This is a genomic window from Psychrobacter sp. N25K4-3-2, assembly GCF_015351755.1.
Classification (GTDB): Bacteria; Pseudomonadota; Gammaproteobacteria; order Pseudomonadales; family Moraxellaceae; genus Psychrobacter; species Psychrobacter glaciei.
Genome location: NZ_JADKLX010000003.1, coordinates 576,717 through 672,800, shown reverse-complemented (window position 1 = coordinate 672,800; position 96,084 = coordinate 576,717). Strand labels below are relative to the sequence as shown.

At 43.8% G+C, this 96,084-nt stretch carries 74 protein-coding genes, 1 tRNA gene and 1 other RNA gene (1 of these 76 cut by a window edge); 27 read left to right on the top strand and 49 right to left on the bottom strand.

Annotated features, from left to right (window positions below; all coding sequences use genetic code 11):
* Window positions 1–111: FAD-linked oxidase C-terminal domain-containing protein (locus IOD06_RS10670; RefSeq protein WP_194618367.1), on the top strand; the 111-nt coding region annotated here is incomplete at its 5' end.
* A gap of 86 nt (window positions 112–197) precedes the next feature.
* On the opposite strand, the gene IOD06_RS10665 is transcribed toward IOD06_RS10670, so the two are convergent.
* Complete coding sequence (locus tag IOD06_RS10665; protein WP_194620846.1) at window positions 198–824, bottom strand: BLUF domain-containing protein; 627 nt, start codon at window positions 822–824, stop codon at window positions 198–200.
* A gap of 601 nt (window positions 825–1,425) precedes the next feature.
* Here IOD06_RS10665 and IOD06_RS10660 point away from each other — a divergent pair.
* From IOD06_RS10660 to lspA, 4 genes are all read left to right on the top strand, one after another.
* Entirely contained in the window at window positions 1,426–3,063 is a 1,638-nt protein-coding gene (locus tag IOD06_RS10660) for a carbon-nitrogen hydrolase family protein (protein ID WP_194620845.1), read from the top strand.
* Between the two features lie 120 nt (window positions 3,064–3,183).
* Window positions 3,184–3,735, top strand: coding sequence for a protein disulfide oxidoreductase (locus tag IOD06_RS10655; protein WP_194620844.1), 552 nt, complete (start codon window positions 3,184–3,186; stop codon window positions 3,733–3,735).
* Window positions 3,736–4,168: 433 nt separating this feature from the next.
* Window positions 4,169–7,030 carry an isoleucine--tRNA ligase gene (gene ileS / locus IOD06_RS10650; protein ID WP_194620843.1) on the top strand — a complete coding sequence of 954 codons (2,862 nt, stop codon included), beginning with the start codon at window positions 4,169–4,171 and terminating at the stop codon, window positions 7,028–7,030.
* Window positions 7,023–7,673 carry a signal peptidase II gene (gene lspA, locus IOD06_RS10645; RefSeq protein WP_194620842.1) on the top strand — a complete coding sequence of 217 codons (651 nt, stop codon included), beginning with the start codon at window positions 7,023–7,025 and terminating at the stop codon, window positions 7,671–7,673. Before ileS ends, lspA begins: the two co-directional genes overlap by 8 nt.
* Window positions 7,674–7,760: 87 nt before the next feature.
* Here the strand turns inward: lspA and IOD06_RS10640 are convergent, their stop codons facing one another.
* The gene (locus IOD06_RS10640; protein ID WP_194620841.1) at window positions 7,761–8,432 is read right to left on the bottom strand and encodes a cold shock and DUF1294 domain-containing protein; all 672 of its coding nucleotides are present in this window, start codon (window positions 8,430–8,432) and stop codon (window positions 7,761–7,763) included.
* A gap of 166 nt (window positions 8,433–8,598) precedes the next feature.
* On the opposite strand from IOD06_RS10640, the gene IOD06_RS10635 reads away from it, so the two are divergent.
* On the top strand, window positions 8,599–9,096 hold the full coding sequence (locus IOD06_RS10635) for a peptidylprolyl isomerase (protein ID WP_010201752.1): 498 nt from the start codon (window positions 8,599–8,601) through the stop codon (window positions 9,094–9,096).
* A gap of 48 nt (window positions 9,097–9,144) precedes the next feature.
* A complete protein-coding gene (locus IOD06_RS10630) occupies window positions 9,145–10,185 on the top strand; it encodes an aldo/keto reductase (protein WP_194620840.1) in 1,041 nt (346 codons plus the stop codon).
* Window positions 10,186–10,319: 134 nt separating this feature from the next.
* Here the strand turns inward: IOD06_RS10630 and IOD06_RS10625 are convergent, their stop codons facing one another.
* Window positions 10,320–11,120 carry a 1-acyl-sn-glycerol-3-phosphate acyltransferase gene (locus tag IOD06_RS10625; RefSeq protein ID WP_010201754.1) on the bottom strand — a complete coding sequence of 267 codons (801 nt, stop codon included), beginning with the start codon at window positions 11,118–11,120 and terminating at the stop codon, window positions 10,320–10,322.
* Between the two features lie 323 nt (window positions 11,121–11,443).
* Between IOD06_RS10625 and hflX the strand changes: the two genes are divergently transcribed.
* From hflX to IOD06_RS10605, 4 genes are all read left to right on the top strand, one after another.
* Complete coding sequence (gene hflX / locus IOD06_RS10620; RefSeq protein WP_194620839.1) at window positions 11,444–12,904, top strand: ribosome rescue GTPase HflX; 1,461 nt, start codon at window positions 11,444–11,446, stop codon at window positions 12,902–12,904.
* A 428-nt stretch (window positions 12,905–13,332) separates the two neighbouring features.
* Complete coding sequence (locus tag IOD06_RS10615) at window positions 13,333–13,761, top strand: CidA/LrgA family protein (protein ID WP_026037380.1); 429 nt, start codon at window positions 13,333–13,335, stop codon at window positions 13,759–13,761.
* 22 nt (window positions 13,762–13,783) lie between these two features.
* Window positions 13,784–14,473: an LrgB family protein gene (locus IOD06_RS10610; protein WP_010201757.1), complete on the top strand. Its 690-nt coding sequence runs from the start codon at window positions 13,784–13,786 to the stop codon at window positions 14,471–14,473.
* Between the two features lie 407 nt (window positions 14,474–14,880).
* Entirely contained in the window at window positions 14,881–15,702 is an 822-nt protein-coding gene (locus IOD06_RS10605; protein ID WP_010201758.1) for a lytic transglycosylase domain-containing protein, read from the top strand.
* A 147-nt stretch (window positions 15,703–15,849) separates the two neighbouring features.
* Here IOD06_RS10605 and tsf read toward each other — a convergent pair whose 3' ends face one another.
* From tsf to IOD06_RS10555, 10 genes are all read right to left on the bottom strand, one after another.
* Window positions 15,850–16,734, bottom strand: a complete 885-nt coding sequence (tsf, locus tag IOD06_RS10600) for a translation elongation factor Ts (RefSeq protein ID WP_010201759.1) — start codon at window positions 16,732–16,734, stop codon at window positions 15,850–15,852.
* Window positions 16,735–17,121: 387 nt separating this feature from the next.
* Window positions 17,122–17,925, bottom strand: coding sequence for a 30S ribosomal protein S2 (gene rpsB, locus IOD06_RS10595; RefSeq protein ID WP_010201760.1), 804 nt, complete (start codon window positions 17,923–17,925; stop codon window positions 17,122–17,124).
* Window positions 17,926–18,375: 450 nt separating this feature from the next.
* Window positions 18,376–18,825: a chemotaxis protein CheX gene (locus IOD06_RS10590; RefSeq protein ID WP_189582673.1), complete on the bottom strand. Its 450-nt coding sequence runs from the start codon at window positions 18,823–18,825 to the stop codon at window positions 18,376–18,378.
* A gap of 48 nt (window positions 18,826–18,873) precedes the next feature.
* Window positions 18,874–19,323 (bottom strand): chemotaxis protein CheX, encoded by a 450-nt coding sequence (locus IOD06_RS10585; RefSeq protein WP_189582676.1) that lies wholly within the window; start codon window positions 19,321–19,323, stop codon window positions 18,874–18,876.
* Between the two features lie 30 nt (window positions 19,324–19,353).
* Window positions 19,354–19,716, bottom strand: a complete 363-nt coding sequence (locus tag IOD06_RS10580; protein WP_194620838.1) for a response regulator — start codon at window positions 19,714–19,716, stop codon at window positions 19,354–19,356.
* A 20-nt stretch (window positions 19,717–19,736) separates the two neighbouring features.
* The gene (locus IOD06_RS10575; protein ID WP_194620837.1) at window positions 19,737–21,974 is read right to left on the bottom strand and encodes an ATP-binding protein; all 2,238 of its coding nucleotides are present in this window, start codon (window positions 21,972–21,974) and stop codon (window positions 19,737–19,739) included.
* Window positions 21,975–21,987: 13 nt separating this feature from the next.
* The gene (locus IOD06_RS10570) at window positions 21,988–22,863 is read right to left on the bottom strand and encodes an ABC transporter substrate-binding protein (protein ID WP_194620836.1); all 876 of its coding nucleotides are present in this window, start codon (window positions 22,861–22,863) and stop codon (window positions 21,988–21,990) included.
* Window positions 22,864–23,284: 421 nt separating this feature from the next.
* A complete protein-coding gene (locus IOD06_RS10565) occupies window positions 23,285–24,544 on the bottom strand; it encodes a multidrug effflux MFS transporter (protein ID WP_189582687.1) in 1,260 nt (419 codons plus the stop codon).
* Between the two features lie 244 nt (window positions 24,545–24,788).
* Entirely contained in the window at window positions 24,789–25,601 is an 813-nt protein-coding gene (locus IOD06_RS10560) for a crotonase/enoyl-CoA hydratase family protein (RefSeq protein WP_010201768.1), read from the bottom strand.
* A gap of 166 nt (window positions 25,602–25,767) precedes the next feature.
* Window positions 25,768–29,331 carry an ATP-binding protein gene (locus IOD06_RS10555; RefSeq protein ID WP_194620835.1) on the bottom strand — a complete coding sequence of 1,188 codons (3,564 nt, stop codon included), beginning with the start codon at window positions 29,329–29,331 and terminating at the stop codon, window positions 25,768–25,770.
* A 574-nt stretch (window positions 29,332–29,905) separates the two neighbouring features.
* On the opposite strand from IOD06_RS10555, the gene cysM reads away from it, so the two are divergent.
* The 6 genes from cysM to IOD06_RS10525 all read left to right on the top strand — a co-directional run bounded on the left by cysM (window position 29,906) and on the right by IOD06_RS10525 (window position 38,036).
* Window positions 29,906–30,865, top strand: coding sequence for a cysteine synthase CysM (gene cysM / locus IOD06_RS10550; RefSeq protein WP_194620834.1), 960 nt, complete (start codon window positions 29,906–29,908; stop codon window positions 30,863–30,865).
* A gap of 24 nt (window positions 30,866–30,889) precedes the next feature.
* A complete protein-coding gene (locus IOD06_RS10545) occupies window positions 30,890–31,714 on the top strand; it encodes a 3'-5' exonuclease (RefSeq protein ID WP_194620833.1) in 825 nt (274 codons plus the stop codon).
* 68 nt (window positions 31,715–31,782) lie between these two features.
* Window positions 31,783–33,324 (top strand): 23S rRNA (uracil(1939)-C(5))-methyltransferase RlmD, encoded by a 1,542-nt coding sequence (gene rlmD / locus IOD06_RS10540; protein WP_194620832.1) that lies wholly within the window; start codon window positions 31,783–31,785, stop codon window positions 33,322–33,324.
* Between the two features lie 397 nt (window positions 33,325–33,721).
* Entirely contained in the window at window positions 33,722–36,274 is a 2,553-nt protein-coding gene (locus IOD06_RS10535; RefSeq protein ID WP_010201773.1) for a bifunctional (p)ppGpp synthetase/guanosine-3',5'-bis(diphosphate) 3'-pyrophosphohydrolase, read from the top strand.
* Window positions 36,275–36,337: 63 nt separating this feature from the next.
* Window positions 36,338–37,288, top strand: coding sequence for a bifunctional DNA-formamidopyrimidine glycosylase/DNA-(apurinic or apyrimidinic site) lyase (gene mutM / locus IOD06_RS10530; RefSeq protein ID WP_194620879.1), 951 nt, complete (start codon window positions 36,338–36,340; stop codon window positions 37,286–37,288).
* Window positions 37,289–37,595: 307 nt separating this feature from the next.
* Window positions 37,596–38,036 carry a hypothetical protein gene (locus tag IOD06_RS10525; protein ID WP_189582712.1) on the top strand — a complete coding sequence of 147 codons (441 nt, stop codon included), beginning with the start codon at window positions 37,596–37,598 and terminating at the stop codon, window positions 38,034–38,036.
* A 191-nt stretch (window positions 38,037–38,227) separates the two neighbouring features.
* On the opposite strand, the gene typA is transcribed toward IOD06_RS10525, so the two are convergent.
* Both typA and IOD06_RS10515 read right to left on the bottom strand, forming a co-directional pair.
* Window positions 38,228–40,075, bottom strand: coding sequence for a translational GTPase TypA (gene typA, locus IOD06_RS10520; protein ID WP_010201777.1), 1,848 nt, complete (start codon window positions 40,073–40,075; stop codon window positions 38,228–38,230).
* 357 nt (window positions 40,076–40,432) lie between these two features.
* Window positions 40,433–41,731 (bottom strand): OmpA family protein, encoded by a 1,299-nt coding sequence (locus IOD06_RS10515; RefSeq protein WP_194620831.1) that lies wholly within the window; start codon window positions 41,729–41,731, stop codon window positions 40,433–40,435.
* A 581-nt stretch (window positions 41,732–42,312) separates the two neighbouring features.
* On the opposite strand from IOD06_RS10515, the gene IOD06_RS10510 reads away from it, so the two are divergent.
* Window positions 42,313–43,038, top strand: a complete 726-nt coding sequence (locus IOD06_RS10510; protein ID WP_227669995.1) for a GspH/FimT family pseudopilin — start codon at window positions 42,313–42,315, stop codon at window positions 43,036–43,038.
* 42 nt (window positions 43,039–43,080) lie between these two features.
* On the opposite strand, the gene IOD06_RS10505 is transcribed toward IOD06_RS10510, so the two are convergent.
* The 18 genes from IOD06_RS10505 to coaD form a co-directional block, all read right to left on the bottom strand.
* Entirely contained in the window at window positions 43,081–43,851 is a 771-nt protein-coding gene (locus IOD06_RS10505; protein ID WP_194620830.1) for a DNA repair protein RecO, read from the bottom strand.
* Between the two features lie 47 nt (window positions 43,852–43,898).
* Window positions 43,899–45,047: a GTPase Era gene (gene era, locus IOD06_RS10500; RefSeq protein WP_194620829.1), complete on the bottom strand. Its 1,149-nt coding sequence runs from the start codon at window positions 45,045–45,047 to the stop codon at window positions 43,899–43,901.
* A 464-nt stretch (window positions 45,048–45,511) separates the two neighbouring features.
* On the bottom strand, window positions 45,512–46,309 hold the full coding sequence (rnc, locus tag IOD06_RS10495; RefSeq protein ID WP_010201782.1) for a ribonuclease III: 798 nt from the start codon (window positions 46,307–46,309) through the stop codon (window positions 45,512–45,514).
* A gap of 140 nt (window positions 46,310–46,449) precedes the next feature.
* A complete protein-coding gene (locus tag IOD06_RS10490; protein WP_010201783.1) occupies window positions 46,450–46,845 on the bottom strand; it encodes a DUF4845 domain-containing protein in 396 nt (131 codons plus the stop codon).
* A 174-nt stretch (window positions 46,846–47,019) separates the two neighbouring features.
* The gene (lepB, locus tag IOD06_RS10485; protein WP_194620828.1) at window positions 47,020–47,922 is read right to left on the bottom strand and encodes a signal peptidase I; all 903 of its coding nucleotides are present in this window, start codon (window positions 47,920–47,922) and stop codon (window positions 47,020–47,022) included.
* Window positions 47,923–48,002: 80 nt separating this feature from the next.
* Window positions 48,003–49,799, bottom strand: a complete 1,797-nt coding sequence (gene lepA, locus IOD06_RS10480; protein WP_189582726.1) for a translation elongation factor 4 — start codon at window positions 49,797–49,799, stop codon at window positions 48,003–48,005.
* 274 nt (window positions 49,800–50,073) lie between these two features.
* Window positions 50,074–51,294 (bottom strand): capsule biosynthesis protein, encoded by a 1,221-nt coding sequence (locus IOD06_RS10475; RefSeq protein ID WP_227669994.1) that lies wholly within the window; start codon window positions 51,292–51,294, stop codon window positions 50,074–50,076.
* A gap of 156 nt (window positions 51,295–51,450) precedes the next feature.
* Entirely contained in the window at window positions 51,451–53,973 is a 2,523-nt protein-coding gene (locus tag IOD06_RS10470; protein ID WP_227669991.1) for a capsular polysaccharide biosynthesis protein, read from the bottom strand.
* Between the two features lie 65 nt (window positions 53,974–54,038).
* The gene (locus IOD06_RS10465; RefSeq protein ID WP_194620826.1) at window positions 54,039–55,820 is read right to left on the bottom strand and encodes a polysaccharide biosynthesis/export family protein; all 1,782 of its coding nucleotides are present in this window, start codon (window positions 55,818–55,820) and stop codon (window positions 54,039–54,041) included.
* Between the two features lie 70 nt (window positions 55,821–55,890).
* Window positions 55,891–56,997, bottom strand: coding sequence for a capsule biosynthesis protein (locus IOD06_RS10460; protein WP_227669989.1), 1,107 nt, complete (start codon window positions 56,995–56,997; stop codon window positions 55,891–55,893).
* Window positions 56,975–57,646 carry an ABC transporter ATP-binding protein gene (locus tag IOD06_RS10455; RefSeq protein ID WP_194620824.1) on the bottom strand — a complete coding sequence of 224 codons (672 nt, stop codon included), beginning with the start codon at window positions 57,644–57,646 and terminating at the stop codon, window positions 56,975–56,977. Before IOD06_RS10455 ends, IOD06_RS10460 begins: the two co-directional genes overlap by 23 nt.
* A gap of 14 nt (window positions 57,647–57,660) precedes the next feature.
* Entirely contained in the window at window positions 57,661–58,473 is an 813-nt protein-coding gene (locus IOD06_RS10450) for an ABC transporter permease (protein WP_194620823.1), read from the bottom strand.
* Between the two features lie 237 nt (window positions 58,474–58,710).
* Window positions 58,711–58,787 (bottom strand) — tRNA-Met (locus tag IOD06_RS10445).
* Window positions 58,788–58,931: 144 nt separating this feature from the next.
* An RNA gene (rnpB, locus tag IOD06_RS10440) (RNase P RNA component class A) lies at window positions 58,932–59,314 on the bottom strand.
* A gap of 85 nt (window positions 59,315–59,399) precedes the next feature.
* Window positions 59,400–60,140, bottom strand: coding sequence for a dethiobiotin synthase (gene bioD, locus IOD06_RS10435; protein ID WP_194620822.1), 741 nt, complete (start codon window positions 60,138–60,140; stop codon window positions 59,400–59,402).
* Window positions 60,137–61,462 carry an adenosylmethionine--8-amino-7-oxononanoate transaminase gene (bioA, locus tag IOD06_RS10430; RefSeq protein ID WP_194620821.1) on the bottom strand — a complete coding sequence of 442 codons (1,326 nt, stop codon included), beginning with the start codon at window positions 61,460–61,462 and terminating at the stop codon, window positions 60,137–60,139. The genes bioD and bioA overlap by 4 nt, the downstream gene beginning before the upstream one ends.
* A 55-nt stretch (window positions 61,463–61,517) precedes the next feature.
* Entirely contained in the window at window positions 61,518–61,766 is a 249-nt protein-coding gene (locus IOD06_RS10425; RefSeq protein WP_025651626.1) for a YfhL family 4Fe-4S dicluster ferredoxin, read from the bottom strand.
* A gap of 60 nt (window positions 61,767–61,826) precedes the next feature.
* Window positions 61,827–62,351: a pantetheine-phosphate adenylyltransferase gene (coaD, locus tag IOD06_RS10420; RefSeq protein ID WP_010201795.1), complete on the bottom strand. Its 525-nt coding sequence runs from the start codon at window positions 62,349–62,351 to the stop codon at window positions 61,827–61,829.
* A 252-nt stretch (window positions 62,352–62,603) separates the two neighbouring features.
* Between coaD and smpB the strand changes: the two genes are divergently transcribed.
* The gene (gene smpB, locus IOD06_RS10415) at window positions 62,604–63,080 is read left to right on the top strand and encodes an SsrA-binding protein SmpB (protein ID WP_010201796.1); all 477 of its coding nucleotides are present in this window, start codon (window positions 62,604–62,606) and stop codon (window positions 63,078–63,080) included.
* A 101-nt stretch (window positions 63,081–63,181) separates the two neighbouring features.
* Here smpB and rarD read toward each other — a convergent pair whose 3' ends face one another.
* Window positions 63,182–64,204 carry an EamA family transporter RarD gene (rarD, locus tag IOD06_RS10410; protein ID WP_194620820.1) on the bottom strand — a complete coding sequence of 341 codons (1,023 nt, stop codon included), beginning with the start codon at window positions 64,202–64,204 and terminating at the stop codon, window positions 63,182–63,184.
* Between the two features lie 290 nt (window positions 64,205–64,494).
* Between rarD and IOD06_RS10405 the strand changes: the two genes are divergently transcribed.
* Window positions 64,495–64,962, top strand: a complete 468-nt coding sequence (locus tag IOD06_RS10405; protein ID WP_189582755.1) for an Lrp/AsnC family transcriptional regulator — start codon at window positions 64,495–64,497, stop codon at window positions 64,960–64,962.
* A gap of 117 nt (window positions 64,963–65,079) precedes the next feature.
* Here IOD06_RS10405 and IOD06_RS10400 read toward each other — a convergent pair whose 3' ends face one another.
* Window positions 65,080–65,703, bottom strand: a complete 624-nt coding sequence (locus tag IOD06_RS10400; protein ID WP_194620819.1) for a hypothetical protein — start codon at window positions 65,701–65,703, stop codon at window positions 65,080–65,082.
* Between the two features lie 10 nt (window positions 65,704–65,713).
* Complete coding sequence (locus IOD06_RS10395) at window positions 65,714–67,021, bottom strand: ammonium transporter (RefSeq protein ID WP_194620876.1); 1,308 nt, start codon at window positions 67,019–67,021, stop codon at window positions 65,714–65,716.
* 651 nt (window positions 67,022–67,672) lie between these two features.
* On the opposite strand from IOD06_RS10395, the gene IOD06_RS10390 reads away from it, so the two are divergent.
* The 5 genes from IOD06_RS10390 to IOD06_RS10370 all read left to right on the top strand — a co-directional run bounded on the left by IOD06_RS10390 (window position 67,673) and on the right by IOD06_RS10370 (window position 73,539).
* Complete coding sequence (locus IOD06_RS10390) at window positions 67,673–68,431, top strand: hypothetical protein (protein WP_194620818.1); 759 nt, start codon at window positions 67,673–67,675, stop codon at window positions 68,429–68,431.
* Window positions 68,432–68,694: 263 nt separating this feature from the next.
* Window positions 68,695–71,124 carry a YgiQ family radical SAM protein gene (locus tag IOD06_RS10385; protein ID WP_194620817.1) on the top strand — a complete coding sequence of 810 codons (2,430 nt, stop codon included), beginning with the start codon at window positions 68,695–68,697 and terminating at the stop codon, window positions 71,122–71,124.
* A 483-nt stretch (window positions 71,125–71,607) separates the two neighbouring features.
* Window positions 71,608–72,018: a hypothetical protein gene (locus tag IOD06_RS10380; protein WP_194620816.1), complete on the top strand. Its 411-nt coding sequence runs from the start codon at window positions 71,608–71,610 to the stop codon at window positions 72,016–72,018.
* Window positions 72,019–72,253: 235 nt separating this feature from the next.
* Entirely contained in the window at window positions 72,254–72,808 is a 555-nt protein-coding gene (locus tag IOD06_RS10375) for a hypothetical protein (RefSeq protein WP_194620815.1), read from the top strand.
* Between the two features lie 41 nt (window positions 72,809–72,849).
* Window positions 72,850–73,539 carry a hypothetical protein gene (locus IOD06_RS10370; protein WP_194620814.1) on the top strand — a complete coding sequence of 230 codons (690 nt, stop codon included), beginning with the start codon at window positions 72,850–72,852 and terminating at the stop codon, window positions 73,537–73,539.
* A 130-nt stretch (window positions 73,540–73,669) separates the two neighbouring features.
* Here IOD06_RS10370 and IOD06_RS10365 read toward each other — a convergent pair whose 3' ends face one another.
* From IOD06_RS10365 to IOD06_RS10335, 7 genes are all read right to left on the bottom strand, one after another.
* Window positions 73,670–74,233 (bottom strand): hypothetical protein, encoded by a 564-nt coding sequence (locus IOD06_RS10365; protein WP_194620813.1) that lies wholly within the window; start codon window positions 74,231–74,233, stop codon window positions 73,670–73,672.
* A gap of 346 nt (window positions 74,234–74,579) precedes the next feature.
* Window positions 74,580–76,658, bottom strand: coding sequence for an NAD-dependent DNA ligase LigA (gene ligA, locus IOD06_RS10360; protein ID WP_194620812.1), 2,079 nt, complete (start codon window positions 76,656–76,658; stop codon window positions 74,580–74,582).
* 162 nt (window positions 76,659–76,820) lie between these two features.
* Window positions 76,821–77,837 (bottom strand): cell division protein ZipA C-terminal FtsZ-binding domain-containing protein, encoded by a 1,017-nt coding sequence (locus IOD06_RS10355; RefSeq protein ID WP_010201808.1) that lies wholly within the window; start codon window positions 77,835–77,837, stop codon window positions 76,821–76,823.
* Between the two features lie 215 nt (window positions 77,838–78,052).
* Window positions 78,053–82,036 (bottom strand): AAA family ATPase, encoded by a 3,984-nt coding sequence (locus IOD06_RS10350; RefSeq protein WP_194620811.1) that lies wholly within the window; start codon window positions 82,034–82,036, stop codon window positions 78,053–78,055.
* A 66-nt stretch (window positions 82,037–82,102) separates the two neighbouring features.
* Complete coding sequence (locus tag IOD06_RS10345) at window positions 82,103–83,044, bottom strand: hypothetical protein (protein WP_194620810.1); 942 nt, start codon at window positions 83,042–83,044, stop codon at window positions 82,103–82,105.
* Between the two features lie 343 nt (window positions 83,045–83,387).
* Window positions 83,388–84,326: an STM4504/CBY_0614 family protein gene (locus IOD06_RS10340; protein ID WP_194620809.1), complete on the bottom strand. Its 939-nt coding sequence runs from the start codon at window positions 84,324–84,326 to the stop codon at window positions 83,388–83,390.
* 47 nt (window positions 84,327–84,373) lie between these two features.
* On the bottom strand, window positions 84,374–85,177 hold the full coding sequence (locus IOD06_RS10335) for a sulfite exporter TauE/SafE family protein (RefSeq protein ID WP_194620875.1): 804 nt from the start codon (window positions 85,175–85,177) through the stop codon (window positions 84,374–84,376).
* A 195-nt stretch (window positions 85,178–85,372) separates the two neighbouring features.
* On the opposite strand from IOD06_RS10335, the gene IOD06_RS10330 reads away from it, so the two are divergent.
* Window positions 85,373–86,368, top strand: coding sequence for a biotin--[acetyl-CoA-carboxylase] ligase (locus tag IOD06_RS10330; protein WP_194620808.1), 996 nt, complete (start codon window positions 85,373–85,375; stop codon window positions 86,366–86,368).
* A gap of 53 nt (window positions 86,369–86,421) precedes the next feature.
* Window positions 86,422–87,150 (top strand): pantothenate kinase, encoded by a 729-nt coding sequence (locus tag IOD06_RS10325; protein WP_194620807.1) that lies wholly within the window; start codon window positions 86,422–86,424, stop codon window positions 87,148–87,150.
* A gap of 131 nt (window positions 87,151–87,281) precedes the next feature.
* Here the strand turns inward: IOD06_RS10325 and IOD06_RS10320 are convergent, their stop codons facing one another.
* The 6 genes from IOD06_RS10320 to IOD06_RS10295 form a co-directional block, all read right to left on the bottom strand.
* Complete coding sequence (locus IOD06_RS10320) at window positions 87,282–88,469, bottom strand: isovaleryl-CoA dehydrogenase (protein ID WP_194620806.1); 1,188 nt, start codon at window positions 88,467–88,469, stop codon at window positions 87,282–87,284.
* 192 nt (window positions 88,470–88,661) lie between these two features.
* Window positions 88,662–89,582 carry a hydroxymethylglutaryl-CoA lyase gene (locus tag IOD06_RS10315; protein ID WP_194620805.1) on the bottom strand — a complete coding sequence of 307 codons (921 nt, stop codon included), beginning with the start codon at window positions 89,580–89,582 and terminating at the stop codon, window positions 88,662–88,664.
* A gap of 192 nt (window positions 89,583–89,774) precedes the next feature.
* A complete protein-coding gene (locus IOD06_RS10310; RefSeq protein WP_194620804.1) occupies window positions 89,775–91,892 on the bottom strand; it encodes an acetyl/propionyl/methylcrotonyl-CoA carboxylase subunit alpha in 2,118 nt (705 codons plus the stop codon).
* 60 nt (window positions 91,893–91,952) lie between these two features.
* Window positions 91,953–92,762, bottom strand: coding sequence for an enoyl-CoA hydratase/isomerase family protein (locus IOD06_RS10305; RefSeq protein WP_194620803.1), 810 nt, complete (start codon window positions 92,760–92,762; stop codon window positions 91,953–91,955).
* 151 nt (window positions 92,763–92,913) lie between these two features.
* The gene (locus IOD06_RS10300) at window positions 92,914–94,524 is read right to left on the bottom strand and encodes a carboxyl transferase domain-containing protein (protein WP_194620802.1); all 1,611 of its coding nucleotides are present in this window, start codon (window positions 94,522–94,524) and stop codon (window positions 92,914–92,916) included.
* Window positions 94,525–94,637: 113 nt separating this feature from the next.
* On the bottom strand, window positions 94,638–96,084 hold the 3' portion of the coding sequence (locus IOD06_RS10295) for an AMP-binding protein (protein WP_194620801.1). It continues 308 nt past the right edge of the window; only the last 1,447 of its 1,755 coding nucleotides appear in the window; the start codon falls outside the window, past its right edge; the stop codon is at window positions 94,638–94,640.

The following is a 96,084-nucleotide window of genomic DNA, read 5'->3' as shown; positions in this document are numbered from 1 at the left end:
CCTTATTTACACTACAGCCGCAGCGAGACTGAGATTGATTACTTACGAGAGGTCAAAAAAGTCTTTGATCCCAATAATATTATGAACCGTGGCAAGATTTTTGATATGTGATTGGTATTTTAATCGCTTACCTCAAATAAAAAGACGCTAAACTCAAAAGTTAGCGTCTTTTTTAGCTCAGCTATAAAACTTATAATTTATAAATACAACAGTATCAGCGCTACTACCAGCAACACACTCAAAAAGCCTTGAACGATCAAAAAGGCCTGATGCGGTGCCGCGATATGACGAAACATATTGCCCAGTGCATTATAAGTAATGCCAGCGGCTTTTATATGTGGCGGGCTATCAAACGTTTTGATAATCTGCAAAAATTGCTCCGTACGCTTCGAGGTCCAGCCATGCGGGGCAAACGGTAAAAAAGGCGACAACTGCATGGCTTGCTTCTTGGTCGCTGGCGACCACAACCAACGCTCCAAAAATAGCAGGCGCATACGCCAATCAGCAAAGCTACGCTGATCGATCACTCGTAATAGCAAGACTTGCACATTTTTATGACGACTATCGGCAAAAATACGCTTTTGCAAAGCCAGCACGTTTGATTTTTCACCTTCAATACATTGTAAGAAGTGACCATTGCCATAACATAAAGTACCCGTAATACCATGCTGCTCATTATAGTCCCGAGCATGACCTTCTACTTCATCAAATATTGAGGCTTTTAAGCGCGTACTGAGGGTGATACTACTGACATACACCAATTGAACCAATGCTGAATCCTCTACTGCTTCTAGAGGGTCGACCGTATGTGTCAAGGGTGCCATAAAATAATCCTAAAAAGCCGCCTATAGACCGCAAAATGAAGTAAGTCAAACAAAAAACACGTTCAGACCAAGCAAAGACAGGGACATCGATTCACAAAAACGTAGCAAATATTTACTACGCGGGACTGTCATTGACCCGCTACATTGGTATGATAACTATCGAAATATAAAGTAATCAGCCAAGTCATGATGAATAAGCGAAGCCAAAAGTAATAGGAGACGCTACAGAATTTCGATGCTGTTAGAATAGAGACTGTTATATTAGATATCTAATTACTAGACTAGCTACTATTAGAACAGATGCTATTCATGCAAGTACGATTGATTCAGCTACTAACAAGGTCAGTCTTCTTAAATGTAGACACTTGCAAACCTGTTAAAGCCCTCATTAAAACTTTTAGATGATATGTAATCGCTATAACTCATTGTAAATAAAAAGATAAATTATTGTAACGATTATATAAGCGTATTGGAATATTTTTATCGCTTTTGTTACACAAAAATCTTTAGGTCTATATATAGCTATAGACAATACATCAGATACTACACCGCACAACGCATTAATTTTACGATGTTCATTAACACCGCAGACAGGAACCTTATGAGTAAAATCGAAAAAATAGACGACTTTCACCTCACGATTGCTGAGATCAAGAAAAAAGATTATCCGCAGTTAAAAGCCTTGATGGACCGTGTTTATGTGAATTTGGGCGGCGCATGGTCAAAGACCACTATTCATACCTTGATTGATGCCTTTCCTGAAGGGCAGATTGCAATGTTTGATCATGATCAGCTGATCGGTATCGTTCTATCGATGCGCGTGGACTATGCCAAGTTCTCGAATCCGCATACCTATGATGATTTGATTGGGCACAAAGAAATCATTAGAGACAATCCAGAAGGTGATGCTATTTATGGCTTGGATGCGCTGATTGACCCTGAGTATCGTGGATACCGTTTGGGTCGTCGTCTTTATGATGCGCGTAAAGAGCTGTGTCGCCAGCTGAACTTCCGAGCTATCTTGGCTGGAGGCCGCATTCCTAATTACTATAATCACAAAGATTTGACCCCTGGTGAGTATATCGACGCGGTCGAATCACGTGAAATCCATGACTCTGCCCTTTCCTTTCAGCTATCCAACGGTTTTATCGTTAAGCGTATTTTGACCGCTTATCTGCCAGATGACGCTCAATCTAAAGGCTTTGCTACTCTACTTGAGTGGGCCAATATTTATTATGAGCCGCAAGATTACAAGCCGAATACTCGTAAGTCAGAAGTGCGTATCGGTGGTATTCAGTGGCAAATGCGTGAAGTTGAATCGCCTGAGGAGCTCTTGCAACAAGTAGAATTCTTTGTCGATGTCATGGCCGATTACAACTCAGATTTTGCTTGCTTGCCAGAGTTCTTTAACGCGCCATTAATGGGTCTGTGTGAATCCACCGATCAAAACATCGCGATTCGCTTTTTGGCCGGTTACACCGAGTGGTTCAAAAACGAAGTCTCGCATCTGGCAGTCAGTTATAACGTCAACGTTATTGTCGGCTCCATGCCATTAATAGACGGAAACGATACGTTGTACAATGTCAGCTATTTGTGTCGCCGCGATGGTACGGTGGAAGAGCAGCGCAAAATCCATATTACGCCGCATGAGCGTAGCGCTTGGGTGATCGAAGGTGGTGACGAGGTCAAAGTATTTGACACGGATGCCGGTCGTATTGGTATCTTAGTCTGTTATGACGTTGAATTTCCTGAGCTTGCCCGCTTACTGGCACTTGACGATATGGATATTTTGTTTGTGCCTTTCTGGACAGATACCAAAAACGGCTATTTACGTGTGCGCCACTGTGCCCAAGCGCGAGCCATTGAAAACGAATGCTATGTCATGATTTGCGGCTCAGTAGGTAATTTGCCGCAAGTTGAGAGCCTAGATATTCAATACGCGCAGTCGTCGATTTTTTCACCGTCAGACTTTGCTTTTCCGCATGATGCGATTATGGCCGAAACCACAGCAAACACTGAGATGATCTTTTTCTCAGATGTGAACTTAGATAAGCTGACTCACGTCCGTAACGAAGGCTCGGTACATAACCTGATTGACCGTCGTGATGATTTGTTTAGCTTAAAATGGAAACGAAAAGCAAAAATTCCAGCGAGCAAATTAACCGACGAAGAGCGCCGTGAAAACTCAGGCAGTGTGCTCATTGGTAATCCGTTACAAAATCGTGCACAAAAGCCTTAATCGGTTATCTTAAAAAGTAATCACTAAAAACAGTTACATAAAATTGATGAGTAATACGGCTGACATTTCAGCCGTTTATTTTTATCTCTCAAAAAAATTTAGAGCAAAAATGCAGCCATTATGACGATTGATCTCACAAATAAAAAAGATATTCTTAAGAAGACACCAAAGCAAAAGGTGCTTTCTATAGTTAAAACCTTGCTCATATATGGTTTGATATTTGCCGTTATTTATACTGCCATCAATTGGTGGCGACAACCCGTCATGCCAGCCAACCCACAATTGCAATTGATAGACTACCAAGGACAAACGGTTGATTTAGCAGCACTGAGTCAGGAGAAGCCGACACTGGTATATTTTTGGGGTACGTGGTGTTCAGTCTGTAGTTTCACCTCGCCAACCATAAACAAACTTGCCGCTGCAAATGATTATCCAGTCGTTACGGTTGCCATTAAATCAGGCACTGATCAAGAACTACACCGCTACCTTAATGAAAACAGTTATCGCTTTACGACAGTAAACGACCAAGAGGGTCATATCTTTGCTGATTGGCAAGGGCAAGTCACGCCTTCTTATGTCATCTTAAAAGATGGCAAGATGACGCAAGGATTGACAGGTATTCAACCACTCTGGTCGCTTAAATTGCGCTTGTGGTTATCCTCCGTTTTTTAGACCTACGCCAATTAGGTATAATCTAGGGTCTGTTGAACAATCGAACTTGCCAGACCTATGATTTAATGAGCAAAGTATTTATGCTGACATAAATGATTGGTTTTGGCTAAAAACAGGACGATACTGACCAGCTCTTTTTACCCTTCCCGTTTTGTCATATAATAGCTGCCGTTATCATCGGTGCTAGACTAATTATTCTGATAAATGCATTTTTTGTTGCAATCGTCCCGTTAGTATTTATTATGGACGTAACTATTCACAAGCAACCTATTGTAAGCAACGTTGTCTAAGACAACAAACGAGTATCGATTATCAAATATTTGACCCCATATTATATTTAACGTTAATCTTAAATTTCACACCTGACTTTACATCAATTTTTTAGTCACTTTTTAACCTATCTTTTAACCTACTTTTTAAAAAGACACCTTCTATGACTGATAAAAGTACTGATACGCCAAGCCAAGACTATAAAGACACGCTAAATCTTGCTGATACGCCCTTTGCGATGCGCGCAAACCTTGCCAAACGTGAGCCAGATTGGCTGGCTGCGTGGGAAGCGGATGACGTGTACGGCAAAATTCGCAAGGCGCGTACAGGTGCGACCAAATATATTTTGCACGATGGCCCTCCATACGCCAACGGTCAAATTCACTTGGGTCATGCGGTCAATAAAGTACTCAAAGACATTATCGTAAAGTCAAAAACCTTATCAGGCTTTGATGCACCTTATGTGCCCGGTTGGGATTGTCATGGTCTGCCTATCGAGCAAAAGGTCGAAGCCAAGGTTGGCAAAGTCGGTCAAAAAGTCTCTGCAACTGAATTCCGTGGTCTGTGCCGCGAATATGCAAGCACGCAGATTGAGCTACAAAAGGCAGACTTTAAACGTCTGGGTGTGTTTGGTGATTGGGACAATCCTTATTTAACGATGAACTTCCATCAAGAAGCCAACATCGTACGCGCACTGGCCAAAATCCATGACAATGGTCATGTCACTCGCGGTATGAAACCCGTTAACTGGTGCTTGGACTGTAGCTCTGCGCTGGCTGAGGCCGAAGTGGAATACCAAGACAAAGTCTCAGATGCGATCTATGTCAGTTTTGATGTGCTTGATACGCAAAAGGTTGCCGCATTGAGCGAGATTGATGGCAATATCGCAGCGGTCATCTGGACGACAACGCCTTGGACGTTACCAGCTAACCAAGCCATCGCCGTACATCCTGAGCATGACTATAGTGTGGTGGCGACTGAAAAAGGCAACTTCTTATTAGCGACTGATTTGGTTGAAAGCGCACTGACTGAGTTTAAACTTAGCAATCAAGGTGTATTAGCAACTGTATCCGGACGTGAGCTTGAGGGTCTACGCGCCCAGCATCCACTGATTGTAGACCGTCAAGTGCCACTTATCTTAGGCGATCACGTAACCACGGATAGCGGTACTGGCTTAGTCCATACGGCGCCGGGTCACGGTCTCGACGATTATATCGTTGGTCTGAAATATGATTTACCTGTTGAAAACCCAGTAAGCGGTACGGGCGTCTATTTAGACAGCGCAGCGGTATTTGCAGGCGAGCATATCTATAAAGCCAATCCAAAAATCATCGCTGCCCTACATGACAACGGTCATCTCGTTAGCCATACCAAGATTGAGCACAGCTATCCGCATTGCTGGCGTCATAAATCACCGATTATCTTCCGCGCCACGCCGCAGTGGTTTATCAATATGGAAACCAAAGGTTTACGTGAGCGCGCGCTTGCTGATATTCCAGCGGTCAATTGGACGCCGGCATGGGGACAGAACCGCATTGAATCGATGATGACGGGTCGCCCAGATTGGTGTATTTCGCGCCAGCGTACATGGGGCGTACCGATTGCCTTTTTCACTCATAAAGAAACGGGTGAACTACATCCAAACACCCTTGAGCTCATGGAAACTGCCGCGCAAAAAATTGATGCAGGCGGTGTGGAAGCTTGGTTTGATGCCAGCTGTGAAGACTTTTTGGGTGCGGAAGCAGCTGACTATGACAAAGCGACTGATACATTAGATGTTTGGTTTGACTCAGGTACGACGCATTTTGCCGTCCTTGAGCAACGCGATGAATTGACCAATCCTGCTGATCTGTACTTAGAAGGCTCTGATCAACATCGCGGTTGGTTCCAGACGTCGTTATTAACCTCTGAGGCCATGTACGAGCGTCCTCCGTTTAAGCAAGTACTGACCCATGGTTTTGTGGTCGATGAAAACGGTCGCAAGATGAGTAAGTCGCTTGGCAACATCATCACGCCGCAAGAAGAGATTAACAAAACAGGTGCAGACATGCTGCGCTTGTGGATTGCGTCGAGCGATTATCGTTATGAGATGAGCGCAGGCAAAACGGTCTTTAAAGGCGCAATCGACATGTATCGCCGTATCCGTAATACCTTGCGTTTCTTGCTTGCCAATACCGATGACTTCGATCCAGCAACCAATAGCATTGATATTAATGAGCTGGTCAGCCTTGATAAGTTTATCATTGAGCGTACGCAAACGGTGCAAGCACAAATCATCGACGCCTATGATGCGATGGACTTCCACCAAGTCACTCAGCTTATTGCCGCGTTTTGCTCGCAAGACTTGGGCAGCTTCTACTTAGATATTATCAAAGACCGTCAGTACACCACCCAGACTGATGGACAGCCGCGTCGCTCTGCACAAACGGCTATTTATCATATCGCCCAAGCATTAATTCGCTGGATTACGCCGATTTTGTCGTTTACTGCCCAAGAAGCGTGGGAAGTGTTAGAAGGTAAAAACGGCAATGAAGCAGGCTATGTGTTTACCGAAGAATGGTACACCTTCCCAGAATTTGAGCTAAGTGCAATCAGTACTGATGATTGGCAACGTATCATGCTAGCCAAAGATATGGTGAATAAGCATATCGAAACCGCACGCGGTGAAAAAATCATCAATGCTAATTTATCGGCTGACGTTGATTTGTATGCTGATGGTGCGATGCATGAAAGCTTAGCCAAGCTTGGCGAAGAGCTGCGTTTTGTGCTGATTACCAGTAGCGCAACCTTAAAGCCGATGAGTGATGCTCCTCCTGCTAATAAAGATAATGCCACAGAGCAAGCTGAAAGCAACACTAAAGAAGTGTCAGACTTAGTAGTCAATGTTAGTGCCGCGACGGGTACCAAATGCGTGCGCTGCTGGCATATCCGTAATGACATCGGTACAGATGCCGCACACCCTGAGCTATGTGCTCGCTGCGTCACTAATGTCACGGGTAACGGCGAGGTGCGCCACTATGCCTAATCCGACACCTAACTCAGCGCCCAACCCAACAGAGTCACCTGAAGACAAGCAGCAGCAGTCTAAGGTCGACCACTCGCCAACCCCTGCCCATGCAACAACGGGCAGTTCAACGACACCGAGAAGTCGCTTGACTAAAGTGCCAAAGATTATTGCTAATGGCAGTCGTGCTTTTATGTGGTATCTGGTGTCACTGATTGTACTTATCATCGATCAGTGGACGAAGTGGCTGGCTGAAACCAACCTGACTTTCCATGAGCCAGTACCCGTTATCGAACCGTTTCTTAATTGGACTTTAGCATACAATTATGGCGCTGCTTTTAGCTTTTTGGCGGATGCAGGCGGTTGGCAAAAGTGGTTTTTCTCGGGACTTGCTCTAATCATGTCGCTGTTTTTAATCATCTATCTGATTAAAGCACCTCGTAAAGCCACGCTATTATCGCTCGGACTGGCTTTAGTGCTTGGCGGTGCAGTTGGTAACTTAATAGATCGTCTGCTACATGGTCACGTGATCGATTTCATTCATGTCCACAATGCTGACGTTTGGCATTATCCGATCTTTAACATCGCGGATATGGGCATCAGTATCGGTGTCGCGATGATTGTCATCGATATGCTATTTTTAGAAAAGAAGCGTGAGGTTTAGCGCTTATAATCGTACATAGTTTTTAGATTCAAAAGGTGGGTTACCAATAAGTAACCCACCTTTTTTGTTGTTTGTTAGCTATCTTTTTTAGATCAGAGAATCAAGCAATTCTTTCAAATTTTCTAAACCGCCACCTGCCAATAAAAACAATAACCCTGCCATGTTAATCACCACGGTCAAATAATACGCCATGCGAAACTCAGGTTTTTGTGATTTATGCCGCAAGTAAGTCTGTGCGACCATTGCTCCTACCCAACCACCCAACGCACTGAGTAGATGCAACGTTGACTCAGGCGTGCGCCAAGCGCCACTTTGCGCAGCAGCTTTGTCCTTGGCATACATCATATAAGTAATCAAACCCAAAGCTACATACCACCCCACGACCAGCCAGCTTAACTTATATGTCACTGCTAATAGAGCTAAGACACCATAAAATCCCACACCAAGGAACAAGCGTTTTTTCTGTCCTGCTTCAAACTCCGCTTGATGACTACGCTTTGCATTACGATGACGGATTTGCTGATTCTTTTGTGCCATTTTCTGTTGCACAAAGCTCAGCTCTTGCACATCTTTTGCCTGCATCCGTCCTTGGCTATCTTGCCCCAGCGTAAAGACGACTTGCTCACCCAATTCAGGGCGACGGCGCGCTTTAAATTCATTGATATGAAAGAATACTGAATCACCCTGCTCAGTGTCGATAAAGCCAAAGCCTTTATCATCTTGCCACTTTTTAATGTGGCCTTGTTGCTTATTTGCCATGGTTCCTCCAAACCTCATTTAGACTTGCCAAATATAGTACACTATTTGCGTTACACTATTTACGCTTACAACCTTTCACAGATGGCTTATCATTTCTTATACTTATCATTTCTTATATTAATTTTTTGACCTGAACTTCTAATCCCGCAACAGATGGCTTTTGACTATGACCGACTCACAATTTATCAATCCCAATGAAGACACGCGCATCACTTTTGGCAGTCTTGTAAAGCTGCATTTTGAAGTATCATTAGAGAACGGTACGATGATTGACTCTACCTTTAGCCGCGATGCGCCTGTGACGCTGACCATTGGTGACGAGAGCTTACTACCCGGTTTTGAGCAAGTGTTAATGAACCTGCGTGCGGGTGATACGCGCTCAGCCCACCTTGATCCAGAGCAAGCATTTGGTGATTGGAATCCTGACAATATTCAGCATTTTAGCCGTCCTCAATTCGCGCTGGTCGCTGATAACCCCGAAATTGGTATGATGGTAGAATTTGAAGATAAAGGCAAAAACACCCTACCCGGTACCATCAGCGCCATCGATGATGACCAAGTCGAAGTGGACTTCAATCATCCACTCGCTGGGCAAGCTGTATTGTTTAAAGTAAAAATCTTTAAAGTGACACCGCCCGGTGTAACGGGCATAAAGCTCATGTAAAATAATTCATTTAGAAATACTCTGTTGAATGAACAATAAGGATAAAAAATGCAATATCAAAAACTGCCACAAATTAATGAAGACGTTTCCAAAATCTGTCTAGGTACGATGACGTGGGGACAACAGAATGATGAGACCCAAGCGCATGAGCAGATGGACATGGCGCTAAGCGAAGGGGTGAATTTTTGGGACACGGCAGAGATGTATCCATCGCCGCCGGACAAAGACAAACAAGGCGATACTGAACGCTTTATGGGCACATGGTTTAACAAAACCAAACAGCGTGACAAAGTTATTCTTGCCAGCAAAATGTCACCGATGGATTTTTTACGCGACGGGCAAACGCGCTTTAATGCTGAGCAAATCAGCAGCGCCATTGATGGCAATCTTGAGCGTTTGCAAACCGACTATATTGATATTTATCAACTGCACTGGCCTGAACGCCAAGCGAATTTCTTCGGTCAGCGCGGTTATACTGAAGCGATGGCAGCGCAGTCACTAGACGATTTAACGCCTTTTTTAGAGACCATTCAAGCGTTAAATGATGAGATCAAAAAAGGTCGTATTCGTGCTTATGGGCTGTCGAATGATACTGCGTGGGGTCTGATGCGCTACCTATGGGAAGCAGATAAAAACGGCTTGATTGCCCCCATCACTGTGCAAAATCCCTATAGCCTGCTGAACCGCTTATATGAAGTCAATATGGCAGAGATTGCACATCGTGAAAATGTAGGTCTGCTTGCTTATTCACCGCTTGGTTTTGGTGTGCTGTCTGGTAAATATCTCGATGGCAAACGTCCGACTGGCGCACGTCTGACCATGTACGACCGTTTTGGGCGCTACGTAAATGAACAAGCCAAATCAGCCACTGAGCAATATGCCAAGATAGCCGCTGATGCAGGTTTGGACATGGCACAGATGTCATTGGCTTTCGTCAACTCTCGTCACTTTGTCACCAGCAATATCATTGGGGCAACGACCACCGAGCAGCTCAAATCCAACATTGATAGTGTTAATGTCGAGCTGACAGCAGACGTATTGGAAGCAATTGAAGCCGTACATACACAACAGCCTAATCCATCACCATAATCTGCCATCTATCAGAGCGTAGTGGATTAAATTAAGTAGGCTCTATTGAAGCTCCCACCAAAAAGGGCGCAAATCGCTAGCATTATCACTGCGATTTGCGCCCTTTTTTTGACTATTACTTCAATTGCAAATATTTAGTCTTTAGCTGGTACGTTAAGTACTCTTGAATGTAGTTCAGCCAACCCCTCTTGCATACGTGACTGCAATACATTGGTCAGCTCGCTTTTGCTACAGCCTGCTGGATCTATCGGCGCTAATGGCAATACATAAGCGGTCACGTCTTTGCTATCAAGCACTTTTTTCATGCTGTCCTTCATCGTCAGCTTGCCATAATATGGCAGTGCTTCGCTTAGTGTACCGTCTTTATTGACATAAGCGATAACGATGGGGCGAACCGGAACGTCTGCCTCTATCGCTGCTTGTAGCAATGTCCCATGAATACGTTTGATTTTTTTACCATCGGTAGTCGTCGCTTCTGGGAAGAATATCACCGAAAACCCTTTCGCTAAAAAGCTAGCAATCTGCGCTGCCACCGAGCCTGCATCACCGGAACCACGCTCAATAAATACCGTACCTGCCGCATGAGCCAACTTGCCAAATACTGGCCACTCACCGATTTCGGCTTTGGATAAGAAAAAGGCAGGACTCACCGTGCCCACGACCGGAATGTCCATCCATGACACATGATTGGATACCCATAGACCATGATGCTGTTGCACTGGCTCAACTTCAACAACCTTTACCCCAAAGGAGCCTGCCATCTTACGACAAAACGCTTGAATGTAGCGTGGCAATTTTTCGCGTGGTGGCTGCTTAAATGCGCCAATACGCTGAGCAGCCCTAAGACCACCAGCGATCGTCGTGGTCATTCCCGCGATTTGTTTACCGCGACCCCATTGTTGTTTGAGTGAAAAGCCTGACTTAGCTTGGCTCATCTTCGTCCCTCATGATTGAATGTTTGGTTTTTAGATAGTTAAAAAAACGAGCTAAGTATAACAAAGTTCTGTCACTCAGTGATAGCTTGTTCACTCAGTGAGTGTTTACTTTTATACAAATGGGTAATGAAACAGATTTATAGAAAATCAGCCACCATAAATGCTGTAACATAAAATCATCGCTAATTATGCCAATACGCTTTAATATCAAGTGATAAGACCACATATAGACAACCATCTGAACGTTATATCAAAGCTTACTGAATCAAAGCTTACTAAATTGATAATAGCGATTTATTTACTTTATTAATAGGTGATACTCTTTGGATTATTTTGAAAGACATGAAGGTGGCGAACGCGCCATTATAGTACATTTAGACATCCGCCAAATTCAAGATCCTGACGATCTAGGTGAATTTGAGCTATTAGCAGACTCAGCAGGGGCTGATCGTTTGGCGTTGGTCACAGGCTCACGCCAAAGACCCGATGCCAAATACTTCGTCGGTAGCGGCAAAGCAGCAGAAATAGCAGAATTGGTGCGCGAGCATGACGCTGATATCGTCCTTTTTAACCACAGCTTATCGCCATCTCAAGAGCGTAATATCGAAGCCTTGGTGCAATGTCGCGTACTGGATCGTACTGGTCTGATTTTGGACATTTTTGCACAGCGTGCGCGTACCTATGAAGGTAAGCTACAAGTAGAGCTGGCGCAGCTAAACCATTTATCGACACGTTTGGTACGTGGTTGGACGCATTTGGAACGTCAAAAAGGTGGTATCGGTCTGCGCGGACCCGGTGAAACCCAACTTGAGACCGATCGTCGCTTATTACAGACTCGTGTGAATCAGCTAAAAAGCAAACTGGAAAAAGTGCGCCAAACACGCGCTCAAGGTCGAGCACGTCGGCAAAAATCAGACGTGCCGACTATTTCACTCGTCGGTTATACCAATGCGGGTAAATCCACATTGTTTAATCGCTTAGTCGATGAAAACATCTATGCGGCGGATAAATTATTTGCCACGCTCGATCCGACTTTGCGCCGTCTAGACTGGCAGGGTGTTGGGCGCGTGGTCTTGGTCGACACGGTTGGTTTCGTCCGTCATCTACCGCATGAGCTAGTCGAGTCTTTTCATGCAACGTTAGAAGAGACATTAGAGGCAGATTTATTGCTACACGTCATCGACTCTTCTAGTGAAGATATGCACGAGCAAATTCAAGCAGTCAAAGATGTACTGGCAGAGATTGACAATGATGTGCCGGTACTCAATGTCTACAATAAGATTGATTTGACGGATGAGCCCGCTCATATTGGTTATGCTAGCGAAGGTCAACCCAACCGTGTCTATGTTTCCTCTAGAGAGAACCTAGGCATGGAAGGGTTGTCACTTGCTGTGCAACAGCTGCTAACTGGTGCTTTAACAACCTTTGATTTGACTCTTCCTTATAATGCAGGTCAATTCAAAAGTACCTTGTATGAGCTGGGCGTCATTTTAGAAGAAAGCTACGATGATACAGGTCATGAATGCTTGACCATTCGTTTGCCAAGTGACAGACTCAGACAGCTCCTTGGTCAAGCCGACTTGAATCCTCTAGATGTATTGCCATTAGCACAAGCCACGCTACTGATGCCAGTCCTTGAAGAGTTCGAGCAGCCTGATGAAGATGAAGACGAAGACCAACTTATGACGAAAGCAGAAGAACAAGCTTTTGATGATTTTGATGCCCTTAACTCTGAGACGTTGAGCTCTGAGACATTGCACTCAGAAACATCAGAAGAAAAATAAGCGTAAAATTTGGGTGTATAGATTTGATTTGGATTTACAAATTCAAATAGCGTCTTCCCAAAACGCTTGGCTTCTCAATTAATAGGCCTTTTCATCAGTGGTTTCTTAACATAGAGTGTTAAATGATAAATGGACGGTATCAACGATATCGTCTATTTTTTTGACCTCCATTTTTTCACCATCATGTGTGACTAGATTTTTCGACTAAAAACTTAGAAGATCAATAACCAGTTCTAGCGTTTTAGAGGCTTTATTAGTTGGTTTGCTCTCTATATAATCAACTTTTATATATTTAACCCATTTAGACGTTATCGATTACATTGAAACCATAACCGAGCAAAGACATCCCTTTTTGCTATGCTCTTGGCGATACTGCCTACTCGATTTTATGAACACACTCTCTATCTCTGACTTGGCCAGCACTGCTTATGAATTCCACTCATTCCTCGCGTATGCCCCTATGGATGGCCGTCATCCTAACATTGGTCATGATCATTTTGGTCCGTGAATCTGCCGTTATCATCTGTCAGTGGGCGGGTATCGAAAAAGCCGCCAATATCGTCGGTTTAATCGCGATGTTCTTTATCTTGATGGCATGGCGTTTACTTAAAGGCCTGCCCAGTTGGCTTACCCAAGCCAGTAATGTCTTATTGGTCGATAGTGGCTTTGCTTTTTTGCCCGTGTCAGCTGGTGCAGGCTTGCTATTATTCGCATTAGGTGACGAGCTGTGGGGTGTGATGCTGACCATGTTAATCAGTACGCTCATACCACTATGGGGACTGGCCATTCTTGCCAACCATTGGCTAAGCGATAGCGCAAATACCAATACTACTCATAAGCAAAAACAGCAGCCTTGAGCTGTATAACCAAGGAAATGTAATGACTTTTGACAGCGTATTGATGGCGACCCTCGCAGCGATATTATTAACCTTGACAGCACATGTCATTGCCCGCGTCTTGGCTCGTAAGCTATCGTGGTTGCCAATGGTGATTACCGCGTTGATCCTTGTTCTTTTGTTCTTGTTTATACTGCAATGGGATTACAATAATTATTATAGCGTTGCCAAACCTGTATTTGACCATCTATTAGGCTATGTCACTGTCCTTTTAGCCGTGCCACTCGCGGCAATGAACTTCAAGGGTTTACCAGTTAAAAAGCTGACTTTGATCGTAGCCATGGCCAGCGTCATTGGTGCATTACTACCTATGTCATTGGCTTATCTATTTTCCTTAAGCCACGACACGATACTCGCCTTTGCCACCCGTTCAGTGACCACACCCATTGGCTTGAGCATCGCCGATTTGATTAAAGCGCCACTGGCCATGGCCAACTTGATTATTATTGTCTCAGGTATAATCGGTGGCACTTTAGCGCGATTTTTGTTTCGCGGTATCGATGATGATCGTGCCAAAGGTTTGGCACTTGGCTTGGCAGCCCATGCTTTCGGCACAGTAGAAGCTTGGCAAATCAGTCACACTGCTGGTCGTTATGCTGCCTTTGGTCTGGCGGTCAATGGTTTGGTCACTGCCGTGTGGGTGCCTATTTTTATCAGTGCCTTTTCCATTTAATAGCGTTCAAAAAATTCATCATTATCTTGAATAACTTTTCGTCTTTATTAATAATTCACCATCGCAGTGAGCATGTTGTGGCGTTTGTATCAGCTTAAAAACACTGAAGTAGACATGCAATCGATGCGCTTAAAAGCCTTAGTCTGTTGATTTTTTTACAAATTAAAGGCGGCTTTTGTGCTTTGTTCTGCTAATCCTATGCGCTAAAAAGTTATTATATGTTATAGTAAGCAACTATTATTTTTTGTATCTATCGTAAGTGGTTTCTTGTTAAGCGTGACCATTGCTAGGTAGCTATCTTCAATGTAGCTGTAAAATCCAGCAAACACGGTAACCGCTTTAACGCGCAACATGACGCGCCTATAGGCAAAACAATTTGCTATTATTCGATAAAAAGTGATATCTCTATGATAAGTATCTCCCCTTTGATTACCCGCTGTTTGTCTCCGCTTTTACTCAGCACCATTGCTAGTACACTTGCCCTCTCCACGCTTTCGATGACTGCTCACGCAGGCAATATGTATATCTATAAAGACAAAGGTGGACAAGTACTGCTCACCAATGTCAATCCTAGCGGCAACTTTGATAAATTCACCAAGAAAGTAAAGGTGACTTACTACAAAGACTCTAAGATGTATGATGGCAGTAATAGCAGCGGTAGTGATTATGGTAGCAGCACAGCAAGTAGTAGCGGTAGCCGCAACGCTTATGACAGCTATATTCGCGCCTCTGCCGAGCGTAATGGCGTAGATCCTGCCCTTATGAAAGCCATGATGCATACGGAATCCGCATTCAATCCCAACGCGCGCTCGCCTGTAGGTGCTCAAGGCCTGATGCAGCTAATGCCAGCCACTGCCCGCCGCTTCAAAGTGAGCAACCCTTGGAATCCTGCTGACAATATCGAAGGGTCTGCTAAATATATCGCTTGGTTGATGCGTCGCTTTAACAACAACGTCGAGCATGCGGTGGCCGGTTATAATGCTGGTGAAGGCAACGTCGATAAATATGGTGGCATCCCACCGTTTAAAGAAACCCGCAACTATGTCAAAAGCGTGATGAGCCGCTATCACAGCTTATATAAAAATGACTCAGGTCTGTCTGGTAGTAGCATGAGCGCCAGCAACAGCAATACCACTGCTAGTAATGGCCTACAAAACGTTAGCTATGGCACTAGCAGCAATACCAATAGCGCCAGTTATGCCAATTCAGCGTATGCGGCATTACGTTAATATAACTGTTAATGATATAACTAAATCAGCAGACACAAAAAAGCCCGTTAATAAATAACGGGCTTTTTTGTGCTTGATTGCTTCTTATGTCAAACAATCTATAAGTACTGAGCAAAAACAAACTCAGTACTTACTGCATTTTGAAACTTACTTATTAGCTAGTGCTTGAGTTGCAGCAACTTCAGCAGCGAAATCTTCTTGCTTCTTCTCAATGCCTTCACCAACTTCTAGACGTTTAAAGCCAAGTACTTTTACGCCTTCAGCTTTCAATACGTCACCAACTTTTTTCTCGTTGTCCATGACGTATGGCTGACGCAATAACGTTACTTCGTCTAGGTACTTACGTAGGCCACCTTCGATCATTTTTTCAACGATATTGTCAGGCTTGCCAGATTCTTTTGCTTTGGCTTCGATGATGTCTTTTTCGCGCGCTAGTACGTCAGCAGCGACGTCTTCGTCATCTACTGCAACTGGGTTGAACGCAGCGATATGCATGGCAAGGTTTTTGCCAGTGTCTGCACTGCCGCCTTCATAAGATACCACTACGCCGATACGTAGACCATGACGGTATGCAGCAATGTTAGCGCCTTCAAGTACTTCAACACGGCGGATTTGGATGTTTTCACCGATTTTTTGTACTAAAGATACACGTGCTTCTTCAACGGTTTGACCATCGCCATAAGGCAATTCAGAGATAGCAGCAACGTCAGTCACGTTGTTCTCTAGAGCAATGCTAGCCACTTTTTCTGCAAATGCATTGAAGCTGTCATCCTTTGCAACAAAATCAGTCTGGCAGTTAACTTCTAGCAAGAATGCTTTGTTGTCGCCTTGAGCGATGATGATAGCGCCGTCAGCTGCGATGTTACCCGCTTTTTTAGCGGCTTTGGCTTGACCAGATTTACGTAGGTTATCAATGGCAGTTTCGACATCGCCGTTTGACTCTTCCAACGCTTTTTTACATTCCATCATGCCAAGACCAGTACGGTCACGCAATTCTTTTACCATTTTGGCAGATACTTTTACTTCTGACATAAGAGTTACCTTTTATATTGTTATGTATGGGAGTGCTTAACTTCTATTCAATATTTTCATACTATTTATAGAAACTATCTATAGGTACTATATTTTATAAGTACTATATTGCTCTTGTAGTGATGATTGCTCTTGTGATGAAAGTGCTCATCGTTGCTTGTGATAGCAGAAGTCGTTGTGATAACAGATCTTGTGTATCATGAGGGCAACTATAAACGATAATACTCGCCTATTAACAAACAATCCATCAACAATAAGGCATGACGAGTAAAACTACATCATGCCTATTGTGAGCTTGTACGTATACGCTGTTAATACCTTTATATGGATGCTGATAGCATAACTATTAATACATCCTTACAAAGGTAAACCTTTTAGGTCAGCTATTTATTCTGCTGGAGTTGCTGCTTCTTCAGTAGCCGCTTCAGCTGGTGCTGCTTCAGTAGCTGCAACAGGTGCTTCTTGCTCAGCTTTGCCGCCTGCTTGAGTCTGTGCGTATTCTTTACCAGCAATGATCGCATCAGCCATAGAAGTTACATACAAAGTCACTGCACGGATAGCATCATCGTTTGCTGGAATGATGTAATCAACGTTATCTGGGTTTGAGTTGGTATCAACGATACCGATAACTGGGATACCTAGATTTTTAGCTTCTTTGATAGCAATCGCTTCATGATCTACGTCTACAACGAAGATTGCGTCAGGTAGGCCGCCCATGTCTTTGATACCGCCTAGTGAACGCTCGAGTTTTTCCATATCACGAGTACGCTCTAACGCTTCACGCTTAGTAAGCTTAGCGAAAGTACCGTCTTCTGCTTGTTTTTCTAGCTCTTTTAGACGGTTGATTGACTGGCGAAGTGTTTTCCAGTTAGTCAACATACCACCTAACCAGCGATGGTCAACGTATGGCATGCCAGCGCGGGCAGCTTGTTCACGGATGATACCGCTAGCAGCGCGTTTAGTACCAACGAACAATACTTTGTTTTTCTTAGCAGCTAAGCCGTTTACGTAAGTCAATGCTTCATTAAACGCTTTTACAGTGTGCTCTAAGTTGATGATGTGAATCTTGTTACGTGCACCAAAGATGTATGGTCCCATTTTTGGGTTCCAAAAACGTGTTTGGTGACCAAAGTGAGCGCCGGCTTGTAGTAAGTCGCGCATTTCGATTTTGGTTGGATTCTTTGTAGCCATGTGAAATTCCTAGTGGTTGGGTTATGCCTCCACATCACAAAAACTGCCTATCTAGCGACACGCATCTGCTGAGGGTCAATGCTTATGAATACCGCACTAACTTTTTGCAAATTAATCAAGTCGCCAAACACCCAGCAATTTTTTGCCATGATGTGTGTGTCATTGGTTGATGGGTTGGTTTAAAAAATGAGCTATGATTTGAACTTAGCGATAAACACTAAGTTATAAAATAGCTGCGCTGTATTTTATCATAAAAGTACAGCTTACTGCTAGCGCTATTATCATGAGACGCACAAGCTAAATATCAAATAAATGAACAAGCTATGGGACAAACCTTTGGATAAAAATCATAAAAAAAACGACGCTTTAACGTCGTTTTTTTCGCTGATTACTATCATTGGATCCACAGACAGCTACGTTCAGTGCCATGCTCAAAGGATCAAACACGCCCTAAGCGATACAAATACCAATCACCGCTTCGTAACCGCGCCAAGTAAATGGCGTGACATAGCTTTGGCGGTCTTTTGGTAAATAAGCGATGCTTGGCGCGCCCTCAATAATTTTGGGCGGTGAGATAATAAAATCTGAGCCAAACTCCGTACGTGCATTACCTGAGATGGTATTGGTCATCTCACCCAACAAGTCTTTCATCATCGTAATCGATGAATCTGGCTCGCCCATCACTTTTATAACTTCTCGCAACATTACGCTTGGCGCGCTCACATAGACGCAGCCTTCGATAGGTCCAGATATTTTAATGATGCCGCTATAATCATAACCAACGGCACTTTTATTACTGTTCAAATATGGCGTATCAATCGCCACTGGCGTATCATCAATCTGCGCAAAGAATGCGCTGATTGAGCTTAAAAAGACGCCTAATTTTTCTACTTTAACCATAATAGTGTATTGTCCATAGCTAACATCGATGATGTGTGGGTGCTTAGTTTAATCTTGCAAACAAACCACAATTTCACCGACTTGACCGCGCCAAGTAACAGGAATGATAAAAGAGCGCTCATCGTGCGGCAACACAATACTTTGCGGTGCGCCTTTAAAAACAAACGGCACAGAAATATGGAACTCTGAACCAAACTCTTTGCGCGCATTACCCGCGATCGTATTGGCAACTTCACCAGCCAAATCGATGTAGTTTTCATCGCTTTTATCAGTCTCACCCATGCTGTCCAATATTGAAGACAGTAAATCACGGGTTGCCGAAAAATACACCACGCCTTTTTGTACCCCTGATATACCAATGACACCGGTATAGTCGTAGACTTTTGGCTGTTGATTTTCCAGTAAATAAGGCGTATCAACGATAAGTGATTCACTACCGAACTGATCAAAATAGTTGGTAATGATGTTCAAAAAAATATGTAAATGTTGTTCTTTCATAATGACATCTGCTTAAATCGTTGGCTGAAGTTAGTCTTGCATAAGCTCATGTAAAGCTTCGACAAGCTCTTCTTCTGAAAAAGGCTTACATAAAAATCCACTTGCACCCAACGATAATGCTTCAATACCAGTCGATTTATCAGATAAGGCTGACACCACTAAAATACGAACTTCAGGGTCAATGGCAATGATTTTTTCGATACACTCCAGACCGTCCATTTGTGGCATGGTCAAATCCATAGTAATGACATTAGGACGATGCACATTAAATTTCTCAATAGCTTGCACACCGCTGGTCGCCGTAGCCACCAACATAAACTCTCCTGAATCGTACGCACGCTGGATTCGGTTTCGAATGATATTAGAATCATCAACAATCATTAATTTATACATAACGTCTTTCTTATCCTTAATTAAGCTTTAGGCAAGGTAATGGTAAAGCGAGTCATTTTACCAAGCTCACTATTGACGTTGAGCTTACCGTCATACTCTTTTACTTGTGCTTTGATAATATCCAAGCCAACACCGCGACCACCATCTTCATCAGCGTGTTCTTTGGTCGAGAACCCTGACATAAACAGTTGCTTTAATAGCTCACCCTGACTCATTTGAGCAGTAGCTTCTGCGTCAAAGCGACCTTTGGCGATGAGTTTTTGGCGGATGCTGTCGTAATCGATACCCTGTCCGTCGTCTTGCAAAGTAATAACGAGATCGCGGCTATCACTCTGTATTTCTAGATCAATAGTACCAACGGCTGGTTTGTCAGCTGACTGACGTACCGCAGGCGTCTCAATACCATGTACCACAGCATTGCGTAACAGCTGAATACTTATTTCTTTGACGACATTTTTAAGATGGGCTGGTATCGCCGTGTGCGCTAACGTCTGACTGCTCAACTGCACTTGCTTACCTTGTCTTGCCGCGATGTCTTGCGCAAAACTTTGATAATAAGACAACTGATCATCATCCGACTCATCACTCAAATCAATATCAATATCATTACCGCTTGCCACAGGCATGCTCATGGCTGATTGATGCGTTGATTGGTTTTCGCTAGCGGTTGATGTCTTAATGTTTGATGCAGGCGTGGTTGATGATGCTACCGATTGGGTCGCATGAGTATTGTTTGTTGCACTGACACTTTTTGGCGTGGCTTGGTTGATACGCTCACCCAATGTTTCGATGGTATTAGATAGGCTGAGCAAATCATCTAAATGCACTGCTAACGGCAAGAAGTTGTTACCTGATAATTTGCCTTGGTTTTGCAACGCATCCAGCTTGTCTTCCGCATCGGACGCAATCTTAGTAAAGCTGTGCAGTTTCAGCGCAGAAGCTTCACCTTTTAGGCTATGCATTTCACGATAGATGGCTTTTAATTTACCTTCGAGCTCAAATTGTGAGCTACCTGGGTTTTTCAAAATGTTATTCATCTTGTCGATGTGTGCTTTGGTATTGGTAATAAATTCGTTAATGATTTTTGGATTGACGTTTAAGATGGTTGTTAACATCTCAATCTGCATGTCATTTTGTGAACGCTCTTTTTCTAGGCGCTGTTCTAAATATACGGCGTCTGAGACGTCATTGACGTTGACGAGAATACGAGCGATGTCTTTATTTTCATAAACCCGCGAAAACTTGAAGTCTAAATAACGACTGTCAGCACCATCTGCTCCGTGAGCATTGTGCAACATGACTTTATTTAGTGGGTTTAAAGAATCAACCAGCTTTTCTTTCACACGCGGATTATATAGCTGCTCAATGAATTGGCGGGTGGTGTTTAGGTCTTTATCAGAAATACGACCACGCAAGACATTGGTAAAGTTTTCTCCTGCTAGGGTGTCAGCACCGATAATATTGGTCAGTGCGCGAGAATGCTGCTGACCGATATTCAAATCTTTGTCTAGCAAGAAAAGACCCGTATTCACCGTCTCCATGATTTCTTGGGTTTCACGACGAGCGGCCAAAGCTTCTGCATCGGTATCACGCAGACGACGAACGAAGAAGAAAACGAAAATTAAGAAGTAAGCAAAGATAGCTGCAACACCCAATACCTGAATCAAACGGATGGTGTCGGCTTGGCGCTCAGCGTTGATAAACACTTCATCAGTGAGTTCATCTAACGATTCGTTAATAAACAAACTAGAGGTTTTGGCCTGCTCAACCGCTTGAATCAACTCATCAGAAGAATCAACCATAATGTTATCAGCATCTTTGAGATAGCTTTGAATCTTTGGCTCTAAAAGTTGCCACTGCTCATTGGCGGCAGAAATTTTGGCTTGCGAATTTTCATTAATCTTTGGTAGCGTGTAGTCATTACCATCAAGATCTGTAACCTGTCCACCCTGCCCAATCGCCGCAATTGAGTTGGTAATAAGCGCAGTGTTTTGTTCCAAACGCTCCAAAACTCGTTGAATATGCGGAGAGCTGGTGTCTTCACCATAGCTGCTATCTAAGTCAAATAGATCTTTGATTACCGCTTGGGCGCTATTAGCGACTTGGTTGGTTTGGTCAATTAGAACCGTGTTTCTTTCGAGCAAGCTGGATGTATAAAAAGTAAAGGCCAGCAAAGCACCAATCAATGATAAAAACAGTGCAATTGAAACAATCAGACTGCGATAACGTTTGTTGTCAACATTATGTGTGGTTGCCATCTTTTATAGCCCCTTATTTCGATTGCTCATTGGTAGTAGCGCTTTTAGTAGCTGGCTCAGACGCGCCTAACCACTGCTCATCGATTGCTTTAAACGTGCCTTTTTTCTCAAGCTTAGCAATCCCTTCATTGACGGTATTGATAAGCTTACTATTGCCTTTTGCCATCAGTATGACTTGCTGTGCTGAAGGATTATCCGCGCCTTCATAAGGGACGATGGTGACATCATATTCTGGATGGTTTTTTGCCGTATATTGCAAAATAGGTAGATCATGCAAAATCACATCGACCTTGCCTTGCATTAAGTCTTCATACAGCAAAAAAGCCGTACTTCTAGTGGTCATCTCACTATATTGACCCATCGCATTTAGCTGATCTTCTTGCTTAGAGCCTTCCATCGCCGCGACATGCATGCCAGCTAAATCTTCTATGCCTTTGATTTTTGTGTCACTTTTGGCATACATGATTGAAGACGGGTTAAAAAAGTAAGGGTCAGATAAGCCATATTTTTCTGCACGATCATCTTTATAAGAGATACCTGATATCGCTAAATCACGACCGCCTGACGCCACACTGTCGAACATATTTTGCCAAGTTTCTTTGTAAAATTCGACCTTGAACCCCTGCTCTTCACCAAGAGCACGGATAGAATCAATATCAATCCCCTGCATATTGCCGTAGTCATCCTGGAACGAGAATGGAGGCATCGTCCCTGTGGTAGCAACCTTTAAGGTTGGCGCAGTATCAGGCAGTTTACTGATAAACTCATCTTTACTTTCTGCTGCTATCGCCTTGCCAGTCGAGTTGGCGCTCTCTTGTGTAGAAGAATTACCACATCCGAATAAGCCAACACTTAATACAATCGGTAACATCCGATATATTTGCTTCATATCCCATCCTTAAAGTTTAAGGTATTTCTAAATTTTAGTGAATAACAATCTAGCAAGGTCGAATAATCATTAAATAATATTTGCTTACAGAAAGTTACTTAGGATGATAATTGAGCAACTCTGTGATTGCAATAATTATGTTTAGAGAATACATACAAATTGTTATATATAGCAAAGGCCACATATATAATTATTAAACATAAGTATATTTATTTACGCTTTATCGTATTTTACGACCTAATAAAAAGCATTATTTTAATTAAATAAAGGACATTTGTTTATTTTAACAAGTAAAAATGTATATACATTTTTTTAGTACAAAGCACACAAAAAAGCACTCACAACGCCTTTGACGTTTGAGTGCTTTTCAGGGAGTAAGTAAGGCATGATTTAATTGATCATTTAATGGCTCATTTGGGACTTATTCGGCATCATCAAGATTTAAATTACGATCTATCTGCCAAATCAAAAAGCAACCGAGACTCATTAAAGAAAACATGGCAATACCGATTTTAAGTACTGGATTGACCGGAAATAGATTCAACAATAAACCGCCAAAAATACCCACGGAGAACATAAGAGAGCCTTGCAATGCACTTGCCATACCTGCGCGGCGTTTTTGGAAGGCTAAAGCAATCGCAGAAGCATTCGGCTGCGTCAAACCAAGACCTGCAATACAAAAGAAAATACAGACCAATACTAGTGGTAGCCACGCATCAGTACCCAAAAACAGACCTATCACGAATAGCACGCCTGCAGAAATAACTTGCATCATAGCACCAAAACGCAGAATACTCAGGATACGAAAGCGATTGGTGAGCCATTGGTTCAGCTGCGTTAAAGCGACAAAACCAGCCGCATTCATGCCAAAGAGCCAGCCAAAATGGGTCGCCGATACCCCATACGTATCCATGATCAATTCAGAAGCCGAGCTGATATAAACAAACATTGCTCCCATCAACAGACCGCCACCAATCGCAGGATAGCTAAAGGTGCGATCTTTCAGTAAATCCCAGTATTGACTCAGGACTTCTTTGGCGGGACGCACATTACGGTTTTCTTCAGTCAATGTTTCAAAAAAGAAAAATTTGGTGAGTAATAAGTTGAGCGTGCCAAAAGCGGCTAAAAACCAAAAAATAGAGTGCCATGTAAAAAAACGCAAAAATACCGCACCAAGTGATGGCGCTAATATCGGCGCTAAACCCATCACCAGTATCATGATAGAAAAGGCTTTGGCAGTTTGTTTGGCTGTTAGGCGATCGCGAATCGCGGCACGGGTAACCACAGCCCCCACGCAAGCCCCCAGTGCCTGAAGGGTGCGTCCCACAAACAATACATATTCATCGTTCGTGGTTGCACAGATGATGGATGCGATGACATACAACGTCATACCTATATATAGAGGTTTGACGCGACCGACACGATCACTAAACGGGCCATAAAACAGCTGACCAAACACCAAGCCCAAAAAATACGCTGGCACAGAATTGGCCATAAAGGCAGTGGATACACCAAAGTCATCTGCCATCGATGGTAATGCTGGCAAATACATATCAATAGACAGCGGCCCTACTGCCACTATGAGTCCGAGCATCATGATCCATGCTACAGGCAAATCGGCAGAGCGCACTCGTTCAGAGGCAAGTGGTTTATTGGGCAAAGAAGACTTTGGAGCAGACATAGTGAGACCGTTTTGTATAATGGTTATTATTTTATTATTCAGGCTTTGCGTGTGGCCAGTTTTTATTCAGGATAAAGGTATTCAAAATAAAAAACTGGCAGCAAATCAATAATGCATATTTATGCACAGATACACAAGCAGACAGTGTTATATCTTACTGTCTGCTTGTATTTCAATAGCTCTATGCTATTAATAAAATAAACACTAACAACAAAAACAACCTTTCACGAAGTACCTAAGATTTCTAACGGAATTGGCGCTTGGCAAATGCAGTGCTGGCTTGCTTGGCTTTTCTGAGCGCAAGCTTACGGTTGCGACCTAACATCATCTTTAGCTGCCAGACTTTTTCTTGATATAACGTCAACGCTGATTGTTCGTACATCGCATTGATGACACGTTTACTGGCCAGTACGGCATCTGGTGAGCGCTCTGCAAATTCAGCAGCGAGCTGTTGTGCTTGTGCTAAGGGTGTCTCGCTACAGTGACTGACGAGACCTAACTCTTTGCCTTCGGTTGCATCAATCGTACGGGCACTCATCGCCAGCTCTTTTAAGACATCGACGCGAACCACGCCCAATGCCGACTGAGTCAATCCCATATCAGGCACGAGCCCCCACTTGGCTTCCATAATAGACAAGTTACAATCAGGATGACTGATGCGCACATCACACGCCAGCGCCAGTTGTAGCCCTGCACCAATACAATACCCTTCTAGTACCGCAATCACAGGGACAGGCACATCACGCCAAACCAAACAGACACGCTGAAAGAGGCTCTGCCAAGGTTTCATTAACTCCCAAAGTGCAAAGGCTTTATTTTTTGGATGGTTTAAGTCGCTCAAATCGATACCCGCACAAAACGTATCTCCAGCACCATTCAAAATCACCGCACGTATTGTTTTATCTTTGCTAATGCGACCTGCTACTTTAATCAACTCATCTATCATCTGAAAACTCATGGCATTCTTTTTTTCAGGGCGGTTTAAAGTAACGGTTAAAATATGGTCAGTCACACTCACTTGTAACGTTTTATACTGGTACGTGGCAATCGCGTTCATAACAATCCTTATTAATAAATAAAATAAATATGCTGCTAATGATGCCAATATAACAGGGTTATATCTGTCATATCGCATGAATAACTGACTGTCAGGATACCAGCCATCTATCTATCAATAAAAACCAGCCAATTTACAGGCAAAACCCTCTGATATATTATCTGCCTCAAATCATCTTCCACGTCATATCATTTTCACTCAGACGATGATAATTCAGCTGCGCATAAGACGATAAATCCAGCGCTTGTAAGTTATTTAATGCCGTTAATAACGCTTCATAATAGGGCTCAAGCATCGCAAACTGTGCAGGCGTAGTGTGCTGAATATTCAACAAGCTCTTGTCTTCCAAATCTTGGCTGGCCTGACGTAGCTCTGGTACACCAGTATAGCGACTACCGCCTAAGATACGATGGGCAATTTGTGCAAGAGCACTACGGTCACGGGCATCCCACGCTTGAGTGAGGGCGCGCTTTTCCTCATTGATCGTATCGAGCATCATAATTATGAGCTTGGCTGCGAGATCCGGTTTATTCGCTGAGCGAGTCAGCGCATCTTGCCAGTCTAAGATATGGGAGGTGTTCGTATCATTAGCGCTTAGGTCGAGGTTTGTGTGCTCGTCTAACTTATCCTCGGTACTTGCTAGTACCTCAGGGTTGCTGCTGCCTGATATTTGGTACGGAGGGTACAGTAGCGATGCTTGTCTTTGCTGTTGATAGCGCAAGCTTTCATAGCGTGGCTGGCTTTCGCGCAGCGTTCCTTGTCTATAGTCCTCACGAGGCTGGCTGTCCTTTAGATAGTCATCACGGATTTTTTTTAATGATAAAGGTCGGGTTACTTTTTGCTGATTGATAGCTTCGGGCACCTGACCATTATAATCGTCACTACCTTTAACCATCGGATAAGCCGGTGCTGTAGTGCCTACATACGAACCTAAAGGTTTTTCCACAGCGGTATTCGTTAAGGGGTCACTTTGTACATCAAAACCTTTTGCATCAAAATCTTTAGTACTGACATCAGTACCGATATTTTGAGTACCAGTATTTTGAGTACCAGCCTCTTGCTCTGCATTGACTCCAGCCACAGCGGTTAACTGCGGCACTGTCGTTGTGCGTCCTAGCCATTTTTGTAGCACTTGTAACAACTGTGGTTGGCTAATAGGCTTACCCACATAATCATTAATACCACTCGCCATGAGCTTGTCGCGCTCGTCAGCCAATCCATGTGCTGTCAACGCAATAATGGGAATACGATTATCAGCATTCTCGATATTACGAATCTGTCGAGCGGCTTCATGCCCTGACATCCGCGGCATTTGTATGTCCATAAATATCAAGTCGATGCTGTTTTTATCCTGATTACTGCTTTTACTCTGAGCATTGGTTGTACTCTGAGTAGTGCTTTTGTCTTCATTATTGTTATCTTCAGAGTATAGGGAACTGTTGGCGGCTTTACCCACTTCGTCGCGCGTTTCCGCTTTTGAAATCTGGGTCTTTTTCGACAAACTTTGCTTATCAGCTTTGGCGGTTTTGATGTTTTTGGTTTGTTGCTTGCTGATAAGCTCTATGGCTTCAAAACCACTATTCGCCGTAATAACCTGAATGCCAAGCTCACTGAGTAAGGCATCGAGCACCAGTAGGTTGGGCAGATGGTCATCAACTGCCAGCACGGTCACGCCTTTCCAGCGCGGCTCTTGCATGTTTTTGGGTGCGCTGCGCTTCTGCGTATCAAGCATACCGTAGAGTTGGCGTTTGTCTAACGGCTCATACAATATATTGGCATGATAACGATTTAACAGTGCTTGATCGGCAGCGACCTGATAACCAAACACCGCCAGCTTGCCTTGATAATGCAGACGAATCTGTTTGAGCAGCGCCATCATATCGTCTTGCGTGTCATCATCGACGATGACCCAATCCCAATAATTGCCGCGCTCTTTTAGTGACTCAAGCACGCCTGGCAACGAATTGGCTTGGGTCAGCTTAATCGGTAAGTACTGCAAGCTGGCTTTGAGTACCTGTATCGAAGCAGGATGATTAATCCATACCAACACATTGAACTCATCCGTGGCACTTGCCAGCGGTGCTAACACGGGTAGCGCAATCGTCTGCCCAGTAGCCGCCTCTAGCACATCGACATGGGCTGGCATTCGAAACCAAAACGTCGCGCCTTGATTGGCAATGTTTTCTTGTGCATTATCATAAAAACCAATATCACCGCCCATCAAACGGGTTAATTGCTTGGAGATAACCAGGCCTAGACCTGTACCACCATACTGGCGGGTAATTGATGGATCGCCTTGGCTAAAGCTTTGGAACAGCATTTTTTGATCGGCTAAGGAAATACCTTTACCACTGTCTTGTACGCTAATCATTAAGTAATTGTCGCGATGGTCATCTAAGCTGACACGCACCACCACATCGCCACTGTCTGTGAACTTAATGGCATTGCCCACGATATTGGTCAATACTTGTTTGAGGCGCAAGGCATCACCATTGACGCGCATCGGCACATCATTATAGAACAGCACCGCCATGCGCAGCCCCTTTTCTGAGGATACCGGTGACAGCATGTCGACCACGTCATAGATGGTGTCATACAGGTCAAACTCATGACGATCGAGCACCAATTTGCCCGCTTCGATTTTAGAAAAGTCCAAGACATCATTGACCAAAGCAAGCAAGTGCGCTGACGATTTTCGTATGGTCTGCACATACAAGTCTTGTTCAGGATTGAGCTCGCCATGACGCGCCAGCAAATTAATAAAGCCGTCAATACTATTTAATGGTGTGCGCAGCTCATGGCTGATATTGGCCAAAAACGCAGATTTGGCTTGGCTGGTTGAGATGGCGGCATCACGTGCATTTCTAATAGAAATGTTTTGCATTTCCATCTCATCAAAGGCCAAACGCAAGTCATCTTCGGTTTGCTCAGCGTGATCCTTAAGCTCTTGAAAGCTACCATGCAAACGGCGTAGAGTCCTAATTAAATCCTGTTGTAATAAATTCAGCTCACCAGTTGACTCGACCGAAGCGGGTTGGTAGAGATTGTCGACATGGGTACGTTGTAATTGCAGGCGCAACTCATAAATTGGTGCAATCCAACGTTTTGAATAAATATTCAAACTTAGCAACAAGATTAAAATAGTAAATAAGCCAGTAATGACCAGTGCCATGGCGATACGGTAACGAGCGATATAGAGCGGCTCGTTGTCCATATCAATCATCAACCACAGTTGCTGACCGTCAAAATCACCCAGCATGCTGCCATAGGCGGTACCAATAGGTGTTGGCTTTTGCGATAAAAACTCCCCTGTCGTGGCGATCAGAGGCCACGCTTCATTCGCCCCATAGCCTACCGTTACCAGTACTTGATTGCCCTCGTCAATAATCGCAATACGCTGTACATGCTGCTCCGACTGCATACGCCCAAGCCTATCTTGGAGGCCGCTGAGTGTAACAGCTGATTTTTGCGGTGCCTCACTTGTATTGATCTCATCTATCGCTTGCTGACGCTGCTGCTCTAGTAGTTCGGGAATACGCTCGGCAATCGTGGGTGTATAACGAATAAGCATTGCCTCTGCTAATGCTTCTTGCTCTGAGTTGCTCGCACGCATGGTTTCGTGAAATACCAAGATACCACCGACCGCTGCTAATAAACAGATCGGCAAAAACACCAATATAATCAGCTGACCATAAGCGCTACTGGTATCAAAACGTTTCTTGTATGCCATACTAGGGTTACTCTCCACTGATATTTTTGCGATAAATACTCATGCTGCTTTCACGTCTTATGCCGGAGCCAATAACTGGTGCTCGATATTATCTTAACAGTATTTTATGAATGGCTGTTAAACATTCATAGCGCTTACCTTAACCTTTATAATCCCTACGAGAGAACCTCTATCCATTGATAATTTTGACAGTATCCATGTTCAAGTCTTTAATATTAGTAGCAATGCATTTACCAATAATACCTGATGTCATCAGCGCGGCTGAAAACAAAATGATATAATGACGCAACTTTTTATTTGTCATCATTTATACCTCGTCATATGACCAGATTAACGGCGTAATTATGACCCTCGAACTGATTGACTGGCTGACGATTGAGTAACAACCTTTATAGTAGCAGTCTCAGAATTTATAGGAATGGTCTCAAGCGATTGTTGGACGATAACAACAGTGTGTTAATCAGCAAGCCGTTATTTAAAATGCGGTGCTTCAGACGACTGTTAAATGAATAACGCCCTAAAAAATACCTAATATTAAAGAAATTGTCCTCTAAAAAACCAATAAGGATACCTTATGTCCACGACGACCACGTCAAATGCCAACTTTATCACGCAAGTGACTGCCCTTGCCGATTGCGTCGGACAAACACCATTGGTGAAACTTCAGCGTCTGCCTGAGCAGGAGCACATTACAAACGGTGCGGTTTTGCTCGCCAAACTTGAGGGCAATAATCCTGCTGGCTCTGTCAAAGACCGCCCTGCTTTTAATATGATTTACCAAGCGGAACAGCGCGGCGACATAAAGCCTGGAGATATGCTGATTGAAGCCACCAGTGGCAATACAGGCATTGCGTTGGCTATGGTCGCTGCGATGCGTGGCTATCCGATCACCCTATTGATGCCAACCAACTCGACTCAAGAACGCAAAGACGCCATGATTGCTTATGGTGCGACGTTGATTGAAGTGGACGAAGGTATGGAAGCGGCGCGTGATTTGGCGTTGCAGATGCAAACGGATGGCAAAGGCATCGTCTTAGATCAATTTAATAATCTTGATAACAGACAAGCCCATTATCTAACGACTGGCCCTGAGCTATGGGCGCAAACTGCGGGTAAAATAACCCACTTTATCAGCTCGATGGGCACGACTGGCACCATTACTGGTGTCTCGCAATACCTAAAAGAACAAAACCCAGCGATTAAAATCATCGGGCTGCAACCTGACGAAGAAGCGTCTATTGCTGGTATCCGCCGTTGGCCTGCCGCTTATATGCCGGGTATTTTTGATGCAGACTTGGTCGATGAAGTGATGGATATTGACCAACATATCGCTGAAGTTTATATGCGCAAACTGGCCAAAACCGAAGGTATCTTCGCGGGCGTATCTTCAGGCGCCGCTGCATGGGCTGCCGTACAGGTGGCTAAAGAAAACCCTGATGCCGTTATCGCCTTTATTGTCTGTGATCGTGGAGACCGTTATTTATCGACGGGGCTGTATAGTGTCGATGATAGCGTAGACAATGCAGCACCATAATCTCGAAATTAATTAGGTTTATCTATGTCACACGCCCTACCCTCCGACCCTATATTGGTCTTTGATATTGAAACTGTCGCGGATACAGCTGCCGCGCGCCGTATTTACCCGCAGCTGGCGGATCTAAATGATGCGGACGCACTGAGCGCATTGACAGCGCTACGTACACAAGAGGCTGGGCACGACTTTATGCGTTTGCCGCTGCAACGTATTGTTTGTATTTCGGCGTTATATATAAAAGATGGCAAGTTGTCGTTGTTTTCGTTGACTGCAGATAAGTTCAGCGAAAAGGACATTCTCGTTAAATTCTTTCGAGCGTTTAGTGACATTGAAAAATTGCCACAGCTGATCAGCTGGAATGGTTCAGGTTTTGATATTCCGGTATTGATTTACCGCGCCATGCAGTATGACCTTTCAGCACCATGGCTGTTTGAAGAAGGCGAACGCATCAAAAACATGCGTTTTGATAATTATGTCAATCGCTTCCATACTCGCCATCTTGATTTGATGGACAGATTTAGCCAATACGGTGCCAGTCGCCGCGAAGCGATGGATATCGTCGCAAGCTTGTATGGACTTCCCGGCAAAACCAGTGTCGATGGCAGTATGGTTGGCGATCTGGTCAGCAATGATGATTGGCAGACGCTGTCTATTTATTGCGAGTCTGACGTGATGAATACTTGGCTAATCTATCTGCGCTGGCTGCGTTTAACGGGTCAACTGTCCTCACAAGATTTTGATGCTTGGCAGCAGCAAAGCCATGACTATCTAGCAAAATACACCCAAGCCGATGGCAGTGCACGTCATCAAGAATTTATTGCTGATTGGTCATTTACGCCGTCAGTATAAGCATGATTCTTTGTACCAATTTCTGTACTCACCTTTTTAGTTATTTATTATTTATTTAAGGCAGGTTTATGCAACCCACCGATTCAAAAATATCTACCGCAGCTGATGCAACGCTGCAGGCGAACGAGACCCAAACCATTACCATTCCGCCTAACAAGAAAAAATTCAAACCGTCATCAAAGACCCGTCGCCGTCTAAAAGAGGCTGAACCCTTACCGTTTAATATTGATGGGTTGTCGCATGATGGTCGCGGAGTGGCAGTATATGGCAATGGCTTAGGTGAAGCAGAAGGTCATGCCGTAGACAAGCACGGTAAAAAAGTCTTTGTCAGCTTTGCTTTGCCGGGTGAAAGCGCTTTAGTCAAGCTTACCAATAGCCGAACCAGCTTTGAAGAAGGTGACGCGATCAGCATCACTGCCAACCCAAATCCTGAACGCGTGGTACCACCCTGCCCGCACTTCGGTGTCTGTGGTGGCTGTAACTTACAGCATTGGCAGCCAGATGCTCAGATTAATTTTAAGCAGTCTGTCCTTGCTGAAATGCTGATGCATCAAGCCAAAGCCGAGCCTGATCATTGGCTAGCACCTGTAATCGGCGATCGCCTCGGTTATCGCACCAAAGCAAGAATGGGTGTGCGTTATGTGACCAAAAAAGAAACCGCCTTGGTGGGCTTTCGTGAACGCTCAAGTAACTTTTTGGCTGAGCTAAATGAGTGTCATATTCTAGATCCTCGTATTGGCTTTGAGCTTGAAAACTTAAAAACCCTTATCAGTACTCTAGAGAGCCGTGACAAGATTGCCCAGCTTGAATTGGCGATGGGTGAAGAGATGCCAGACCTACCAGATGGCAACCAGCCAGTCGCCCTCATTGTGCGCAACTTAGCGCCGTTATCTGATGCTGATGTAGAGAAGCTAAAAGTGTTTTTTGCCGCGCGCAATTGGCAGCTGTATTTACAATCGAAAGGCGTTGACAGCATCCAGCGTATCGCCTTGACGGATGCTGATGACCTGAGTCAGAAATTTGGACGTTTGTATTACCAACTGCCAGAATACGACCTTACTTTTGAATTTATCCCAACAGATTTCACCCAAGTTAATCTGTCGGTGAACCGTCAGATGACCAAGCTTGCTTGTGATTTATTAGACCTAAAAGCCGGTGAACGAGTGCTTGATTTATTCAGTGGTTTGGGTAACTTTAGCTTGCCATTGGCACGATTGGTTGGCGAGACTGGCTCTGTCGTCGGTGTTGAAGGTAGCGAGGCAATGACCGCACGCGCCGCTGACAATGCACGTCGTAATGGTATAAATAACACTGAATTCTATAGCCAAGACTTAACGCAAGACTGTACTGATAAGCCTTGGGCCAACCAAGGCTTTGATGCGCTATTGATCGATCCGCCTCGTTCTGGCGCGTGGGAGATTATGCAGTATCTACCGAAGTTTAACGCCGAGCGTATTGTCTATGTCTCTTGCAACCCTGCAACGCTCGCCCGAGATACAAAAGCATTGTTAGAGCAAGGCTACCGTCTGACTCATGCTGGCGTAATGGATATGTTTTGCCATACTGGACATGTTGAGTCTATTGCGCGCTTTGAAAAGGTCACTAATTAACATTGATTTTTTTCGCATATGTCATCGTATGAGTTACTAGGCATACTATCAACACATTTTGCCTATTCATAAATTAGGTCAAAGTATGCTATTAAAGTAGCCGATATGTTAATCGATATGTTAATCATAGTGACATGAGCATTACAGAGCCTCTCTTGATTTGTCGTCTTAAAATGAGATAATAATAGTCGTTCTTTCTATGCTTATTTAATCAGCATACAGCAGTTATTAACACTCATAATCTTACATATTCTACGTACAACTCTATGGCTGCTAAAAATGGATTTTTAGCGGCTGTATTGATTTCTAGTTGCCCACTTATATATTGTATAAGTTTGGGTTTCGTACGTAGTAGATGAGGTTATAATCAATTCGAAATAGCTAAGAGGAGTCGGCTATGGTAAAAATTCGTGAAGGATTACCGTTGGTAGATGGACAGACCACACAAGCCGACAGTGCGACGTTAGCGGCACAACTGGTTGCGAGTCAACGCTCTCATCAGTCTGCTAATAGCTATGCTCAAATTCCACTCGATATCAAATACCAACTGGCCACTCATAAGCTGCATACGACTTTTGATCGCTCTGCACAGCATGCTTACCACAGTCATGACCCAAATCTTGAAAATGAGTATTTGGACAACCAGCTTTTAGATGATGCTCATATTCTCTCAGAAGAGGAGCTTGAAGCAATCGATCTAGACAATGCCAATATTGATGTACCTGCGTGGTTAGATAACGTGGCCAAGCGTATCGGCCAAGAGTCTGTGCCCAACCTCAGCGCTGCCTGTGACTTTATCCGTAGTCATATGAATACCAGCGAATCTGAGCGCTCCGGTGCTTATGTCACTGGTATTGGTATGACCGATATATTGACCTACCTCTATCAAGATGAAGATGCGCTGGTTGCTGCAATGCTCTATCGTAGTGCCCGAAAATCAATCATCAGTCTGACTGAAATTGAGCAAAAATTTGGCAAAGACATATCCACCTTGGTCAAAGATACTTTGGCAATGGGTAAACTGTCGGAAATTATCGAAAGTAACAAACGCTTAGAAGATCACTTCGTAAACAATCAACGTGACCAATTATCAAACATCTATAGCATGCTCATATCCGTCACCAATGACGTGCGTGTAGTACTGATCAAGCTGGCTGAACGTACCTTCGCCATGCGCGAATTGACCTTTTCTCACTTAGAGCGGCAAAATCGAGTGGCACGTGAGGTTATGACGATCTATGCGCCACTGGCCCATAGATTGGGTATCGCCCAACTAAAATGGGAGCTTGAAGACCTCGCCTTTCGATATCTCGCCCCTGAGCGTTATAAAGAAATAGCCAAGCTATTGTCAGAAAAACGCAGCGAACGTGAGTCTTATATTCAGCGCGTGCAAGATAAGCTCAATGAAGCCTTGGCGGAAGCAGATATCGCGGGTGAAGTGTCAGGACGCGTCAAGCACATCTATTCTATTTATCGAAAAATGAAGCTCAAAGGCTTATCTTTCGATCAGCTTTATGATATTCGTGCGCTGCGTGTGTTAGTGACCAATCCTTCCGACTGTTACCACGTTTTAGGATTGGTACACGGTCTGTGGCGCTATATCCCTGAACAGTTTGATGACTATATTACCAATCCTAAATCAAATGGCTATCGCTCGCTGCACACGGCGGTGATTGCCGAAAACAAATCGCTTGAAGTACAGATTCGTACCCATGAGATGCATTTTGAGGCTGAGCTTGGCATGTGCGCGCATGTCAATTACAAAGAAGGGCTAAAAAACAAAAAAGACAACTATCTCAACCAGAGAATTAGCTCACTGCGTCAACTACTTTCTATCAATAATGAAACACGCAATCAGCCACGTTCGTCCATGCTGACCGGTGATGAGCTAGAAGAAATAGAGTTCGATGAAGAAGAGCAACTGGTTGATTTTGATGAGCTTGAGCGCATTTATATCTTTAGTCGTGATGGTGATATTACCGAACTTCCGAAAGGCGCGACCGTCCTTGATTTTGCCTACTATGTACATACCCAAGTCGGTAACCGTGCGCAAGCCGCTCGGGTCAATCAACGCTATGTGCCTTTGACTTATCAGCTCAAAACTGGTGAGCAAGTTGAGATTATTACCAAAGCTTCTCGCGAGCCCAATCGTGATTGGCTGGTTGCCTCACTCGGTTATATTCATACCAATCGAGCACGCTCAAAGCTGCGTCAATGGTTTAACAAGCAAGACCGCGACAAAAATATTGAGATCGGTCGGCACATGCTGAGTAAAGAGTTGGAGCGTTTATCCGTCCACCCCAACAGTATTGATTTAAATGATTACACTCAGTTTTTTCACGTCAATAATACAGACGACGTCATTGTTGGTTTGGTCACAGGTGATATCAGCCTAAACCAGCTGACCAGCCATATCTCTCGTCAGCTACACTTAGAGCCAGAGAGACCTGAGGAAGATTTCACACCCAGTGTCGATGCTAGAGATGCTGGCAAAATTGATGCCTATAAAATTCATATCGACGGTCTGGACAATATCGAAGTCAACTTAGCAGGCTGTTGTCATCCTGTACACGGTGAGCCGATTGCAGGTTACATCACTTTGTCACGCGGCGTTAGTGTGCATAATCGGGGCTGTCCAGAATATTTGCGCCTTATTGAACGTGACCCTGAGCGCCAGATAGATGCTGCTTGGCGCGTAAAATCAGGTCGTTACCAACCCGTAGACATTCATGTAGAAGCTTATGATAGACGTGGATTGTTGCGCGACTTAACTCAAATTATTGACAAAGAAAATGTCAATATTCGTCAAGTTGAGACCCTGAGCAATGATGACAATATTGCCTTTTTAAAGTTTCATATTGAGGTGTCAGGATTGGCGCATTTGTCCAAACTCTTAGCCAAACTTGAACAGCAGCATGGCATATTACATGCACGGCGTGCGGTTGCTTAAGTAAAATGCTAAGGCTTTGTGCAAACCTATCCATTTAATAATCGAGTTATTACCAAAAACACTATGCCTGAATTGCCTGAAGTAGAAACAACCAAAACCAGCTTAACCCCTCTATTGGGGCAACAAGTGATTGATGTAAAAGTATTCCAGCCAAAGCTGCGCTGGTCTATGCCTGACGATTTAGATGCCTTGGATGGTTATACCTTAGGCAGCATCGAGCGACGAGCAAAGTATTTGATATTAAATTTCTTACCGCCCTTATCTAAGAATAACGCTACTACTGAGCTTGCTACATTGGCACCGCGGCAACTTCTCATTCATTTGGGTATGTCCGGTAGTTTACAGCAGCACAGTAAGGGTACAGAGAAGCGAAAACATGACCATTTGGTGATGGTATTTGGTAGCACTGATAAAAAGCAAATACAATTACACTATCATGATCCTAGACGCTTTGGCTCGGTGCTGTGGCATGAGGATTATGGTGCTAAGCTGTTAGATCACTTGGGTGCTGAGCCTTTATCAGAGGAATTCACTGCTGATTACTTGTATCAGCTCATCCAACGCACGGATCTATCTGATAAAACCGCCATTGAAACTACGGCTGGTAAAAAAACAGCGAGTAAAGCAAAATCGAAAAAGCGGCCAATCATGCGAGCCATCAAATCCGTCATTATGGAACAGCAAGTGGTCGTTGGCGTTGGCAATATATACGCGACCGAAAGCCTGTATCTATCAGGGATTCATCCTGCGACCCCTGCTCATCAATTATCGTATGATGATATTGTTATTTTGGTCGATCATATTAAAACCATTCTACAAAAAGCGATAGCGCTTGGTGGCTCGACCTTACGAGATTTCACGGTCGCTAGCGGGCAAACCGGATATTTTCAACAGACTCTAAATGTCTATGGTAGACAGGGTGAAGCTTGTCCCCACTGTCAAACGACGCTAGAAAATATCAAGCTAAATGGACGTGCTAGCGTTTACTGCCCCGACTGCCAGCCCCTAGCGTAGTAAGTAAAATGCTACGACATACTTGATAAGTATTAATGTTATCAAGCCTCACCGATACAGTAGAAAATATTTTTTAAGGTGAGTAAGATTGATGATTACAGTAGCTGTATCGCACGCATTTTTGTTGCTTATTGGCCTACGTCTTGCTTTAATAGTGAAAGAGCTTACATAAATAGTGCAAACCATTTATTTATCTGTAATAATTAATCTATTTATCGTTGCCGCATTGCTCGTATAGGGAAGTTGTCTCTGTATGAAAATAGCAGCAGCCATCCATTATACTGCTTACGAGTTTTAGGATATCATTATGACTGTTAAAGCCCATACACAGCGCACCGTCAAGCGCAAAATTTTTACCCTGATTACAAGCGTAAGCTTGATTGTGGCCAGTATGCAACCTGCTTTGGCAGCGATAGAAATTGATGAAGATGACTTTGGGCCTTCTTATGGCACTATGGCAGTAGATACTATCGTTGGCAAGCCACTGGGTTTAGTGACTGCCGTGGCTGGTACGGCAGCTTATATTGTCAGCCTGCCTTTTTCTCTAATCGGTGGTAACGCTGATCAAGCTCAGCAGAAGCTGTTTGTAGAGCCTTGGGATGCAATGGGAAGGTGCTTAGGCTGTACGGTTGCCGAAGACAACTACTATAAGTCACAAGTCAGCGATAACAATATCGTACGTATTGTCGTTGACCAACCATCAGAGATTTTGATCAATACAAACGATTATGTGATAGTTACCCCTTAAGACAATCACTCCATCGAGCGATCATTCTACAAGATGAGCACCTGCTAAATATTCAGATTTATTTGAATACTGTCTAATTACTATTTACAACCAACTAATTACTACCAACAATTATTTATAGACCGACAATAAAAAAGGCTAACATAACGTTAGCCTTTTTTTTAGAAACTTATTGGTACTAATATAAGCTACTAAGCACCTTTCTTACGACCATGACGCTTACGCTCACTTTCAGTCAAGTAACGCTTACGTAGACGAATCGCTTTAGGTGTTACTTCAACCAATTCGTCATCTTGGATGAACTCAAGTGCTTGTTCAAGCGTAAACTTAACTGCTGGAGTCAACGTCAATGCTTCATCAGTACCACTAGCGCGAACGTTAGTTAACTGTTTAGCAGTCGTTGGGTTAACAGCCATATCATCGTTACGTGAGTTAAGACCAACGATCATACCTTCATATACTTCAAGCTGTGGCTCAGCGAATAATTTACCGCGCTTTTGCAAGTTGAACAATGCAAAGCCTAGGCAAACGCCTTTAGCCATAGAAACGAGTACACCGTTAGAGCGGCCACCAACATCACCAATTTTCTGTGGACCATAATGTGAGAAGCTTGACGTCATGATTCCTGAACCTGATGTTAAGGTCAAGAATTCAGAACGGAAACCGATCAAACCACGTGCTGGCATAGTTGCTTCAATACGCATACGACCTTTGCCATCAAGTTCCATGTTAGTCATCTCGCCTTTGCGTAGACCAACCTGCTCCATGATAGAACCTTGATGCTCATCTTCAATATCGAACACAACGTTTTCATACGGCTCTTGTAATTTACCGTCAACTTCTTTAACGATAACTTCTGGGCCTGAAACACCCATCTCAAAACCTTCACGGCGCATGTTTTCGATTAGTACAGATAAATGAAGCTCACCGCGACCTGATACTTTAAATTTATCAGGAGACTCAGTGTCTTCTACACGTAGTGCAACGTTATGAATCAATTCACGCTCAAGACGCTCACGAATATTACGTGAAGTCACAAACTTACCATCACGACCAGCGAACGGTGAGTTGTTTACTTGGAAGTTCATTGATACGGTTGGTTCATCAACCGTTAGTGCTGGTAATGCTTCAACGTTAGCTGGATCACAAATCGTATCTGAGATATTAAGTGCATCAATACCAGTGATACAAACGATATCACCAGCTTGTGCATCTTCAACATCAATACGATCAAGACCATGATAGCCCATGATTTTTAGAATACGGCCATTACGCGTGTTGCCATGCTTATCAATAACAGTTACTTGCGTATTAAGTTTAACTTTACCACGCTGGATACGACCAATACCGATGACACCAACGAAGCTATTGAAGTCAAGGCTTGAGATTTGCATGCGGAACGGTGCATCTGCATCCACTTGTGGTGGCTGCACAACATCAACGATTGTTTTGAACAGTGGCGTCATATCATCAGCTAAATCATCAGCTTCTAAGCCTGCAATACCATTCAATGCTGATGCATAAACAACTGGGAAATCAAGCTGCTCATCAGTTGCGCCTAGGTTATCGAACAAATCAAAAATTTGATCCATTACCCAATCAGGACGCGAACCAGGACGGTCAATTTTGTTGATAACAACAATAGGCTTTAGACCTTGCTCGAACGCTTTTTGCGTTACGAAACGAGTCTGTGGCATTGGACCATCAACAGCATCAACCACTAGAAGTACGCAGTCAACCATCGACATGACACGCTCAACTTCACCACCAAAATCGGCGTGACCTGGGGTGTCAACGATGTTGATACGATACTCTGTATCCGAAGATTTATCTGTCCAGCGGATAGCTGTGTTTTTAGCCAAAATGGTAATGCCACGTTCTTGCTCAATATCGCCTGAATCCATTGCACGTTCAGCAATGTTTGCACGATCGCCAAAAGTGCCAGATTGATGTAATAGTTTATCAACCAAAGTTGTCTTACCGTGATCAACGTGGGCAATAATTGCGATGTTACGCAGGTGTTTGATATCGTTCGCCATATAAAATGCTCTTTTCGTCTTAAAAAAAATGCAGTAGCAGTAAGCACCGCTGGATAAACTTTTACCATCAACCAGAGAGATATGACTACAGGACTTGTAAATGAGTACACAATAGGTGAATTCATTTAATTAATAGTAGTAAAATCAAATACCTATGCTGGAAAATCCATCGTACAGATAGCTATGCTAATGTACACTTTGTCAATCTACAAAGTGTTTGGGTCGATAGTATAACATTATTGCACGATAAATTTATGTAATAACTTACTTTTCTCAGTACATAAATAAAAAAAAGCCACCCATTGGGTAGCTTTTTTTGTAACGATATAACTTAGAAGATAACTATCTAGCTATTATTTACTGAACAACCATATCTTTAGTTTGTTCAACAGTCATAGTTTTGTCACCAGTAATGATGGCATAAACACGACGGTTCATAGCGCGACCTTCTTCAGTGTCGTTTGGTGCGATTGGTTGGTCATAACCATAACCAACTGTTGATAGACGGTTTGGAGCAATACCAAATTCGTTAGTCAACATAGATTTCACAGCAACAGCACGGGCTTCAGACAGACGTTGGTTATAACGTGCTGAAGGACCAGTTTTAGAAGCATGACCTTCTACGCGTGCAGTTGAGTTAGGATACTCACGCATCTTCTCTGCTACTTTAGCGATTTCAGGCTTGTACTGGTTTTTGATAGCTGATTTATCGTTATCAAAGAATACACGAAGTTCCATTTTCAGTTCGTCAGTAATATCTACTGGTACTGGGCAACCACGCTCATCAACAACAACATTCATTGGAGTGCCTGGGCATGCATCGATGCTATCAGGTACGCCATCGCCGTCAGAATCAAGATCAGATTCAACAACAACGATTGGTGCAGTATCAACCATAGGCTCTTCCATTGGAGGAACAGCTACTGTAGGTGCTAAATGGCCACCAAGTACAACTTCTAGACCGGCTAGAGCCATGCCTTCCCACCAGTTGTTGTCGAAGTTATGAATCGCACGAGCTTCACCACGTAGGCTTAACGCGTCGTTGATGCGATACATAGCACCTAGACCTAGGTTACCGATAGTGTCTTTTGAGCTTGATACTTCAGTACCAGCGTCAACCGTGTCGCCATTAGAAGCAATGTAACGCTCTTGGTTTTCTACTTCGATTTTAGACTGACCGGCACCAACTAATACATAAGGCTTAAGTGCGCCATCAGTATAACCAGTAAATTCTTCAGTACCGATTAAGAAGTTACCAGAGATCATGGTTTGTTCAACGTCAAAACGGTTGATACCAGCATCTGCAGAATCTTCAGACGCTTCGCCATTCGTGTTTGACACACCATACTCTACTTGGAACTGAGTAGAAGGAGTTAATTCGATACCTAGTGCAGCACCAGTATATAGACCACTTTCTTTAGCGATGCCGCCGTTGCTGTTACCACGTGAGCCGTCACCGATTTGATTGCCATTGGCATCTTCATAAAGGTTTTTACCAGTACGTAGGATTTCACGCTGTTTGTCAGCTGTATCACTGAATTCGTCATCAACCATGTGATAACCAAGTAACAATGGGCTAATAGTAACGCCAGCGTTAGCTGCTAGAGGCGCAGCTGCTACGGCAACCAGAGCTAGAGCGATTTTATTCAATTTCATGGACTTCCTCCAAAGGATAATTTTAGTGATGCGTTAAGCAAAACCACTTCTCAAGATGCTCCAGAATAGACATCTTTTACGAATTTTAAATGACAAAGCAAAACTAATTTAGAAGTAGCTTAGCGATTATCGATTCAGTTTACAACTTTTTTCGTTAACGAGCTACACATTATTACACGATAATGTCGTAACTAAAACACAATAGCCAGCTTAAGTTACTGAGAACAAACACACCTTACGTTTTTTGCCTTTTGTGTATGAGTTCGCAATAGACTTTCAACCGAAGTGTCTCTTTTGGTTGAGGGTATTTTAATACAACTGGTACTTTTTCTCTATTGTTAAAACTACCTATTCACTAATTGAAACATTTTTTGACAGTAGACATATATTCTGTTTATATTGTAATAACAAACATTAATCTAATTTTTATCTTTGGCTAAAGTGATGAGTACATAGAGCGATTAATATTTCAGGAACCTAAATATTCTTAACAAAAATATTTATGAGGCTTAATCACATGTATTGGTCACATTCATTCCGACAAAGTGTCAAATACATTATTTGTTACAAGTAATAATCCTATGGCTATAGTATATAAAATGTCGTCAAATTACCAACAACTATCTGCATTTAGTTTACTTAAATTGGTTTTGGGTAGAAATAAGCTTACTAATCCAGCCGTCATGATGCAAGCGCCAGAGATTTTCTCTATAAGCACTGAACAGACTATCTTAAACGAGAAATCCACACTCGATAAGCGCGTTTTTAAACACTCACATCAAAATGGCTTTACATTAATAGAACTTATGGTGACCGTAGCAGTATTAGCAATTATCATGATGATTGCCGCACCCTCTATTTTGACACAATTGGCACGCATGGAAGCTCAGCGTATCAGGTACGGAATAACAGACACGCTAAAATTAGCGAAAGCGGAAAGTGTCATTCGTCGCCAAAACTTATTAGTGTGTTTATCGGATGGCAATGGTTTATGTCATAAGAACAGCAATAAAACCTTGTTGCTCTTTGTAGATAACAACGATAACCAGAATTTTGATAAAGGAACAGACGATTTGTTAGAAGAACAAACCTTAAACCCTAAGTATGGCACTTTGCATCTGCGTGCAGCAAAACGGCATTATGTCAAATTTTATGGTGATAGCGGTAAACCACGCGGGCATTTTGGTCATTTTAAGTATTGTACAAACTCAACATACAGCCAGGCGATGTATCAAATATCATTCAGTCAAGGCGCCAATATTACTTTTAAGCCTAATGACAGCCATCCAACTGGTTGTGGTGACTGACATGCTTTGAGGTTAAAGCTTTTAAATTTTTTCATGCTTTAGCTATAACTGATAGCGCTGTTGCTGCTGCCAAAGCAAGCGACTTTGTAGCGGCTGATAATCTAGGAGGTGGTCAATCAGTTGTCGATGCAAACGCGACCAAGCATTAATCGTGACATCGTTTATTCCCTGCTCCACCATCATCACTATCTCACTGCCCTCAAAAACTGCTCGCCCCATATCAGCACTTTCTAAAAAATCACCTTGCACAATCGGCACCAAACCGGCATCCGGTAAGAATCGATAAATACTCTGAGGCTCGATACTATCTTGAACATTATCCTGCGTTAGTGTCAAGGCAAAACCCAATTCGTTAAATAGATAATGCTCAAACTGCCGCAAACACAAGCGCAGCTCATTAGCCGTTAATGACTGTTTTAGCCTATCCAAACTGTCTTGGTAATGTTGCCATAGTTTTGGCATCGGATCTTCGGTGGGCAATAAGCGCCATAGTATTTCGTTTAGATACAAAGCAGCATATTGATGTTGACCAGTGATGTTTTCGTAGGGAACGGATTTCAACGTTTTCGCGGCATCGTCTTCTAGAAGCACGTCTGTTTGTACGACGTGCTGAGGTGCAATATTAATCTGACTGAATGTCTTTAAATCCCGCTTACCCGTGGCAAACAGTTGTAAAGGCATAAATAAAGGCGCGCCTTTTTTACCAATCCCATGTATGACACCATGCTGCTGAGAGAATAAATAATATAAGGCACGTTTTTCTTGATAAGGGCGCTGGTGTAACAAATAACCAATCAATGCTTCATTACGCATCTATCATTACCTCAGCGCTGATTATAAAAGGCTAATTTTAATCGCTATTAATAGCCCAAACTGGTCAATGCACGTTCGTCATCAGACCAACCACGTTTCACTTTTACCCACAGTGTTAGCATAATTTTTTTATCAAACAACTGCTCCATATCTTTACGAGCATCCATACCCACTTGCTTGATACGTTGACCTTTATCACCGATGACAATGGCTTTTTGACCACTACGCTCGACGTAGATAGTTGCATCAATAAAGGTACAAGCCTTACGTGGACGCCCTGTTTTTGGATCGGTATGCGCAGGCTCATCTTTAAAACCGTCAATCTGTACCGTTAAGTCATAAGGTACTTCGTCACCGGCGCTACGCATGATTTTTTCGCGGATAATTTCACTGGCTAAGAAACGCTCTGAGCGATCAGTGATTTGCTCGGTATCATAAATAGGGGCAGCAATAGGTAGGTGTGAGGCGATCACTTCTTGCAGGCGATCTAGGTTTTGATTTTTTAAAGCAGATACTGGTACGATGTCGGCAAAATCAAAGCTATCATTAAAGGTTTCCATCAGCGGTAAAATGCTGCCTTTGTCTTTTAAGGTATCTGCTTTATTAATCACTAAAACTACAGTTAGATTAGTGTCGCCAAGCTTTTGTAAAACTAACAAATCATCATCACGCCATTGATCTGAATCAACAACGAATAATACCAAATCAACATCTACTAATGCAGATACTGCGGCTTTATTCATACGCTCATTAATAGCACGTACTTCATTGCGATGAATACCCGGTGTGTCAACGAATACTGCCTGCATTTCATGATTGGACAAAATACCGTGGATGCGGTGACGAGTCGTTTGCGGTTTACGTGACGTAATGGATAATTTTTGACCCAATAAATGGTTCATCAAGGTCGACTTACCTACGTTTGGACGTCCAACGATTGCCACATAGCCAGCTTTAAAATCATCAGCCATACTTGCACTATTATTTGGCGAGAAAAACTCTTCGATGGCCAGATCATTTTCTACATCGTTGCTTTCTACATCGTTGCTTTCTGCCTCATTATTTTCTGAGTGCTCGGAATTTAAGTCGGCACTTTTTAATTCAGCATTTTCTAGTATTGGTTTTACGTCTGTTTTTTGGGTCATAGCGTTGGTGTTATCTTCATTGTTTGATGGCAAGTCAGTACGATTGCTCATAGGTTTATCCTGTGGGGTTTATCATCAGCTCGACAGTTCTACTGCTATCTAAAATAAAGTAGTATTAAATAGGATAGCAGCACCATGCTTGGCTTGAGAGTATTTGCGGTTTTAAAATAAGTATTATTTAAAAATAACCCTTACTTAAAAAAATTGTAAAGTCATTTTTTGGTTAAAATATGGTTTTGCTGTCTAGGGTCTGTTGAACATTCAAATGTGGTACTGGCAGTGGCTATTTTTTAGACAATACGCAGTGAAATTTTTGACGCCTAGTCGTTCTAGGGTAGACAATTTCGCCATGTATTGGCAAAAAATAGCCCTGCCCTGAAAGGCTGATACCAAAATCGCCCCAAACGTTGTTGTAAACCTAGCTAAGGTCTCGACATTATCGTCGGTTTACGCCTAGTTTGGGACGATTTTAGCAATCAGCAGTCCTAATATTTGAATGTTCAACAGACCCTAGATTACGAGCGAGTTTTAGGCAAGCTTGGCAGTTTATGCAGCTGATTAATCATCAGCTCTGCTGCTTTTTGTTCAGCAATACGGCGACTTTCACCCGATTCAGTAATATCAGGGCAGTTACTAATATTTACCTGACAGCGCACCACAAAAATTTGATGCGGTGCATTGCCACGGGTTTCCATAAGCTCATAATGCGGCAAATCAAATTGCTTAGATTGTAGCCATTCTTGCAAGCGGCTCTTAGCATCTTTTAGAGCTTTCTGGTCATTGACATTATCAATCAGGTCTCCATACCATGAGAGCACGCAATCACGAGTAATAGTCATATCCTGACTGTCTAAATAGATAGCACCAATCAGCGACTCTACGGCATCCGCTAATATAGAAGCACGATTACGACCACCACCTTTACGCTCACCTATCCCTAGTATCAAATGGTTGGAAAGCTCTAGATTTTGAGCAATGATGACCAGCGATTCTTGGCGTACCAAAGTGGCACGCATACGCGTCAAACGTCCTTCGTTTTGACTGGGATAACGATGATATAGAGCCTCACCCACAATCATACCCAATAATGCATCGCCCAAAAACTCTAAGCGCTCGTAGTTTTTTTTGCTATCAAACGAGCGATGAGTCAGTGCCAGCTTGGGAAGTGTTAGATTATTAAACACATAACCCAGCTTGCGCGTTAATATGGCCAAGCGTTGGATGAATTCTGAGCTAACAATAAGCGTGTCGACAGACGTGTTATTTGTTTGGGGAGTAGGAACCGCCTGAGAGTGCTGCGAAGTTGGTTTCATGCGTGGCTTGTGGTTATCCCTTTTGTTTTACTGAGGTAATTGGTTAATAATGACTGGTTAATAACGATTAATTAATAAAAAATATGGTCGTAAATGATGTTTGACGAATAAATAAGAAATGAGCTATACACTCATTCAGGCTACTCTGCCATGGTTGCGTCAATATCACCTTCGAAGCGATTGACAATATCGACATTACCGAAAAGATTATTGGTTTGCTCGTATTTCTTATAGATAGCCAACTGACCCGTCTTTTTATTAGTGAAAGTAAACACGTCTTCTGCATTGGTATCATAATCAGCATTGATAGATAACTGCCGATTCACACGCTCGACGAATTGCTTGGCCGTCTCACCTTTGTCATTGGCTTCTTTAAGCTCCATTCCTAAAAGCTTAGTCAGCTGATAATCACCGATCTGTGCTGGTACAATAGCAATCATCAACTTGACAGCAATACCGAGAACAATGATAAATAACACAATGCTAGTCACGCTAGCGCCGCGCTGGGTAGACAAACCAGATAACTGCTGCACCATAACACCTCTCAACGGGTAAATTGCTATATTTTTATTAGATATCTCAATAACACTAAGTATCCATTTATTAAACCATTAGACAGTCACAGTGATTGGATATTTAACATTATCGAATCATCATAATAGTAGCACGAAACTATTGTCCATAAATAAACACGCTGTTGTTCCATGACTCTAATCAATAGAGCCATTACGCGAAAAGGTGGGTACGTTGAGACCGGGTGGCTTATGCATCCAAATATAAACGGCCTTCCCTGCTAGGTTTTCATCAGGGACAAAGCCCCAAAAGCGACCGTCAGCACTGCGATCACGGTTATCACCCATCACAAAGTAATTACCTTCAGGAACCGTAATACGCCACTCGTTCCCTTCTGAGCTAACCACTTCTGGTGACTGCTGCTGCAAAAACGGCCCGTACTGCGAACTATTCATACCATTCAAGTAGCGAACGAGATGCTCATGCTCACCTTGTGTTTCTTGAAAATATTGCGCCTCACCTTCTTCTTGTTGACCCATTGCTGCAGCGTTTTCTTCCGTAAGTACTTGCCCTGGTGCAATTTGTCCTGGGGGATACAGCTGTGCAGTGAGCTGAGCATTAGCATCAAAATCGATTGATTTGGTTGCTACCGGTACGTCATTGATAGCAAGCGTGCCTTGATCATAGCTGACCGTATCACCCGGTAAGCCAATGACGCGCTTGATATAATAAATACTTGGGTTTTCTGGGTAACGAAATACGGCCACATCGCCATGTTCAGGCGCACCTGTATCCAATACTTTATTATAAGTCAGTGGTAAACGCACGCCGTAGGCATACTTGTTGACCGCAATAAAGTCGCCTGTATATAACGTCGGCACCATAGAAGATGATGGGATATTAAAAGGCTCAATCAAAAACGAGCGTACTATTAATACCACTGCCAATACAGGGAAAAAATCATAAGCCCAGCGTACCAATAAGCTCTCTTGACCGCGACCACGTGTTTTGCGCTGTTTAAACGCTAGCTTATCTAATAGCCAAATAATACCCAAGCCAATAGTTAATGGCACTAAAATCAAATTAAAATCGAAATCCATACTAAATTGCCTATTAACGAGCTGCTTATCTGACTATTTTAATTTATAAGACTAGCGATGATTATACGTATGTCAATATCTTAATCGACTTGCAATACTGCTAAAAAGGCTTCTTGTGGAATTTCCACATTACCCACTTGCTTCATGCGCTTTTTACCTGCTTTTTGTTTGGACAGCAGTTTCTTTTTACGAGAAACATCACCACCATAACACTTGGCCAATACATCTTTACGCATGGCTTTGACAGTGCTACGTCCAATGATTTGACTGCCAATAGCAGCCTGAATCGCCACGTCAAACATTTGGCGTGGTATCAATTCTTTCATTTTAGTAACAAGCGCATTACCACGGTAACGAGACTGGGTTTCGTGCACAATCATGGCTAGGGCGTCGACTTTGTCGCCGTTAATCAACACATCTATTTTAACCAGTTTGTCGACTTGGTAACGTTCAAAATTATAATCAAGCGAGGCAAATCCACGTGACACAGACTTTAGGCGATCAAAGAAATCCATCACCACCTCGCCCATCGGAATATCAAATATCAGCTGAACTTGACGTCCCATAAAGCGCATATCAACTTGGACGCCGCGACGCTCAATACATAGCGTCATAACGTTACCCAAATAATCTTGCGGTACTAAAATCTGACAGCGGGCGATCGGCTCACGAAACTCTTCAATGTTATTAGGTTCAGGCAGTCTTGATGGGTTATCGACATAAATAATACTGCCATCTTTTTTTACAATCTCATAAATAACCGACGGTGCCGTGGTGATGAGATCCAAGTCATACTCACGCTCTAGGCGCTCTTGGATAATCTCCATGTGCAGCATACCCAAAAAGCCACAACGGAAACCAAAACCAAGCGCATCTGAGGTATCTGGCTCAAAAAACAACGAGGCATCGTTAATTTGCAATTTTTGCAACGCTTCACGAAATTTTTCGAAGTCAGTAGATTCGACAGGGAACATACCAGCATAAACTTGCGGTGTTACCTGCTTAAATCCAGGAATACGATCGACATCAGGCGTTTTGGCGTGGGTAATCGTATCACCAACGGGCGCACCAGCAATATCTTTAATACCAGCAATAATAAAGCCAACTTCACCGGCTTCCAAAACACCCGTATCTAGAGGTTTTGGTGTGAAAACACCGATAGAGCCGACCAAGTGTGCCTCTTTGGTGGACTTGATATAGAGCTTGTCACCTTTACGTATGGTTCCTTGACGTACGCGTACTAAAGAGACCACACCCAAATAGTTGTCAAACCATGAGTCAATAATCAACGCCTGTAGCGGGGCTTCACGGTCGCCAGTGGGTGCGGGAATAAAAGCAACCAAAGCCTCTAGTAATTTATCCACACCAAGACCAGATTTCGCTGACACACGTGGGGCATCGACAGCATCGATACCAATGATGTCTTCAATCTCTTGAATAACACGCTCAGGCTCAACTTGTGGTAGGTCAATTTTGTTCAAAACCGCCATCACCTCTAAGCCTTGATCGACTGCGGTATAGCAGTTAGCGACCGATTGTGCTTCCACGCCTTGCGCCGCATCTACGACCAATAGCGCCCCTTCACAGGCAGCCAATGAACGCGAGACTTCGTAAGAGAAATCAACGTGGCCTGGCGTATCAATAAAGTTGAGCTGATAGCGCTCGCCATTTGGGTGGTCATAAAACAAAGTCACTGACTGCGCTTTGATGGTGATACCGCGCTCACGCTCAATATCCATTGAGTCGAGTACTTGCGCCTGCATTTCACGGTCTTGCAAGGCACCGCACATTTGAATGAAACGATCGGCAAGGGTCGATTTGCCATGATCAATGTGGGCAATGATAGAAAAGTTACGAATATTGGCTAATGCAGTCACAAAGCGCCTACTAAATTAAGGGTGATAGAATAATGATCGGTTCGCAAAAAGGGCAATAACATCCATTGCTGCGACGTACCGATATATGCAGGTATTCTAGCAGTTTTCCACTGTAAAGTAAGGCGATTTTATTAGTAGGAATTGGAATGGCTGCTGACACTAACGACTGAATAGCGTTAATGGTTAAATAAGCGCTTAATTTAGCTTTTTATAACGCAACGTTAAACGCTGTAATGAATCAAAGAACATTGATAGCCAACTCCTGCTTGATGAGCTATTTAGCCGTATCAGAGATTGCGCTGGTGTCTCTATCTGTTTGCTTTAGATATTTGTACATCCATGGCGATCGACCATAAAAAGCCCCATTGATTTGTGTCTGCTCGATCAGATACTCACGGAATCTTAAATAGAACTCATTGTCTGGGTCTTTAGGATGCTGCCAAAAATCATCAAGCGGCTTTGGGTCGGTCAGTTTTGGGGTGTCGTAAATTGCTCGACCCATCACCTTAGTCGGTTTTTTGTGGTATACCGACTGCAACCCTGTTGTACTGTTAATTGTCACCATGCCGATACTATGCTTCATCAAGGTTGGTAGATGCATATCGCAGCCATAAAAGACGCGGTGACTGACCTGATAGCGCGTGGCTAAACTGGAGACCAATTCACGATAGTCTCGATGACCACGATCTAAGGGATGGTGTTTAAATACCAATAGCTGTGTTTGATTCGCATGACCTGCAAAGCTTGCAATGGCTTCATCAATAAACTGTACTATGTCATGATAATCACTATGATGGGTAATCTGCGAGTCATTATGGACTTGTAAGCTGATCAAGAAATAATTATCACTTTCTTGTTTGGTCAGCCTCTTTTGTAGTTGTTTATCAGGTAAATACCCTCGCAATTTGCGCCATGGCGCTTTGAGCCACGCGATTGCCTCTTGCCATGCCGTCATCCCACGGTAATGTGAATAATGCGGATAGCGGCTTTTGTATAGCCAAGCGATAATATAATAAACAATAGCGGCAATACTTAGCCGATAAAAGCGATTGTGCGTATAGATTGGATGGTCATTAGCCTTTTTGAGCGCTTTAATATCTTCAGTATTTAAGCGTGAATAGCCATTAATACCATACTCTTGCAAGGTAATATAATCAGGTCGTAAATAGCCTTCTTCGAACACAAAAAATGAGGTGCCTAATTTTTCACTGATACAGGACGCTTGCGTATGATGCGGGCGACAGTCACCAAAACATACAATCGCATCAATATTATGCTCAGCAATAAAAACCTGCAACCAAGATGAAAAGTGCGCCAAAGTACCCGTGTATTCATGCGTATTAGGATGGCTATAAAAAAAAGCATCGCCTGCATTAAAGTTTACTTTACTCACTTGAATATTTTGAGTTTGCAAAAATGTAGAAAAACGGTCAAAAAATCCGCCCATCTTTCCCTGTAACAGCAAAACGTGTCGATGAGTAAGCAAATGAGACATCGAAGCTGCCATAGTATTGAATTACCATTAATTGAAGGATAAAAGATCAAAGCAAGAGTGGTCGTTAGACCGCGTGAATAGACATTAATTATCACTGATTATACCGAAAAAGCCCATACTTGTCGCAATGGTTTTACATCACGTATTTAGAGCAAATTAACGAAGCACGCTACGTAGACGCTGCTGCCATTGATGACGCTGCTGCATAAAACGGGTGGCAGCTTGGCGCTTCAACTGACTGGGTACGGCTGAAATTTTCTTGGAAATAGAGATTGTTTTGACCGAATTATTATTTATTTCATTTTGAGTTGCGGCAAAAGCGTTATTTTTTGGTGGGTACAAGTAATCAATGACTTGCTCGACTTGCGCCAGCCCATAACCATTGGGAAGTCGATATAAGGGATAGTCTATTAACGTGCAATGCAGCAGTTGTTCAAGTGTCAATGCTGTGTCTCGTTTGCGCCTGCTTAGATACTCAGCTTTTAATGGTAGCTGTGCATCAATATCAGTCGTTAGGCCCCAGCCTGCATAAAATGGTAAGCCGTAGCAAGTCACTTTTAAACCACGTAACAAGGCTTCAAACCCCGTCAATGAACTCATGGTATGAACTTCATCGACACCCTCTAAACAGTCCGGCATCGCTGTATCATAAGCGACCGCTTGAACTTGTTTTAGATGCGCCTCTCCTACCTTACCTACGCGCAATCCCGCCTCAACATCTGGATGAGGTTTATAAATCAGATAAGCATCTGGATTGTCTCGCTGTACACGCTCAATCAAGCCGCTATTGGTCTTAATTTCTGAACCACAATATTGCACCGATAAATCATCTTCGACTTGTCCAACGATAAGAATGCGGCGTTTTCCAGATACCTTTGCATTATGTACCCAAGAAGTATGCTGGCTATCAGCACTGCCGATATCGGTCCCGACATTGTATTTACTCACCCGCTGATTAAGCAACTTATCTTGAAGTTGTTTTATACGCCTACTTTGCTGTGGGCTCATCGCCTGACAATGACGTAATAACGTTTCCAAATCTGACGGCTGCGTCGCGTCATAGTAGATACCTTGCTTGTCTATAACCACTGACAATGGCGCCAACAAGGTTGCACCCAAACCGTTTGAGCGAATAAACCCATCTTCCATACAGTAAATAGACGGCATCTGTGAATGCTGCTGCTTGGAAATTTTGGTCTGTAGTTTTTTTTGTACCTGTTGACGCTTGGCTAAACCCCATACCAATAGCGGCTGCTGATAATTGACGCGTAAGTGATCAGGGTGCAGCAAATTCTTGAGGCGTGGTTTGGGTTTTATAAACAGAGTGGTACGGGGCAGATGAACGAAAGCCTTCACAAACGGCAGCTTCCAGCGGCTAAATTCATATACCGTTAAATTGCCTTCAAGATGCGCTTGCCAATATCGATTAGTCACTAGCCATTCTATCGCTGTATCAATGTCACAGGCTTGCTTGGTGGCTGGATCTACATAGCGGCTGTAATCGATATAGGCGCTATAAAATAACGTTTCTAATGTAGCAGATATTTTTTTAGCAAATGATGTAGGAAATGATTTAGGAAATAATGCAGGAGTTGAATTCCCCTTAGCCTCTCGTAGTTTGGTGGCAAATTTTTGACGACGTTTCTCGACCGCTTTAAGCAGATTTTTGGGTGCACCGCTATCATCGGTCAGTCCCCAGCCACTATACCAATTAACACCAAAGCAATGTACTGCTTTACCGAGCATCAATGCTTCAAAGCCCATATGCGAGCTAACGGTATAAACATCGCTAACTTGCGTTAATAATTCGATAGGGTTGAGCGCCTGAGTCAATAGTCGGACGTTTTTTGGTAACTTTAAATTGGTCAGATATCCTGATTTTGAGGCAGGGTGAGCCTTGATCCAAATATGAGCATTTGGATGACTACGGCATGCAGATTTTAACATCTTCTTAAACTGACGTTTGTTCGCACCAGCACCTTTAATAGACGCGTCGCCAACCACTTGGTCAATCAATAAAACATGCGATGTTAAAGCGCTTTCTTTTGGATTTGTATTTTCTTCATTAGCCAACTTGTCCAATGATGGACAATCGATAACTGAGTTATACTTGCTAAGCCTTTCGTCGCATATACGTACCATCAGTTGTCGAGCGCGTTCTTCATCTATACTTTTATTATTGGTCGTAATAGCCTTTTTAGTACGCTCAATAATCAGTTGATCAAGGCGTGAGCGCTGCGTTAAATCAAAGTAGATACCAATATCATCAGTGACGACGCTCAGCCCATAGCGGCTACTGAGCCCTGAATCTAACGACCGTAAAAAACCATCCTCGATACTTAATGTAGGAATATCTTGGCGTTTGGCAGCATGCTTTGCTCGTTGATAGCTTTTCTTGTGACCCCAACCAATAAAGGCATCAGGGGTTTCAACACCTATATTAAGGCGTTGTTGCAAGCTTGACCAAGGATACCAACGCTGAATGTCTGCTCGTAGGACGCTCGATAGTAAAAGGTTATTACGGCGCATACCTTTACCGACTACCGCCAGACGTTTTGGTGCTTTGGGTTTTAATACCTCAGGTTTCAATACTTCAGGCTTCGGTAATGGCGACAATAGTGCATCATCAAAGGTAGACATTCCTTGCATCTCATCCTTATGCTTTACACTTTTTGCCATTCTCGATACCTTTATTAGTCATTATTAGTCATTGATGTCTCAATCTACATAACCAGTATGAACCGTTATAGATCTAATACAACCTTAGCCGCAATTGCCAATTGATAGATAATTTGCGATAAGCCACGAGCAATTTCCACACGCTTGGTTTTGACTTTCGGGAGCACCATAATCTCATCACCCTGCTGAATACGGTAGGCAGTGTTGACCACTTCACTAGCGCCATTTTGATGAATAATCAAAATTTCTTTAACGTCGGCATTATCAGAGAAACCACCAGAATTGGCAACATAATCGCCAACGGTATAATCAGGATTAAAGGTAAGTGCGCCTTGTGCTCGTACTTGACCATTAACTGTAATGACTGATGTTTGCGCTGGTATCTCAATAATATCGCCTTGTTGCAGAATAATATCTTGCCACGAGTTTGGCACAACAACAATCTGACCATCAGTCTGTACATTACGAGCCTTGGCGACGAACTGCTTAACCAGTGCAGCATCATCTTGGCGTAGTGCCGCTTCTTCACGAGTCGTTGACTGAGTGGCTAGTGTTAACTCTTCCAAACGATCAAGCGATTCATTAATCATGCGTTTTTGTTGTTCAGCAACAGATTGACGATATATGGTGAGATGCGTCAGTTTCGCCAGTGGACTCGGCTGCAATTGCGGGATGATATCTTTTAGGCGAGCACCGTATGGTACAACCATCGCGCCATTACCCGTGTGCGCACCTTTCACCTGTACAGCGATGGTGCCTGCATAGCGATCTGAGGTCACTACCATTTGATCGCCATTATAGACAGGGACATTCTGCGCTTCTGCAAGGGAATAATACTCTGCCGTTTGCGCTCGTCCTGCACTGCGAGTGATACTAACGTTGGTGGCATTCGCTGCTGGACTGGCCACTTGCAATACGTCACCAATGGTCAAATCATTTACATCAAATTCAAAGGTGTATTCATTCTGAACTTGCCCACCCACTACAAACGTTTTTTTCTGCGGCGCAACCGTAATCACATCACCATCACGAAACGCAAATGATTGCAGTTTACCCGCCAGTAAAAAATCATATAGATTGACTTGCTGTAGCATCTGACCATTGCGCTTGATTTGGATATCAATATAACTACCACGTGTTGGGTCGACACCACCTGCACGATCTAAATAAGACAATACCGAATCTGCGGCAAGTCCACCGTAGTAACCAGGTTGTTTGACAAAGCCAGTCACGAAAACTTTGACTGGTTGCGCTTGCTCTAAAGATGCATAAACACCAACGTTTGAGCGGTAAATGCGACTGACCGCACTCTTGACCACGTTTTGTAGACTGCCATTTTGCACACCAGAAATACGGACTGGGCCCACATTGGGCAAAAAGATATTGCCTTGCGGATCAACGGTTGTCGTTGCCGCATATTGATAGGCGCCCCACATCCGCACCTGTACATTATCACCAGGGTTGATCACATAGCTATCGTTAAAGGTAGAACCAGAAGTCGTCGAGAACGCGCCGCGAAATAACTGTTCGCCAAACATCAAATCTTGGGTATTGATGTCTTGATAAGGTCGTGTGGTGTTAATAACCGACTGACTCGGTAAGCTTGCTGCAGCGACTGCCTCTTGAGTCGTTGCTTGACCTGGCACACCGCCAGCAAAAGCTTGCGTTGAGACATTGATATTGCTGCGGTTTTGGTCTTGACTCATGCTATTGCTACTAGTGCCAAAGCTAGATCCTGATATTTGATCCGCATAACTGGTCGCTGCGAGTGCTGAGATACTGGTCGCAGCCATCGTCAAGCTCATTACCTTAATCATCGTCACGATAGGACGTGGTTTCATGTTCATGCGTTGTATTCCTTTGCAGATCTGTCGATCATTACTGGTATCTGGTTTGTCAAAACTGCCTTGATCAAATCTAGCTACGATGGTCACGAACCACTGCCATCACTAAACGTACGAAGCCATAAAGCATCAAAAGCAATGCAAGCGATGTCCAAATAATATAAATGTGACGTGGATATGATGACTCTTCAGCTTCATAAGGGGTTGAAATCACAATCAAGTTTTTCATCTTTTTAAAGGCTTCTAAACGTGCCTTTTCAAGCGATGATAGTGACAACTTGTATAGTTCAGTGGCAAACTCAACGTCGGCTTTAATCGTCTCAAACTGTACCGCTTGACGGTTCAATTTGGTGGTGTTTGGTGACGTCAATTTGGTTTGCTCTTGATTGATTTGTTCTTCAACCGCTTTTATCTGACTTCTTAATGACACTACTTGCGGTGCATCTGGATTCAAATAGCTGAGCAGTTGTCGCTCTTCTGTGCGCAATGAGCTAAGCTGCGCTTGTAAGCTACCAATCAGCTGATTAACAATTTGCGCATTGGCTTGCGGGTCATAAATTTCGTTTTCATTTTGATAGTTGAGTAGCTGTTCTTTGGCATCATTCAAGCGATCTTGTGACTCATCGAGTTGCGTCTCTGCAAATACTAGCTGATCACGAGCAACCTCTTGTGAGATACGGTTTACAAACTGCTCAGACTCACTCAAAATCGCTTTATTAAGCTCAAAAGCATAAGCCGAATCAAAGGCTTCTGTCGATACCGAAAGCACATAGCTTTGTTCGTCAAGATTGATATGGACACGACTTTTAAAATACTCCAGTAAATCTTCTTGCGAGGCGTCAGGGTCAATTTCATTGAGCGGATCTGAGCCATCGACATGATAAGCTTCTCGGAACTTAAACTTGTTATCGAGGCGCTTCACCATATCGTTAGACAAGATATATTCAGTCAGATAGGTTGCATCTTCTTTACTGGTACTATTCACACCCAATAAGGCCGATAAACCGCCACCAGAGGGCATACTAGACTCGCTTACTTGTTTCACAACCACATCAGCGGTCGAGATGAAGCGCGGATGAGCAATGGTCATGACATAAAATATCACCAACACCCAAGGGAGGACCACCAAGCCAATAAACAGCGAGAAGTCAATTATCTTATTTTTTCGCTTTGTGGACATGCTCTTCATATACCTCAATCGCTTCTGTTGTGTCTTCAAAGACGTGTGCTGTTTGATCCATTAGCACAATACCAATATCACAATTACGCTTAATATCACCGATGTTATGCGATACGATTAAAAACCCTGCTTGTGCGCGTCGCGCTGCTAATATCTCTTCACTACGCTTACGAAAAGCCGCATCACCGACGGCACCTGCTTCATCAAGCATATAATAATCAAAATCGAAGGCCAAGCTTAAGCCAAACGTCAAGCGCGCTTTCATACCTGATGAGTAGCTCTTAACCGGCATATCAAAATAATTGCCAATATCTGCGAACTCTTCAACGAAACGAATCTTTTCATCAATATAAGGACCACTAGAATAAAGACGACAGACGAAACGAACATTTTGACGACCCGTCAAGCTGCCTTGGAAACCACCGGCTACACCGACCGGCCAAGAAATAGTGGAATCAGTAATGATTTCACCATGATCCGGCTTATCCAGTCCGCAAATAATACGTAATAAAGTTGACTTCCCCGCGCCATTACGACCAAGTAAACCGACACTTTGTTTATCACCAATAGTCAGATTCAAATCTTTAAACAGATAGTGCCGACCCTGCTTGGTCATAAAAGACTTAGAAACATTTCTAATTTCAATCATTCACTTACCTGCCGTTATTTAGAACGTATTAAGTCTCTTTCTACCGCTTTATACATGAGTAGACCTAAGAAATTTACTGCAACTGTCCACTTTAAAAAATACATTATATCAATATGATAAGCTGGATAATTAGGTGCTAAAGCGTGTCGTATCAACTCAATATTATGGATAAAAGGATTATATAGTAAATAACTGAAGTATGGCTCTGGAATAATATGAATGGGATAAATGATACCTGAAGCAAAATACAATATGGTAAAGAGAATCGAAATTACTTTGGTAATTTCACCGCCATAATAACCTACAATCATCATGATTAGAGCAACACCGAAGCTGAACATAAACAGCGTTATCCAGCAAAATAATACAATGTGTAGATTTCCCAAACTGGCATAATCATTAAAAAATGCCAAGCCAATCAATAATATAATAAATGTTATAAAATAAATAATAAGCTCTAAAGCTGATCTGGCAATAATGACGTCAATATGCCGTATTGAACGGTACATCAAAAGTCCTTGATTGGCCTCAACAGCCCCTAGTGCTCTAGTCGCAATAGTCTGAAACATACGAAAAGGAACCATTCCACCAACCAAAAACAATGGAAAGCTCATTCCTGGTAATGCGCGCTCGATAATTACACCAAAGATCACTAGAAATATGAGCATTTGAAAAATGATTTCTAATGGCGCCCAGAGATAGCCCAAGCGATAACCACCAAAGCGAGTTTGCAGCTCACGCATCAATAATGCATGAAATGCGGCACCCATTACTTTGAGGCCACTACGATGCTTAATTGGACGATAAGGAGGTAATTGTACAGACATGGCGTTACAGGACTTTACCGAAAACAGCCCCTATGATAAGTAAGCGCGACATAAGTTACAACAATTAATCTGTGTCTAGACAGATAAACCTATGATTTAGCAAGAAAACAGTAAGTAAATATAATTAAGCATTCTATTTATATTTCTGTAAAATACTGCTTTCATTGATTTATTTTAGGCAAAAAAAAACCAATCACAAAGGATTGGCTTTTTTAATGTTACTAGTCTTGCTATAAATGGTGGCGATGAAGAGACTTGAACTCTTGACCTCACGATTATGAGTCATGCGCTCTAACCAGCTGAGCTACATCGCCATTTTAGGCTCGGTATTATGCCCAAGTTGACTAACCTCGTCAACCCCCAAAAGGCATTTTTTCGAAAAAACATGGCGTTTTCTGCAAATAAGTACTCACCAACATACAGTAAGCATTTTATAAATACAATTTCAGCCATTAAAAAGGTTTGGTAAACCGATAAGCCGGGTTCTGTCGTGGACAATCATTCCTCTAGGCGTACAATCGCTCGTACGCTCAAGCAACCTACCCGCATCGAACGCGGGCCGCGCCATGCCGATGCCTATTTGGTCTTGCTACGCGTGGAGTTTACCATGCCGTGAACTGTTGCCAGCCACGCGGTGCGCTCTTACCGCACCCTTTCACCCTTACCGATGACATGAATATCTTGCGATACCCATATAAGCCAAAGGCGGTCTACTCTCTGCTGCACTGGTCGTCAAGTTACCCTGCCCAGCCGTTAGCTGGCACGCTGCCCTATGTAGCCCGGACTTTCCTCCCCTGCTCATCTGTTGCCAGTGTGCAGCGGCGATTGCCTAGTCTACCAAGCGCGCTAGTATAGCAAATCTAATCGCCGTCTAGGAATATCTTTTACGCTTATTTTCATTCACAAGAATACTATTCATAAACCACTTAAATAAAGTCCTTTGGCAAAGACAATGTCTGATGCTTCAACGCTGTTTTAGTATCAGACATTGAATGGTTTTCTAAGTGGGGTAACTGTAGCCAGTGTGTCTTTGGATAATATTGCTGTAGATGGTTCTGTAAAAACTCAATCGTGCTATCAGCTATCTCGACGTCAGTATTATCGGTATCATCATGGATATGATTATAGACAACAGTATGAACCTGTAAACCGCGCTGGGTGATAGCTTCGAGACTAAGTAAGGTATGATTAATACTACCCAAGCGACCTGATGTGACCAAAATAATCGGATAGCCTTGAGCAGCAATGTAATCTAAGACGAATAACTGCTCAGTAATGGGCACTAGTAGCCCGCCTGCGCCTTCTAATAGCACTACTTCATAATCAGCTTGCAAGCTTTTCGTAGCGCTCGTAATAACCTCAGGATCGAGTGTTTGTTTGGATAGTCGACTCGCAAGATGCGGTGAAGCAGGTTTTTTATAACGATAAGGACAAGTAGTAAAATCCAAATCACACGGCTGTAGCGGTATGTCCATTAACGCGCGGTGCGTGATAATGTCATCAGCAATACCCATTTCACCGGTCATTGGATTGACACTAACGCCCGTTTGGACTAACTTTTGAGTGATAACGTTTGTGCCTTGCTGCATTAAGGCTTTTGCAAGCATACCTGTGGCATAGGTTTTGCCAATATCGGTATCGATACCAGAGATGAATAGCACGCTCATAGCGGAACTCTATCGGTCGTAGAAATTTGACCCAAGTAAGCAGTGACGACGGTTAGTAATGACTGGCATAACGTTACCATCTCATCATCAGTGATGATGTAAGGCGGCATAATATAGACCAACTTACCAAAGGGTCTGACCCAAATACCATTTTCAATCAGCAATGTTTGAAAGGTCGGCATATCAACGGCTTCTTGCAGCTCAATTACTGCTATGGCACCCAAACAACGCACCTCAGCAACGCCATTTAAACTCGCAGCTGGAGCAAGTTGCTGTTCCATGACAGATTGCATATTGGCTGTACGCGCTTCAATATCATAGGACAGTATTAAGTCAATGGACGCGCACGCCACTGCACATGCCAACGGATTACCCATAAAGGTTGGGCCATGCATCAGAGCTGGATAATCGCTTTGGCTAATGGTATCAGCAATATGGCGCGTACATAAAGTCGCGGCAAAGGTCATATAGCCGCCCGTCAATGCCTTACCAATCGTCATGATATCAGGGCTGATACCCGCATGCTCACAAGCAAACAGCTTGCCACTACGCCCAAAACCAGTGGCGATTTCATCAGCAATCAGCAGCACCTCATGCTCATCACATAGCTGACGTAACAGTTGCAGATATTCAGGACTATAGAAACGCATGCCACCAGCGCCTTGGATAATCGGCTCGATAATAAAGCCTGCCAGCTTATCGCTATGCTCATCAAAAAACATTGTCAGTGCAGTGCGTTCTTCTTCCACTAAAACACGCTCAAACCCTAATGGCGGGGCAGGAACGAAGTGCTGCATCGGTAATTGTTTGCCATACAAGCTGTGCATACCATTAATAGGGTCGCAAACACTCATCGCGTGCCACGTGTCGCCATAATAACCAGAGTGGGTTGAAGCAAACTGGCATTTTTGTGGACGCTTGGCGGCAATCTGGTACTGCAATGCCATCTTAAGTGCAACTTCTACCGCAATACTGCCGCTGTCCGCATAAAAAATAGCCTCTAAATCAGTAGGCACAATATCGAGCAGCTTTTTGCCTAAATCTATCGCTGGCTGGTGCGTCAAACCACCAAACATGACATGCGCCATTTTGCCTAACTGCTCAATCATCGCCGCATTCAGTTTGGGATGATTATAGCCATGTGCACTAGCCCACCACGACGACATGCCATCGATCAGGCGCGTACCATCTTCGGTGATGATATAGATGCCCTCCGCACGATCAATAACGATATTGGGATAAGTCGGTGGTAGGCTGGCATACGGGTGCCAAAGATGCTGCTGGTCAAAGTCGCTCGTTATCTGGCTTGCATTTATCGTCATTACATTGTCCCTAAAGCGCTCTAAATCCAGATGTTATCAATAGTGTATGAGTCACTTATTGACCAGTAATGCGTTTGTATTTAGACATCAAATCACTTTCAGTTTCGACATGGTTAGGATCATGAGGAATACAGTCAACCGGACAAATAACCACGCATTGCGGCTCATCGAAATGACCGACGCATTCCGTGCATAAATCAGGATCGATGACATAGATATCATCGCCTTCTGAGATGGCTTCGTTTGGGCAGGCAGGCTCGCACACATCACAATTGATGCATTCATCAGTAATTAATAGCGCCATAAACTGCTCCTTATTGTTTATTACTAGCCTATATGCTGTAGCTATGAGCTTATTAAAGGGCTAGCTGTCTTTAATAGCCAGTTTTTTTGTAAAAGCCTGTGCCACACATGGAGGGACGAATTTATTGACATCGCCGCCAAGTCTAGCAATTTCGCGAATCATCGTCGACGAGATAAATGAATAGTTCTGAGAAGGGGTCAAAAACACCGCTTCAAAGTTTTCATCGAGCTCGCGATTCATATTAGCGAGCTGAAACTCATATTCAAAATCTGACATCGCCCGTAGACCACGCAATACCGCAGTGGCGTTTTTTTCACGCATAAAATCTACTAGTAAGCCTTCGAAACCAATGACCGAAACTTGGGGTAAATCTTCAAACACGGTCTCTACTAAAGTGACGCGTTCTTCGAAATTAAATAACGGTTTTTTATGATGTCCTGATGCAACGGCGATGACGACCTCATCAAACAGCTTGGTTGCGCGCTTGACCAAGTCCACATGACCATTGGTAATCGGGTCAAAGGTGCCAGGATATAAAATTTTGGTGTGCAGCTTTGAAGAATTGGAAGTAATAGAGTGGCTCATAACATGGCTAATATAGTCGGTAATATTACGCCATATGCTAGCAAATTTTGCCCGAACTTAATACTTATCTGCTACATTTGTCCTAACAGCTGACTTACATTTTTGTGAGGTGCTTTGCTACAATAGGCGGTTCGACTCATCCGTCTTATCATTCGAATGTAAGATAATCCAATTAAACGGGTTAGGGTGAGGAATTAGTAGGACTGGTCAGATAAGAACACGATACTTTTAAGTGATTCTTATGGAGAAATTATGTCAAAAAAATCAAAAAAACCGGAAAATCAAATTTGTGCGAACAAAAAAGCTCGACACGAGTACTTCATTGAAGAAACGTTTGAGGCAGGATTGTCGTTACAAGGTTGGGAAGTAAAAGCCATTCGCGCGGGCAAAATGACCATTACCGAAGCTTATATCATCTTCCGTAATAACGAGGCTTTCATATTTGGCGCGCATATTCAGCCGCTACTATCCAGCTCGACGCATGTCAGCCCTGATAGTATCCGTACCCGTAAACTGCTGCTCAATCGCCGCGAAATCGAAAAATTGATGGGTGCAGTCAACCAAAAAGGATATGCCTGCGTGCCCTTATCCTGCTATTGGAAAAACTCGCTGGTGAAATGTCAAATTGGCTTGGCACTGGGTAAAAAGCAACATGACAAACGCAAAACGCTAAAAGATCGTGATTGGGAACGTGATAAGCAACGTGGCTTTAAACAGCATTTAGATTAATGGATGAATGAAAATATTCACTTTAATCTAAGGTAAAAAGGACGGCTCGATTAATTGAGCCGTCCTTTTTTATCGCTTATTCATATTGTCAATCGTAGCTTCTACGAAACTTGTGTTTTGACCGAAGATGATAGGTTTTTACGAGCGCGGCGCAGTTGGCGAATGCCATGAGTAACCAAAAAAGCAATACCGAGCCAAATCAAACCATAGCTATAAATCATCGCTGATTCAAACGGATTGCCCAATACGGTGATTGCCAATATGAATAATAATGCAGGCTCCAAATAACTCATCATGCCGTAAACATTCACCGGCAGCATTTGACTGGCATCCACGTTGGTTTTCATGGCTAACACGCTCATGACACCCAGACCTATCAGCATCATGATAAAAAAACCAGAGCCGCTAACAAGCATTAAACTACTAGGTGCTATCAAAAACAAATAAGCCAAAGCAAATGGTGCGAATATCGTCAAATCGACCAATAATCCAGTCACAGCACCGATTCCTTGCAGACGACGCAAGATATAATAAATAGGATACGTACCGCAGACCCAAAGCGTTGCCCAAGAGATACTTTGCGTACGGATAATTTCACTGCCGACCCCTAATGCGGCAAAGCCAACCGCCAACCATTGTAAACGGCTTAACTTTTCGCCAAAAAAGACACAGCCAAATACAACCATCATTAGTGGGAATAAGAAATAACCCATCGCGGTTTGTACACCTTGCCCATTCACGGGTGCCCACATAAATAACCAAAACTGGCTTAAGAATATCGGCGTTGGTAATAACAACCAAACCCACTGCTTTGCTGTGCGCAACGCTTTTAATTTATCCATGTGCAAACCCAAGCGTCCACTAATCAGCAAATATCCTATCAGTGCCGCCCACATCGCTAGCATACGCCAGATAAAGACTTGTGTACCTGACAATGGCGCTAAAAAGCTGCTGTAAGCATAAAGTACGCCAAACAACAAATTCGACAGCACGGCTAACGCTACGCCTAACATTAATGTGCGCTGCTGTGCGCTACCTGCTGTCCAAATAGTAGGCAGTGGCAAGCGCGAAACAGTCGTTGCGAGCGTATTTGCAAAGACAGTAGAAAGGATTGAAGTAGACATAAAAGCACCGTACATTTAAATAGATATTAGGAGAGCAGCTATTAACTTTGATTTGTCATGACTAAGCTTTTTTGAGCTCTAGGCTCTGATTGCTAAGCTTTGATTATTGATCTTGCTTAACAGCATCTATTTTACGAAGTAACGATGAGATATTATTGCTATAACAACCCATTTATAAATAAATCTATCTTTTTGAGCGCTCAAAACTGAATATTTTCTTATTTTTTGATTTATGGTGATAATAATGATAAAAACAGATAATGAAAGCATTTCATAGAAGGGAGAACATAATGAGCCAAATTTTAGATGATATCGATAAAGCGATTTTAAATTTGCTACAGGACGATGCGACCTTGCCATTAAAAACGGTGGCAGAACAAGTGCATGTGTCTATCGCTACTGCCCAGCGCCGTATCCAAGCATTAATCAGCAACGGCGTCATTACCAAGCAAGTCGCTATTGTGGACCCAAACAAGGTGGGTTACGGACTGACTGCCGTGGTGATGATAGAGATGGCGCGATCTAATACCTCGATGCAGCATCGGTTTGAGCGCTTGATGAATACACAGCCACAGGTCATGAGCTGCTATGAAGTGTCAGGTGACGCGGATTTTATGCTGATGGTCAATGCCAAAAATATGAGTGATTATCATCGATTCACGACTGGTTTACTCACTTATGAGAATAATGTGCGCAACTTTAAAAGCCAATTTGTGATGAATTTCACTAAAAGTGGTACAAAGATTTTATTGGATTGACGCTAGCATGATAATTTGTTTGCGATGAATAGAATTCTTATAAAATATTAGAATTGAGCGTTAGAGCGTGTCATGAACTAGCATAGGAACTCATTCATAACGCGCCCTAGCAATAAATCAAAATAGCTTTTCGACCACTGCTTTTGGATGACTTTGTTTGGCAATCTCCGCCACCTGAAATAAAATGTCATCAGCCTCGACGGGCCCTACAATATTGCATAAGCAGACGTAAGCAAGTTGAAGCACATTATTTAAAATATACATATCATGAGGTACTACAGGACGACCGCCATCTAAAAATTGACTAATGTTAAGCGTATGCCCTTTGAAGGTGCGTTCTTTCGAAACAGCTTGGTGCAAGGTCTGAAACAGACTGCGATTATCTGGTGCGGTCAATTGATTGTTAAACGCTTCCATTACCGTATAAAATGCTTGAACCCCTTCAAATTCAGACTTTTGTCCATTAACAGTATTAGCCTCAGTAGCTGCCTCAGTCGATTGATGACTGGCTGCTTGCATCGTACCCCAAAAATCTTTACGGATATCAGACCGATAGGGTTTTAGCTTAGGATAGCGTTTTGTTGCCTCCAAAACGCACTGTTGCATCATTTTTATGGAAACCGTAGGATACTGTCGCCATTGAACCGTGAGAAGCAATACTTCCTCATGATTTAAATATTTTTCCAATACTTTTGCCATCGCGGACACGGTTTTTTCTACTGATTGAGTTTCGATAGTCATCAGTTTTCTCCTATAAATGCCGCTCTGTTAAACTTTTAGAATCAAACATCTGCTTTTGAAACTCGGGATAGCCTATCTCTGCATGCTCGGTATAGTCAAGGCCACGTTGCTCGTGGAGGCGACTGGCTTTTAAGCCGAAAGTCATATCAATGAGTTTATACATCACCAAACCTAAGCCCAAGGCCCAAGCGAGCGCCACACCCACACCTAGGGCTTGCACACCCAAGCGTGATAAGTTGAACAAATCCCCTGAATAGAACAATCCGGCCGCCAGTGTGCCCCATGCCCCGCCAAAGCCATGAACCGCAACTGCTGATACCACATCGTCGATTTTTAGCTTCAATAAAGCTTGGGTCGCTAGGATATAGACCACTGAGGCGATCGCACCAATGATAATGGCGAACACAGGCGTCGTCGTGGCACACCCTGCAGTAATGGATACTAGACCGATTAAACTGGCGTTGACACTATCGCTGAGCAAGATAGCTTTGTTTAGAGCCCTCGATATGATCATATAGCTCACCACAGCACTGACAGCTGCGACGAAAGTATTGACTGCTATCAAACCAATATTGCCAGTAATTGATAATGTCGAACCGGCATTGAACCCGAACCAACCGAACCACAATATAAAGCCGCCAAGAGCCAGTAACGTCATGTTATGTCCTGCTATCAATCTAGGCGTGCCATCAGGTGCAAAACGTCCCAATCTCGGGCCAATGACCAAAATACCAGCCAGCGCCAACCAACCGCCAATAGAATGCACAACGGTAGAACCCGCAAAATCAATAAAACCAAGCTCGGTAAGCCAGCCTGTACCACCAAAATAACCACCCCAAACCCAACTGGCAAACACCGGATAGATAAGCAGGCAAATAAGACAGGCGGCTACCGCGTACCCAATAAATGACACGCGCTCCGCCATAGCGCCACTAGCAATCGTCACCGCTGTCGCTGCAAACATCATCTGAAAAAACATCAGTGCCCAATCAAGGTTAGACAGCTCTACTGGCATAAAATGATCAGTACCAAAAAACCCAGAGTCATTGGTGCCCATCATTAGTCCAAAACCTACCAAATAAAACGCCAGACCACCAATACACATATCAGTATAGTTTTTCATCATCACATTCACAGCATTCTTCGCCCGTACTGAGCCACTCTCTAGCAAGGCAAATCCTGCCTGCATAAAGAACACCAATACCCCGCCCCATATAATCCAAGCAATGTTTTGATATTCGAGCAATTGCGTCACCGTTAATGTGGCCTCCTCAGCAGCATTGGCACTATTGGTTGCCCCAGCCAGTAAACCGATCATCAACAGGGTCTTGAATAATGACGACTTAAATAAAACAGATATCGCATCCAGCCTAAAAGATAATTTCTTCACACACTTCTCTCCAAACAATTATTCAGCAAATCAACATCTATTAATGCTCTACTCTTGCTAATCCATATAGACAAGTAGGCTCTAATAAAGAGAGAGCAAAACGTATGCCAAAATGCACTTTTCTCGTGAGGGAAATAACACTGCAATACCAAAATAGAAGCCCCCAGTATAAAGACCATCTTTAGACCTACCGTCACCCCTAATACTAAATCTGGATTAGAACTAATCAACTATCCCATCTTGAATCATATTTATGAGAATAATGTGCGCAACTTTAAAAGCCAATTTGTGATGAATTTTACTAAAAGTGGTACAAAGATTTTATTGGATTAATTTGGCTATAAAAACTGCTTGGCTGGTTAATTAAAAGTAGCTAAGTCACGCTCAAACAAGGTACGATACCAACGAAAGTTTGGCTATAAACAATAGATACCAAATCAATAGTCCGTCGGTATAGTCGATTCAATTTAAAAGTAGTACAAGGCAACCGAGTGTAGATGTATATTTGATACTTCAAGCGAGGTTAACGCTGTAATACTTTTATAGTGGAATGACTATAGTAGACAAGGAAGCCTTAGCATGACTAAAAACACCCGTGCCGTTAAAAAAGAAGAAAGCAATAATCCAGTATTAAAAGCATTAAGCTTCAAAACAGTGATAACAGGGGTGTCACTTGCGGCATTGCTCGTCACCTCAGGCTGTGCCACTAGCTCATTATTAGACAGTGGCAATCGAGTCAACACCACAACGACTAAGAGTGTGTTGTCTGAAGATCAAATTGTGGCTTTTGGTCGTCCTGCACAGGCATTGCCAAAAACGCCAAATGCGACCATGGTAATCGTCGGTGAAAAGAACAGCTATGTGCTGACCCAAGGCGGGACGGAAATGGTCAATTTACTCACCAATCTGACGCCAAAGAACATCCAAGTCGATAATGACATGAGCTTTTCTGTGCCCAATAATGACGGCTATTTTCAGGGAGAAATGAAGCTTTCTTATGCCAAACTAAAAGATGAGTTTAAACGTTCTGACTACCAGTTCTTTTTGCAAAATAATGGTAAAGAGTGCACCTCAGCAAGCGATCAACGTATCAATGCTCAGCGCTTTTGCTTTAGCGTTCCTGTCAAAGGCGCTATCTATCCGCAGGTCAGTAATTTAAGCCTGATACAGTCGAACTATCGCGCCTTAACCAAGCCTTATATGGTTAGCTTTCATACAGAAACACAGCAAGACCAAGTCATTCGTAGTGGCGCAAATACGGCGCAAAAATTGGTCTTATTACCCTTTGCCCTAGCCTTTGATGTTGTGACTTTTCCACTGCAATTGTTAGACAATTAAAGAACTTGTCAGCCAATGCATTGATCACCTCCTGACTCATAATCTAAAGCAAGAATGGCTCTGCATTTCCCAAAACCATTCTTGTTGATAGGCTGATAGATTGTCTTACACTATCAATAACTTATCGTCAATCACCCCTCATAGAATAGGTCGCATAGTGAAGGCGATTCATGTTAAAATGAGCGCTTTTAAATTCGCCTTTATTATCAGTGAGTAATAAGGGACGTATTTTTAGTGCCATTTTCTAATTAACAGGTCCGCCCATGTCTGCCGATACCATTGCCCGCACTGCCTTTAAGCAAGGCACCAAGCCACTTTATGATTATGACAAACATTGGGCGAGCTGCTACGAGCCTGCGCCTTATCTGCCGATGAGCCGTAAAGAGATGGACGATCTGGGCTGGGATGCTTGTGACGTCATCATCATCTCAGGCGATGCCTACGTCGATCATCCAAGCTTTGGTATGGCGATTATCGGTCGTCTATTAGAGTCGCAAGGCTTTCGTGTCGGTATCATCGCTCAGCCAGATTGGAAGAGCAAAGACGCCTTTATGGAACTGGGTAAGCCTGTCTATGCTTATGGCGTGACCGCGGGCAACATGGACAGCATGATCAACCGCTATACGGCAGATCGCAAAATCCGTAGTGATGATGCTTACTCACCAGGTAATGTCGCTAATAAACGTCCCGACCGCGCTGCTATCGTTTATAGCCAGCGCTGCCGCGAAGCTTATCCTGATGTGCCGATTATCCTAGGCGGTATTGAAGGCAGCTTACGCCGTATCGCGCATTATGACTATTGGTCAGACAAAGTCCGTCGTAGTATCTTGCTGGATGCCCGTGCTGACGTCTTATTGTATGGTAATGCTGAACGCGCTATCGTCGATGTGGTGCATGGCTTATCAAAAGGCTATAGCTTTGAGCAAATGAGTAAATTGCGTGGTACCTCATATCTATTGACGCCAACACGCCGCCATTGGCAAGCTGGCATGACCGAAGTTGCCAGTAATGATGTCGATACCGTCGGCCGTGTCGATCCTATTATCAATCCATATGTGATGACTGAAGATATCGATAGCTGCTCAATCGAGCAAGACAAACCAAGCGACTCACCCGTTGGTCAAGCCATGACTGGAATGTCTGCTCAGTATCAAGGCTTTGTCGCAGAACCTGTCACCAATAAAGTCATCAACGCTGAACAAGTCGATGAAGAAACGCAAGTGGTACAAATGCGTGGCTTTAATAAGCCCATGACGGCGCGTAAACATAAACTCAAAATGCCACCGCGCGAGCAGACTGTCATTCGCCTGCCTGACTATGAGCACGTCAAATCTGACCCTGTGCTTTATGCCCATGCCAGCCGTATTTTGCACCTTGAGACCAATCCAGGGAACGCTCGTGCGCTGGTACAGCGTCATAGCAGCGGTGCTGGTAATTCGCATACCTCGATTGACGTTTGGCTGAATCCACCACCGATTCCACTCTCAACCGAAGAGATGGATTACGTGTTTGATTTGCCGTATGCCCGCCTGCCACATCCAAGCTATGGCGATGCGCGTATCCCTGCTTATGACATGATTAAGTTTTCGGTCAATATCATGCGCGGCTGTTTTGGTGGTTGTACATTCTGCTCGATCACTGAGCACGAAGGCCGCATTATTCAAAGCCGCTCAGAAGACTCTATCTTGCGCGAAGTGGAAGCGATTCGTGATACTGCACCCAACTTTACTGGCGTGATATCTGATCTTGGTGGCCCAACGGCTAATATGTATCGTCTCAGCTGTAAAGATGAAACGATTGAAAAGAACTGCCGCAAGCCTTCTTGCGTCTATCCTGATGTCTGCGAAAACTTGATTACCGATCACAGTAATTTAACCAAGCTATATCGCAAAGCGCGTGATATCAAAGGCGTGAAAAAAATCCTTATTGCCTCAGGTCTGCGTTATGACTTGGCAGTGAAAGACCCTGAATATGTCAAAGAATTGGTCAGTCATCATGTCGGTGGTTATCTAAAAATCGCCCCTGAGCACTCTGAAGAAGGCGTGCTATCGAAGATGATGAAGCCGGGCATGGGCAGCTATGATAAATTCAAAGCCATGTTTGAGCAGTTCAGCCAAGAAGCGGGTAAAGAGCAATATCTGATTCCTTACTTTATTGCCGCGCATCCGGGCACGAAAGATGAAGATATGATGAACCTTGCGCTTTGGCTAAAAAGTCATGGCTACCGTGCTGACCAAGTGCAGGCATTTTATCCAAGCCCGATGGCGACAGCGACCACCATGTATCACACCCATAAAGATCCGCTACATAAGGTCAGTCGTGATGAAGGTGACATGGATATCGTCAAGTCTGGCAAGCAGCGTAAATTGCACAAAGCCTTTTTGCGCTTCCATGACCCAAAAAACTGGGTGATGTTGCGTAAAGCATTGCAAGATATGGGTCGTAGCGATTTGATTGGTAAAAATCGTGGTTGCTTGATTCCACCATTTAACGCCAGCTTAGAAGGTCGCGATGCCGCACAAGACAGTTACCAATCGGCGCGCAAAAAGAACAGCCGCTTAGGTAATGATTCGGTGAAGCGTAGCAATGGCTCAACCAATAACAATGTCGTTAGTAAGAATACCAAAAAGAAAGTAAGCAAAGGTAATTTCCAGACACAGCATACGGGTCTGCCGCCACGCAAAACTAAGTAATTAATTCCGCTGACCAAACTTATAAAGTAAGATTGGTCAGCGACAGCTTAGATATCCTTATTAATAAAAATCGCCCATCGGCTCTCAAGCTGATGGGCGATTTTTATTTGCCTAGGCAACTGTGAGTATCTATATTCAGTGAAAAATTCAGTGAAAAGTAATATCGACACATGACGCACTGCTGACATCAATTTTTCTTGCTTGCTGTGCCTGTGCAGACAAAGGCTACAAAAAATTAATATCAGCAGCATCGTATTTTTTTTGGGGTATTTTGACTATGGGGCGTCCCCTAAATGACTTATTGTCCAAATAACGTCCCACTTAAATTAGAAATTACATTAGTCATCGGTTAAGTAAGAAAGCTAATAGGTAACAAACAATTTCTAACATTGCGCTGACTGTATTTTCGCTACTATGGCGTCATATGCTTAACGCATTATTAAGAACAGTTAAATGAATCAAGTTAATACTTTGGAGAAAACGATGAAAACGATAACTAAAATTGTAACCGCCCTACCAGCCCTTGCCCTACTGAGTGCTTGCGCCACTACCGCACCTACTACCCCAGATGCCACTGATACACCTGTTCCAGAAAAAGTGACAGCCGCTTATGATCGTATGGCACCAGCGCCTTATACTTGTACTGATGACAGCAAAATCATGGCAAAGCAGTCTATCAATAAACAACAAGTGATGCTAAACGCGACATTGCCTAAAGTAAATTGGGCAGAGCAACCAATCATCTTAAATGGTAAAGTACAAGGCGATGTAGCAAGTTACGTCAATGAATCAAATCCAGAAGCTGTCTATGCATGGCATATGAAAGGCGACAAAGGTATTTTTGCCATCAAATGGGCAAATGGTAAAGAATACCAAGTAAACTGCCAAATATAGTCAGTAGCCACAAGCAAAATTTATCATAAATAGTGAACAAAAAAACAGTCATCCTATGGTGGCTGTTTTTTTGTGCGCATTTTTTAAGAATATGCCAGTTGCTTCGATATTTTCATATTCAATATTTTTATAACAGGCGCTCGTTTGCTGCATTTCGCTAGAGAACCGTAAAGAAAGCTGTCAAACTAGCAGGTAGAGTACATTAATCATGACCAATAATAAAAAGGATAACTCGATGGCTAAGCGTCTGATAAGTATGATGGTAATTGCAACGGCAAGTATATGGGCGCTGACAGGCTGCAATAACGCTGCCGATTCTGTTGATGCTACCGACCAAACCCCTGAGGCAGCGGCGACAGCAGATTCATCGACGCCAAAAGGCGAATCAGCAGTTGATACGATAGACTGGTCATTGGTAGACAGTGGTGAAAAGCCTGCTGATCCCACTAACTATCAGTATCCGTTTGCGCTCGATAGTCAAAACGTCCGTGATTATGCGGATTACTTCAAAGTGGATGCTGCGACTGCTCAACACAACCTCACGATAAGTATGGCAAGTAACGAAGCACTATCGAAAGCCTTGGATCAGCTGAGTGAGACCTATGTCTCACACGAGCTAACCGATGGCAATGAGATGACGCTTATCATTCATACCACGCCTGATGTCGCTGCCAGTCGCTATGATTATGTGCTGTCTGATGACTTTGCCAAAGGGCTGGTACTACCTATCGTGATTCAGCCAGATGGTAAGAAAGGTGACGCAAAGGCGCATGGTGAGATGGCGGAGTAGAACGGAATATACTCAGTCCTTTTATGCAAGTGAGATAAAAAATGATATTTGGAAATCCAGGAATTACATGTAATGGTAAATATAGCAATTTTGCTATTGTCATTGAGCATCTAACAGCAGACCTTTATAGTCTCAATTTATGTGTCGATATACAGATTGTTCCACCACATCTGGCTTATAACATGAAAAGCATGTTTGTAGCGCCGCTTACTGATAGAGATATTTTTAAGACTCAGTCACCTGCATTATTTCATCTAAGTGATAAAGAGTTAATGATTGCCTTAGCAAAACAATATTTCTCTGAGTGGAAAGTAGAAGAGCGAATAAAGTTAGGTCTTCAGCCGACATTGTACACACCCGCTAAGATCGAAGAATATGAAGAGAGCTTATACAATGAGAGCTGTTCTGATTTTGAAAATTTCGTAGATTATCTTTGGGATATAGAGCCACATGAATATGGAGATAAGGGGTGGTATCCATTTATCATCAATAATAAAGACGACACCAAACTGGTCATCATTCATATACATCGTAATCCTAAAAATTTAGACGATTATCCTGATGATTTAAAAGAATATGAAAGATTTTTTAATGCTGATAAGTCGCCTAAACAACCAAAATATTTCGATGAACATTATTGGTCAGTAAAAGTGATCAAGATGAAGACAGCAGAGATGCTTTCAGTTATAGATGAAGCCTATGAGTATTTATTTGGTACTAAAGTAAACTGACAAAACGTACACTGGGGTAACGCACGCTTTTCATTTTAATGACTGTTGGGTAAACGGAAAGGATTATTTGAAATCTCAGCAATAATCAAAAATCTTTAAAAATGTCGTTATAAGGGTGTACAAACGCAATCTAGCCACTTGGTTGTTCACCGCCATAGTTGGTATTATGAACCATAATTTGATTAAAACCACCGACACAGTAGGTGTGATAGTCCTCAACTTCGAGATTATATACCGTCGTGGTATAAGGAATATAAGACTCTGTACCATCATCATGAGTGGTGATATTGTAGTTATCGCAAGAAATATCCGTTTTTTGAAACTGACCAAAAGTTTTACGAATATTGTCCATATCAAATAGCGTGCCTCTACTTAGGCTTTCCTCCATACCTTCAATATCTTCCACAGCATGAGTATAATAAGGTGTGGCATGCATCCATGCCATATTACCGACCTGATCACTCCCGTACTGGTATAAGGGTTTAGCAGCTATCACTGCATAATGATTGCCATTTTCTGGATTCACTAGTATATCCCCAAACGTTAGCTGATCTGCACGTCTCCATTCAGGTATATCAAACAACGCTAAATCCTCTGGCGGGCCAACGAGCGAACGATCTCGGTCAGTATGATATCCTTTACCCACGACAATAAAGGGGTGGTTAGGCGTAACACCAACATGGTTTGGTAACATTGCATAATGAACATCCTCTATATCTGTTAGAGCGGGTCTAGTGATATCGATATATCCAACGTACCATATCTCTTTATTTTCAAACTTAAAGGTCCTGGTCACTCGTTTGAAAACAGGCTCCCCGATGCCATTTTCAGGTGCAGATAGCACCTTATCACCCACCTCGATATCTTGTATCGGTTTATAGCTAAACCTATTTGGACCCTCTACTCTGACTGATGTTCCTTTAACAAAACAACCAATTTTGCGCTGGCTAGCATCTTGTATTATTGTTTTCATAAAGCATCATCCAATGTTTGCAAGTGGTAGCGCCCAGCGCATCTATAAATCTCAGTTGAAGCTAAATCTACTCCCCAACCAACGCCAAAAACTCTTCCTCACCTACGATTTTCACACCCAGCTTTTCTGCTTTGGTCAGTTTAGAGCCAGCCTTATCCCCTGCCAGTAGCGCAGTCGTTTTTGCCGAGATGCTGCCTGATACCTTCGCGCCTAACGCTTGCAGTTTGGCCTTGGCCTCATCACGTGCCATTTTTTCAAGCGCACCCGTGATAACCCACGTCTGCCCATCAAGTGGCAAGTCTCCAGCAGCTTTTTGCTCGACCTTATCCCAATAGACACCTGCTTCAAGCAATGAATTAATCACTTCGATATTATGCGGCGCACGGAAGAACTCGTAAGCAAGCTCGGCAGTGATAGTACCGACATCAGGGGTTTTAATTAGGGTTTCGATACTGGCTGCCATCAGGCTATCGAGATTCTTAAATTGCTGAGCAAAGTTTTGCGCCGTGCCCTCACCCACACCGCGAATACCAAGTGCATAAATAAAGCGAGCCAATGTCGTGTGCTTGCTAGCTTCGATAGCGCTAATGATGTTTTGTACCGATTTTTCACCCAATTTTTCTAGCGTGACGAGCTCGTCCGTATGATTGTGCAATTGATAGATATCAGCGACGGTTTTGACCAATCCATGCTCAAAGAAGCTAATGAGCCAACTCGCGCCAAGCCCATCGATATCCATTGCACGACGCGAGACAAAGTGAATCAGCGCTTCTTGCTGCTGTGCGGGACAAAATAGGCCGCCAGTACAGCGTGCCAATGCCTCATCTTTTGGCAGGACGACAGGAGAGTCGCAGACAGGACAGGTAGACGGCAGCGTCACTGGCTTTGAGTCTGCTGAGCGCTGGTCATGCCACACGCGAGTGACTTTGGGGATGACATCCCCTGCACGATGGACGCTGACCATATCGCCTGCACGCACGTCTAAGCGCTGAATCTCACCAAAGTTATGTAGAGTGACATTACTGACGGTGACGCCGCCGACTTTGACGGGTTCAAGCTTACCCACTGGGGTAATCGCGCCGGTACGTCCGACTTGCCATTCGATATCGTTTAGACGCGTCATGACCGTTTCGGCAGGGAATTTATAAGCAGTTGCCCAGCGCGGCTCACGTGACAAAAACCCAAGCTGCTGCTGCAATGACAGGTTATTTACTTTAATCACCATTCCATCGATTTCAAATGGCAAATCAGCACGAGCTTCAATCACTGATTCATAATAAGTCTGTGCCGCGCGTGGATTTGCGACCACTTCTACCGCACTGACGGTAAAGCCAATGGTTTTTAGCCACGCCAAGCCTGCTGATTGGGTTTCGATGGTTTCAGGCAATCCCTGATTGATAGAATAAGCATAGAATGCCAGTGGGCGACTGGCTGCTATAGCTGGATCTAGCTGACGCAGACTACCAGCAGCGGCATTGCGTGGATTAGCAAAGGTTTTGCCCTCATTCTCTTCTGCTAGGCGATTGAGACGCTCAAATCCTGCCTTTGGCATTAATACTTCACCGCGCACTTCTAGCAGTTCAATATCAGCGGCATCCGCGAGCCAAAGTGGCAAGTTGCGAATGGTTTTTGCATTTTGAGTAATGTCTTCACCCGTTTGCCCATCACCGCGCGTGACAGCTTGGACAAACTTACCATGCTCATATTTTAACGACACGGCCAATCCATCGAGCTTTAGCTCCATTTCATACTCAGGATTTTTCTGTGCGTCATTTAGACGGTCATTGACGCGGCGCATAAAGGCATGTAATTCGTCATAGTCAAAAACATTGCCCAGTGACAGCATGGGGATGTCATGAGTGACTTGAGTAAAAGCAGATAGCGGCATGTCACCGACTTGATTAATCGGACTGTCTGGTTGCACCAAATCTGGGTATTCTTCTTCAAGCTCCAATAAAGAGCGACGCAACTGGTCGTATTCGCTGTCTTCTAAGATGGGATTATCGAGCACATAATAGGCATAATTGTGCTGCTTAAGGGCATCGATAAACGTGCGCATTTGGATGACGATATTATCGCCAGTATCATGAGCCGCATTTTTATTGATTTCAGTTTGAGCAGCGATCGGTAAGATAGAGTCAGTCATAGTCGGCGTCTTTTCTTTGCAATTCAAGATGTCGATATGATAACAAGTTTGCAGGATACTCGGATAATATTTTGCAGAAACTCAAGACCACTAAAAAAGGCAAATAACGTTAATCGCTATTTGCCTTTTTTAGTACTACTCACTCATTGTATGAACTGGCGTTTAGCCCTCATAGTCGCGGACTTGGTTGCGTAGTTGCTGCTTGTATTCAGAGGTGATTGGTTCGTTCTCTTCATCCAGCATAATGGCATCCAAATCGCTTGCCATCATATAAGCAATGCTCATCATACTATCGAAGCTGCGCAATGCTTGTGGGTGTGGCAACGATAAAAATACCACCACACCAGTATAGGTATTAGTCGCCACGCTATGCGGATCAAATGGTGCGATACCACTGTCGGTGATACCCATCATGCTAAACCAAAGCATACCGGTGCCGTCTTTTTGCTCATAACGATGGAACATATTCATCGCGCCATAGCGCAGACCATATTTATCAATCAGCGCCAATAAATCACGGCCACGGATAGTCGCTGTTGGACGGTCACGATATTGGTGCGGCAGGATGGTGATGTTGATGTTGTCTTTGGCATTGATCAATGGACCGTTTTGCGCGTCGTCGCCTGACTCTGATAGATGCTGATCAAGTATCGGGCTGTTGTCATCGAAGCTAGGCTCTTCTGCCGTGTCAATCGATGGCATCAGATTATCCGTTGCCGACATGAGGCTGGAAAACGCATCAGGCTCTTGCTCGATATGCATCTGATCAGCAGCTTCTACAAATTCAGCACTATCGGCACGGCGTTGCTCATCTTGCCAGCGCGCATAGTCAGCTTCATCAATGACGTCATGGTCGTCAGTTACGGTACTGCTATGCTCGGCTGTTAGCTGGGCGTCAACGTTGGTATGCGTTTGCGTCAAAGGCTCTTCTTCAACGACGGCATCCAAATAGCTACGATCTGGACCGATGCTCGTTTCGCCAGCGACCGTATCATCAAGGTCTGGCTGATCGACGATATTACGCTCGTGACGCGGTATGATGGGAATACCATTTTTGTCATAATTGACCGCAGCAGCTTCGGTAGCAGCGCGGCGCTTAAAGCTACGAATGACCATAAACAGCCCTGCGAGCACGATAAACGCGGCAATGGCAATCAATATAAACTGAATAACGGTCATGATAAATACATCCTAGTATATATAACAAAAGGGAATACACAAACGAGCATAAATGGCAATATTCTAGCATGGCTGACCTATGTCGTCACCACATTGTGTACTTTATAACCAGTAAGCTTGACTGAGGTCAAGCTTATTTGCATTTATGCCAATTGATTGATTATATTTGCATCTCGCTGATTCTCATAGCACTTTTAGTATCAGATTTTTGAGTCTTAGCTCTCTACATAACACGCGGCCTCATCTAGCGAGACGCTGACTAATGTAGAAATACCTGCGCTTGGCATAGTAATGCCTTTTAACTCATCAGCAATCTGCATCGTCAGTTTGTTATGACTGATAAAAATAAACTGTAAATCATCTGCCAGCTCATGAATCAAACTGGTAAAGCGTTCGACGTTGGCATCATCAAGTGGTGCATCGACTTCATCGAGCACACAGAACGGTGCGGGATGCTGCTTAAATATCGCAAAAATCAAGCTCAGCGCGGTGAGGGTTTTTTCACCACCCGACAGTACAGCTAGGCGACTATTACGCTTGCCCTTTGGCTGTGCCATTAAGGTAAGCCCTGCCCGCCACTGCTCTGATTTTGGCGCATTAACAGGCATATCGTCAGTATTGAGCGTTAAACTGGCTTGACCACCGCCGAATACTTTGGCAAATAAGTTAGCAAGCTCAGTATTAACGGCATCGAGCGTCTGCATAAACAGTGTCTTAGTCGTCTCATCAATAGACTCAATCGCTGCCGTCAACGTCTGCATACTGGCCGCAATATCTGCTGTCTGCTGCGCCAATGGCTCTAGACGTTCATTGACCTCAGCCAACTCCGCCACTGCAGCAAGATTGACTGGGCCAATTTTGCTTAGCTGCTGCTCAAGCGTGGCGCGTTCAGACTCCAGTTCTGCAATTTTATCTGGACGCACACGGCGATCATGCGCGATAAAATCAGCAAGTAGATTTGAGACGCTCATCACTTGCTGCTGATGCTGCTGAGCTAGCTCTGATGCTGCTTTATATTTATGGCTCACCTTATAGTACGCTTCTAAAGCGTCATGAGTATGAGTGCTCGCATCGTCCAAACGCGCCATGCTTAGTGCCAGCTCAGTCGCATGATTCGCAAGTTTACCCTGCTGAACTTGTAACGTATTTTGCACGCTATCCAACGCTGTCTGCTGCTGAGCATAGTCTTGCTTGAGTGCAGCCAATGCAGTATCACGCTCGGTCAATAGCACCTGCTGCTTATCTCGTGCTGTCTGCGCCATTTGTAATGCGGCTTGCAAGTCTGGTAGCTTATCATGCTGCTTCTGATGACTCGCTTTTAGCTGCTGCTCGCTCTGTAGCGATTGGTCGTATTGCACAGTTGCTCGTGCAAGGCTACTGACACTATGTTCCAAACGCATCTCGCTCTGCTGGATACGCAGCTGCAATGCTTGCCAAGCATCATCATCGGCTTGACGCGCGCGATTTAGCTCACTGCGCTCAGCCTGTAACTGCTGACTGGTCGCACGGGCATCAGATATTTGCGGCGTTAACGCTACTATCTGGCTTTGAATATCTTGCTGCTCATGAGTGAGCACTTGTCCCTCTTGTTCTAACTCGTGTTGCTCTTGCTCAAGGGCAGATTTGTCAGCCATAAGACGCTGGCTGTCTGCTTGTAAGCGCTCAGCATTGGCACGCTGAGTCGTTAGCTGCTGCTGATATTTATATTTCTCACGGGTGAGCTGATCTGCTTGTGCACGAGTTTCTTCTAGATTGATTGTTAACGCATCATAGTCCCGTTGATTCTTTGCAATGGTCTCTTGCGTTTCTTGTATTTTGGTTTCAAACTCATCTAGCAAATCTTCTAATGCTTGCAAACGGCTGCGCTGCTGCAAACGTTGTGTTAAAAAGTGACTATTGCTCTCACCATGACTATCTTGCGCACCTGTAAAATTACTCAGATTAATCGTACCCTGACGACTGATAAGCCAACCGTCAGTTGTTAGCAGTATGGCTGACGATGGTAATGCTTTTAAGATACTAGCAAAGTCTTCAAGAGTCTGCTGATGGGTCGCTTCTGATTTCGCAATATACAAGTAGCACTGCTGCCAAAGCGCTAATGCAGGCTGCTTAATCAGTTGTGATAATGGCAAGACTGTATCAGCTAAGCTATCTGGTAAATAGTTGATGAGTGGCTTTGTAGCTCCTTGATTCTTAGTAGGTAACCACAAGCTATGACCACTCTCTATTGAAGACTTATCTTCTGTATTAGCCTGCTCATTCTGTGCTGTTTGATAAGTAATGATATCCGCTAAATCAGGCTCAAGCACTTGCCATAAGCTGTTCACTTCCTCAAAATCATCGCTCGTATTATCAACGTTTAACTGATTAGATTGGTTAGAGATTAGTACATGACTATCTAGCCATAACGCCAAGACACTATCGAGTAGCGCGGCGTGCTGTTGCCCTTTTTCACTCAGCTCAATCTGCTCACGCAAAGTAGTAATGGCCAATTCGTTATAGCGATTGACGATATTGCTTTCCGAGCCATCGTCTAGATTACCTGCTATAGAGACAGAGGCTTGCTGTTGATTTTGCAGTGTAGGTTTTGGATGCAATATCTGATGCAGGGTATCATACTCACTGGCCAATACCGCGTGACGCTTCTCATGCTCACTCAACTCACGCTGCTGCGTATTCAAGCGCTGCTGTAAATCATGCGCTTGCGGTTGTAGTTCCGACAGACGCTCATCGACGCTGTCTTGTTGGCGCTCTATCTGCTGCAACTGTTTGTTTAGCTCTGCAACTTGCGTCTCTAACGTCTGCTGTAGATTTTGTGCGTCCGTTGGCGCTTGTTCATCAGAGCGCTTATCAGAGTCCTTATCAAAACCCTTATTATTGCTAGAGGTTGATAGCGACTGTTGTAATTGCTGCCATAGATTTTGCCAGTTTTGCTGGCGGCGCTGCCATTTGTCATGGTTCTGCTGATGGCGTTTTTGCGCTTGGCTATTAATGGCTTGCTGCTGCTCAAGCATGCGCGCATTATCTTGCAAGCGTGATAGCTGGTTTTGCGCGTCATGCCATGCGCGTTGTAACGGTTGCTCATTGCGTTTATGCGCGTCACGTTTACCCGTCAACTCACTGAGCTGTGGACGCAAATCTACCAAGATAGCCTGCTGCTCAGCTTGCTCGGCTTTTAATCGATCAATCTCGCTCACTGCTTGCTCACGCTGCTGATCCAAGCTCGTGAGTTGCTGCTCAATCACATTCAATTGTGATTTGGCATCGCTCAGCGCGTGCTCAGCTTGTTGATAGCCTAGCTGCTGCTGATAGTGAGCGCTTTGGGCATCGTCCTTGAGCCATTGCTCTTGGTTAATGTGCGTGGCGAGCTTATCTTGTTGCGCTTTTAGCGTCTCATATTCGGCTTGCAATGTAGCAACTTCGGCGGTGCTGCGCTCATGGGCTATTTTTTGCTGCTGCTGCGTATGCTTGGCTTGGTACAGCTGCTGAATGGCCAGTTTCTGCTTGATATCAGCAAGTGTTAAGGCCAATTCTTCATAACGCTGCGCACTGGCGGCTTGCTTCGACAAGCGCTTTTGTTGGCTGACCAGCTCGCTTTGCATGTCATGCAGACGTGCTAGGTTTTCTTGTGTTTTTTCTAGCTTCTTTTGCGTTTCTTCACGGCGCGCTTGATAGCGAGACACCCCTGCGGCCTCTTCAATGAACTCACGCAGCTGCATGGGACTAGATTCGACAATACGCCCAATCATGCCTTGTTCAATCACCGCATAACTACGCGCACCAAGCCCTGTGCCCAAAAACACATCGACCACATCACGGCGACGACAACGTGTGCCATTGATAAAGTAATCCGAGCGCCCATCCTTATTTACCTGACGGCGAACAGACAGCTCTTGGTACAGGTTAAACTCATGACGAATGCCGGTATGCTCATCTTGCGTATGCTCAAACGTCAGCTCGACACTGGCGACACTTTTGGCAGCTTTATCTTGCGTACCAGCAAAGATGACATCGCTCATCGCGCCGCCACGCAACTGCTTGGCAGAGGTCTCACCCAGTACCCAGCGAATGGCATCAATCACGTTGGATTTGCCACAGCCGTTCGGCCCGACAATAGCAGTGATACCATGGCGAAAGGTAAAAGTCGTTGGATTGGCAAAGGATTTGAAGCCTGCCAGCTTTAGAGATTTTAAACGCATGAAGAGTCAGTAAACTTAGCAAAAACAGGCGGCTATTCTACCTGAAATTGTGGTGGGTTTTTAGGGTTAAACAGCTAACTGCATAAACGATTTTGATTCAAGGCTCTGGTGAAACCCCTGCAGCAGTTTTTGTTCTACTTGGCAGGTGTCATTTTCTGCTAAATAGCGATTGTTAAACTCAATAAGAGCGGACCAAGAGATACTGGCCACTTCTAAATGCTCGACTATTTCCAACAGCTCTGTTCTTAGTAGATGCTGATACTTCCTCGGTCTTTTATGACATAACGCCAGCTCTCGGTCTACGAGCGTTTGCTTGTTTTGCTTTAGCGCGTCACCACCGATAAATAATAGTAGAAACTTTGTACCCTGCTCAATGAAGCCTTTTTCTAATAAATGCTCGTACATTAGGCAGTACTTTAGGATTTGGTCTGGGTTTTTCCGACCAGCGAGCTTTAACTCATTTGCTACCAGCACGTTCGCTTGATGGTTATAGGCTAAGTTATCCATATACATCGCTTTTAGCTCTGTACTGTTTTCAAACATACCGCTGTTGCCGTGTGTCGACCATGATCTATTTGGCTCAAAGGATATAAATTGCTGATAAAATAAATCTAAGTAGATATCACTACATAAACTCAAAAAAATATCGAATTCTTTATTCAGATAATCTTCAGAAAAAAACGTGACGCGGCGCACGGCTTCTCTTGCATCACAGATGCCTGACGTTTGCGTTGAATAGGTCTCTAGCTGCTCAGATTCACTCATTTTTGTATTGAGTTTTTTGATGATTGATTGCTCAATCTCTTCTATATTTTTGCCTGCAAGCTCAGGATGGGTTGCCCACTCAATGATTTGGCGTACATATTGCTTTTTAGTAATGCCTAAAATACGCTGCGGCTCCCACGCCAAAAACTCTATCATATTAGATAGGCCAGCCGTCCATGATATCTGGTCTTTTAGATGACTCATTGAGCCGAAAATACGGCGGTATTTTTCTGCAGCTTTCATACTAATGATGTCTCATGGTTTACATACTAGCTTTATAAAGGTTTGTCATTGCTATAGTCATTTCACTATAAAGTATGACAGCGTTAACCTCGCTTGAAGTATCACATATACGTCTACACTCGGTTGACTTGTACTACTTTTAAATTGAATCGACTATACAATATGTCAAGTTTATCTAAGATATTTAAAGCCTGTCAGCTTTAGGGGTTTTGGGCGCATAAAGAATCAATAAACGTAGTAAAAACAGGCGGCTATTCTACCTGAAGTTGGGGTGGTTTTTTAGGGTTTGTGGGTTTAAAAAATAGGAAAGTTAGAGTGACATTATTGTCACTCTTTATATAATTTAGTCTAATGACTCTTCTGCTTTGACTAAAAACACAATCGTAGATGCTGTCATATGTAGTACATACTGCAAGAGGGGCTCAGGAACCTCTACAGTTTTATTACCTTTACCATGACCGCTCAACTTATTTCTAGGTGTGGGTATGCTAGAAGTCAACATATTATTCAACGAAGTAAAATGATCAGTCCAAAATTTTGGTATTAACTCGTTACGTATACAGCAGTTTATAAGTTTGCTCGCAGTATCTCGATTTTTATCATACTCCCAACCATGTTTATCTAATATAATTTTCATAGTGCTTTCAAAAGCTTTGAGACAATCTGTCAGTGCTGAATCGTAACGACCATAACGATAATGTTCGTGAGCTTTTAAGAATTCTTCTTGTGCGCCTTTATACATTGGGTTACTTAATAGCTGTAAAGCTGGCTTAACTGCTTCAGCATGAATAAATTCGGAATCAATTCTAATAATTTGACCGTTATCATATTGGTAACCTACGCCATGTTCCCGGAATCTTTGATTTAGCTCTTCTATAATATCGCTAATGTTTATTCCATGAGGATATTGGTCAGCAAAAATCTTAGTAAACCTTACCATTAACTCTACGACACTTAATGCTTTCTCAATATTTTTCTCAGTTAAGAAGTATTTTGATATATTTTGTAGATAACTAACAGTACTGCCTAAATAGGTATCATCTTTGTTCAACTCAAACACACCTAGCTCTTTACACAAAATATTGTAGCATGCCTCAAGATATCTTCGATTGTCACTACTAGTATGCCACTCTCCCCCTGAATGATCTTCGCCCATTGTTTCTTTCCACATATGAACTATTTGAACCTTTAATGTGTCTGATAGTTCTTCGTATTGGTAAACGTCAGGGTATTCACCTCTAATCCTCTTTTGTCTTATATGGAATAGATCAACAATAGCCATATTAAATCCTCAATTTATTTATTAATAACTACTTTACCAAACCAAGACTAAATCACCCCAATCCCACTTAATAATAACTGTCCACCAGCAAACACTAACAACACGCCAAACGCACGTTTAAGCATCAGCGCAGGCAATACGTGAGCAAGCTTGGCACCGACTTTTGCCATCGCAAAGCTAGCCACTGAGATGCATAAAAATCCCGTGATATGCACAAATCCTATCGTGCCCTCAGGCAGATTGACCACGTCTTGACCGAACCATGCAAACCCCGCTGCGCCAGCCAGTGCAATTGGTAGACCGCACGCTGCTGAAGTGCCAACTGACTGTTTCATCGGTAATCCCGCCCAGTTCAAAAACGGCACGGTCAAACTACCACCGCCAATACCGAAGATAGACGATGCCATACCAATGCCTGTACCAGCACCAAACTGGACACCAGCAGAAGGTAACGGCTTGCCCAACTGTTCTTTATTAGAGAAAAACAGCATCTTAATCGCCACTAAAAGCGCGCCGATACCGATAATGGCTTGTAGTACCTTACCGTCAATCATATCCGCAACACCCGCGCCCACCAGACTACCAACGACCAGACCCAATGCCATTTTTCGCCACACTTCCCAGCGTACACCGCCGCGCTTATTATGAGCAGTGAGTGAGCTAATCGAGGTCACAACGATGGTCGCCAGTGACGTACCAATTGCCAAATGTGTCACGACTTCTGGCGAAAAATCATAAGCGGTAAAAATCCATACCAGTGCGGGTACGATAATCATGCCGCCGCCAACGCCAAACAAGCCAGCACTTACGCCAGCAAACGCCCCTGCAATCACAAACCACACATATAGCATCATCGAATTAGCCTTTTATCTTGCTTGTATTTTGAACGGTATTTTTATCTTACTGATTTGCTTGTTTATACACTTAGTGGCATCTTCTTAATTGCATTTGCCAAATAACACCCCAATCTTTATGCTGTCTGTTCGCGAAAACCGTCCAGTATATCAAAGATTATCCCAGCGACATTACTCAAGTAGAATAAACTTATGCCGATACTTAATCAATCATCTTACTCTGTGTCTGAGTCATTAACACTTGAGCATTTACCTGAGCTGAATCATCGCCATCTTACCAGTAGCGCGTCTACCAATAGCGAGCTAATAGCGGACGTACAGAATGGCACATTGAATGCGACCGAGATGCACCTGCTAACGGCTGAAACCCAAAGCGCTGGTCGCGGACAACACGGGCGCTCATGGCAATCCCCGCGCGGCAATGTCTATCTGTCTCTCTATCATCCTGTTCACATACCGGTTAGTGGCTTACTCTCATTAATTATCGGTGTAGAGCTGGCAAAAATGCCTGTCATCCAAATGCTAAATGAGCAATTGCAAACAGAAGGGCTGACGCCAATCGGCGTAAAATGGGCAAATGATTTGGGGTTTTACCAAAATCAAAGTCAATCTCAAGTCCAGACTGCTTTAGACAGCACTGATGCGCATAATACGGAACTAGACCATCAGACGCTGCCGTTTAATAAACTTGCTGGGATTCTGATTGAACCCGTATCGCAAGCCAGCAAACTGGTTGGCGTGGTCATAGGTGTCGGTCTCAATGTCCAAGCCACTCCTACGCTAACTGCGCAAACCTCTGAAGGCATGAGTTATCAAGCCATCAGCTTACAAGATATTGCTGAGACGCTACAGCCAAAAGCGCAGGCTGCCAGTCTACCGAGCTTACGTGTGCTTTATCAGCAAATGAGTAAAGCATTGATGGCGGCGATGACGCGCTTTGAACACCTAAGTATAGAGAAACCAACAGGACATAGTTATTATCTGGACAGCTTTTTAAAGCAGTTTGATTCGATGGATGCACTGAGCGAACTGCGATTACGTGTGACCCAAGAGCATAACGGTCAAACCAATATACTCACGGGTTACGCTTGTGGTATCGATACACATGGATGTTTGCAATTGCGCCAAGATAACGGTAAGATTTCTGCACTTTTCACCGGACGCATTGACGTTGTCAATTGGGCATAAGTAGATAGCTAATTGAACAACTAAATTGACGAGTACTATATAAAGGGATTTTTATGCTCTGGTTAGATCTTGGAAATACCCGCCTGAAATACTGGCTCACCGATGATATCGGTCAGATAGTCACACATGATGCCAAACAACATTTGCAGGCACCAGCCGAATTGCTAATGGGTCTGACGGATCGCTTTGAGCGTTTTGCCCCTGACTTTATTGGTATCTCGTCCGTACTGGGTGACGAGCTGAATGCCAAGGTGTCAGAGACCTTAAGCCGCCTAAATATTCCGTTTGAATTTGTCCATGTCGATGCCGCTCACACACTCATGAAGAGTCAATATAATGATGAGCAGCTCGGCTGTGATCGTTGGCTACAAATGCTGGGCGCGGTGGATAAGAAGAAGCGTCAATGTGTCATCGGCTGCGGTACAGCGGTGACGATTGATTTGATTGATCACGCTGAGCATTTGGGCGGTTATATTTTCCCCAGTATCTATCTGCAACGTGAGTCGTTGTTTTCTGGTACCAAGCAAATCACCATCTCTAACGGGACGTTCGATAGTGTCGGCCAAGGTGTGACCACACAAGATGCGGTACATCGCGGCATACTATTATCAATCGTCGGTGCGATTAATGAGATTAGCCACCGTCATCCCAACTTTGAAGTCATCATGACGGGTGGTGATGCAGCCATTATCGCCCAACACGTCAACCGTCCTGTACGTTTGCGTGATGATTTATTATTAAATGGTCTGGCACGATATTTTGATCATAGTAAACAGATATAGTGTTTTGAAAGTATCTAGAAAATAGACACAAAAAAGCAATACGTTTTAAGCGTACTGCTTTTTTTGCTTTAGTCAAAACGTCATCATTTTTGTATCACTGCCAAAAGTTGATAGGCTTTTGGCAGTTGGTATTATTTGGTCTCGTTAAACAGCTCACGACCGACTAGCATACGACGGATTTCACTGGTACCTGCGCCAATTTCATACAGCTTGGCATCGCGCCAGTAGCGCCCAAGTGGATACTCATTGGTATAGCCATTACCACCAAATATTTGAATGCCCTCGCCTGCCATCCACGTGGCTTTTTCGGCACACCATAGAATCACACTGGCGCAGTCTTTACGCACTTCGCGACTATGGCCAGCACCGCGCGCGTCCAACATATCGAGATTTTTGCCGACGGTGTACAAGAAGCTACGACCTGCTTGCAGTATCGTATACATGTCTGCAACTTTACCTTGGATAAGCTGAAACTCACCAATGGCTTGACCAAACTGCTTACGATCATGGATATAAGGCACGACATTGTCCATCACGGCTTGCATGATGCCGATAGGACCTGCAGCCAATACGGCGCGCTCATAATCTAGGCCACTCATCAATACCTTTACGCCCTCATTGAGCCCGCCTAAGATATTTTCGCTCGGCACGGTCACATTGTTAAAGGTCATCTCACCCGTATGGCTACCACGCATGCCGAGCTTATCGAGCTTTTGCGCCGTACCAAAACCTTCCATACCTTTTTCAACGATAAAGGCTGTCATACCTTTGCCGCCTAGCTCAGGATTGGTCTTCGCATAGACCACCATCACATCTGCATCGGGACCATTGGTGATCCACATTTTAGTGCCGTTCAACACATAACTGCCGTCTTTTTCTTCAGCTCTGAGCTTCATACTAACGACATCTGAACCAGCGCCCGTCTCACTCATTGCTAATGCACCGATGAATTCACCGCTGACCAGCTTTGGCAAATATTTTTGCTTTTGTGCATCACTACCGTTACGTTTGATTTGGTTGATACATAGGTTTGAGTGTGCACCATAGCTCAGCGCGACCGATGCCGAAGCACGGCTAATCTCTTCCATCGCGACCATATGTGCGACGTAGCCCATGTTAGAGCCGCCGTACTCTTCAGGAACGGTAATACCATGTAGGCCGATATCACCCATTTTTTGCCACAGATCCATTGGGAACTCATCACTACTGTCAATCTCGGCAGCACGTGGGGCGATTTCATTGGCCGCAAACTGCTGTACCATATCACGTAGGGCATCAATATCTTCGCCAAGCTGAAAATTCAATCCAGGTAAACTCATAACTTTTCCTTGTATATAAATATTTTTAAACTTCGAATTTTAATCTGTTTTTTAAAGCCACTGTAACTGTATTTTTAATGTGATAGTCAATTCAATATGAAAGTATGACAAGGCAACCGAGTGTAGATGTATATTGAATACTTCAAGCGAGGTTAACGCTGTCAGACTTTTATAGTGGATTGACGATACTAATTAAGACTGGCGTTTGTTGATTAAAGCACGTGCCACGTTTGAGCCATTTGGACGCTTTAAGAACGCACTGATACGTTCACCTGCCACGACCAATTTATCCAAATCGATACCGGTGCTGATACCCATGCCATGCAGCATATACACCACATCTTCGGTCGCGACATTGCCTGTTGCGCCTTTGGCATAGGGACAGCCACCAAGCCCAGCCACTGAGGTATCAAACTCACTGACACCCATTTGTAGTGCGGCTAGCGTATTGCTTAATGCTTGACCATAAGTATCGTGAAAGTGCCCTGATAGCATAGAGATATCAGCATACTCAAGTGCTGCTTGTAATGCTCGCTGCACTTTGAGCGGTGTACCAACACCAATGGTATCAGCGATGCCAATTTGCTCTGAGCCAATCTCTATCAGACGCTTGGTCACATAGGCTACTTGGCTTGGATCAATCTCGCCTTCATAAGGACAGCCAACCGTACAAGAGATCACGCCGCGTACTTTTATACCCTGCGCTTTTGCTGCCGCAGCCACTGGTGCAAAACGCTCAATACTCTCATCGATACTACAATTGATGTTTTTTTGACTAAAGGTTTCACTTGCTGAGCCGAAAATAACGATTTCATCAGGACGGTGCAAAATAGCATTTTCAAAACCGCGCATATTAGGCACTAGGACTGAATAGCAGACCTCCGCATGCCGTGTCGGCTCAAGTGCTTCAAGCAGAGCACTATTATCACCCATTTGTGGCACCCACTTTGGCGAGACAAAACTGGTCGCTTCCAGCTTTTTGACACCTGCCGCAATCAAATCGTTGATAAGCGTTTGCTTAACCTCAGTCGGTACCGTCGTTGACTCGTTTTGCAAGCCATCGCGTGGACTGACATCAACGATGGTGACGTGTTTTGGGTATGCATTTTTCATACTTATCATCCTTTTTAATGCTCGCCTTTCTATAGTCGATTCAATTTAAAAACAATACCGTATTGCTGGGATAGATTTTGCGAAGCCTCTGGAGCGCGAAGCGCACAGCAAGCGAGGAAAATGTATACCAGCAGAAAGCTATTTTGAACGTACTTCTTTTATATTGCACTGACTATATTATTCTTCCGTCAGCTATTCGCTTTCACTATCGATGCGTAATAGCTCGTCACCATCAGCAACCAAGTCACCCGCGCCAAATAACAATTCTGCCACCACCCCATCTGTCGGCGCAGTAATGGTATGCTCGATTTTCATGGCTTCGATAACGGCAAGTGGCTCGCCTTTTTTCACGGTATCGCCAACTGCCACTTTAAAGGCCACTACTTGTCCTGGCATCGGCGATTTTAAACTACCAACTGCTGCGGACTCTTCGCCTACGTGCGCCATAATATCAACAAGCGTAATCTCGTCACGGCCACTGTCTGTGAACACATAGACCGTCTCATTAAGCACCCAGCTTTGCGCGCTAGTTCGTGCGCCATCTAACCATAATGTATGATTGTGTTCGTCGCTACTGGCATAGCTCACCTGACCTTCATAAACTGTTTCGGTCTGGGCAGCGACATTGATATTACTACTATCCTGCGTGTTAGCGACTTCTTTTTCGATAACCAGCATAAAGCTACTGAGGTTATCACTACCCTTTTTACTATCAGAGCAACTCGCATTGTGCCAGTTGCTCATGCGGGCAGTATAAGTATTCTCATCATAAACCAAGCTGAATGAGCGAGTGTAATCGTTATAAGCACGGAAGCCAGTAGGTTTGCTAAATGGATCGATATCTGACTCTTGCGTTGCCATCTCGCTCGCAAGCTGACGAGTAATGGCAGTCACAACCAGCGTCGATAATGCCAAAGGCTGCTGATTAAAAATCGCATCACGCTCATGTTCAATCAATGCCGTATCGAGATTGGCTTTACTAAAAGATTCTGTATTCAAAATATAGCGTAAAAATGCCGCGTTATTCGGCAAACCTACGATACGTGTTTGGGCAAGTGCTCGATCGAGCTTGGCTAATGCTTGCTCTCGCGTCGGTGCATGAACAATCAATTTGGCAATCATAGAGTCATAAAACGGGCTAATTACATCACCTTCGCGCACGCCATCATCGATACGCACGCCAGTACCCTCTTTATCAATCATAAAGGTGCTGTGTTCAGGTTTTTGATACGTAAACAACGTACCTGTCGCTGGCAAGAAGCTATTGTCAGGGTTTTCGGCACAGATGCGTGCCTCAATTGCATGACCGTTGATAGTGAGGTCGGCTTGGGTTTTTGGCAATAGCTGACCTGCCGCCACCAAAAGCTGCCACTCAACCAAATCGACACCCGTAATCGCTTCACTGACTGGATGCTCAACCTGCAACCGCGTATTCATTTCCATGAAATAAAAATTCATAGAATCTTCACGCTGCTCAACGATGAACTCGACCGTGCCTGCGCCAACATAATCGACCGCACGAGCTGCTTCGATGGCAGCTGTTCCCATCGCTTCACGCATCGTAATATCAACACCCGGTGCAGGCGCTTCTTCTAATACTTTTTGGTGACGACGCTGTACCGAACAATCACGCTCAAATAAATGCACATAGTTGCCATGCGTATCACCAAATACTTGGATTTCGATATGGCGTGGTTTTAATGCGTATTTTTCAACCAACACTTTATCATCACCAAAGCTGGTAATCGCTTCACGGCGACATGAGTCTAACAAGTCAATAAAATCGCTGCTTTTTTCAACGATACGCATGCCTTTACCACCACCACCAGCACTTGCCTTGATTAATACTGGATAGCCGATACTATTGGCTTGCTGCTGCAAAAATTGCGCATCTTGATTATCACCATGGTAGCCCGGTATCAATGGCACACCAGCTATCTCCATCAACCGCTTGGATTCGGATTTGCCACCCATAGCGCGGATAGCGTCGGCTGAAGGGCCAATAAATATCAGTCCTGCATCCTGACAAGCTTGCGCAAAGTCAGCGTTTTCGCTTAAAAACCCATAACCCGGATGAATCGCTTGTGCACCAGTTTCAAGCGCTATCGCAATAATGGCATCGCCTTTTAGGTAGCTGTCTTTCGGTGCCGAGCCGCCCAAATAGATAGCCTCATCACAGACAGCCACATGCTTAGCTTCACGATCCGCATCAGAATAAACAGCGACGGTGCTGACACCCAGACGCTTGGCAGTCGCGGCTACTCGGCAGGCAATTTCACCACGGTTGGCGATTAGAATTTTAGAAAACATAACTATCCCTGTGTCTTGTCGTTGTTATTTGACGTCTTGTCTATTTACCCATTTATATCGTTAGTCTGCTGTCAGCCAATCAGGTTTACGCTTTTGCAAAAACGCTTGTACACCCTCTTTGCCTTGCTTTGATGAGCGGATATCAGCGATACCTTTGACCGTATCAGCAATCAGCTCATCTGTAATAGGTGCACCAGCGACATCGTGTAATAGCTGCTTGCAGGTTTTGACCGCATCAGGGCTGTTTTTGACGACCTTATTACAGAACGCAGCTACTTCATCACTTAGCCACTCTTCGCTAACACGCTCATGGATAAAGCCAAGCTGACGTGCTTTTTTGGCATCAAACACTTCAGCACTTAAGAAATAACGCTGTGACGCTCTAGCGCCTAACGCTCGGATGACATAAGGGCTGATAGTGGCAGGTGCCAACCCTAAACGCACTTCACTGAGGCAAAAATTTGCAATCTTAACAGCGATAGCCACATCACAAACGGCTACCAAGCCCATTCCACCTGCATAAACATCACCTTGAATAGCTGCGACTGTTGGCTTCGGACATTCATAAATAGTTTTGAGCATTTGTGCCAATTTGTCCGCGTCTGCTATGTTTTCCTCATAGCTATAATCTGCCATGGCACGCATCCAATTCAAATCAGCACCTGCACAAAATGCTTTGCCAGCAGCTGCTAGCACAATGACACGTACATTATCATCAGCACCAAGCCTATTAAATGCATCGGTTAGCTCAGCAATCATTTCATCATTAAAGGCATTGCGTATCTCAGGGCGGTTTAACGTCACCGTAGCAACGTGCTGCTCCACTTTAACCAGTAGACTTTTATAATTTTTATCACTGTCTTTTTGCATAACTTTCTCTATATTTTTATGTAAATACTTAAACCAACACTTGGTCAATCCATAATAATGTTAATACAAGGAAACCGAATGTAGATGTACAAATCGTACTTCAAATGAGGTTGATGCAGTAGTCGCTTATTATGGGAAGGCCTTAAAATGTTTACATTCTAAAAACACCAAACGTCGTCTCTCCAATCGGTGCGTTATACGCAGCGCTCAATCCCAATGCCAATACATGTCGCGTATCAGCAGGGTCAATTACGCCATCATCCCACATGCGTGCGGTAGCATAATATGGATGGCCTTGCTCTTCATACATTTCACGAATCGGCGCTTTAAATGCGGCTTCGTCCTCATCACTCCACGCTTCGCCTTTGCGATCAAAATTATCACGTTTGACCGTTGCCAGTACCGATGCGGCTTGCTCGCCGCCCATCACAGAGATACGCGCATTTGGCCACATCCATAAGAAACGCGGGCTATAAGCACGACCACACATGCCATAGTTACCAGCGCCGAATGAACCACCGACAATGACCGTAAACTTTGGCACTTTTGCATTTGCTACCGCCATCACCATCTTGGCACCATGACGCGCGATACCTTCGTTTTCGTATTTACGACCGACCATAAAGCCCGTGATATTTTGCAAAAATACCAATGGGATTTTGCGCTTACAGCATAGCTCGATGAAGTGTGTTCCTTTCTGCGCTGACTCACTGAACAAGATGCCGTTATTAGCAATAATGCCAACAGGCATCCCTTCGATATGGGCAAAACCACAAACCAGCGTCGTGCCAAAGCGTGCTTTGAACTCATCAAAGGCACTGTCATCAACGATACGGGTAATAATTTCTCTGATATCAAATGGCTTGCGCTTATCCGTTGGAATCACACCGTACAGCTCTTTGGCGTCGTAACGTGGCGGACGTGGTGTGATTTGGTTGGGAATCTTTTTGACAGGACGATTTAGATGACTGATGATATTACGTGCTATCGATAACGCGTGCGTATCGCTTTGTGCTAAGTGATCGACCACACCTGACAGACGGGTATGCACATCGCCGCCACCTAAGTCTTCTGCAGTGACCTCTTCGCCAGTCGCTGCTTTGACCAGTGGCGGACCACCCAAAAAGATAGTGCCTTGCTCTTTGACGATAATAGATTCATCGCTCATGGCAGGCACATAGGCACCGCCAGCGGTACAGCTGCCCATGACCACAGCAATCTGTGGAATACCCGCGGCACTCAGGTTAGCTTGGTTAAAAAAGATACGGCCGAAATGCTCTTTATCAGGGAATACATCATCTTGATTCGGTAAGTTTGCGCCACCTGAATCGACTAGATAAACACATGGCAGATGATTTTCTTGTGCAATCTCTTGAGCACGTAGATGTTTTTTGACCGTCATTGGGTAATAAGTGCCGCCCTTTACCGTGGCATCATTACAGACGATCATACACTCAGTGCCATTGATACGACCGATACCTGCAATCACGCCCGCCGCTGGAATCTCTTCACCATACATATCGTGCGCTGCCATCGGTGCCACTTCTAAAAATGGCGTACCTACATCTAGTAAGCGCTCGACACGCTCACGAGGCAAGAGTTTGCCACGGGCTAAATGCTTGGCACGTGCACGCTCTGAACCACCTTGCACAACTTTACGTAAGTGACCATATAAGTCATCGACCACCGCTTGCATTGCGGCACTGTTTTGCTGAAATTCAGCGGCGTTTGGACTCAGTTTACTGGTTATGATAGCGCTCATGACATCCCTTTTCTTTAATGCATAAATGCGAGTGGCTTTTTTATTCTCTGCTTTATTTTAGCTTTTACTCATATATCTTATTCATAAAATAACAGATAAGAATGGTTAAATTTCTACAAACCCAACTCTTCTTTCATCTGCTCAATAATTTTATATTTCTGAATCTTTCCAGTGATGGTCATCGGATATTCAGTGACAAAGCGATAATAAGTCGGTACCTTATAATGAGCAATATGTTCGCTACAGAACTCGCGAACTTCCTCTTCCGTCAAACTGTCTGCTTCTTTAGGGATAATCCAAGCCGCGAGTACTTCACCATACTTTTTATCAGGAATACCGACGATTTGCACATCACGAATCTTTGGATGACGATAAAGGTAGTTTTCGATTTCTACTGGATAGATATTCTCTCCGCCGCGAATCACCATGTCTTTACTACGACCAACGATTTTGACATAACCGTCCTCATCCATCGTAGCCAAATCACCCGTATGCATCCAACCATCTTGGATAGCCGCGCGAGTTTTAAATCGGCTGCCCCAGTAGCCTTTCATCACTGAATAACCGCGTGTGAGTAGCTCACCGGTCTCACCCAATGCGACAGTCTCACCTGTCTCAGTATTGATGACTTTGACCTCAAGCGCAGGCTGCACTAGGCCAACGGTAGATACTTGCTTATCAAGCGGCGTATGTTCATTGGTCTGGCAAGATACTGGACTGGTCTCTGTCATGCCATACGCAATGGTAACCTCACTCATGTGCATCTCATCAATGACACGGCGCATGACTTCGATCGGACAACTAGAGCCTGCCATGATGCCAGTACGCAAAGTCGATAGATCAAAGTTTTTAAACTCCGGATGGTCAAGCTCAGCGATAAACATCGTTGGCACACCATGCAAACCCGTACATTTTTCTTCTTCGACTGCTTGCAATACAGTCAATGGCTCAAAGCCATCATTTGGATAAACGATACAGCCGCCATGTGTGAGAATCGCTAGGTTGCCAAGCACCATACCAAAGCAATGATACAAGGGCACTGGAATGCACAGCCTATCTTCTTCGGTAAGGTTCATAGCCTCGCCGATGAAGTAACCGTTATTAAGAATATTGCGATGGCTTAAGGTTGCCCCTTTTGGCGTACCAGTCGTGCCACTGGTGAACTGCACATTGATGGCATCCGTGTTTTTGAGCTGGGCTTGACGCTCGGTAACACGTGGATCGTTGGCATCGCCTTCCGCCATCCATGCAGAGAATTTCTGCATAAAGCCAAAGGTTTCTTCACTGTCAGGCTCATCAATCCAAATGATACGCTCAATCGTCGGAATCTCGACCAAATCAAGCTGGGTATAGTCTTTATGATAAATTTCAGGACAAAGTTCACTGATGAGACTGGCGTAATCGCTGGTTTTGAAATGACGCATCAATACCAATGCTGAACAGCCCAGTTTATTCAAGGCATATTGCAGCTCAAAAGTACGATAGGCAGGGTTAATATTGACGAGAATGACACCAACTTTTGCCGTTGCTAATTGCATGAGCAACCATTCAGCATTGTTG

Coding starts and splice junctions, on each gene's coding strand:
- IOD06_RS10665 (WP_194620846.1), bottom strand. CDS start 824: ATGGCACCCTTGACACATACGGTCGACCCTCTAGAAGCAGTAGAGGAT.
- IOD06_RS10660 (WP_194620845.1), top strand. CDS start 1,426: ATGAGTAAAATCGAAAAAATAGACGACTTTCACCTCACGATTGCTGAG.
- IOD06_RS10655 (WP_194620844.1), top strand. CDS start 3,184: ATGACGATTGATCTCACAAATAAAAAAGATATTCTTAAGAAGACACCA.
- ileS (WP_194620843.1), top strand. CDS start 4,169: ATGACTGATAAAAGTACTGATACGCCAAGCCAAGACTATAAAGACACG.
- lspA (WP_194620842.1), top strand. CDS start 7,023: ATGCCTAATCCGACACCTAACTCAGCGCCCAACCCAACAGAGTCACCT.
- IOD06_RS10640 (WP_194620841.1), bottom strand. CDS start 8,432: ATGGCAAATAAGCAACAAGGCCACATTAAAAAGTGGCAAGATGATAAA.
- IOD06_RS10635 (WP_010201752.1), top strand. CDS start 8,599: ATGACCGACTCACAATTTATCAATCCCAATGAAGACACGCGCATCACT.
- IOD06_RS10630 (WP_194620840.1), top strand. CDS start 9,145: ATGCAATATCAAAAACTGCCACAAATTAATGAAGACGTTTCCAAAATC.
- IOD06_RS10625 (WP_010201754.1), bottom strand. CDS start 11,120: ATGAGCCAAGCTAAGTCAGGCTTTTCACTCAAACAACAATGGGGTCGC.
- IOD06_RS10615 (WP_026037380.1), top strand. CDS start 13,333: ATGAATTCCACTCATTCCTCGCGTATGCCCCTATGGATGGCCGTCATC.
- IOD06_RS10610 (WP_010201757.1), top strand. CDS start 13,784: ATGACTTTTGACAGCGTATTGATGGCGACCCTCGCAGCGATATTATTA.
- IOD06_RS10605 (WP_010201758.1), top strand. CDS start 14,881: ATGATAAGTATCTCCCCTTTGATTACCCGCTGTTTGTCTCCGCTTTTA.
- tsf (WP_010201759.1), bottom strand. CDS start 16,734: ATGTCAGAAGTAAAAGTATCTGCCAAAATGGTAAAAGAATTGCGTGAC.
- rpsB (WP_010201760.1), bottom strand. CDS start 17,925: ATGGCTACAAAGAATCCAACCAAAATCGAAATGCGCGACTTACTACAA.
- IOD06_RS10590 (WP_189582673.1), bottom strand. CDS start 18,825: ATGGTTAAAGTAGAAAAATTAGGCGTCTTTTTAAGCTCAATCAGCGCA.
- IOD06_RS10585 (WP_189582676.1), bottom strand. CDS start 19,323: ATGAAAGAACAACATTTACATATTTTTTTGAACATCATTACCAACTAT.
- IOD06_RS10580 (WP_194620838.1), bottom strand. CDS start 19,716: ATGTATAAATTAATGATTGTTGATGATTCTAATATCATTCGAAACCGA.
- IOD06_RS10575 (WP_194620837.1), bottom strand. CDS start 21,974: ATGGCAACCACACATAATGTTGACAACAAACGTTATCGCAGTCTGATT.
- IOD06_RS10570 (WP_194620836.1), bottom strand. CDS start 22,863: ATGAAGCAAATATATCGGATGTTACCGATTGTATTAAGTGTTGGCTTA.
- IOD06_RS10565 (WP_189582687.1), bottom strand. CDS start 24,544: ATGTCTGCTCCAAAGTCTTCTTTGCCCAATAAACCACTTGCCTCTGAA.
- IOD06_RS10560 (WP_010201768.1), bottom strand. CDS start 25,601: ATGAACGCGATTGCCACGTACCAGTATAAAACGTTACAAGTGAGTGTG.
- IOD06_RS10555 (WP_194620835.1), bottom strand. CDS start 29,331: ATGGCATACAAGAAACGTTTTGATACCAGTAGCGCTTATGGTCAGCTG.
- cysM (WP_194620834.1), top strand. CDS start 29,906: ATGTCCACGACGACCACGTCAAATGCCAACTTTATCACGCAAGTGACT.
- IOD06_RS10545 (WP_194620833.1), top strand. CDS start 30,890: ATGTCACACGCCCTACCCTCCGACCCTATATTGGTCTTTGATATTGAA.
- rlmD (WP_194620832.1), top strand. CDS start 31,783: ATGCAACCCACCGATTCAAAAATATCTACCGCAGCTGATGCAACGCTG.
- IOD06_RS10535 (WP_010201773.1), top strand. CDS start 33,722: ATGGTAAAAATTCGTGAAGGATTACCGTTGGTAGATGGACAGACCACA.
- mutM (WP_194620879.1), top strand. CDS start 36,338: ATGCCTGAATTGCCTGAAGTAGAAACAACCAAAACCAGCTTAACCCCT.
- IOD06_RS10525 (WP_189582712.1), top strand. CDS start 37,596: ATGACTGTTAAAGCCCATACACAGCGCACCGTCAAGCGCAAAATTTTT.
- typA (WP_010201777.1), bottom strand. CDS start 40,075: ATGGCGAACGATATCAAACACCTGCGTAACATCGCAATTATTGCCCAC.
- IOD06_RS10515 (WP_194620831.1), bottom strand. CDS start 41,731: ATGAAATTGAATAAAATCGCTCTAGCTCTGGTTGCCGTAGCAGCTGCG.
- IOD06_RS10510 (WP_227669995.1), top strand. CDS start 42,313: ATGGCTATAGTATATAAAATGTCGTCAAATTACCAACAACTATCTGCA.
- IOD06_RS10505 (WP_194620830.1), bottom strand. CDS start 43,851: ATGCGTAATGAAGCATTGATTGGTTATTTGTTACACCAGCGCCCTTAT.
- era (WP_194620829.1), bottom strand. CDS start 45,047: ATGAGCAATCGTACTGACTTGCCATCAAACAATGAAGATAACACCAAC.
- rnc (WP_010201782.1), bottom strand. CDS start 46,309: ATGAAACCAACTTCGCAGCACTCTCAGGCGGTTCCTACTCCCCAAACA.
- IOD06_RS10490 (WP_010201783.1), bottom strand. CDS start 46,845: ATGGTGCAGCAGTTATCTGGTTTGTCTACCCAGCGCGGCGCTAGCGTG.
- lepB (WP_194620828.1), bottom strand. CDS start 47,922: ATGGATTTCGATTTTAATTTGATTTTAGTGCCATTAACTATTGGCTTG.
- IOD06_RS10475 (WP_227669994.1), bottom strand. CDS start 51,294: ATGTCTCATTTGCTTACTCATCGACACGTTTTGCTGTTACAGGGAAAG.
- IOD06_RS10470 (WP_227669991.1), bottom strand. CDS start 53,973: ATGGCAAAAAGTGTAAAGCATAAGGATGAGATGCAAGGAATGTCTACC.
- IOD06_RS10465 (WP_194620826.1), bottom strand. CDS start 55,820: ATGAACATGAAACCACGTCCTATCGTGACGATGATTAAGGTAATGAGC.
- IOD06_RS10460 (WP_227669989.1), bottom strand. CDS start 56,997: ATGTCCACAAAGCGAAAAAATAAGATAATTGACTTCTCGCTGTTTATT.
- IOD06_RS10455 (WP_194620824.1), bottom strand. CDS start 57,646: ATGATTGAAATTAGAAATGTTTCTAAGTCTTTTATGACCAAGCAGGGT.
- IOD06_RS10450 (WP_194620823.1), bottom strand. CDS start 58,473: ATGTCTGTACAATTACCTCCTTATCGTCCAATTAAGCATCGTAGTGGC.
- bioD (WP_194620822.1), bottom strand. CDS start 60,140: ATGAGCGTGCTATTCATCTCTGGTATCGATACCGATATTGGCAAAACC.
- bioA (WP_194620821.1), bottom strand. CDS start 61,462: ATGACGATAAATGCAAGCCAGATAACGAGCGACTTTGACCAGCAGCAT.
- IOD06_RS10425 (WP_025651626.1), bottom strand. CDS start 61,766: ATGGCGCTATTAATTACTGATGAATGCATCAATTGTGATGTGTGCGAG.
- coaD (WP_010201795.1), bottom strand. CDS start 62,351: ATGAGCCACTCTATTACTTCCAATTCTTCAAAGCTGCACACCAAAATT.
- smpB (WP_010201796.1), top strand. CDS start 62,604: ATGTCAAAAAAATCAAAAAAACCGGAAAATCAAATTTGTGCGAACAAA.
- rarD (WP_194620820.1), bottom strand. CDS start 64,204: ATGTCTACTTCAATCCTTTCTACTGTCTTTGCAAATACGCTCGCAACG.
- IOD06_RS10405 (WP_189582755.1), top strand. CDS start 64,495: ATGAGCCAAATTTTAGATGATATCGATAAAGCGATTTTAAATTTGCTA.
- IOD06_RS10400 (WP_194620819.1), bottom strand. CDS start 65,703: ATGACTATCGAAACTCAATCAGTAGAAAAAACCGTGTCCGCGATGGCA.
- IOD06_RS10395 (WP_194620876.1), bottom strand. CDS start 67,021: ATGATCGGTTTACTGGCTGGGGCAACCAATAGTGCCAATGCTGCTGAG.
- IOD06_RS10390 (WP_194620818.1), top strand. CDS start 67,673: ATGACTAAAAACACCCGTGCCGTTAAAAAAGAAGAAAGCAATAATCCA.
- IOD06_RS10385 (WP_194620817.1), top strand. CDS start 68,695: ATGTCTGCCGATACCATTGCCCGCACTGCCTTTAAGCAAGGCACCAAG.
- IOD06_RS10380 (WP_194620816.1), top strand. CDS start 71,608: ATGAAAACGATAACTAAAATTGTAACCGCCCTACCAGCCCTTGCCCTA.
- IOD06_RS10375 (WP_194620815.1), top strand. CDS start 72,254: ATGGCTAAGCGTCTGATAAGTATGATGGTAATTGCAACGGCAAGTATA.
- IOD06_RS10370 (WP_194620814.1), top strand. CDS start 72,850: ATGATATTTGGAAATCCAGGAATTACATGTAATGGTAAATATAGCAAT.
- IOD06_RS10365 (WP_194620813.1), bottom strand. CDS start 74,233: ATGTTACCAAACCATGTTGGTGTTACGCCTAACCACCCCTTTATTGTC.
- ligA (WP_194620812.1), bottom strand. CDS start 76,658: ATGACTGACTCTATCTTACCGATCGCTGCTCAAACTGAAATCAATAAA.
- IOD06_RS10355 (WP_010201808.1), bottom strand. CDS start 77,837: ATGACCGTTATTCAGTTTATATTGATTGCCATTGCCGCGTTTATCGTG.
- IOD06_RS10350 (WP_194620811.1), bottom strand. CDS start 82,036: ATGCGTTTAAAATCTCTAAAGCTGGCAGGCTTCAAATCCTTTGCCAAT.
- IOD06_RS10345 (WP_194620810.1), bottom strand. CDS start 83,044: ATGAAAGCTGCAGAAAAATACCGCCGTATTTTCGGCTCAATGAGTCAT.
- IOD06_RS10340 (WP_194620809.1), bottom strand. CDS start 84,326: ATGGCTATTGTTGATCTATTCCATATAAGACAAAAGAGGATTAGAGGT.
- IOD06_RS10335 (WP_194620875.1), bottom strand. CDS start 85,177: ATGCTATATGTGTGGTTTGTGATTGCAGGGGCGTTTGCTGGCGTAAGT.
- IOD06_RS10330 (WP_194620808.1), top strand. CDS start 85,373: ATGCCGATACTTAATCAATCATCTTACTCTGTGTCTGAGTCATTAACA.
- IOD06_RS10325 (WP_194620807.1), top strand. CDS start 86,422: ATGCTCTGGTTAGATCTTGGAAATACCCGCCTGAAATACTGGCTCACC.
- IOD06_RS10320 (WP_194620806.1), bottom strand. CDS start 88,469: ATGAGTTTACCTGGATTGAATTTTCAGCTTGGCGAAGATATTGATGCC.
- IOD06_RS10315 (WP_194620805.1), bottom strand. CDS start 89,582: ATGAAAAATGCATACCCAAAACACGTCACCATCGTTGATGTCAGTCCA.
- IOD06_RS10310 (WP_194620804.1), bottom strand. CDS start 91,892: ATGTTTTCTAAAATTCTAATCGCCAACCGTGGTGAAATTGCCTGCCGA.
- IOD06_RS10305 (WP_194620803.1), bottom strand. CDS start 92,762: ATGCAAAAAGACAGTGATAAAAATTATAAAAGTCTACTGGTTAAAGTG.
- IOD06_RS10300 (WP_194620802.1), bottom strand. CDS start 94,524: ATGAGCGCTATCATAACCAGTAAACTGAGTCCAAACGCCGCTGAATTT.